Origin of the sequence: Staphylococcus gallinarum (assembly GCF_000875895.1) — a bacterium.
Taxonomy (GTDB): Bacteria; Bacillota; Bacilli; order Staphylococcales; family Staphylococcaceae; genus Staphylococcus; species Staphylococcus gallinarum.
Window position 1 is genome coordinate 1 of sequence record NZ_JXCF01000026.1, and the last position, 112,531, is coordinate 112,531.

Below are 112,531 nucleotides of genomic sequence, written 5' to 3' on the forward strand. Positions count from 1 at the left end.
GAAAATGTTGTTTATCAAGCCAATACAATTGCGGCAAGTATGGCGCAACAAACCGGCGGGGATTATACGACATTATACGTTCCTGATAATGTAAGTGAGACAACTTATAACACACTTATGTTAGAACCTTCAGTCATCCATACACTTGAAAAGATTAAAGAATCCAATATTACAATCCACGGCATTGGTGATGCGCTGAAGATGGCGCGTAGACGTCAATCACCTAGTGAAGTTATAAATAAACTTCAACATCACAATGCCTCAGGAGAAGCATTTGGATATTATTTCGATGATCAAGGCGATGTGGTTCATAAAGTGAAAACGATTGGACTACAATTAGAAGATCTTGAGTCGAAGAAGTTTATTTTTGCCGTAGCAGGGGGTAAATCAAAAGGAGAAGCAATTAAAGCTTACCTATCAATTGCTCCTAAAAACACTGTATTAATTACAGATGAAGGTGCGGCTAGAGTTATTGCAAACAATAGTACTAAAAAGTGATTTCACTTTTTAAATATCATTTTTAAAGGAGGCCATTTTAATGGCAGTAAAAGTAGCAATTAATGGTTTTGGTAGAATTGGTCGTTTAGCATTCAGAAGAATTCAAAACGTTGAAGGAATCGACGTAGTAGCAGTAAATGACTTAACAGATGACGAAATGTTAGCTCACTTATTAAAATATGATACTATGCAAGGTCGCTTCACTGGAGAAGTTGAAGTTGAAAAAGACGGTTTCCGTGTTAACGGTCAAGAAGTTAAATCATTCTCTGAGCCAGACCCAAGTAAATTACCATGGGGTGACTTAGACATCGATGTAGTATTAGAATGTACTGGTTTCTTCGCTGACAAAACTAAAGCAGAAGCTCACATCAATGCAGGTGCTAAAAAAGTATTAATCTCAGCTCCAGCAACTGGTGACTTGAAAACAATCGTTTTCAACACTAACCATAACGAATTAGATGGTACAGAAACAGTTGTTTCAGGTGCTTCATGTACTACTAACTCATTAGCTCCAGTAGCTAAAGTATTAAATGATGACTTTGGTTTAGTTGAAGGTCTTATGACTACAATTCACGCTTACACTGGTGACCAAAATACACAAGATGCTCCACATGCTAAAGGTGACAAACGCCGTGCTCGTGCAGCTGCTGAAAATATCATCCCTAACTCAACTGGTGCTGCTAAAGCAATCGGTAAAGTTATCCCTGAAATTGACGGCAAATTAGACGGTGGTGCGCAACGTGTACCAGTTGCTACTGGTTCTTTAACTGAATTAACAGTTGTATTAGAAAAAGACGTAAGCGTTGAAGACGTTAACAATGCAATGAAAAACGCTTCAAACGAATCATTCGGTTACACTGAAGACGAAATCGTATCTTCTGACGTAGTTGGTATCACTTACGGTTCATTATTCGATGCAACACAAACTCGTGTAATGACTGTTGGCGATCGTCAATTAGTTAAAGTTGCAGCTTGGTACGATAACGAAATGTCTTACACTTCACAATTAGTACGTACATTAGAACATTTAGCAACTCAAGCTAAATAATCATTAATGTCAAATTAATTTAGCAAGCCAGTGTGCTGTATTAAATTTTAGCAATAGGCTTAGGAGTAAGCGGGGAGCACAAACGCTTCTCCGCTTATTTTACTTTATTGTTCCATTAAGAGGAGGAAGTTTAGATGGCTAAAAAAATTGTATCTGACTTAGAATTAAAAGGTAAAACTGTACTTGTCCGCGCTGATTTTAACGTGCCGATGAAAGACGGAAAAATCACAAACGACAACCGTATCGTTCAAGCATTATCAACTATCAAGTATATTATTGATGAAGGTGGAAAAGTTGTATTGTTCTCTCACTTAGGAAAAGTGAAAGAAGAAAGCGATAAAGCCGAATTAACTTTAAAACCTGTTGCAGAAGCTTTAACTGAAAAATTAGGTAAAGACGTTGTGTTTGTACCAGAAACACGCGGCGAACAACTTGAACAAGCTGTTAATAATCTTAAAGAAGGCGATGTATTATTAGTAGAAAATACACGTTTCGAAGATGTTGATGGCAAAAAAGAATCTAAAAATGATCCTGAATTAGGTAAATATTGGGCTTCACTTGGTGATGTTTTTGTAAATGATGCATTTGGTACAGCTCACCGTGAACATGCCTCAAACGTAGGTATTGCATCTAATTTAGAAACAGTTGCAGGTTTCTTAATGGAGAAAGAAATTAAATATATCGGCGGTGTTGTCGAAAATCCTGAGAAGCCAGTAGTAGCTATCCTTGGTGGAGCTAAAGTTTCTGACAAAATTGGTGTCATCACTAATCTATTAAACATTGCAGATAAAGTACTTATTGGTGGCGGTATGTCATATACATTCTTCAAAGCACAAGGTAAAGAAATTGGTTTATCTTTATTAGAAGAAGACAAAGTTGACTTTGCAAAAGACTTATTAGAACGTGCTGGAGATCAAATTGTATTACCAGTAGATTGTAAAGTCGCAAAAGAATTCTCAAACGATGCTGAAATTACAGAAGTTTCAGTTGATGACATCCCTGCAGATCAAGAAGCGATGGATGTTGGACCTAAAACAGTTGAACTATTTAAAGAACAACTTCAAGGCGCACATACAGTTGTATGGAATGGACCTATGGGAGTGTTTGAATTAAGTAATTTCGCTAAAGGTACAATTGGTGTTTGTGAAGCAATTGCAGGACTTAAAGATGCTAATACAATCATTGGTGGTGGCGATTCAGCTGCAGCTGCGATTTCTTTAGGTTATGCTGATGATTTCAGTCACATTTCAACAGGTGGCGGTGCATCATTAGAATATCTAGAAGGTAAAGAATTACCTGGCGTAGTAGCAATCGCTGATAAATAATACACGCAACTCATAACTGAGAAACTTTGATTAAAGGGCTGTTACAGATTTAATCATAATTTAACTAATAGGAGTGTAATATAATGAGAAAACCAATTATCGCAGGTAACTGGAAAATGAACAAAACTGTTCAAGAAGCAAAAGATTTTATCGATGCATTACCAACTTTACCTGATACAAATGAAGTAGAATCTGTTATTTGTGCACCAACTATTCAATTAGATGCATTAGTATCAGCAGTTAATGATGGTAAAGCACAAGGACTACAAATCGGTGCTCAAAACACTTATTTTGAAGATAATGGTGCATTTACTGGTGAAACATCACCTGTAGCATTAGCTGATTTAGGTGTTAAATATGTTGTTATTGGACACTCTGAGCGTCGTGAAATTTTCCATGAAACAGATGAAGAAATCAACAAAAAAGCACATGCTGTATTTAATCATGGCATGACACCTATCATTTGTGTTGGTGAAACTGACGAAGAACGCGAAAGCGGTAAAGCAAATGAAGTTGTTGGAGAACAAGTTAAGAAAGCAGTAGCTGGTTTATCTGAAGAACAATTGAAACAAGTTGTAATTGCATATGAACCAATTTGGGCTATCGGTACTGATAAATCATCAACAGCTAAAGATGCAAACGAAATGTGTGCATTTGTTAGAACAACAGTTGCTGATGTAGCTAGCCAAGAAGTAGCAGATGCAACTCGAATCCAATATGGTGGTAGTGTTAAACCAAACAACATCAAAGAATACATGGCTGAATCAGATATCGATGGTGCTTTAGTTGGAGGCGCATCTCTTAAAGTAGATGATTATGTACAATTGTTGGAAGGTGCAAAATAATATGGCAAAACAACCAACTGCATTAATTATTTTAGATGGTTTTGCAAATAGAGAAAGTGAGCATGGCAATGCCGTAAAACTAGCTAACAAACCCAATTTTGACCGTTACTACAGTAACTACCCAACAACTCAAATCGAAGCAAGTGGCTTAGATGTTGGTCTTCCAGAAGGACAAATGGGTAATTCAGAAGTTGGACACATGAATATTGGTGCTGGACGTGTTGTTTATCAAAGTTTAACTCGTATCAATAAATCAATTGAAGACGGCGATTTCTTTGACAATGGCGTATTAAATAATGCAATGCAACATGTTAAAGATAATAATTCAGGACTACATGTCTTTGGTTTATTATCAGACGGTGGAGTTCACAGTCACTATAAACATTTATTTGCTATTTTAGAATTAGCGAAACAACAAGGTGTAGAAAAAGTTTATGTTCACGGTTTCTTAGATGGACGTGACGTAGATCAAAAATCTGCCTTGAAATATATTGAAGAAACAGAAGCTAAATTCAAAGAAATTGGCATTGGTCAATTCGCTTCTATCTCAGGTCGTTATTACGCAATGGACCGTGATAAACGTTGGGATAGAGAAGAAAAAGCTTATAATGCTATTCGCAACTTTGGTGGTGAAAAATTCGATTCTGCTAAAGCAGGTGTAGAAGCAAACTATGCTAAAGATTTAACAGATGAATTTGTTGAACCATTCGTTGTAGCTGATCAAAATGATGGTGTGAATGACGGAGATGCAGTTATCTTCTTCAACTTCAGACCAGATAGAGCAGGACAACTTTCTGAAATTTTCACAGATAAGGCATTTGATGGATTCAAAGTTGACCGTGTAAATGACTTATACTATGCTACTTTCACTAAATACAATGATAATGTAGACGCTGAAATTGTGTTTGAAAAAGTTGATCTAACAAATACGATTGGTGAAGTTGCGCAGAACAATGGCTTAAAGCAATTACGTATTGCTGAAACAGAGAAATTCCCACATGTAACTTACTTTATGAGTGGTGGTAGAAATGATGAGTTCGAAGGTGAGAGACGTCGTTTAATCGATTCTCCAAAAGTAGCAACTTATGATTTAAAACCAGAAATGAGTGCTTATGAAGTTAAAGATGCATTATTAGAAGAATTAGCTAAAGGTGATTTAGATTTAATTCTTTTAAACTTTGCTAACCCTGACATGGTAGGTCATAGTGGAATGCTAGAACCAACAATCAAAGCGATTGAAGCTGTTGATGAATGTCTTGGAGAAGTTGTAGATAAAATTATCGAAATGGGTGGACAAGCGATTATTACTGCTGACCATGGTAACTCAGATATGGTCCTAACAGATGATGATCAACCAATGACTACGCATACAACAAATCCGGTACCAGTCATCGTTACTAAAGATGGATTAACATTGAGAGAAACGGGAAGATTAGGAGATTTGGCCCCAACATTATTAGACTTATTAAATGTTGAGCAACCAGAAGATATGACTGGTGAATCACTAATTAACCATGAATAATTAACAGGACTAACTTATAGAAATTTCAAGATGTTCTGTGACTTTAATTTTATTTTAAAAAATAGATTGAGGAATAGGACATCTTGCTAAATTTATAGACAATTAAATTACTTGTATTTATGGCTTTAATAGCTATAATGAAGATGAAATTTAATATTTCTAAACTACTTACAAAAAAGGAGATTATAAACATGCCAATTATTACAGATGTTTACGCTCGCGAAGTCTTAGACTCACGTGGTAACCCAACAGTTGAAGTTGAAGTGTTAACTGAAAGTGGCGCATTTGGTCGCGCATTAGTTCCATCAGGTGCTTCAACTGGTGAACATGAAGCAGTTGAATTACGTGACGGAGACAAATCACGTTATTTAGGTAAAGGTGTTACTAAAGCTGTTGAAAATGTTAACGAAATCATCGCACCAGAAATCGTAGAAGGTGAATTCTCAGTATTAGAACAAGTTTCTATTGATAAAATGATGATTCAATTAGACGGTACAGAAAATAAAGGTAAATTAGGTGCTAACGCTATCCTTGGTGTATCAATCGCCGTAGCTCGTGCAGCAGCTGATTTATTAGGACAACCACTTTATAAATATTTAGGTGGATTCAATGGTAAACAATTACCAGTTCCAATGATGAACATCGTTAATGGTGGTTCTCACTCAGATGCTCCTATCGCATTCCAAGAGTTTATGGTATTGCCAGTAGGCGCTGAATCATTCAAAGAATCATTACGTTGGGGAGCTGAAATCTTCCACAACTTAAAATCAATCCTTAAAAACCGTGGTTTAGAAACAGCAGTAGGTGACGAAGGTGGATTCGCTCCTAAATTCGAAGGTACTGAAGACGCTGTTGAAACAATCTTAGAAGCAATCAAAGCTGTAGGTTTAGAGCCAGGTAAAGATGTATTCTTAGGATTTGACTGTGCTTCTTCTGAATTCTACGAAGATGGCGTATACAACTATGCTAAATTCGAAGGTGAAAATGGTGCAAAACGTACTGCCGAAGAACAAGTTGACTATTTAGAAGAATTAGTTAACAAATATCCAATCATCACAATCGAAGATGGTATGGATGAAAACGACTGGGATGGTTGGAAAGTATTAACTGACCGTATCGGCGATCGTGTTCAATTAGTAGGTGACGATTTATTCGTTACAAACACTGTTAAATTATCTGAAGGTATCGAAAAAGGTATCGGTAACTCAATCTTAATCAAAGTTAACCAAATCGGTACATTAACTGAAACATTTGATGCTATTGAAATGGCTCAAAAAGCTGGTTACACAGCAGTTGTATCTCACCGTTCAGGTGAAACAGAAGACACTACAATCTCTGATATTGCAGTGGCAACAAATGCTGGACAAATCAAAACTGGTTCATTATCAAGAACTGACCGTATTGCAAAATACAACCAATTATTACGTATCGAAGATGAATTATACGAAACAGGCAAGTTTGACGGGCTTAAATCTTTCTATAACTTATCTAAATAATAAAGCTAAGATTTCATAAATGAGAGTTCACGCGCTTAAATTTAAGATTTAAATCTTAGACAATAGAGGGTCGATTGAAATTTAAGGATTTCAATCGGCTCTCTTTATTTTTGGTGATACGAAGTCGAATACAAATAGATTATTGTGTGTTTATGCATTATGTCGTATTTATAGGTCAATCACTTTATTTCATTATTTATATAGAACTGATATCACTTTCAATTGAAGTTATATATGCTATTTAATTTATTCATATTTTGGTCTGAAACTGATATAATTAAAGATGTAATATAAAGAAGGAGCACGAACTTATTATGGAGGCAAAAGCAAAATCAAGGGAAACCAAGACTGCTCATATGATTGCTTACTGTTCTTTAATTATCGCAATACTTTATGCAATACATTTATTTGTGATATTAGACGATAGTGTAGTTAAACAAATGTTAGCTAATAGTGGTCAACAGCCATCAGAGAATGCGATTGGTACAATTAGAAATAGCTTTCAATTTACTGGCGTAATGTATATATTAGCTAATTTAGCTGGTGTGATTGCAATTTGGAATAGACACACATATTTATGGTGGTTTATGTTTGCAGTATTTACATCACAAATATTATACAACTTAATTAATATAGGCTCAGTTTATGGTGCTATCTTAGATGTTAAGGGAACAATCAACATTTTCCCATTAACGATAGTATTAGTGATGTCATTATTATTAGCAATTTATATGTTTGTCGTTTCAGTAAAGCGTAAAAGTACATTTAATAGATAGAAGTTTGCTAAATTCAACGAACGTGTGATATAATGCGATTCGTATATAATGAATGGAGGACAATTTTCATGCATACATTATTCATCATACTTTTAATTATAGATTGTATTGCATTAATAACTGTTGTGTTACTCCAAGAAGGTAAAAGTAATGGACTTTCAGGTGCAATCAGTGGTGGCGCCGAACAGTTATTTGGAAAACAAAAGCAACGCGGCATCGATTTATTCTTGCATAGATTAACAATTGTATTGTCTGTCATTTTCTTCTTGTTAATGTTAGGCATAAGTTATTTGGGTATATAAGGTCCGACAATGTAAAAGTCGGGCTTTTTTATTTATAATGTATAGAGTAGGACTCTATATTGATTTGGTTTAGTAAATTAATAATTATTAAAGTAATATTGATACAAGCATATGCGAAAGGATTGAATCACAATGCAAATCAAACTACCAAAACCGTTCTTCTTTGAAGAAGGTCCTCGAGCTGTGTTATTGTTACATGGTTTTACTGGGAATTCTGCAGATGTCCGTCAATTAGGTCGATTTTTACAGAAGAAGGGCTATACGAGCTATGCGCCACAATATGAAGGCCATGCCGCACCACCTGAAGAAATTCTCGAATCTAGCCCACATGTGTGGTATAAAGATGCATTAGATGGCTATGACTTTTTAGTTGAAAAGGGCTACGAAGAAATTGTTGTAGTAGGTTTATCTTTAGGCGGCTGTTTTGCGTTGAAATTAAGCTTAAATAGAGATGTAAAGGGTATTGTAACCATGTGTTCACCTATGTATATTAAGACAGAAGGTGCTATGTTTGAAGGCGTCTTAGACTATGCACGTAATTTTAAAAAATACGAAGGCAAAGACCAAGACACAATTGAGTCAGAAATGGCTGCCTTTCATCCAACTGACACATTAAAAGAATTACAAGGTCAAATACAAGATGTACGTGATCATATAGATGAAGTTATGGATCCTCTATTAGTGATTCAAGCTGAACAAGATAAAATGATAAATACAGATTCTGCAAACATTATATACAACGAGAGCGAATCTGATGATAAAGCAATTAAATGGTATGCTAATTCTGGACATGTAATTACAATAGATAAAGAAAAGGAATTAGTATTTGAAGATGTATATCAATTTTTAGAATCATTAGATTGGTCAAATTAAAATATAAACGTAGAAAATATAGAAAGGAGGGGCATAATGAATTTAAAACAATCCATTGAAGAAATAATCAAACAACCAGATTATGAACCGATGTCAGTGTCTGATTTTCAAGATGCCTTAGGCTTAAGCAGTGCAGATTCATTTAGAGATTTAATTAAAGTACTTGTTGAACTAGAACAAGTTGGTCTAATTGAACGTACGAAGACAGATAGATATCAACGTAAAGCATCTGCTAAGTCAAAAGAAACTAAATTGATTCGAGGAAAATTGAGTCAAAACAAAAAAGGATTTGCATTCTTACGTCCTGAAGATGAGGATATGGAAGATATTTTCATCCCACCAACCAAGATTAATCGTGCTATGGATGGCGACACCGTAACTGTTGAAATCCAGAATTCGAAAGGTGAGCATAAAGGTAAAGTAGAAGGCGAAGTAAAATCCATTGAAGACCACTCTGTAAAGCAAGTTGTTGGAACATACAGTGAAGCACGCCACTTCGGATTCGTATTACCAGATGACAAACGTATCATGCAAGATATCTTTATTCCTAAAGGTCAAAATTTAGGTGCAGTTGATGGCCATAAAGTATTAGTACAAATTACTAAATATGCAGATGGTACAGACAATCCTGAAGGTCATATTTCAGCAATACTCGGTCATAAAAATGACCCAGGCGTAGATATCTTATCTATTATTTATCAACATGGTATCGAAATAGAGTTTCCAGATAATGTGTTAGCTGAGGCAAAAGCTGTACCAGAAGAAATCAATCCAAATGAAATAGAAGGTCGCAGAGATTTACGTGATGAACTTACAATTACCATTGATGGCGCGGATGCAAAGGACCTGGATGATGCAATAAGCATTAAAAAGTTAAACAATGGTCACACACAATTGACTGTAAGTATTGCTGACGTAAGCTACTACGTTCAAGAAGGCTCTGCATTAGATGAAGAAGCCTATAGTCGAGCAACTAGTGTATACCTTGTAGACCGTGTTATTCCAATGATTCCACATCGTTTAAGTAACGGAATCTGTTCATTAAATCCTGATGTAGACCGATTAACTCTAAGTTGTCAAATGGAATTGAATGAACGCGGAGAAGTTGTGAAACACGAAATATTTGATAGTGTTATCCACTCTAATTATCGAATGACTTACGATGAAGTGAATGAAATTATTACCGATCAGAATGCAGCTACACGCAATCATTATGCAGAAGTTACACCAATGCTCGATCTCGCACAAGATTTATCAAATCGATTAATTAACATGCGTAGACGTCGTGGAGAAATTGACTTTGATATTAATGAAGCAAAAGTATTAGTTGATAAAGATGGTATTCCAACTGAAGTTCAATTAAGACAACGCGGAGAAGGCGAAAGATTAATTGAATCATTTATGCTTGCAGCCAATGAAACGATTGCAGAACACTTTAACAAATTAGACGTTCCGTTTATTTATCGTGTACATGAACAACCAAAATCAGATCGTTTACGTCAATTCTTTGATTTTATAACTAATTTCGGACTTATGATTAAAGGTACTGGAGAGGATATCCATCCTTCAACATTACAGAAAATTCAACAAGAAGTTGAAGGTCAACCCGAACAAATGGTTATCTCAACAATGATGCTACGCTCAATGCAACAAGCTAAATACGATGATATCAATTTAGGTCACTTTGGATTATCAGCTGAATACTATACACACTTCACTTCACCAATCCGTCGTTACCCTGATTTAATCGTGCATAGATTAATCCGTAAATACCTTATAGAAAAATCTATGGATAATAAGACTTTAAATAAATGGGAAGATATGCTGCCAGAAATTGCAGAACATACTTCACAACGTGAGCGTCGTGCCATTGAAGCAGAACGCGATACAGATGAACTGAAAAAAGCAGAGTATATGATTCAACATTTAGGTGAAGAATACGAAGGTATCATCAGTTCAGTTGCCAATTTTGGTATGTTTATCGAATTGCCAAACACAATTGAGGGTATGGTCCACGTGTCTAACATGACAGATGACTACTATCACTTTGATGAACGTCAAATGGCAATGATTGGAGAACGCCAAGCTAAAGTATTTCGCATCGGTGATCCAGTTAAGATCAAGGTCATAAACGTTGATGTAGATGAACGCATGATAGATTTCCAAATTGTAGGTATGCCATTACCTAAAAATAACGATCGCGCTAGTCAAAGACCAGCGCGTGGTAAGACAATACAAGCAAAAACACGTGGTAAATCACTAGACAGCTCTAAAGACCAAAAGGGCAAAAAGCAAAACCAACGTAAAGGTAAAAACCGTCGTAACAAAGAGAAACATAGTGATGGTAATACCAAACACAAACCTTTCTACAAAGACAAGAAAGTTAAAAGAAAAGCACGTAAAAAGAAAAAATAAATCAACAAAGAGGTGAAACTCAATGCCAAAGAAAAAATCACCTGGAACATTAGCTGAAAATCGTAAAGCGAGACATGATTATATTATTGAGGACACGATTGAAGCGGGCATTGTGTTACAAGGGACAGAGATTAAATCCATTCGTCGTGGCAGTGCAAACTTGAAAGATAGTTACGCGCAAGTCAATCGCGGGGAAATCTACCTTCAGAATATGCATATTGCACCATATGAAGAAGGTAATAGATTTAACCATGATCCACGTCGTTCACGTAAGCTACTTCTTCACAAACGTGAAATTAACAAACTTGGTGACCAAACAAGAGAAGTGGGTTACTCAATCATCCCATTAAAACTTTATTTAAAACATGGCCACTGTAAAGTCTTACTTGGTGTTGCAAGAGGTAAGAAAAAATATGACAAACGCCAAGCATTGAAAGAAAAAGCAGTAAAACGTGATATAGATAGAGCAATGAAAGCCCGTTATTAAGCGAAAATATTGCCAAAGGTCTCCATCTTTGGTAATATTAAATGTGCTTTCTGAAATGTAAACACAGTGTTAACACATCAGAAAGTACATTAATTTCATATTAAGGGGACGTTCTTGGATTCGACAGGGGTCCCCCGAGCTAATTAAGCGTGTCGGAGGGTTGTCTCCGCAACAACACACACAGTTAATAATAACTGGCAAATCAAACAATAATTTCGCAGTAGCTGCCTAATAGCACTCTGCATCGCCTAACTGCATCTCCTATGTGCAGTTAACGCGATTCAACCTTAAGTAGGATACGCTAGACACTGCCGTTTGAAGTCTGTCTAGAAGAGATGAATCAAACTAGTATGATGTTGGTTGTCTATCTCCTACCATCATGCGAAATTGATTGATAGACTACACACGTAGAAAGGTTAGTATCAGGACCTCTGGACGCGGGTTCAAATCCCGCCGTCTCCATACATGAGCCTTTATATACAAGGCTTTTAAGGCAGCAAGTGTCAAATATGTGTCAAGAGAATAATTCTCTGACACGTTGACCTTGCTCTTTTTTATGTTCATCTAGTAGATGAGAATACGTGTCGAGTGTAATTGATATGCTAGAGTGTCCTAAACGCTTGCTTATATATTCAACAGGAATTCCTTTAGAAAGTAAATACGATGTGTGAGTATGTCTGAGAACATAAGGGGTAATAGATTCATCTTTTAATCCTATTTGTTTCTTTGCGAAATTAAAAGATTTTATTACAGCGTTGTGACTTAATTTGAATAATTTACCATCAACACGTTGTGGTTGTTTAGCGAGTTTGGATTTAATTAATAAAATATCCTTAGTTGTTACTTCTACAAAACGATCGGCATTGCTTGTTTTTGTACCTCTCAAATGTATAATGCCTTCTTTACTATTTAAATCGACACTTGTCATATTAATAGCATCACTATATCTTGCTCCTGTTATCCCTAAAATATATAGAAAAATATAACTCTGTTCTTCTCGAGATTTAAAATATTCTAGCAATTTAAGATAATTGTCTATAGTTATATATTTTGTAGATTCTTCTTTGGCTTTTTTGGTCCCTTTAATATCAATTTGATAAGTAGGGTCCTTTTTTATATAGCCGTCATATACTGCGTCTCTCAGACAAGGTGATAAACAACCATTTATTTTTCTTACTGTTTCATCTGTACGTCCTTGACCAAAATCATTTAAGAATTTTTGATAATCAGTACGTTTAATATTGTTGATTAAGTATTTTTCACCAAACCATTCATTAAATAGTTTTAGTGAACGTTCATACCAATAGTATTGTTGTGAAGCAACGTGTTTTTTATTTTTAATCTCCATCCAATCTTTATAATATGCTTCAAAAGTTTTATTGTTCTCTAAGTTGTTTCCATCTTCTAAATCCCTGATTAATTGCTGCGCTGCATTCGTAGCCTCAGCTTTAGTTTTAAAACCAGACTTACGTTTTTTACCAGACTTAAAAGAGGGATGTTTAACATCATATTGCCATGATGTTGATGTTTTATTTTTACGTTTTGTCACTGTAAATGTCGACATTGTTATCGATTCCTCCTTAAAAAAGTAAAAAAAATAATAAGGGTAATAGAGTACCCTTATTTTATTTCTTTTTTCGATCGTCTAAAATTCTTCGTGCAATACTGTAAATTACGTTTAGTACAATGTATTGAATAGCTTTTTTTACTAATCTTTTCATTTTAAACACCTCCTTATAATTTTTATCTTTATTATATTCACTTACAATATCATCAACTTCCATCGTCTAATTTAGTTAGGCACTTTTCTTTTGAATTTTAGATATTCGATAAAACTATTAACTTGTTCAAGTTCAGAATTACTCAATCCTTGAACGTTCAATCTAATTTTATTTATCATATTATCAGAGTTGTTTCTATCTTTTGGAATGCTATAGCCTAATAACCATCCTTCACTTACATTCAAAGTTTTAGCAAGTAAACTTAATTTTTCTTGTCGTGGAACAATCTTCCCATTAACACAATCACTTATAAAAGTTTTTGTGAGTTTTACACCAGAGTCTTCAGCATAAGCTTTTGACTTTTCGACTATGTCAATTTGTTTGTAGTCGTGAGATTTCATCATTTCTTTTAAACGAGTACTGAAAATGTTTTCCAACATGTATACCGCCTTATATAGTATTAATTATATTTTTACATTCATTTTGCGATTGTATTTTTGTAGTAATCATTATTCTATACTATCTTTTAGCCTATTATCTGCATCTTGTGCTACGAGATTAATAACTTCATTAATTTCATTTTTTGACATATGATCTGAAACAGTAACATTTATTATTAAACCTAAATCAGTTTCAACTTGATAAAGTGGTTTATCATCCTTGTATATTTTTCTTAATATTTTCAAAGAATCACTCCTAATTAAGTTGATTCCCCACACATTTTTCATATTATTTCTTAATTAAATACTGTTGTTAATATAGAACTGCTAATCAACTTGTTCTTTTATTTATTAACATCTCTGATTTCAACATCCATAATTTCCTTTTGTCTTTGTCGCATTTTACTATCTAGAAATTCCTCATAAGACGTATTAAAAAAGTTTGCAAGTATAAGAGCATCTTTCATATTGGGATCTTTTTTATGATTCTCCCATTCCCATAATTGGTGGACTTCATATTTTGTACCATAAATTTTATTTAACTTATTAGTTAGTTCTTCAATGTCTAAATAATGTTTGTTTCTTAAGTTATATAATGTATTCATTATGATTCTCCTTTGTCATGAAATTAAAATACTTAATACAAAAAATACAATTATAATGGGGAAAACGATTTTTAATTCGTTTAAATTAATTTGATCCTGTTCACTCATGTTACTAGCCCCCCTATGAATTTTATTTTTTTTCATGCTGGTTTTCAATTTCTTTCTCTCTTTGGAGCAATTCATTTGTAACTTCTTTAAATGGCATATCTATATGGACAGTATGAGAAAATCTTATACCTGATACTGTTTCTACTATATAAGTATAAGTTTCATTATCATGACTAAATTCGATTATTTCCATGAAAACACCTCCTTAACTGCCCAAATACATTTTTTCAAAATTGTTATCACCACGGCTTTTTATCCGTGGTTTCGTTATGTTTCAATAAAGTTCAGCATATGTGTTTATCCTATTAATTTATATTAAAACGCCACTAGGACGCTGTTAATCAATTTGATGTAACTTATATACTCTCAACGGGTCAAATGTAATAGAGTGTAAAAAAGGGGACTAGGTACCCTGTGAAATTGCATAAAAAAGACGTCTGCATAATACAGACGTCAGTGAGCCTAAAGCTCTAATCATATAATGGTGGGTCTGAAACCCTCGATACCAGTATTATAACATTTAATTTACAATATTCAATTATAACAAACCTAGACTTTTAGCTATTGTGAAACCTAAACCGATTATGCCGATAGTCCAACCTATTATTGTGTTCCTATTTTGCTTAGCCTCTTTATCTAACTCCTTGTTGTTTTCTAATAGCATATTTTTAACATCTGAGTTGGTTGGTAGTTTGCTAATAGAATTTTGCATTTCAATACGCAAATTATTAGCATTAGCATTTATTTCTGAACGCAAACTATTAATATTATTGTTCATATCAGTTCTAATGCTGTTAAAATTATTATTCATATCACTTCTCATCGCACGCATTTCTTCTTTAAACTCTTCTCTAGTTACATAGTTACTCATGTCTCCACCTCCAGAATCACTATCATACAGTCCCATTGTATCATCTTTTTCGTTTTGATGACCTATTTTAAAATTGACCGGGATATCACCCTTCGGATATCTTCTTCTCAGAAATTCTTCATGAGAGGTTGGAATAGGATTAATCATTTTCAATCTCCTTGCGATGGTATATAGGTATTTTAGTACTTAATATTTCATTGTGCTGTGGCCATGTCATCCAGTTCATAAATGTTTCTTTATCAATTTCTTCTTTATCAATTTCTTCTGGTAAAACCAATATCTTTAACTGTTGATAGATATTAGTAAAATCATAACTTCTATTATTCGGTTCAAATTTATATAATGTGAATTGGACTGTTTCATAGTATTTTTTCATAGTTTCACTATTTAATTTTAATGTCCAAAAATTACGTAAATCAAAACCAATACCGCCAACTTTATCATATAAAAGAATCATTAAATGTAATTCGTTATCTGACTTATAAGGGTTATTGATTCTATTTAAGCCACTTAGAGTGAAACGTACCCCTAATTCTGCATGTTCGTAAAGTAACGAGAAATTTAGTAACGGATCGTGCTCAGGTTTACCAGTTTGTCCTATATAGAATTGCAAATTACTTAGTGAAGGACGAATTTCGATATCGCTATTTGGTATATCCATTCTACATTGCTCCTCTAAAATTATTTATATTAAAGCGTCTTAGACGCTGTTAATAAAACCTAACTATATCTTTTTTTTTATAAAATTTATTTTTTAAATTGCTTTCCCTATAATACGCACATCATCTAATTCATCAGCGTAAAACTTAGGATAGAGTGCTTTTCCGTTTTCATTTTTATCTTTATTCAGAGATTCTAATACTAAACGATCGTCTTCTTTGTACATTTTTTTCAAAAATGCTTCTCCGTTAATTTCTACTAAACCAATCATATTTTCGGTCAAATAGTGTTGTTCTTTAATAAATATGATTTCTCCATCTCTAAAGAAGGGGTACATGCTATCACCAGTAACTCTAGCAACTAAATCATACTCATTAGGTACTTCAGTAACGTGCATCCTAACTTGTTCAATAAGATTTTCTTTGTCGAAGTTCATCGTACCTAATCCAGCTGCTGCGTATAAGTTAATATTGACATCTTTGTAATCATCTATAGAAGTTACTTTATTTTGTTCCTTTAGTTGCCCTTCAGCATAAGTGAGCACATTTTCTTGGCGTGGAGGTGTGAGTTGATTGTACACAGTTGTGATGTCGTTATCTTCTTTATAAGTAGTATCAATATCACTTTTAACTATACCAAAAACATCAGCTATTTTTTGGATTACACCATGTGATGGATTAGAGCGTAAGTTTAAATAATCACTTAATGTAGATGGTTTAATATCAATTAATTCAGCTAACTGTTTTTGAGTCATTTCAGTTTCTTTTAAATACTTCCTTATATTATTGGCAATTATTCTGTTGCGTTCTTTATTCATAGGTTATTACCTCCTTATTTCGTATTATACGAAATTTTCATATTAAAGTAAAGTTTTTTACGAAAAAAACGTATTTTATGTTGACTATACGAAAAATTCGTATTATATTAGTATTACCGAAAGGCGGTGAGCAAATGAAAACATTAAAAGAGTTGAGAACTGATTACGGATTAACTCAAGAAGAGTTGGGAGATTTATTTAAAGTCTCATCACGTACTATTCAAAACATGGAAAAAGATTCTACTAACATAAAAGATAGTTTGCTTTCTAAATATATGAACGCTTTTAATGTTAAATACGATGATATTTTTTTAGGTAACGAATACGAAAATTTCGTATTTATGAATGATAAAAAGAAATCAATCATTTTAGCATTTAAAGAAAAAGAACATCAAACAACTTAATAAGGAGGTAATCAAATGGAAGAATTAAAACCAAGTAGAGAGCAACTTTTCAAATTTTACAAGTTAAAAGAACAAGCTTTTGAAACATACTATGACGAAGACACGCAGAATCTTGTCAACGAAATTTTACAATCTATAAAAGGAAAAGAACCAACGTATGAAGAAGCATACGCGGTCCTTAATTTAGTACATGCAAAATTAGAATACGAGTCTAACTTTGTTCAGGTTCTACCAATTGTAAAGAAATGAATTCTAAATCGTCATCAACTTTAGTAATTGGTAATTTCCAACTTTTATCTAAAGATTCAATGTTATAAACAAAGTCACTAAATTGATTGTCGAATTTATAAAATTGTTTATTTTCCAAGAGATAAAGCATTAAATAATTAGTCTCTTTATTTTCGAAATGTTTTATAAATTGTTTGAACTTAAATATAGACCCATCTTTAATCGAGTAATATTGAGAATCTATATTCATATAGATAACTTCTTTATCATCACGGATGGAAGAAATGGTTTTAGGCTCTGAACAATAAAACTCACCATTCCATAGAAATGGAAGGACAAAATCCAAAGTGACAAAAGTACCTTTGTAGTTACAGACGATTTGATAATAATGATTAGAATTCAATTCATTGCAAACTTTTTTCAACAACACATCTATAGATTTTAAATCTTTAATATTCATAAATAAATTTCACCTCCTTATAAGGAGTATAGCAGAAAGGAGCATAAACATTATGCAAGATTTACAAAACAAATCAAATATATCAAGAATGTTCAATATTCAAGAAAAAGAAAATGGAGAAATCGCAATCAGTGGTCGAGAACTTCACCAAGCATTAGAAGTTAAAACTGCATATAAAGATTGGTTTCCAAGAATGCTCAAATACGGATTTGAAGAAAATACAGATTATACAGCTATCGCTCAAAAAAGAGCAACAGCTCAAGGCAATATGACTCACTATATTGACCACGCACTAACATTAGACACTGCAAAAGAAATCGCAATGATTCAACGAAGCGAACCCGGTAAACGAGCAAGACAATATTTCATACAAGTAGAGAAAGCATGGAATAGTCCAGAAATGATAATGCAACGCGCATTTAAGATGGCTAATAACACAATCAATCAGTTAGAAACACAGATTGAAAAAGATAAACCTAAAGTGTTGTTCGCAGACGCAGTAGCAACTACTAAAACTTCAATATTGGTTGGGGAGTTAGCAAAGATTATTAAGCAAAACGGTGTGAATATAGGACAACGTAGATTATTTGAATGGTTACGACAAAATGGTTTCCTAATCAAACGTAAAGGCATCGACTATAACATGCCAACTCAATACTCAATGGAACGTGAGTTATTCGAAATCAAGGAAACATCAATCACACATTCAGATGGTCATACATCAATTAGTAAGACACCTAAGGTGACAGGTAAAGGGCAGCAATACTTTATTAATAAGTTTTTAGCCGAAGAAGTTTAACACCCACAATCGAACAAACATTTAAGGAGGAAATGGAATGAACATAGACGTATGCGGTGTTAAATACAAAATAGTTCAAATTGAAGATGTCGATAACGATCCAAGTTGTTTAGGCCTTTGTATTTATAAAGATAGTCTCATACAACTTAAACAAGGATTATCATTCGAACGAAAAAAGCAAATTTTAATTCATGAGCTATTGCACGCAATGATGTATGAAGCTGGCTATGAAGAACATGATGAAATATTAGTTGGAAATCTTTCAATTGTGATTAATCAAGTGATTGCCCAAAACGATATAAAAGCCACCCTAAATGAATTAGAGTAGCTCCACTCAAGTTAATGTTCTTTGCGAACACCTTTAAACGGTTTTGAATCTGATTTCATGTCCATAAATCTACCAGTATCAGAATTACGTTTAACATAACGTCCCGTTTTAGGATTTTTAACTTGAGAACGACTTTTCACCGCACCTTTACGACGTCCGTCTTTAGGTGGATTCTTAGCCATAAGAAACTCACCTCCTTTCATAAGGAGATGAAAATATTATACCACGTAACACGATATAAAGGAGGAACTCAAATGAATGATAAAAAACTACCCCAAGAAGAATTACTTAAGATAGTTTGGAAAGATTTAAGAAATTTGCTCATTGATATATGCGGAACTTTTAAGCTCCTTTTTTATTTATATATAGCAATTATCATTTTTAACTTTTTATTGTTAATTATCGCTATTAATTGCTTTTTATAAATTGAAAAAGATTAAAAAAGTGCAATTAGGAACTCTTTGATATCAGATTTGAAAACCGTTATTAATACACTGATCAACCAAGTTATAAAGTTGAAGAAAGACTTGTTTCCGTTAACTCGAGGAAAAATAAAACTTAAGAATCTCGACGGTAACTGGAAGGTTTCTATTACAGCTTGTTTCGGCCAGATGTATTTATATAAATTATGCCTTTCAGTTTGATAAGTATCATTCAGAGACAAAGCAACATATTCAACATCACGACGTAGATGAATATTATCGATTGTTAAAGCACTAGTAAGACCATAAGTATATCTATTAATGATAACTCTATCACGAATGATTTTATTTACTGTCTTATTCAATTCGACAGGTGTATCTTCATCATTTATATCATAATGCATTCCATTATCGATAGTAGAGAAATATTTTAATAAGTCTTCGTGCAATTGCATATAAGTTCTAGCGTTATCAATTCTGAATAAAGTAGTAATAATTAATTTTAAATAATAGTAAATGAATATCGAGCAAATAACTATAAGGAAAATCTTAATTAATATCACCCTCCTCTATCGCAGTAGCGATAACTTAATTGTACCAAACATTATTGTATGAACGAATATTAATTTTAAAAGGAGAGATTGAAATGGAATTTATCGGATTTGCAGATGCAAAAGAATTTATAAAAGTAAGTGGTATTTCAAAAAATGATTTAGAAAAACATGTTTATTCAAATAAAGAATTTCAAGAATCTTGTATGTATCGTTTTGGAAAAGGTAACAAACGCTACATCAAGATCAAACCAGCAATTGATTTTATAGAACAAAATATTTTTGTGAAAGAAACAAATTTATAAGGAGGGATAACATGAGACACATTTTAGCGTGGTCAACAGCAGTACTAAGCACAATGATTTTTTCAATGATAACTTTTGATTTTCATTACAGCGTTGTATTTGCAATCGCAAGCTACATTGGTAGTTATGTGTTTTGGAACACATATTATGCAGAAAAAAAGACCGCTAAGCGTTACAGCGCTTAACAGTCGAATCAAACTTTTTAGAATGTGTATAAATTAAATATACACAAGTTCAGGAGGATTCGTCAATGTATTACGAGATAAATGATGAAACTAAGAAAATTTTAAATGTACAAGGATTCCGATTTGTTTTACGAGTTAAAAAGATAACGCAATTCGAAGTTAATATATCTATCGAAACATTACAACATGAAGTGATAGATAAAATTTTAGTATCAGATGAAGAATTAGGTGTGAATACTGCAAGAGAAATATTAGAACAATCAGTATTCCATTGGTTAGAGGAAAACACTGATGAAGCAGATAGAGTAATAAGTGCAGTAATGAGATGGTAGGAGGAATTTAAATGAGTACATTATTTAATTTAACCGATAATTACAAACAAGTTTACGACTTAATAGCTGAACAAGGTGATGAAGATGTTTTAAATGACACTTTAGCAAGTATTAACGATGCACTAGAAGAAAAAGCAGATGGCTATGTATCAGTTATCAAATCGTTAGAGAGTGATAATAAAACAATCGATGAAGAAATTAAAAGATTGCAGCAACGTAAAACAACAAATAAAAACGGTATTGATCGCTTGAAAGAATCGTTAAAAGAAGCAATGAAAGCAACAGGTAAGACTAAATTCAAAACAGCATTGAATAGTTATAATATCCAAAACAATCCTCCTAGTTTACATGTTATAGATGAAAAACATATACCTAAAGATTTTTGGTTATCACAAGCTCCTAAGATAGATAAAAAAGCGCTGTTAAAACATTTAAAAGAGAACAATGAAGTGCCAGGTGTAGAAATTAAACAAACACAAAGTTTGAGGGTGAGATAGATGAGTGAAAACAACGACATCCTTAGTAAGTTGCATATTCAAGATATTAGTGAAAAGAATGCAAATAAATACTACAAATTTGCTATATACGGCAAGTTTGGAACTGGTAAAACAACATTCTTAACCAAAGATAAAAACGCACTTGTTTTAGATATAAATGAAGATGGGACAACTGTTTCGGAAGATGGAGTAGTTGTATCGATTAAGAATTATCACCATTTTATATATGTTATTAAAGCATTGCCGCAAGTCATACAAGCTTTAAGAGATAAAGGTAAACAAATTGATGTAGTAGTAATTGAAACCCTGCAGAAACTGCGTGATATGACCATGGAAGATGTAATGAAAGGTTCTACTAAAAAACCAACATTTAACGATTGGGGAGAGGCGGCTAAGCGCATAGTAAGTATGTATAGATTGGTGGCTAAATTCCAAGAACAATATCAATTTCATTTCGCTGTGTCGGGTCATGAAGGCATTAACAAAGAGAAAAATGACGATGGTGCAATAATCAATCCAATTGTCACATTAGAAGCGCAAGATCAGATACGTAAAGCAGTACTTTCACAAAGCGATGTATTAGCAAGAATGTTAATTGAAAACTATGAAGAAGGTGGAGAAGTAAAGTATCAATATGTTCTAAATGCAGAGCCATCAGAAACATTTGAAACAAAGATAAGGCATTCACCTAGCGTAACGATAAGTAATAAGAAATTTATTAACCCAAGTATTAACGACGTAGTAGATGCAATCAGAAATGGAAACTAAAAATTATAAAAGGACGGTAATTAATTATGAACTTTAATTTAAATTTACAAGGCGCACAAGAAATCGGTAACTATATGCAACCAGGACAATACAGTGTAAAGATTAAAAATTTTGAAGCAAAAGAGTCTAAAAATGGACATCCACAAATTGCAATTACTTTCTCACATAAAGAAGAAGGCGAGTTTACACACTTTGCCAATGGTGACACATCTAATGACTTTGCTAAAAACTGGTTATTCACTTTCTTAAAAGCAGTAGATGTTCAAGGTAATAATGGTCAATTTAGTTTTACTGAACGAGATGTTATTGGAAAACCTATCAACATTGAATTGAAACGTGAATATAACGACTATACAGAAAAATGGAATACAGTTTTAAAACGCTTTTGGAAATTTGAAGGTACAGCAGTTTTTGAAAAGTATGAAATTAAAGAAGAGCAAAAGAATAACAATACTAGTACTTCAAGTAATAATTCAAATAGTGATAATCCATTTGCAAATGCCAATGGCCCAATTGATATAGATGAATCAGATTTGCCATTCTGATTGGGATGATTTAATTGTCAAAAATCACTAAGTATAAGAAAAGAAATGACGGCTTGTATGATGTAGTGGTTACTAGCGTAGAAATACCAGAACAAGCTATCGAACTATTGGATTTAAACCAACCTATTGATGTTGATTGTTCGGTGATAGACCCTAATGCTATCACTGGGCAACAACGCAAATTAATATTCGCATTATGTAACGATATAGAAGGCCATACAGGACAACCTAGAGATTATATGAGGCAAATGTTTCAAGATTATGTGAAGTTCCTATATGGCTACGAGGAGCGCATATCTTTAGCAAATTGCACACGAACAATAGCTAAACAGATTATAGAAGTGATGTTTGAATGGATTTTTACAAATGCGATTCCTTTAAATTATAAGACGAGTGAATTAATGAAAGAAGATAAAAATTATCTTTATTGGGCGACAATAACAAGACACTGCGTAATATGTGGCGAGCCTGGTGCAGATCTAGCACATTATCAAGCAGTCGGTCGTGGGCGTAACAGAAACAAGATAGATCATATTAATAATAAAGTGCTTGCTTTATGTAGGAAACATCACACAGAGCAGCATCAAATAGGTATAAACACATTTAATGATAAATACTACTTAACAGATAGTTGGGTGGATGTAGACGCAAGACTGAATAAGATGCTGAGAGGAGAAAATTAAAATGAATGACATTAAAAGTCTAAAATCCGAAAAAGAAGTTTTAGATTTCCTTTTCGGATTAATAAAAATAGAAATTACAAAAACCAATATTGAATCTATTAGTTCAATGATATACGAGATGATGTTAAAACATCCGACAGCAACATCGTGGTTTGATTTTCGCTTTGCTGTTTCAGAAGAAAATAAAGTATTAGCAGAGTTAATTAGTGTTAACGAAAAGAACTTGGAGTCGGTAATGCTTCGAAAGTATCGAGAAGACGCTCGAAAAACTCGTAAAGCTTTACTTGGCTATTGCGAGATGGAACCTCTTTACACACCTGAATAAATTGTTGAGATTTTAAAGAAAGCTCTAAATACTTTTCATAACCTTTATAACTAATAATCCCTTCGCACATTACTGTTATTGATGCTGATAGATGTTTGAGAGTGGTTAAGTAATGAATATATTGATTTTGATCGGTTACTGAGCAAAGTGAATAAGCAATATTGACAAGTGAATTACTGATCATATACAAATCTCTTTTCCATTCATAGTGTTCTAAGTTTTTAGAAAAGTAATCGTATTGATGGTTTCGAAGTAACTGATCTTCTTCTAGGCTACGAAGATAATTGTCTTCAATATTATTTTCATTTCGATTATCCATAAATTCCACCTCCAATCCGATGCAAAAGCATTCAGAAAAATTATACCAGAAAGGAGATTATAAATGACTGAACAACCTAGTTATTATTCAATAATTACAGCAAATGTAAGATACGATAATCGGTTGACAGATAGCGAAAAAATATTGTTTGCAGAAATAACATCACTTAGTAATAAATACGGTTACTGTACGGCTAGCAATGGTTATTTCGCTAAGTTGTATGAAGTGACAAAAGTAACAATATCAAGACGTATAGCTAATTTAAAAGAGTGTGGCTACCTCAGTGTTGAAATTGTTAGAGAAAGAAACGAAATCAAGCAAAGAAAGATTTACCCCTTAACAGAAATGTTAAGACCTATTAACACAAATGATAAGACCCCTCTTAACAATTCTGTTAATACCCCTATTAACACAAATGTTAAAGAGAATAATACAAGTAATAATAATACAAGAGTAAATATTACAAGTATAAATAATAATAGCGCAACTGACGTTACGCGTGAGCGTTTTGAGGAGTGGTGGGAGCTTTACGATAAAAAGAAAGATAAGAAGTTAAGTTATCCGAAATTCAAAAAATGCTTAAAAGACCATACATTCGAACAGATAATGTCAGGAACAAGAAAATATGTAAGCAGTATAAAAGATAAACAATATCAGAAAGACCCTAAAACATTTTTAAATAATCAAAGTTATATGAATGAGTATGTAGAGGGTGATGAAATCGCTGAGGACAACCCTTATGCAAATGCTTTTGACAATGCTAAACAAGTAGATATGAAAAACTTACCATTCTAAGGGAGGGATAATATGCAATCTTTCAGTGATGTTGCGAACAAAGTTAAACCTAAAAATGAAATTATTGATCAAGAGTTTGGTATTAAGTGTGAAAAATGTGGTCGTATATATGACTGGTACAAGTTTGATAGTGGTTACGAATATAAAGATGGTTGTGATTGTAAAATGATTGAATTAGCGAAAGAAACTACGGAAAACTATCATAGAAATAAACGTCGCAAAGAAGCAGAGTGGATATTTAGAGAATCTATTATCAATGACGATCTATCTAAAGTAAATTTCGATAATTATATCCCTACATCAGAAACGTTGGAATATGCTAAAAATCTTTGTAGAAGATATGCCAACAACTTCACATTGGATAATAAACAATCTCTTTTGATACAAGGGACATTTGGTACAGGTAAATCTCATTTATCAATGAGTATTGTTAACGAAGTTAAGCGGAAAGGTTTCACAGTTTTATATATGAACGTACCTCAACTCATTTCAACGATTAAGAATACTTATAATAACAAATCTGAAATGACGGAATATCATTTAACAAGAATTATAAGTGATGTAGATTTAATGGTGTTTGATGACTTTGGTATTAATATGAATGAATTTGCCACAGGAAAAATGTTTGAATTTATTGAATCTAGAGTTGGAAAACACAATATATTTACGACAAACCTTAATATAAAAGAATTGAGTAAAAATAAGGATATGCAACGTATATTTAGTCGTATGATGTCGAATACAACATTAGTCAAAATGGAGGGAGAAGATTACCGAATGCGAGGTATCAAATTTTGATTACAAGAGAATTTATTAAACAAAATCTTGAGTGTTCAGATATATACGCTCAGAAACTCATAGAGTGGGCAAATGGGGACGAAAAGAAAGTTTATGACCTATTTATCCAAAAGTTACATGAACGCCGTACACGGCCTGCTATTTGCGAGGTGAAGTAAATGGAGAAAATAGAATTAAAGGTAGATGTACCTGTATCATCACCAAGACCACGATTTAGAAATACAGGGAAGTTTGTACAAACCTATATGCCACAATCCTATATGGCGCACAAAGAAAATTTGAGATGGCAAATGCCAATGTTAATGATAGATAAGCCAATCAAGCTAATTATAGAATTTTACTTCCCTTTATTAAAATCTTGGAGTAAGAAAAAACGTGTGGCAATGATAGGTCAGTACAAAAGAACGAAACCAGATATTGATAATTTAATTAAAACAGTACTTGATGCTGCCAATGGTCATTTATGGAAAGATGATAATCAAATTGTCGAAATTCAAAGTTTTAAGAAATATGCAGACGAGCCCAAGATAGTAATTTATTTAGATATAGAAGGTGATTAGATGAAAAAAATGGAAACAATCACAGTCAGATATGACGCGATATTTGAACGACAAGTGGAGATTCCTGTGTATGATCATTACGAAAATCACAATATAGAAGAAGCTATCGATGAAGATATGAGAATGCACGAGAACGATTATCTAGATGGACAATTTATTGAATTTGACAAAGTAAAAATTATGGACTGGAGGTACAGCTGATGGAGACGATGAGCATTAGAGGTAAAGTGTATGAAATACCTGATACGTATTTAGAACAAGCTAATCTTAATGGTGTGAGTTGGCAACGTATATATCAAAGATTGGTGCGAAATAAAGGATGGACAATCAAAGAAGCATGCTTTGCACCTGAAGGGATGAAGCTAGGTGAATATAGACAGATAGTACGAATGAAAGAAAGAGAAGAGCGAGAAAAAAATGCATACAGTAACCTACTGGAAGAAAAACTGATAAATGAGCGACCATGGTTGTATGATGGTACACCTCAGCCACCTTATAAATGTAGCTTATATGTTTGTAAACAAATGAAATATGATGTGTTTCCAAAAGTGAAAACTGATGCATTTGGACATGTGCAGTTGATATAAGTAATGGAACTTTCAAACACAATCAACATACGTTATCGAATGAATACAAACGGAATGAACACAATTCAAATAGCACAGTTATTAAAAGCTCACGGGATTATTGGCTACTTAAAATATGTGAATGATCATAGCATTATAGTCGCTGTGCCTCGTGAGGATATTAAAAGTAATCGTATAGCAATGGAGGGGTTAAAGAATGAAAATCAAAACTAAGAAACAACTAAACTTACCACAGTTGATTGAGTGGGCGATGAAAAATGATATGCATGAAAGATCATTCTGCGGTGATAGATATGGCGATGCAGTACATTTTGATGAAAACGAAGATATGCTATGCGACCACGTTTCTTTAACTGAAACTTTCACTGTAGAAGTCGAGGAAGAAATTGATGAAGATACAGAGTTAAATGAAATACTTTTAATTGGAAATGATGGGTTATTTATTGAGAGTTATAACAACCATTCAATTAATGGAGTGCTAAGTAATAATGGAGGATATTACGATGAAACATTAATGCTTATTTTGCAACCAGAGCCGCAAGTTATTTGGACAAAAGATAAAGGGCTGATGGAGTAGATGATACCTAAGTTTAGAGAGTGGGACGCAGAAAGAGAAGATATTATGCCAGGTAAAGGTATGAGTTATGGAATAAGAGAAGATTATGATGATAGCTTTTCAATTAGATTTGATCACATGGAAGATTTAGACATTATTAATAAGAATGGTTCGATAGATAGAACTGTCATGATGTCCACGGGGCTTAAAGATAAACATGGAAAAGAAATATACGATAAAGATATTGTGCAAGATTCTTATGGTGATGTTTACTTAATCAAATGGTTAGATGGAGGGTTTGTGCTAACCGAATTTTATAATGGTGGTTATGACCATTACATTATTAATGATTCAAAATCATTAGAAATTATAGGTGATATTTATCAATACCCACATTTACTAAGGAGTGATGGCGAGTGGAATTATTAAAACCTTGTCCGTTTTGTGGAGGTCGTGCAGATTTAAGATATAGTTTCGACAAAGCCTTGGTAGAATGTACTAACACTAAGTGTAAATTACAACCTTCTACATGGTTGCACGTTAAAACAGATAGCGTAGATAGGTTAGTTAAAATATGGAATACACGAAATTATAAGGAAGAGTGATGGCGAGTGAGTGAACCGACAAAAGAAGAATTATTAGCTTTTATGAGAAAACACGGACCAGAAAAAGTTGATTCTATTACTGATACAGAGAGTGCTATCAGACATTTTAGATGTACTAGTAAAATATATAAAGAACAACGCGACCAATACAAAGCAGAACGAGACACGTTGATTGATGATATAGCAGTCCTACGTGCCAATAATAAGAGGTTAGAACGTGAGAATAACGATTTACGTTTACAAGCTGACACTTACTTTGACGAGTGGCAGAATATTAAAAATCTATACAAGGCTCTTACACAGCACATTCGCCAAAAAGCAGAGAATAATCCGAATGTAGATAGATATATCGCATTGATTAACTATATGAATAGGTTGGAGGGTGGAGAAGATGAAAGATAATTGGCAGAAACTAAAAGATGAACTACGTGAAATGTTTATTTACGGTTACCACTTAGAAGAAGGTACAGCTAGTAAGTATATGAATGAAGCATATGGGATAGTTTTCAAGAGAATGTGTGAGATAGACAACACAAACGAATTTAGCAACTTACTAAGCGATTTGGAGGACGAGCAGGATGGAACGACAAATAGCAAATGAAAATGTAAGAGATTTCTTATCAATGGCTAAAAGACTCTAACTCCATATTTAACAGATTCTGAATTTGAAACAGTGCTAAAAATATACAACATTGCATTAGATAGATTAGAAGGAGAGGACAAACAAAATGACTAACGCATTAGACACATTAATTGCATTAAGTAAAGAGTATATAAGAGTTCTTGAAGAACGTAAAAAAGAAAATCTTGAGTATGGATTTGATTTTGTGTCAGAAACCAGAGTTGAACGTACAGGACTAGTGCTAAGGCAAGCAATGTTGGATTTTGAAAAAGGGAGAATGAAAAATGACTAACACAATTACAGTAGATCAGTTGAAAGAGTTATTACAGATACAAAAGGACTTTGACAGTAGAATACCAACACTTAATTTACAGGATAGTAAAGTAGCATATGTGGTTGAATTCTTTGAATGGTTTAACACATTAGAAACGTTTAAGAATTGGAAGAAGAATCCAGGTAAACCATTGGACGTGCAATTAGATGAATTGGCAGACATGTTGGCATTTGGTTTGAGTATTGCTAATCAACAAGCAGAAGATATGGAAGAAATCCTTGAATATGTTGAAGATGGTATTTTCTATGAATACCTAGACAGAGTAGAAATAAACTTTAATAACAGAGATGTGGTTGATGAATTCATGTCAGATATAAATGAAATATATGATGGTTGGTACGCTAACAATTTATTCTTACCCTTTGCAATTGCTAATAATTACTACACTATCGACCAACTAATCACAGCATACAAAAAGAAAATGGAGCGTAATCATGCAAGGCAAGATGGAACAGCAGACAAAGACAAAGGATACGTGTAAGAAGGATATCTACACTAAAGTTAAGGAAGTGTTGAGGAAATGACACGATATAAAATAAATTACTTTAACCCAACTTTAAAACTATACCTGGAATTGAGAATTAGATTATTTATTAAACGATTATTCATATGGGTTAAAAGTATTATAAAAAGAATGCTAGGCAAGGAGTGAGTGTGAATGTTAGGACTAATTAAAGATATTACAGATACATTTAGCATGAGTGAATGGAATGTACTGTGGGTCGATGATGAAGGTAAGTCGCATAAAGAATACTTTTATTGGAAAACAGAAGCAAGAGAATTTTATGACCGTTTGCCATATATGAATAAGAAAATGGAAAGAGTGAGTGGGTGATTATATGCAATACCTAATCAGAACAATCCAACACAACGGACAACCTTTCACAGACGTCATTAAGGCTAAGGACAATGAGACGTATCAAGTTGTGGAGGCAGAGAGTAAGGAAGAGGCTGAGTTATTAGCTGGTGACAAAAAAGTAGCTGAAATGTTGAGGGGTATTAATTATTTTAAAGAAAAGGACAGTGAGATAAATGGATAAAGAAATATTAAATTATTTAGATAAAGTGGGACAGTATTTACAAGGTGCAGGAGAAAAAGGGTTTGAAACTTATGTTCATGGTGTGTTTGTACAAAGTTTAATTTATTCCATTGTTGGAGCTATTTTATTGTCTGTTGCAATAGCATTAATCGTAATAGGTTGGAAGTTCATCAATAAAGAAATTTATGTGACTGTACCTGAAAGAGAAGAATTTTCATTTTTTGGAGAAAATAAAAAGAAAATCATTCCAGAACGTGAAGTAAGGGATGAAGATGCAGAAGAAACATATCAGTGTATAGCATTTGTAATGGGATTTGTATCAATCATTTCAGCTGCTTTTGGGATATGTTTGTTAATCGCAAATATTACAGGAGTATTCGCACCAGACTATGTAGCAATCAAAGAAATTGTAGAGAACATTGGAGGCAAACAATGAGAATACTTAAAACACTAACAATCATATTCTTATATGAATTAAGTAAATATATTACAGAGCAAGTGATTATTAGATTACAGGCAAGTGATGTGTGTGATTATCCTAAGGATTATGAGGTGAGTAAATAATGTTCTGGATTATCATATCAATTATATTAGCGTGTATCACAATACTTACACTGATATCTAATTTAAAGAAAGACGATGAGATAGAAGCGTTGAAATATACAATCATTACGTTATCGAATGATATAGATTTTGATAAAGCATTTGAAGAGTACGAAAGATTTAAGAAGTAATGGAGGATACGCATGAGTACATCATATGATATAAAGCCTGGTACATTTAAGTACATAGAGTCAGAGATATACAACCATCAAGCTAATAAGCGTGAGATTAACAAGTTAAGAATGGAGATACTTAATCCAACTAAAGAAGTGGATAATAACATAGTTTATGGTCCATTACAAAAGGGAGAGCCAGTAAGAACAACAGAGCTTATGGCTACACGATTGCTAACCAACAAGATGTTACGTAACTTAGAAGAGATGGTGGCAGCTATTGACTATGTGTATGAACAGTTACCAGATGATAGTAAGAAAGTAATAAGGCTTAAGTATTGGAACAGTGGTAAGAAGATGAAGATAGAACAAATAGCTGATGAATGTCACATGCATAGAAATACTGCAGGTAAAGTAAGAAGAAACTTCGTTAAAGCAGTAGCTATTCAAGCAGGAATCAAATAATCGTGTGCAAAGGTTGTGCATATGACGTATTATTTGATGATATTATGTTAGTATCAAATACTTATGATTAATTTGCTAGGCACATCCCTTATGTGGTGTGTCTTTTATTATGTGGATTGATATAAGCACTACATATGAACTCTAACTAATACAACGATAGTCATGATGTAGTGCTGATATGAGAGATGAGGTGATATTGATGACACAACATGATGGCACACATAAGCATGGACGATATACCTATGAGTTTGATTGGTTCTATCATTCAAAGGATTGGAAGAGCTTAAGAGAGATAGCACTAGATAGGGATAACTACCTATGTCAACTATGTTTAAATGATGGAACTATTACTGACGCTAAGATAGTACACCATATTGTTTATGTGGACTTTGATTTTAGTAAAGCGATGGATTTAAATAATTTAATGTCGGTTTGTCATAGTTGCCACAATAAAATTCATGCAAATGACAATAAGAAAATTAAAGATAGAAATGTTAGAGTAATAAAAATTTAGATAAAAATTATATACAAATTTTATTCTATTAATTTATTAGCCCCCCTACTCAAGAGGTCATTTTATTTTTTTCGGCGGTACCGATGGGGGCCCTTCGCTTGCAACGCGAAACACATTTACATGAAAGGGGTGAAAATATGAAATTGACTAAAAAGCAATTAATCGGTTTTATTGATGGTTATCAAAAATCAGATGATATTTTAATTGACTTATATTTAGAGACACATGAATTCTATTGTCGTTTAAGAGACGAATTAAAAGACTCAAAATTAATGTATGAATATACCAATAAAGGTGGAGCAACTAATTTAGTAAAAAACCCATTAAGTATAGAAATGACCAAAACAGTCCAAACGTTGAATAATTTGTTGAAATCTTTAGGATTAACAGCTGCACAAAGAGAAAAAATAGTTGAAGAGGAGGTCGGTTTTGGTGAGTATTAAGGTATTGAACAAACCATCTCCCAAATTATTAACGACTTGGTATGCAGAACAAGTAACAAAAGGTAATATTGTTGCAGGTGAATATGTCATAAAAGAGTGTAAAAGACATTTAGACTATTTGAATAAAAATGATTCACGTTGGATTTTTGATGAGGAAAAAGCGCATAGGCCCATTCGATTTATTGAAAAATTTTGTAAGCCATCAAAAGGTGATTATAAACAACTTATATTGCAACCGTGGCAACATTTTATTATAGGTTCGTTATTTGGTTGGGTAGATAAGGAAACAAAAATTAGACGATTTAAAGAAGGCGTCGTGTTTGTAGGTCGAAAAAATGGTAAAACCACATTGATATCTGGATTAACGAATTATGGTGCTTCTGAAGATGGGGAACCTGGTGCTGATGTTGTTTTGTTGGCAAACAGCATGAAACAAGCAAGGCTCTTGTTTGATGAATCTAAAACGATGATTAAAGCCTCTCCAGTTTTAAATAAAAATTTTAGAAGTCGAAGAGATGCAATTCATCATGATGCAACAAATTCAAAAATAGAACCTCAAGCTTCTGATAGTGAAAAATTAGATGGCTTAAATACTCATTTAGGTGTATTTGATGAAATACATGAATATAAAGACTATAAACTTATATCAGTTATAAAAAACTCTAGACAATCTAGAAAACAGCCATTATTAATATATATTACAACTGCAGGATTTCAATTAGACGGTCCATTAGTAGATATGGTTGAAAGTGGTAGAGATAATTTAAATGGTATATTAAAAGACGAAAGAACATTTTATTATCTAGCTTCTTTAGATGATGAGGATGATTTAAATGATCCTGAAAATTGGATTAAGGCAAATCCTAATATGGGTGTTTCTATTGATATAGAAGATATGAAAGAAGATTGGGAAAAGGCTAAAAGAATTCCTGCAGAGCGTGGAGATTTTATAACAAAACGTTTTAACATATTCGCAAATAATGATGAAATGAGCTTTATCGATTATCAGACGTTGCAAAAGAATAATGAGGTTATTTCTTTAAATGAGTTAGAAGGTAGACCATGTACAATTGGATACGACTTATCTGAAACAGAAGACTTTACCGCAGCTTGTGCTACATTTGCACTTGATAACGGAAAAGTAGCTGTTTTAACACATTCATGGATACCAAAGCATAAGGTTGAATATTCAAATGAGAAAGTTCCATACAAAGAATGGGAAGAAGAAGGTTATTTAACAATACAAGATACGCCATATATTGAGTATCAAGATGTTTATGACTGGATTTTAAAAATGAATGAACATTATCCAGTTGAAAAGATAACTTATGACAGAGCTAATGCTTTTAAATTGAATCAAGAGTTAAAAAATTATGGTTTTGAAACAGAGGAAACAAGACAAGGAGCATATACATTAAGCCCTGCTCTAAAGGACTTAAAAGAGATGTTTTTAGATGGCAAAGTCATTTTTAATAACAATCCATTAATGAAATGGTACATCAATAATGTTCAATTAAAATTGGATAGAAACGGTAACTGGTTACCATCTAAACAAAGTAGATATCGTAAAATAGATGGTTTTGCAGCATTTTTAAATACTTATACAGATATTATGAATAAAGTTGTTACTGAACAAGGCGAAGGTAAAATTGAATTTATAAGCATTAAAGACTTAATGAGCTAAGGGGGTGAGAATGATTGGAAAAGTGAATTTGTTAACTCAAATGAAAAGAAAGTTAATTGATAATTGGGTAGATAAAACTACGAATAAGATGTATGATTTCTCACCGTGGAAAAATAAAAGTTTTTGGGGTATTATCAACAATACTTTAGAAACAAATGAAACAATATTTGCAGCAATTACTAAGTTATCTAACTCAATTGCAAGTATGCCGATTAAATTATATGAAGATTATAAAGTAATTAATACAGATGTTTCAGAGTTGTTAACTGTATCACCTAATAATTCTATGAACAGTTTTGATTTTATTAATCAAATTGAAACGGTAAGAAATGAAAAAGGTAATGCTTACGTTTTAATTGAAAGGGATATTTATCAACAACCAGAAAAACTGTATCTTATAAATCCAGATGTTGTAGAAATGGCGATAGAAAATAACTCAAACGAATTGTATTACATGATACATGCTGCTACAGGTAAGCAAATGATAGTTCATAATTTAGATATGATGCACTTCAAACATATTGTAGGTTATAACATGATTCAGGGTATTAGCCCTATTGATGTATTAAAAAATACAACAGAATTCGATAGTGCTATTAGAGGGTTTAATTTATCTGAAATGCAAAAAACTGATTCATTTATGCTTAAGTATGGTACGAATGTTAGTACCGAAAAAAGAGCCGAGGTTTTAGAAAGCTTCAGGAGTTTCTATGAAGAAAATGGCGGTATCTTATTCCAAGAGCCTGGTGTAGAAATTGAACCTTTAGATCGTAAATATGTTTCAGAAGATATAGTCGCAAGTGAAAATTTGACACGTGAACGTGTGGCTAATGTCTTTCAGATTCCTTCAGTATTTTTGAATGCTAAATCGGATTTGAATTTTAGTAAAAACGAAGAATTAAATAGATATTATCTGCAACACACATTATTACCTATTATTAAACAATATGAGGAAGAATTTAACCGCAAACTTTTGACTAAATCGGACAGACACAAGAATCGATATTTTAAATTTAATGTTAAATCATACCTACGAGCAGATAGTGCAACTCAAGCAGAAGTTTATTTTAAAGCTGTACGTAGTGGTTATTATACAATTAATGATATAAGAGAATGGGAAGATTTACCTCCTGTTGAGGGCGGAGAAAAACCACTCATCAGTGGTGATTTATATCCTATTGATACACCACTTGAACTAAGAAAATCATTGAAAGGTGGTGAAAAAGATGACAAAGTACTTTCAAATGAAGAAAAAAGCAAGTAATAAAGGTGAAATATTTATTTATGGTGACATTGTTAGTGACAAATGGTTTGAATCTGATGTTACCGCGACTGATTTTAAAAATCAGCTAGATGAATTGGGAGATGTTGGTGAGATAGATGTTCATATTAATTCGTCAGGTGGAAGCGTTTTTGAGGGTCATGCGATATATAACATGTTAAAAATGCATAACGCAAAAATAAATATATATGTCGATGCTTTAGCGGCATCTATAGCAAGTGTTATCGCAATGAGCGGTGACACTATTTTTATGCATAAAAATAGCTTTTTAATGATTCATAATTCTTGGGTTATGACCATGGGTAACGCTGAAGAGTTGAGAAGAACTGCTGAATTACTAGAAAAAACAGATAAAGCAAGTAATCACGCATATCTAGATAAAGCCGATAAATTATCTGAAGAAGAGCTTAAACAATTATTAGATAACGAAACATGGTTAACTGCTGAAGAAGCTTTAGAGAAAGGATTTATTGATGAAATACTAGAATCTAATGAAATGGCTGCTAGTATTTCTAAAGAACAACTTAAACGATTTAATCATGTACCTGAAGTTATTGAAAAAGATGTAGATAAAATCACAAAAATCGATGATATAGATACATTGGATTCGGTTGAAACACCTAAAAAAACTATGTCACAAGAAGAAAAAGCAACAAGAGAAAAAATTAAACGCGAATGTGAAAATTTAAAAATAACTATGAATTTCTAGGAGGAAAACTATAATGCCGACATTATACGAATTAAAGCAATCATTAGGTATGATTGGACAACAATTAAAGCAAAAAAACGAAGAATTAAGTCAAAAAGCAACTGATCCAAACGCTAGTATGGATGATATTAAGCAATTAGAAACTGAAAAAGCTGGATTACAACAACGTTTTGAAATCGTTGAACGCCAAGTTTCTGATATTGAAGCAAAAGAAAAAGAGAAAGTTAAAGATAAAGGTGAAACATATCAATCTTTAAATGATGATGAAAAATTAGTTAAAGCTAAAGCTGAGTTCTATCGTCATGCTATTTTACCTACAGAATTTGAAAAACCATCTGTAGAAGCACAACGTTTATTACATGCTTTACCTACTGGTAATGAATCAGGTGGCGATAAATTTTTACCAAAAACATTATCTAAAGAAATCGTTTCTGAACCATTTGCTAAAAACCAATTGCGTGAAAAAGCGCGTTTAACAAACATCAAAGGTTTAGAAATTCCTAGAGTATCTTATACTTTAGATGATGATGACTTTATTACTGATTTAGAAACTGCAAAAGAATTGCAAGTTAAAGGTGACACTGTTAAGTTCACAACAAACAAATTTAAAGTATTTGCTGCTATTTCAGACACAGTTATCCACGGTTCTGATGTTGAATTAGTTAATTGGGTAGAAAATGCCTTGCAGTCTGGATTAGCCGCGAAAGAACGTAAAGATGCGTTAGCTGTAAGCCCTAAATCTGGTTTAGAACATATGTCATTCTATAATGGTTCGATCAAAGAGGTAGACGGTGAAGATATGTATCAAGCAATTATTAACGCATTAGCTGATTTACATGAAGATTATAGAGACAACGCTACAATATATATGCGCTATGCAGACTATGTAAGCATTATCAAAACATTATCTAACGGTACAACAAACTTCTTTGATACACCAGCCGAAAAAGTATTTGGAAAACCAGTTGTATTTACTGATGCGGCTGAAAAACCAATCGTAGGTGACTTTAACTACTTCGGTATTAACTACGATAATACAACTTATGACACTGACAAAGACGTTAAAAAAGGTGAATACCTATTTGTTTTAACTGCTTGGTATGACCAACAACGTACATTAGACAGTGCGTTCCGTATTGCAAACGTAAAAAGTTCTTCTAAACCCAGCTAACCCCCGAAATGTTGATGTGACAGTCAACAGTAAGTCGGCTGTTATAGCAGCAGAATAGGGGTGTTTGAATGGAATTAGAAGAAGTAAAGTTATGGCTAAAAGTGGATTATGATTTTGAAGATGATTTAATCCAAAGTATTATTCAATCAGCAGAAGAAGAATTAACTTTTAGTGGTGTGCCAAAGTATAAAAAAGGCGATGAAGGTTATGCTTTATATACTTTGGCCATCAAATATATTATTGCAAGGGATTATGAGAGTAGAGGGTACTCAAATTATAATTCAAAGTCTAAAACGTTTAACGAGCGAGCATTGCAACGCATGATTTTGAAGTTGAAAGCGTGGTGACTATATTGGAATTTAATGAATTTAATAATCATATAACAATATTTCAGTATAAACATAACGGACCTTATCCAAATGACATTGAAGAAAAGGAACTTTATAGTTGCTTTTGTAAAATATACAATTCTTCTAATAAAGATATTGAAATTTTAAAAAATAAAGGTTCTAAACTAGCTTTTAGTTTGATAATGAGAAGTGCATACCCAGAATATATGCCTGAAAATAACCATATTATCAAAGTGGATGACAAACGATATGACGATATTTTTAACATTGAAGAAATACGCAATGATACACCCAATAAAGGGTATATCACGTTGGTGTTATCTGAAAAATGAGTGTTGAAATTAAGGGAATACCTGAATTAACCGAACGGCTTGAAAAGGAATATGGACGAAGTGCGATGATTAAGAAGAGTGATAAAGCACTTGTTAAAGCTTCTGATTATTTTGTTAATGAGCTCAAAACTCAATTTGAAACTTTTAAAGATACTGGAGCATCTATTGATGAAATGCACAGAAGTTCACCATATACCGATAGAAAAGATAATCAAAGAGCGGTTATGATTAGTTGGGTTGGTCCACATGAAAGAAACCGTTTAATCCATCTTAATGAACATGGTTATGACAGAAATGGTAAAAAAGTAGTTCCTAGAGGTTTTGGCGCAATAGAAAAAACATTAGAAGGTACAAGGGAACAATATAGGTCTATAGTGTTAGAAGAATTGAGGAAGCAACATGATTGATATATTAGAATATCTTAAGGGGCTTATCGAATCAGATAAGTACTTGAAAACTATTCTGGGTGACAGAATATATTACTACGAACCAACTGAAAATACTAATACTGATAATATATTTATAATTTTAACACCTATTACAGATACACCGAGCGACTATGTTTCTGATACTTATTTATCTGAAATATATACGTTCCAAATCGATGTAGAAGGCTATAATCGAATGGATGTAGTCAATGTAGTGAAAAAAATACGGCATTTGCTATGGGAAAATAATTTATATCAAGCGTCTAGTCAATTAGATTTATACTCAGACGTTAATAAAAGGTATGTCATGTCTAGAAGATATAAAGGCATACCAAAAAATCAATATTACAAACATGAACACATCGAGTAGATGTGTTTTTTATGTAGTTAAAGGAGGAAATAAATATGGGTTCATATGTAGCAGGATTTAAAAAATTACATGTAGGTGTATTTAACGATGATGCATCTAAAATTATTAAAAAGATGGTATGGGAAAATGAAGATGGTGGAACTGTCAACATGAATATTACGGGGCTTGCACCTGAAATGGTAGATATGTGGGCATCTAACCAACGAGTATGGATGAAAAAGCAAGGTACAAACGAAGTTAAATCTGATATTGATCTATTTAACATTCCAACAGATGATTTAAATACAGTCCTAGGCCGAGAAAAAGATGAAAATGGTACAGCGTGGGTCGGTGATGACACTCGTGCACCTTATGTAGCAGTTGTAGGCGAATCAGAAGCTGGTGTATCAGGAGAACCTGTATATTGCGCATTGTTAAAAGGTACTTTTAGTTTAGATTCAATTGAATTCAAAACGAAAGGTGAAAAAGCTGAAGCACCAGAACCAACTAAATTAAATGGAGACTGGATGAACCGAAAAATCAATGATAAATCACGTGTATATGGTTATCATGAAGGCTCTAAGGGTGCGGAAGAGTTCTTAAAAGAAGTATTTGTAGGCTATGAACAAGGCGCTGAAAGCAGTGATTCTCCCAGTTAAGCCCCGAAATGTAGAAATTGAAGCTAACGCTAAGTCAGCTAATGTATCTGCTGAATAGGGGAACGAAGAAAGGAGTATTTTAAATGGTTAAAATATTAAACGTGTATAAAGGATCTGAAGTTGTTGCGTCACAAGAAGGTGACGGCAGAACTTCAGTAACAATATCTAATTTAAAACCAGATACTACTTATACTAAAGGTGAATTTCAAGTGTCATGGGTAGAAAATGGTAGAGAATCTGATAAAGTGGATCTCCCAGAATTTAGAACTAAGGCTATATTGGTAAATAATGTCACATTTAGTTCTGAGAGTGTTTCAATAGACGTTGGCAATGAAGATACAGTGACTGCGAATATAGCACCAAGTACGGCAACTAATAAAAAAGTAAAGTATGTTTCAGATCATCCTGAAATTGTTACAGTAGATCAAAATACAGGAGCGATTCATGGTGTATCTGAAGGTACAGCAATAGTTAAAGCTGAAGCTCAAGATGGTAGCGGAAAAGTAGCGCAGTTGACAGTAAATGTAACACCTAAAGCATAGTTTAGGACACAGTGGAAAACTGTGTCTTTTTTTATATTAAATTAAAGGAGCTCATATAATGATTGAATTCAAAATTAAAAACAAAGAGACTGGAAAGGTTTCAGTATTTACTAAAGAAGAAATTACCGTTGGAGAAGCTGAAACTTTTTATGAATTGCAGCAAAAACAAACTAAAGAGACTGAAAAAGTTAGAGAAAAGGCTAAAAATGAAATAGAACAAGAGTTTGGCTCGGATTTTGAAAACAAAGAGCTATTAAATGACCTTATTCAAAATAGATTTGTAGAATTGCTCGATGGTAAGAAACTAAGAAAAATGGAAAGAGAATTTGTAATTAGCTTGTTTAGCGATCAAGGATTATCAGAAGAAGATATCCTTAAAAATATGGGAACTAAAACATACGCTAAATTAGTGGATGAAATATTTCGAGAAATCAACGGAGAAAATGAAGAAGATACAAATGATGTATCAGAAGAAGTGGGAAAGACAGAAGAACAACCACAATAAAAGACGTTTTATCGAATCTTAAACAGATTCAAAGGTTCTGTATGGAACAATATGGTTGGAGTTTGACTGAGGTTAAAAATCAACCATATTTTCGTCTGTTAGACATCTTAAATACCGATTATGAAACTGAAAAGGCTGAACAAGAAGAACAAAAAGTTTATACAGGTACTGACTTGAAATTCCTTTTCGGTGGATAGAAAGGAGGTAAATTATGCAGGTACAAGGTTTAACTATACGTAATACGATGGACAATGGCCAAGTAGAAGCAAGTGTTAAGTCTTTAAAAAGACAACTTACATTGGTTAATAGTGAAATGAGAGCCAACCTTTCTGCTTTTGATAAATCTGAGAAGTCTATGTCTAAGTATAAGCTTCAATTAAAGAGTTTGAATGAAAAAATTAAGATTCAAAAAAAAGTTTTTCATCAAGCTGAAGATAATTTGAAATCTTTAAATGAAAATTTTAAAGACGCTAAAAATAGAGTGAGTAGTGTTGAAAAAGAATTTAAAAGTCTTACTGAAACAAATAAGCGAAATAAAGATGCTTTAGATAAATCTAATGTAGAGTTGAAAAAGAACAATACTGAGTTAAATAAACTTAAAAGACAACAAGACAGAACAAATGAAAGCAGAGATAAAGCTTATAAAGAGCTTCAAAGGCTTAGAAAAGCTGAAAAAGACTTAAAAAATGACTCAAAAGCTAGTTCAGTAGAGCTTAATAGAGCGTCTAAAGCTGTAGAAAAACAAAGTCAGAAGCATAAAGATTTAGTAAGTAAGTACGCAAAAGAACGTGAAGAAATCAACAAGTTAAAAGATGATAATAAAAAGTTATCAACTTCTAACGAAAAAATTGCTTCAACTTATAATAAAACAAACACTAAGTTACAACAAACTGAAAAAGAGTATGAAGAACTGACCAAAACAATTCTCGAGCACGACAAAAATTTATCTAATGCGACAATAAAAGTGAATAATGAATGTGCTGCATTAAATAAATTAGAAAATACAGTTGGCAAAGTTACTGATGAAATGAAAGCTTTTCATAAAGAACAGCTTATTTCAAACAGTCAATTTACCAAAACAGCTAATCGTGCTGACCAATTATCTAATAAATTTGGCAATATGAGCGGAAAAATGAAAGATGTTGGACGTACTATGACAATGGGGGTTACAACCCCTGTTACATTAGGCTTTGGTGCTGCTATTAAAACAAGTGCAGATTTTGAAGCAGGTATGTCACGTGTAGGAGCAATCGCTCAAGCAAGTGGTAAAGATTTGAAGGCGATGAAATCTGAAGCAATGGAACTAGGTGCTAAGACAAGTAAAAGTGCAAGCGAAGTATCCAAAGGTATGGAAGAACTTGCAGCGCTTGGTTTTAATGCAAAACAAACTATGGCAGCAATGCCTGGTGTCATAAGTGCAGCTGAAGCTAGTGGTGCAGATATGGCTGAAACGGCTACTGTAATGGCATCATCTATTAACTCATTTAACTTAAAAGCTAAAGATTCTAGCCATGTGGCAGATGTTTTGGCAGTAGCGGCTAATGATAGTGCAGCAGATGTTAAATATATGGGTGAAGCATTGAAATATGCAGGTACACCGGCTCATTCATTAGGCGTGTCATTAGAAGATACTTCAGCAGCAATTGAAGTGATGTCAAATGCAGGTCTTGAGGGTTCTCAGGCAGGTACTGTTCTTCGTGCTTCCTTTATTCGCTTAGCAAATCCAACTGGTAAAGCAGCTGCGTTAATGAAAGAAATGGGTATCCATTTAACTGACAATAAAGGTAAATTTGTCGGAATGGGTGATCTTATTGGTCAGTTTAAAATGCGGTTACAAGGTATGAATAAGGAACAAAAGCTCGCGACAATTTCTCAGATTGTTGGTACTGAAGCTGCAAGTGGATTCTTAGCTATGGTAGACGCTGGACCTAAAAAAATAGATAAATTCAGTAATTCATTAAAAAATTCTGACGGCGCAAGTAAAAAAGCTGCTAAACAAATGAGAGATAACTTAAAAGGTTCTATCGAACAATTAAAAGGTGCTTTTGAAACGCTAGGTATTCAAATTGGTAATGATTTGACACCAGCTATAAGGGCTGGGGCTAGATTTGTAACCAAGTTTACTGAAGGATTTACAAAATTACCAGGATGGGTAAGAAAATCTACCATAGGCTTAACCTTATTTGCTGCTGCAATTGGTCCTGTGATTTTAGCAGGTGGTGTTCTAGCTGGTGTGATATCAAAGGCTATGCATGGTTACGCTAATTTGAATAAGCAAATGGCAATAAATACTGCAGAAGCAGCTATTAATGCTGGTGCTAATAAAACAGCTGCAGGTTCATTGGCTACGAGTGGTAAAGCTACAAAGAGTTCTACCGGTTTGTTTAGTAACTTAGGTCAAGTTTTAACTATGACGATGGGTAAATATGGTAAATTAGGTAAAGTAGTATTAAAAGGCGCTAAATTCTTTAAAGCAGCTGGTCTACCACTGACAATATTAACCACAATTTTTGGCGTGGCATATGAAAAAATGGACTGGTTCAGGCAAGGTTTTAAAGACATGGGACGTATTGTCAATGATGTGGGCGCAAATATTGATTTTTCGTGGTTACCAAACTTGAGTAAAGCATGGGACAATTTCAAAACTGACATGGCTAAAGGAATGGAAGACGGTGCACTTTTTAAGGGTATTCATAAAGCGTTTAATGGCATTCATTCTTTAGCATCTAAAGCTTCGGACAAGGTTAATGTCTTAGGTAAAGGTGTTTCAAAAGAAACTAAAAGTTCTTTGGGTACTTACATGAAGTATTCAGAACGTTCGAACCAAATATTTGAGAAAATTAGATATAACCATGGAAATATCACTAAAAAAGAAGCAAATGAACTCATTTCTATTAACAAAAAAATGAGCGATGAGCTAATCAAGCAATTAGAAAAACGTAAAAATAAAGAATTAAAAAATGCTCATGATGTTCTTGATAATTCTAAAGCGATTTCTAGTAAACGAAAACAAGCTATTATAGCTCATACCACAGATGAAGCTAATGTGAGAATACGTAAGGTTAAAGAATTGAACATGAAAATAGCTAACTTAGAAGCGAAAGCAACAACTGGAAAGCTTTCTAAAGAAGAGACAAAACAGCTACAGTCTTTATATGAAAAACGTAATAAATTGGCTGTTAAATCTTTATCTAAAGGCGAAAAAGAACAACAACGTATTTTAGCTAGAATGTCAGCCAATCGTAAAGCAATGTCAATATCAGAAGCATCTCAAACGATCAAAGAGTCTATAAAAGCTAGAGATGCTGCAAAAAAAGCTGCAAAAAAACGTTATGATGCAAAAATAGATGAGATTAACCAAATGAAAGGTTTATCTAAATCTGAGAAAAAAACTTTACTAAGAGAAGCTGAAGATAAATATAATAAAGAAGTTAAAACGGCTGATAAAGGCCATAAGAAGATTCTTAAGAATGTTAAACGTTCTAATAAAAATGTTAAGAATGAAATTGACTTATCTAATGGTAAAGTAAAGTCAGGATTTCAAAAACATTGGAGTAAATTAAAAGACGATAGCAAAAAAGCATGGGATAAAATGGGTAAAAATGCCCAACATTTCGGTAAAACCATGTCTGGTGCTGGTAAATGGTTTAAAGGATTACCTAAAGCAGTAGGTAAGCACTTTGGTAAAGCTTATGGTTCGGTTAAAGATTATACGGGAAAAATTTCAAAAAAAACTAAAGATAAGTTTTCAGAAGCTGCAGATAAAGCAGGTAAGCATTCGAAAGGCTTAGCTAAAAGTACAGGTAAATGGTTTGGGAAGGCATACGGTTCTGTAAAAGAACATGCAGGTAACATACTAAATAAAACAAAAACTAAGTATTCAGACGCAGCTGATAAAGCAAATAAACATTCGAAAAGTTTATCAAAAAATACAGGTAAATGGTTTGGCAAAGCGTATAGCTCTGTGAAGGAACATGCAGGTAATATACTAAATAAGACTAAAGACAAATATTCAGATGCAGCTGATAAAGCAGGTAAGCATTCGAAAAGCTTAGCTAAAAGTACAGGTAAGTGGTTCGGGAAAGCCTACGCTTCAGTAAAAGAACACACAGGTAATATGCGTGACAAAGCTAAAAGTGCGTTCGGAGATATGGCTAGTAAAGCATGGGATAAAGCGAAATCAATATATAAAGGTTTTACTGATTGGTTAGGTCGAACATTAAATTGGATTAAGAATATTGGTAAAGACTTTGGAAAAGCTGCATCAGATTTGGGTAAAACGGTTGCTAACAAAGCTGTCGATGGCTTAAATGGTATGATTGGCGGTATTAATAAAATATCCAAAGCTATTACAGATAAAAACTTAATTAAACCAATACCAAAACTTTCAACAGGTACTTATAATGGTTCTTCATTAGCTACTGATTCTGAAGGAGGACTAAAACAACCTACTTTAGCTGTAGTTAATGACAGAGGTTCTGGTAATGCACCAGGTGGTGGTGTCCAAGAAGTAATTCATCGAGCGGATGGTACATTGCACGCACCACAAGGCCCTGATGTAGTTGTCCCACTTGGTGTGGGTGATAGCGTTATTAACGCTAGAGATACTAAGAAAATGCAAAATATGGGCGTGTTACCCAGATTTGCAAGTGGTACTAAAAAGAAAAAAGGCTTGTTAGAAAAAGTTAGTGATAACGTAAAAGGTGCGTTAGGAAAAGCAAAAGACATGGCATCGGAAGTAGGTCACACTGCAAGTGATGGTGTGGAAAAACTAAAAGATGTTGGAGAAAAAGGTGCTTCATGGTTAGGAGAAGCATTAGGTGATGTGATGGATTGGATAGACAAGCCAAAAGAACTTGTTAACAAAGTTTTTGATAGCCTAGGTTTGTCATTTGGTAAAGGTAATAATGCGACGGTAAAAATGGTAAAAGGCGCATATTCCAAACTGAAAACATTATTCATTGATAAAGTTAAATCTATGTTTGACGAATTTGGTGGCGATGGTGACGGAGGATATATTAAATACCTAGACAATATTACGACTCCATACAGTCCTAATGGTCCACCACCAGGCTATGCATTTAATTGGGCGCATCCTGGTATTGATTTACCATATCACCACGAACCAGTGCAATCAACTGTTAGTGGTAAAGCATACAGAAAGTATATGCCTAATGGATTTGGAAACTATGTTTTAGTTAAATCAGGTAATCTAGAAGTTTTTTACGGTCACTTATTAAAATACTTAATAAAAAACGGTCAATCCGTACGACCGGGTACAAAACTTGCGATATCTGGTGGTGCATTGAGTGACCCAGGACATGGAGCTTCTACAGGTATGCACTTACACTATGAAATGCATCAAAACGGGAAACCTATAAATCCAGTCAAATGGTTAAAATCACACAATGGTAGCGGTGGTGGTAAATCCGGTCAATGGGATGGCGATGTAAGAAAAGCATTAAGATTAGCTGGCTTACCAACAACTCCTGCATATGTCAGAGCGTGGAAGAGCCAAATTCATACAGAATCAACAGGGAATCCACGTGCTAAAAACCCTTCTGGTGCATCGGGGCTTGTACAGGTTAAACCAGATACATTTGCTGCATATAAATTACCTGGTCACGGTAATATTTGGAATGGTTTAGATAACCTAATTGCTGGTATGCGTTATGCAAAAGCAAGATATAAAGGTAGAATGTTAGATCAAATTGGACACGGTTTACCGTATGCAAATGGTGGTATGATTACTCATCATCAAATAGCAGAAATGGGAGAAGGTAATAAGCCAGAAATGGTAATACCTCTAACTAAACGAACAAGAGCGATTCAGTTAATTGAACAAGCTATGCGTTATGTCGGTATGGATAGAGGTTCTACCAATGTAACCGTTAATAATGATAACTCATTAATTGAAAAGCTATTAAAACAAATGGTAGCTATGAATGATCATAACAATCGTTTGACAGCTACTATTGTTGATTTATTAAAATCTATACCTAAAGGTGCAGATCCCAGAAAAGCAGAACAATTATTATCACAATTACAAGGTGATAGATACGCAAGAACAGCATATAATATGGGAGGTTAAAAATGATTGATGATAGATGGTTAAAAATTGTAACAGATACTGATACTATCAATATTAACGATGTACTTCCTAATTTTATGTTTTTAGATGCAAAAGCAGCGTTTCCAACAACCAACAATGAAGGTACGACTATGAAAGGTGTAGACGGCGAGTTACCTAACTTTGCGACGTTTGCACCTTTCTCATTGCTCGTAAAATGTGGATTTGATGGAATTGATATCATAGACGCAAATTTAGCAGAACAAAAATTGAGGAATATATTTTTTAAAAGAAAGCCATATTATATTATCACTTCGGACAATCCATGCATAAAGTATGCGGTCAAAAATCCAGATATTAATCCAGATTATGGTGATTATATGGCAGTGAAATTTGAATTAACTTTTTCTGTTTATAAAGGTTATTCGGAGTCACTAAAAAGTACAGATAAATTTAGTTTATCAAGTGGTGATTGGCAATTTGAAGAAGGACTAATATTTGATGACAATATTAAATATAACCATAGCACTAGTAGTTTTAAAATCTTCAATGGTTCAGATGATACGATCAATCCAATATTACGTCATAAGTTTAGATTAGATATTAATATTGACGCACCTAATGGTTTTACTATTACTAATAAGACAACCGGGGATGTATTTGAATATACAAAACCTATAAAAAGTAATAAGACCTTATCTATTCAAGGTGTGCATCCCATTCTAAATAATAAACGTGTAGGTGTTGATACTAACTTTAACTTTTTAACTTTAGATCCTGGATATAACGACATAGAGATATCAGGTACTAATTTAGGAAAGACAAATACTAAATGGGTATTCCCATTCATTTATAGGTAGGTGAGTAGATTGGATCACTTGGTTCTTAAAAACAAAGAAGGTACATATGTTGAGATACTAACGGAGGTTGATTACGGTACTTTTAAATATGACTATGAAAGAAACAATGAAAGATCACTCACATTTACTATCTATAAAACAAATGAAAATGAAGATATATTCAACAATGTTAAGAATGAAATGTATGTTTTATATCATGGTCAAGTATATGTGATAAAAACCACTGCTATAAAATATGATGGTGTATTAGTTTCAAATGATATTGCGGCCAAGCATATATTTATGGAATTTCAAAATCATTATATTGATAAAGATATAGAAAATGAAGAAAGTAGTTCTGATACAAAGGAATCCACAGTAGAGGTTAAAGCTACTTATACACTACAACAGTATTTAGATTTTGGTTTTGAAGGTAATAATTTTGGTTTTAATTACCAAATTAAAGGTAAATTTAATCAGCGTGTAGCCATTGATGAATTAGGTAATAAAAATGGAATGGAATATCTCACAGAAGGCGCTGAACTATTCGGTTATATTTATTACGCTGATAATAAAATGATTTATATTTATGATGAAGACACTTTTTATGAAATGTCTGAAGAACCTTTTATCTATCATTACAATACTGATGAAGTTTCTGCCATGATTTCAACACTTGATTTGAAAACATATATTGAAGGTTATGGTAAAAAGAAAACTAAGAGTGAAACGAAGAACTATAAGCCTATAAAGCCTAAAGAATTATCATATTCAGGCCCATTTGATAAAACTGGGACTTGGTCAACAGAAAGCGTTGGCGCTAGTTATAGTAAAGATTTTGAATGTAAATGGGGTAATGAAACATTAGTATGGACACTTAAAAAGATGTCTAAAGGTGGCACACTTGATGTTTACTTAGATCATAAAAAGATTGGAAGTTATGATTGTTACAGTAAAACTGCAACATCAGAACAAATTACAATTGCTAAGGGCTTAAGTAAAGGTAAACATACATTTAAAGTAGTATTTACAGGAAAGAAATCTGGTATTGATTATAAAAAATCCAAACCATGCATGTATGTAGGGACTGAAAAATCAACAGTTTTAAATTTAACTGCGGTTTTAAAGGGAAAAGACGTATATCATACTTATACAAGTTATCGTTCTCCTAACGCTGATATATTCGGAGTAAAAAAGGCACCTACTGTTTTTGATGATAATGCTTTAGATGAAGAAGAATTATTAAAAAATATAAAAGCACAACTTACAGATGAACCAACTGTAGAACTATCTACAAACTACTTAGGTTTTGATGAAATCAAAGATAATCATAAAATAAGATTTATCCATAAACCATTAGGTTTTAATACAGATTTAAAGGTTGTTAAAATATCGGCTTCTCATCCCTATGTCAACGAACCTGTATCCGTTGAATTTAGTAATGCGAGTAAGGATATTGTTCAGATACAAAATAAAATCAATCGGAATATTAAAAAAGTTAATAACTTAGTTAAAGGCGGTTCACTAGATGGGGCGTCTATTTCTTTGCAAAAATTAGCTTCTGATTCGATAGGGAGTGTGTTAATTGATGAATGAACCAACAGAAATTAAATATCCTTTAGATGAATATGGCGAGCCATATTATGCAGCAACACATTTCAAAGCCATTCAAAATATTGAAGGTATATTAAAAGATTCTACAGATTGGATTGAATTTTCACCGTTAAGTGGAAAACCTAATACTGAATTTAAAGCAGAGGGTGACAATGGGTTTAACTGTTCCTACAGAGAAATAAATGTTTTAGGCATTGTAAAAATAAAAAGTGTAAGAATTAATTTATCTAATGTACAAAATGGTATGACAATCGCTAATTTACCAGAAAACTTTGTTTCTAAATCGCAATCTTGGACAATTAGAACGCCAAACACTCATTTACCAGCCATCGTTTCATTACGACCTAACGGTAAATTAACACTTGTTTTCAACAAACAAGACGCAGAGATATGGACAGAAACAGATTATATATATGGATCACACACATGGATAGAATAGAAAGGGTGATAGTAATAATATGAATTTACATTTTGATTTACCTATAGAATTAGGGCAAGGATTTAGATATAAGACGATTGAAAATTTCAAGAGTATTTATAATTTCTATAAGTACATTAAAGATGATTTAACACATCATCGTATAGGAGAGAAACACGCACACCATTCCAGACAAATTGATTATGAAAATGTAAGTGTCGAAACTTTTCTGAACTATTTAAATGCAAAAGTAAGGGAATTAGTCATCGGTCATAATGGCGATGGTGTAAATGAGTTAAAAGATAGTAGAGTAGCGGTCGATGGTACACCATTCAATGTATTGTCTGACCGTTTATTTTATGATTTCACACGTATTGAGAAAAAGCTTGATGAGAATTACGAGAAGTTAAATAAAAAGATTGAACGCATTGTTAATGTGAACGATTACGGTGCAGACCCAACAGGAGAAACAAACTCTGACGAAGCATTTAAAAAAGCATTAGGTTCGGGTAATGTTCATGTTCATATGACGGCGGGAACATACAAAATTAAGAATGGTATTAAGTTGCCGAGTAGGTCCATTCTTTCGGGTGAAGGTAAAGGTATTACCATTATTAAACTTGCAGATGACGCACCGAGAGAAACATTGGCAGTTACGAATAAAGATATGGATGGTACAGCTGAATATATTGGCACAAAAGGTTATTCAGTGGACGGCAACAAAGCAAGATTTGATGAAAAGAATGTGAGTCAGGGCATTCAATTCAATTATCCCGCACCTAGTGGTGGTTCGTTATCATCTAACGTTAGATTTGCAGGCGTTAAGTATGGTTATATCGAAGATATTAAATCCATTGATGCTTTATTACATGGTTTCGATATTACTTATGCTAGTGACGATTACTATTACGGTGGTGACGGCGCAAGGGTTAATGAAGAATTAGAAAGTAAATTCATTCGTATTAATAATTGTGAATCGGTTGGTCATGGTGATGATGGATTTACAACTCACCATAGTAGATTTATCAATATCACAAATAACGTTTCACATGATCCTAAGAACTATCATGGTAATAGTAATGGGTTTGAATATGATGATGGTTCACAGAACGTTTTTTCTTCAAATAATATCTCATTCAATAACCAATGTGGTATTGAAATCAAAGCGCATGAAACTTCATCCGCAGCATCCATGGTTGTGGTTGATGGACACATTTCACACAAAGATAACCGTTCATATGTAGCTAGACATATTGGTCATCATAGAGCGGCAACCGACCCTAAATCTAAAACGGCAAAAGATGTCACGTTTTCAAATATTGTCTCACTATTTCCATATAAAAATGAAACTTATCCAGGTTGGACACCTAGAGCTCTTTCAATCAGTGCTTACACAAACGTATCAGTTAATAACTTTACTGCTATTGGTGATGGTACATTCGATTCAACTAGTCCGGCTATTGCAGTTCAGTTTATGGCAGAAAATGTTCAGTTGAACAATATCAATATCAGAGGTTTCAAAAATGCAATTGCCGACATTAAAATATACGGTGGTGCAAACAGACCTAAAAAAGTTACGTTCAGTAACATTAATATTCACCATTCATCTAACAATATCGGTATTGCCGGTGGTGCAGGCGTTTATGACACTAAAATTATTGGTGCAAATTTAATTGGTAATGGCACAGGTAATGCAATTGAAATGTATAACACTACTACCACAATCATGGGTGTACAACAAGAAGGATACACAAACGGTGCAGTGCTATTTAAGCAAATATACAAAGATGTACCAACTGCGGTACGTGGAGGTTTCATGGGCGGTTCAACAGGTTCCGGTGCATTATCAAGACGTTCTGCAGTAATCGCAACGACAGGTGATTCATATGCCCATTCTGACCGTTCTTGGTTATTAGGTGCAGGTATGGATTCACATGCTTGGGGTTCGCGTTCCGGTATCATCAATTCACTTGAATCTAAAACAACACAAGGCAAATACGGTCAATTGATTTTAAATAGTCGTGGTGTATTAACGGAAGATAACTATGTTACGGTATGGGGGTATGCAACAGGGGGAGCTAAAAGAGAAAACACTTCAGCAGAGATACGAAGTGTTTCAGGAAATATTAAATCAAAAGGTACAATCCAAGCTGGACAAAACTTCGGTGACTATGCAGAGTATTTCGAATCTCAATCGGGTCAAGAAATACCGAATGGTTATATGGTTACTTTAGATGGTCGATATATTCGAAAGGCAAACTCGAATGATACGCCTATTGGTGTTATTTCGGGTACTGCAGGAGTGATACTTGGTGACCAAATGTTCCACCATAAAGACAAATATTTAAAAGATGAATTTGGTGTCACGCTCACACAGTTAGAGAAAAAAGAATGGCACGATGACGAAGGTAATTGGTATGAAGAAGAAATCGAGATGCCAATACCTAATCCAGACTTTAAAGAAAATGACGAAGAAGAATATTTATCACGTGCTGAACGTCCAGAATGGAATGTGGTTGGACTTGTCGGTCAAGTATTCACTCGAATTGATAATACAGTGGATGTAAATGATTATATCAAACCTAATAAAGGGATTGGTACTAAAGATAATAACAATGGTTTCTATCGTGTGTTGGAAATCACTACACCATTTGATTCTGAAAAAGGTTACGGCGTTGCCGTTTGCTTAATTAAATAATAGGAGTGATACGATGACAAACGGAATAGACAAAAAAGCGTTATTCAAACTTACATCAGAACCTTATTTAAAGCCAATCTCTGATTTAGGGTTTGGCTTTTATAATTTAGATGAAAATACTGCAATATTAAGATTCCAATTGAGTAACGATAAGGGTCCATTACTGATTAGTAAGCACAATTTAACTGCTTATGCTTATTTTGAATCAACAAATGGTAGTGTATCAGATGTAATTGAATTAGCAATTGAAGATGAATTTAAAGGCATTGTCACCATCACATTAGACAGTGCCTTTTTACATGCTTGTACAAACACAACTGTTACTGGTCAAGTTCACATTGGGGTTAATAATGTAGATGGTAATCCACAATATAATGAGGTTGCAGTAGTTAGAGAGTTTAAATTTGAAGTTGCAGACGCACTGATTAATAAAATTACTTCAACGACTAAAATTGAATACATTCGCATGTTTTCACAACTGAAACAACGAATCGAACAAGAAGTTAAAGATATCGAAGCAGCCATCGCTAACGGTGCCGATCATGTAGCAGAAATGAAAACAGTGTTACAACAAGGTAAAGACGCACTTAATAAGATTGTGGTTGATGGTAAAGCAGATATTAATACACTCATCACACAATCTAAATCAGATATAGATGGAACAGTTTCACAAAGTATTGAAGATATCACAACGTTATCAAATAACACGAAAACTTCTATACAAAATACTGCAGATACTGCGAATGCAAGTGTAAAAGCAACGAGTGACCAAGCTATCACACATGTTGATACAAAAGTCGCAGAGTTTAATAAAACGGTTGAAGATAACGGATTCGTTACACCGGAACAGTTGGACACTAATATTAATAGTCTTAATTGGCAGAAATCAAAATTAACAAGTAATGATGGTGTTTTAGAGGGATATAGTGGTTTGGATCTCAATTCACCTGAAACGGTACTTGGAAATAAAACGACATTTGGATATGCTACAAGAACTCAAAATTATCCTGGTATTCAATCGAATGGCTTTTTTAAATACTTCGTTAGAACAGGCAATTATGCAAAATTGGAATATAGACCATACAATTCAAATGTAGTTTATGAAAGAACTAAAACAAACGGCACATGGTTAGATTGGAGTACAATTTCTAGGGATGTTAGTGATACAGGTTGGGTTGAGTTTAACTTAATCAACGGTGCATCTACTAACACAGAGTACAGTGACAGAAATGGTTTTAAATGTGCATATAGAACGATTGTAAATGGTAGTATCACAGAACGTTGTTTGAGAATCAATGGATCTAACATTGTACCCGGTCAAACAATCGCAAACTTACCAAGTAATTTTTGTAAAAATGCTCAAACTTTTCCAGTTCGTATACCAACTAAATACGCAGGTGGCTACTTAGTTATAGAACCATCAGGAATTGTAAAATTTTATATCAATGGTGATTCTAGCGCTTGGACATCTACAGATTATGCTTATGGTGAAATGTCTTGGAAAGATTAGAGGGAGATGAGTTTATGAAAGTAGTTTATTTATATGATGGTACACCATACCTTGCAGAGTTAAACAACGAAGGTGAATATGATTACCCTAAGGAAGCATGGACTGAAACACCGCCACCAGAAGGAATATATGAACCATTTTATTTTAATGGAAATGAATGGATTGGCAGTACAAAAGAAGAATGGGAGTCAAATCAAGCTAAACCTCCAATGGAGCCTAAAGCTTTGGAGTTATTGGTATCGCGATTGCAATTACAATTAATGATTGGAAATAAAAAGACGAAAGATCTTGAGGATAAACTCGAAGCCACTAACAAAAGCTTGGCAGACGCTTTACTTAAAATAACAGAGATAGAAAACAAAATCGGAGGTAATGCCTAATGTTCCCATCATTTGAAAGTATAAAATATTTTTATGATATCAATTGTTACACAACAGTAGAAATTAAAATTTATTATGAATATGGTTGTATCACTAAAGAGCAGTACAAAGAAATAACGGGTGAAGATTATCCAGAACCTCAAGCATAAGCTTGGGGTTTTTATTATATAGAAAGTAGGTGAATCTATGTTGAGTGAGCATAATAAAGGTTTAAATCTTTTTCAAATGATAACGATGATTTATTGTTTTGGATTTGGTCTATATTCTGAATGGCGCGGTGCTTATTGGGTATTGTTCGCAGAAAAAGCAGCTTCTGAATCTCCATTATATACAACGATGCATGAGGTTATCAGCTTGTTCTGGTGGGGCGTTCCATTTTCGATTGCGGGTATATTGTTAATTATTGCTGCTTTATTTTTGCCGTATCATAAAACAAATAATTATTTTTTATATTTGTTTGTGATAGGTCATATAATATCAACTGTGTTTTACTATAGCTTCACTCTAGCAGGTTTCCACAATGCGATTAATATTTTAACACCTGGTCAAAACCTTACATGGGCAGTTATATCAGGTGTCATGGCTTTTGTTGGAGGTGTATCATTGTGGAATCAAAAGACGATGAAAAAGTAAGTTATTATTTGCCACGTCATGAATTTTTAGAAAAGCGTTTAGAGATGATTCAATATATAGATGACGGGGATAAACGTGTTGAAAAGCAATTAGAACAAGTGAATTTGCATTTACAAACATTTATTGAAAGTCAAAAGCCCTTTCATAAAACGTTATCTGATTTATTGACTGAGCAAAAAGAAACGAATCAAAGTATAAGGAAAGTTGTTAGAAGGACAGAAAAGCTTGAAGATGAACAAGCCAAGATGAGTGATTCTATACAAAGCATTCAAATTGAAAGTAGTCAGAAAGTATCTGAAAGAAATAAATTAATTTTAGGTATTTTAAGTACATTAGCAGGTGCAGGAGGGCTTGTGCCTATACTTGCACAAATCTTTTTCAAATAGTAGTTTAAAATATGTTAATATGTATGAAGTGAGCAAGTTGGATAGATGGTGGCTAATCTCTTGATTAAGGGGTGATGCCTATGAAATATGGTTTAGCTCCTGGAAAGGAGCAGTATGTCTGATTATGAAATGCTTATGGTCGTTCTCACGATCATTGGCTTAGTATTAATTAGTAATAATGACCATAAAAAATAACCATCTTATCATCTAAACTTTAGCCGGTTTAATGAGATGGTCATCTTTTGATTCATCAAGTTTTACCTAAGCTACCGTCTTTTTAACGGGCTCACTGGGGCGATACACGTATGGTGTGTTGCCCTTTTTCTATATATAAATTAACACAGTATTAAAATATTATCAAATGAAGTCGACTTCGGTCGGCTTTTTTATTTTGGAGGTGCGACATTGTTAACGAATGTTTTAAATATAAAAAATTCAGAAGATGGTAACCGGATTAAGCAAGGTGACCAATCTATTATGAGATATGAATTGTTAGATCGTAATAACGATAACCTGGAATTAAATCATAAAAAAGCAGTGATATATCTTCACAATAAAGAAGGGGTGGCATATAAAGAAACGACAACTGTGAATGACAATGCAGTGGATGTAGTGATTAAAAAAGTGCTACCCGCTGATTATTATATTTTAGAAATTGTTGTAGATGATAAATATATTTTTCCAAGTGACAACAAAACGAAAATTGAAATTACAAGCAGTGTCATAGGAAGTCATATAGCGGATATTCAAAAAGAAAATGTATTCGATGAAATTTTGCGTTACGGAAATGAAAATGGATTGATTCAAACAGGTAATCAATTTGAAATAAGTGAAGATGAACCAGAAGACAAAACAAAAATATGGGTAACACCTATGGAGGATGAATAATATGAGAAAAGCAAGAATGAGAATTTATGATCAAAGACATCAAGAATGGCTTGAACTTGTGGCACGTCGAACTGCGCAAGAAGTTGTAGCTGTCATGGAAGCCGATTTTTTAAAATATAAAAATCCAATCAAAATGTTAGATATTGTTGTTACAAATGGAAATACAACATTAACATTACCTTTGTTTGTAGACAGTGTGAAAATGGATAAACTTGCTCAAAACTATGAGGTACCAGTAGATGAATATGAAGCGTCGATTATAGAACAAGTTAAAGATATGTTAAGAGCATCTGCAGAACAAAAAGGCTTCAATCAAACAGCTAAAAGCTATTTAATTGAAAGTGATTACTTTAAGCGATTTACTCAATCGATGTTACCTGCAGATTTTGCGGTCATTATAGAAGTAGATGGGCAAGAGCATTTTTATACATCAAGCTATAACATTAGTATTGATTTAACGAATGAACCTAACGTGTCAGTTGCACATACGAATTTCAAGGTGTCTTATGTATTTAATGATCATGCATTAGAACAATATAGTTATTTATCAGAACAAAGAAAAGTAAATTAGAACAGTCACTTCAAATGAAGTGGCTTTTTATTATGGAGGTTTTTAAATGGATACAGGAACAATTGTAAGAACAATTTTATTAATTATAGCATGGGTTAATCAAATCTTAGCCATCAAACATATTTCACCCATTCCAGTCGATGAAGTGACTATCAGTACCTTAATTACAGGAATCGTTTCTTTAGTGGCGTGGTGGAAGAATAACAACTTTACACATGCAGCTAAAAAAGGCCAACAAAAAATACATGAAGTTAAAGCAGGTGTTGATTCCACAGGTGCAGCACCACAAATGAATGGAGATGATATTAATGAGTTCTAAAAGAACCTATAAACAGGCCATCGCTTACTTGAAATCTATGGAAGGTAAAGCGTGGAATCCTGACCTTGCATATGGATATCAATGTTTTGATGTGGCGAATCAATATTGGATTTATTTATTTGGACATTCCTTAAAAGGCGTAGGCGCTGCAGATATTCCAACGTGGAATAACTTTACAGATGAGGCGACTGTATTTGAAAATACTAAGTCTTTTCAAGCTAAACCTGGAGATGTCGTTATCTTTAATCGTAACTATGGTAGTGGATATGGTCATGTTGGTATTGTTATCAGTGCAACGTTGAACTCAATTACGATACTCGAGCAAAACTGGTTGGGTGGTGCTTATTGGACGCCTCCAGAAGTGACAACACGCCGTACACATGGTTATGATTTCCCAATGTGGTTTATTCGTCCTTTCTTCGCGAAAGAAACGACAGCCAATAAAGCTAAAAGTAAGGTAACACCCGTTAAAAAAGCCAAAGTAAGTAAGGGTAAGAAGATATTACTTGTAGCAGGTCATGGTAAAGGTGCATATTCAAATGACCCAGGCGCAGTTGCTAACGGCTATAATGAACGTGATTTCAATCGCAAAAATATTATTCCTAGAGTTAAAAAATATCTTGAAAGTGTGGGACACACTGTGCTCTTATACGGTGGGAATTCTATGAACCAAGATCTATACCAAGATACGTTATACGGTCAACGTGTTGGCAACTATACAGACTATGGTTTATATTGGGTGAAGAAAAATGTAAAACCTGATGTGATTGTAGAGTTTCATTTAGACGCAGCAAGTCCACAAGCAAGTGGTGGGCATGTCATCATAAGTGATAAATACCCTGCTGATGATATAGATAAGGCGCTTTCTAGTGCACTAGGTAAAACCGTCGGCAAAATCAGAGGTGTGACACCTAGAAACGATTTACTTAACGCTAACGTGACAGGTCAACTCAACTTAAATTATCGATTAATTGAATTAGGATTTATCACAAGTAAAACAGATATGGAGTATATCACTACGCATTTAGACAGTTTTACAAAACGATTAGCAGAGGCGATTAATGGTAGACAAATTAATGCGCCTAAAAGTAAACCCACACAAGCCAAGACAACATGGAACTGGGGCGGTACGTTTTACCCAAATACAACGATTAAAGTGAGAAAATCACCAGGTATTAATGGGACTGTCGTAGAGTCAGGTTCATGGTTATATGATAAAGATGATTGGGTTAAATTTGATCAAGTCATTAAAAAAGACGGTTATTGGTGGATACGTTTTAAATATCAAGCGCCAGGTTCAAGTAAAAAATATTTCTATTGTGCCGTATGTAAAATCACAGACAAACAACAAAAAATAAAAAGTGAAAAGTACTGGGGAAGTATTAAGTGGAAATAATTTTTAAAATGTGTTATATTACAAAAAGTTAAGTTCTCCCAGCTATATTTTTATTAAACTTAACATACTTGAGTAGCCTTCTCTGTGGTTACTCTTTTTTATTTAAGTGTTATTTAATGATAAAATTTTGAAGTCATGTTAAAGTAAAGTTACACCAATTATTTTCTCCGAGACTTAATTGGTGCATCTAGTTTTCACGACTTCTTGTTATACACAGGGTAGGCACTTATGTGCTTGCCCTATTTTGTTGTGTTCGATTTTATGTTCGGACTATTCCTTATTTTATAAATTGTGTATTATATATGTATAGTAAAAGTAAGGGATATTCAAAATGGAAGATAATAAAAATCTAGCGAAAATGTATTTGGTAAAAGCTCTCTATTTTTTGGTTGCAGCTTTTGTAAATATATTAACGATTATAACAACTAAAAACTTTGAGGTTGCAATGTTAGGTGTAATGCTTTATTTTATGCCTATTTTTATAGAAAATTATATGAAGAATGTATATAATAAACCGACTAAGATTTTGAGGAGAATAGGATATATAATTCCTAGTTTATTTATATTTGTTAATATTTTAATATTTGTTTTGTGTTCTTACATTTCTACATATAAGTTTATCATTAGTACAAATTGGTATATTGGTGCTATTATAGTAGTAACAATACCATTAATTTTCATAAGTGCATTAGATATTTTTCTTTATGGATTTAACAATGAGGAAATCAAAGCGAGTAATGATACAATAGAACATTTGAAAAAGAACAGAGAACAAAGTAGAGAATTGAAAATAAAGCAAGAGAAAGAATTGAAAGAAGAAGAACGTCAATTTAAAATAGAACGTTCTAAAAGAAAGGGTTGATAGTAATGGTTATGACAATTATAAGTGTTTTTGTTATAAGTACTATCTTATTATTTTATTTAGCAGCAGTAGCCTTTACTGCTATTAGATCTTATGACTATAATGTTAAATTTAGTACGCCAACTATATTTGCAATACCATTAATTTTAGTTGTTACACATATAAAAATCTATAATACTCACAAGCTGTCCAATAGAAAGAAAGCTTTTAAGATGCTCTTGTTCATATTTAAAAAATATCCGGTAGCAGTAGCTATGTTTTTAACAATTATCGCTACAAATGTAGCTGAACAGAATGTCAAATTATCAAATGGGGCAAACTATAGAAAAACTAAAAGTTTACAACAAAAGAAACGTAAAAAGTCAATTGATAAAATTCTTCAAAATAATACTTATGGAGATATTCTTTGGGGTACGTAAAAACACTCACCAACTGGTGGGTGTTTTATTTATATGAATATTGGGTAATTTAATAATGTGGGGAAATACCACGCCTTCCATTAAAAGTTATATATTAAGTACAGCCGTTAATTCGGCTGTTTTTTATGTTTTAATATAATGTAAGTGGTTATATATAAAGTAGCCTGGTAATGGCAATTCCTTATGCAATATTTTTTAGTAATGATAAGCCTTTATAGTAGCCATTAATTTGGTTGCTATTTTTATGTTTGTTTATTTGTATAGTGGGTAATAAAATTTGGTACATTATTTTAAAAGGAGAGGATAATATGGGATTTATATTTATGATCATCATTGGAGGGTTAATAGGGTGGCTTGCAGGAGCTATTCTAGGTAAAGATATTCCAGGTGGAATTATTGGTAATATCATTGCTGGCTTAATTGGTTCTGCAATTGGTAGTAAACTATTAGGCACATGGGGGCCGGTTATTAGTGGAGTGCCAATTTTACCCGCTTTAATCGGATCAATCATTTTAATATTAATAGTTTCATTAATTATAAGAGCGTTAAAAAATAAGAGATAACAATAAATTATGTTTACACCTTATTGAATTGGGTATAATCTAATTGTCCTGCTTACAATTACAAAATGGAGGTGTTTAACATGGCAGATGAAAGTAAATTCGAACAAGCTAAAGGTAATTTGAAAGAGACAGCTGGAAATGCTTTTGGTAATGAAGAATTGGAAAAAGAAGGCAATCAAGATAAAGCTTCTGGTAAAGTAAAAGAAGCTGCTGAAAACGCAAAAGACAAAGTTAATGACTTTGTTGATAAATTAAAGAAATAAAAATAATATACTTAATGTACTTGTCATAAAAAGAGTGAGTATCGTATAGAGCTTACTCTTTTTTTATTTACATACAAGAACGTTTGTTCTATTATAATCGTGAGGTGATTATAAATGGAACCAAATTTAGACTGGAATAAAGATTTCCAAGAATTCCAGGATATTTTGAATTCAGGAATACATCCCGAATGGTTATATAACGCAAAAGCAAATATGATACTCAATCCTGCATATACAGGACAGGGCAAACAATTTTTCTTTACTAAAGATATTATTAAAGCTAGTAAAATAGTTCCTTTTTATTAAATCGAATATTGAAAGAAGGTATATAACATTAGCAAACAATTTCAAAAAGAAAAACTGTGGAGTAGATATAAATACGAAGTTTTATGGCATGATCAAAGCGCTTATAATGATATTAGATTTTTGATGAATAATGATGTTGAAATTGAAATCATTCAACAAAAAATTCAATATGCTCTAAATAAGCAACCTTCTAAAGGATCAATAATAAATGCTTATTGCCATTTGTGGGGATATTTTAAAAAAATAAGTACTGAACAAGAAAAGCAGTTATTTAAAAAACTAAAGACAGATTTTGAAAATCATATTATAACAGAAAAAGAATTAATTGATTTTATCAAGAAGTTAGCTGATTTATATGAAGTCACTTATTTAAAACAATCTACTATTATAAATAAAGCCCACCCAAATGAATAGGTGGGTGGTTTTACGTGTCAAATACGTGTCAATTTAGTTATATTTCTTTAATTTTAGTTATAAACTAAACGCTATTATTTAGCGTATTTAAGCTATTTTAATATGACTTAGAAAGTTAAAATTTTCCCGCCGTCTCCATAAATTAGTAAAAACCTTAAAAAATTTGATTTGTGTAATTGACTAGAAACGTTGTTAAATCAGCGTTTCTTTTATTTTGCGTAAAAAAATATAAAAATCTGTTTTGAAAATTTTGGTCAATATTTGGACAATATAATTATTGTTGTCCGTTTTAAATTGATGTCATAATATCGTTAAGTTGACGGTCTTGTTCAATTCTTTGTTCTTCCAGGGATGTATGTAGATAGCGTGAAATGTAATATTGAACAAGTGAATTTTATTTTTGATAAAATAATGTACTATATATTACAAAAATTTTAACAAGTTTTGAGGGATGAAATATGAACAAAGAGCAAGCTAAATTAAGATTAGAGACAAACCTAATAAATTATCAAAATAAATTAAAATTCATGGCTAAAGGTAGTATGTTCTCACGATGGTTGAGCGATTCAATTTTGACATGTGAAATAGCATTAAAAAAACTGCAAAATGGCGAAAATATGTATGAGGATACTCCATGGAATGAAAAGTATACTCATGTAAAGTCAGATAAAGAAATTTTAGAAGAGCTTCTATCTAGTAAAAGAATTAGCTTTAGAATAAACGAAAATGAATATAAAGCTTTGAAAGATGAAAAGGATAGAAGAGAACAAGAGATATTAGGTGACTTTCCTAGTAACAGACCATTAGGCGAATTAGGAAAAGAAAGATTTAAAAAGTACCGGGCAGTTCATGAATGGTATGTAAATGAAATACAAAAGTTAAGTGATGAGTCTAGGCTATATTACGAGAATTATTTAAAACAGCTTAAGGATGAAGAACAAAAGCAATCTAAGGAGTGATACCATGACCCAATTCCTAATCACAACATTCACAGACAGAATAGGCCACACGCACTATCATGTGACTAAGGCTAAGGACAATCAGACGTTTACTGTTGTTGAGGCAGAGAAAAAGGAAGGGACGGAGTTGAAAGCGAGAGTTATACAAGATATTTATAAAAGATGTTAAAAGTAAGATGGATAATAACACATGTCCAATATGTGGTAGAGAGGATAATGCAGAAATAATTTTTGTATGAAATTAAAAACTGAATACTTTAAAAAGAGGTTAAAGTATTTATTAAGCAAAATAAAGATAAAATGATGTTATCAATGTGGTAGAAGATAGTAACTTTGATGATTTCTTTAGCTTGTAAAGTCAAGACAATGATGTTGAGATTGTTCGGTAGATGACACAATATATTTTAACTAATTAGACATATTAATATCATCAATAGTAAACGAAAAAAAATATCTTACCTTTTGGTTTATTAGTGAAGGGCGAACATATGAAGATGTTGGTAAGATATTTAATTTAAGTGGGAAACGAATAAAGTAAATATTCGATGGATTATTAGAAAAGCTACCTTGATAGGTAGGTATATTTATAATGTTTATGAACAATGTGAGAAGCTACCAATACTATATTAAATAAGGGAGGCTATGTGCCTGCCCTATTTTTTATGCTCGATTTCATCAATTGTAATTTAATTTTATACAAAATTATTTTTATACAGTTTGGAATTAAATTAAATCATTTAGGAATTATATTACTGAAATTCCAATGGATTTGTTAGTATGTATTTAAGACAAAAAAGGGAGATGGTGATTATATGTTGTTTTCAGGAAATCCTTTAACAGATGTGTTATTTAAAGGGGCTCAAGCTATATTTGGTCTATTTAGCTAATTTCATACTTATGAGGTTTTTTCAAACTGATAAAAACAAAGAGGGCTGTGTATAACAGGCTCTTTTTTTATTTATATATACGAATATACATTCTGCAATGATTGCGAGGTGATTATTTATGGAAAAGGTTAGTCCAAGTATACCTAAGCCATATTGCTATGAAATTGATTATCATAAAATACCACGTGAGTACCTTATTCCAAGCATTACACAAGGACGGGGCAATGATTCTCACCACTTCCTTTAAAAAGCACTCAACCAATTTATGGTTGGGTGCTTAATTTTTTGAAACATCAAATTATTTCCATAATGCGAATGTCTTATTTCTTATCTATGAAACTTTAGGAATAATTTAATATATTTTGGGCAATATATTAAAAAAGGAGATGATTTGTTGAGCAATTTTATTAGGTTAGAAAATGCAGCTGTATTTTTAGTAACGCTTTGTGTTTATTTAATTTTTGATTATTCCTTGTTAATTTTTCTTTTGTTATTGCTCGTTCCAGATGTTTTTATGTTTGGTTATTTAATTAATAAAGAAATAGGGAGTAGAATTTATAATATTGGTCATACTTATATCGTTCCTATTTTTATAACTTTAATTTTCTTTTTGGTTCAAGAAGCATTGATATTGCAAATAGCTTTGATTTGGATAGCTCACATTAGCATGGATAGAGCTTTGGGTTTTGGTTTAAAATATGCATTTAATTTTGATAAAACAACAATTCAAAAAGTCTAAAATAAGTTGAAAATTTTTTGTACTTTAAAACTCCAGTAATCAAAATATAAAGGAGTAGAATTTATGGATATATTAATCAATATAACTAGATTTGTTATGAGTACATTTTCTAATTTAGTGGGTATCGCATCATTGATAAATGATATTAAAAAAGGGTTTAATGAATATTTTTAAAATAACCTTATCGATATGCAGCATAGTTGTTTAAGAGCGTATTTATTTTATGATAGTGAATGGGGTGTTAATTATGGCAAATAATATTAAAGGTATTAATCATGTGGGACTGACTGTACCCAATATAGAAGAAGCTACTGAGTTTTTTAAAAATGCATTTGGTGCAAAGATTGCATATGATGGATTGAGTTATGATGATGATCCAAGACAGGGAGAAGAGCTTGAAAGAATGTTAGGATTGTCTAAAGGCAGTAAAATTGTAAAGCAAAGAATGATTGTAATAGGTAATAGTGCAAATATTGAAATGTTTGAAATAGTAAGTGATTTGCAAGACGGGCCTTTAAAATTAGAGGATTTAGGTTTTAATCATATTTCTCTATTTGTAGAAAATATGGATAAAGCTATAAGTGATGCACTTGATGCTGGTGCGATACCTTTATCTGAAAAACATGATAACTCAAGATATGAGGATAGTGATGAAAGTAGTAGTGTTTATTTAAAAACAAATTGGAATTTACTTATTGAATTACAGTCAATTCCTAATGGCTATTATTATCCAAATTATAGTGAAAGTGACGTTTTTATACCCTGAGAATAACTATTATCTATTGAATGTTTGACTACTTTTACATTCAGTATACTTAATAAAGAAAAAATTAGATTTGCCTTTGAAGTTGAATAATGGAGTATATTTTTTAGTCATAGTAGATTTTTTGGTCAATGCATCTAATTGCTTTGTTCACAAAATGTTCACTTACGAAGCATTTTCTTAGTCACTATACTGAGTACATGTGACTAAGAAAGGATGATTAATATGCCAACGACAAAAAAAGAGAGTTTTCAGTTTGGATTTATAATGTGCTTTGGTATGGTATTTTTGATGACAATATATAATTTATGTATAAATGGAACTATCACAAAAGTTAGTTTTCTAGACGTTATCTATAATTTTATAATTGCGTTTGTATTAGCTTTTATTTTAGATTTGTTTATTGTTGGGCCTAGTGCGAAGAAGGTGGCATTGTATTTAACTGTAAAATCAGATAAAAAGATTTTTAAAATTTTAGCTATATCCATATGTATGGTTTTCGGGATGGCAGGTTGTATGTCAATTTATGGATTGATTTCAGATTATATCCATAATGGCTTTCACTCTAATGCTGTAATTTTAGATTATCTGAGTGTATTTTCGAAAAATGTAATATTTGCGTTACCTTTACAAATAATAATTATGGGGCCGTTAGTTCGTTATATTTTTATAAATTATATTAAAAATAATAAAATAATCACGGAACAATAGGTTTATTTTTGAAGTGAGTTATGTATAGATTTTAGCAAATAGCCAAACTTAAAAATGAGAATCAGTAATTAAAAAAATGTCCCCAGGCTAACAGTGTAGTCTGGGGATAATTATGTTTATGCAATGATTACGAGTATAAAGCCAATGGCAAACACAAATAGGTTCAGATTTTTGTTTTTTATAAGTTCGCTTAATAAAACCATAGCTGCACCGACAATAAGTAAAGGCTTATCATAGGGTGGCCAGCCAAAGTATTGCATAATCATGCGTATTACGCCTTGTATGAGTAAACATGTTAATGCTAAGATAGCGATTCTTCTGATCCATAAACCAAATTTTTCCATTTTCAACAACCTCATTCGACTTATTAATCTACTATATTATCCATAGTAACTGTTTTTACTTATATATAGAAGAAATTGCTTTTCAACAAAAACTAAACTCAATAAGCGGTAATATAAATTTTTGTATAAAAAACACTAGAGTAAGGACTCTAGTGATAATATTCGTTTCTAGGGTTGCCTCTAGTAAAGTACTAGAGGCAGTTGTTATGTTGTAGGCTTTTGACGAGCCTAAATATAATATATACCAAGTTAATGCAATGCGCAACTTAATTTTTGTTATTTATAATTGTGTTAAAATTTTTGGACTTGCTTATAAATAAATCTTTTTATAATTCAATTAGGTCTTTAGCACTATGACATTATCAAATATTTTTCTTATAATATCAATTCATTACTAAAAGAAATAGTGGAGTTGATAAAATTGAAAAAATGGTTATTCATTATCTTATCTAGCATAATAATCTTTATAGTTGCATATTTTGCTTGTATCATTATGCTCTTCAACAAAACAGAGACATATTACGGAAAAGTAGATAAATCAAAATCAAAAGTTTGGTTATATTCTAAAGATGATCGTTATCTTACGACATTAAATGAAATAACTGAATGGAAAAAAGCAAAAGATGGAGATATTTTGAAAGTTCAATATACAGATCAAAAAGGTGTTATTTTGAATATACATACTGTAAAGGGTAATGAAGTTCCAAATGATATTATGAAAAAAATAAAACAGTAATATACTATTTCTAATAATTAAAGTAATCTCAAATTATTGATATGACGATTGATAATTTGGGATTTTTTATTACTAAGTATTTGTATGAATAGTTAATTTGAGATTGTGAGTTAGATTTTGAAAATTGAAATAAACTTGAAATGTTACTAAGAAGTATTACAGTTGAATAAATTTTATTGTAAAAATTGTAACAATAATTTAATTAAAGTATTTTAAATCAAAAAAGTTAATAATAATAAAGAAATTACTATTGATTGTATAAAAAAATTAGTGTAATATTTGTATATATCATTTCAGGAGTAACAAAGTATGAAGAAGAAAATTATTATTTTAGCAATGATTTTTGGACTTATCTTTACTATATTTCCTGGTGGCAATCGTAATGTTAAAGCAAGTACGCATCACAATCCTGTTGTCTTTGTTCATGGAATAGGAGGTGCGTCTAATAATTTTGATAAAATTGAAAGTTATTTAGCGGCAAATGGTTGGGACAAGCATCAGTTTTATGGTATAAATTTTCAAAATAATGAGGGATATATTTCAAAGGATAGTCCTCAGTTGAAAAGATTTGTAGATCAAGTATTACAAAAATCGGGTTCGCAAAAAGTAGATATAGTGGCACATAGTATGGGTGGTGCAACTACGTTAAATTATATAAAGCATTTAGGTGGCGGTAATAAAGTAGATAATGTCATAACATTAGGTGGTGCTAATGGTTTAACGACTAATACTGCATATACAGGCACTGATGCACGACATAAAATCTTATATACCTCTATATATAGCTCAACGGATTGTGTTGTAGATTCACAATTGTCTTATTTGGCAGGAGGAAAAAATATCCAAGTTTCTGGTATCAGTCATTTAGGATTGCTCAATAATTCAAAAGTTAAAAGTTATATCAAGCAGGGGTTAAATGGAGACGGCGTAAACACCAATTTAAAATTGAATAGTAAAAGAACGCAAAAAGGTATAGTTTCATTTTTTAACTTTATTAGTTTTAATATTAGTTCGCATTCGTTAAGTGATAATTAATTATTCAATTTATATTTGATTAATTATATATTGCATTGAAATAGGATGAATGGGTATATAAATTATTAAGGTATATTATCTTTAATAAGTATTTAGGGCATGCACATTGTGTAGTTGCCCTTTTATTTAAATTCATGTTAAAAGCTAATAGGAGAATAGTATGAAAAAATTTAAATTAGTTATGTTACTTATAGTAAGTGTTTTTATGTTTGGCATTATGAGTAAAATGACTTCGGTAGAGGCAAAGACACATCATAATCCAATTGTGTTTGTTCATGGATTTGGGGGAACACAATATAACTTTCATAGTATACAAAATTATTTATACACTCAAGGCTGGAATAGGAATCAATTTTACTCAATCAATTTAAATAGTAAATCTGGTGATAATAAGGTTAATGGACCACAAATTTCAAAATATGTTAAACAAGTACAACATGAGACAGGAGCTAATAAAGTTGATTTAGTAGGTCATAGTCTAGGTGGAAAGAATATCATGTACTACATAAAGAATTTGGATGGGGGCAAAAATGTAGCTAATGTTGTTACGTTGGGTGGTGCTAATGGCTTAACAACAAATACTGCAATACCTGGAACAGATTCGCAACATAAGATTTTGTATACCTCTATTTATAGTCGAACAGATGGCGTAGTGCCCAATCAATTATCATATTTAATAGGTGGGAAAAATATTGTATTAACTAAAATCGACCATATTAGTTTGTTATTTAATAGCACGGTTAAACAGCATATTAAATATGCGTTAGAGGGTAACGGTATGAATACGAATTAGTTACACTAGATAAATTGAGATTTAAGTTAAATAAACTTTAAGAGTGGATTCAATATTAATTATTTTCTTATAAATTTAGATATGTTAATATAATTGTCCTACTTCTGTCTCCCAATATTAATTTAGAAGGAGCAATTTAATGATAAATATTATTTCTGCAATAGGTTCTATTGGAACATTTATTATGGCTTTATTTTATTTTGTATCTGTTTCACTTCAATTATATCAAATGAGAATTGGCTTTATTCCAGTATTAGGATTTAATCAAGTTTTCCTAACGCTAAATCATAATAATGAATTATCTATGCAAAATACGACTACGACTGAATCAGATCATCAAGATTATTTAAAGTTGTACAATCTTGGTGGTGGTGCTGCAAAGCATATTAATATAAAGATTGTGTTAGGAGAAGAACACGTTATTCAGGAAAAATTTGTTAATATTTTACCGAGCAAAGAAGGTTATCTGTTACCAATCAATAAGGATGTATTTGATGAATTAGAAAGTACAATCCAAAATAATGGTTATGAATCTGATATTAATATTAAGTTATCCTATTATCACAATGTAAGTAGAAAGCAAAAATATTTAATATTACAAGGCAAACTAAGTACGTTTAACACATATTCAAATAAAAGTATCTATGAATTACAATTTGTAAATAAATAATTAATAGGCGGGGTGCAATCAACGGATTGCGTCCCGTCTTTTGATTGTTATTCGATATAATGACTGTTAATTTAATAGTTAAAATAATTTAATAATTATTAATTAAGTATTGATAATTATATTACAAAAATATAAAAATAATTAAAATGAAATTCATGTAAGTGTAATATCGTAGAAAAATTCATATGATATATTATTGTAGAAATAGAAATAATAATATTCATTTTAATTTTTTGTGAGATGGATGCACTCTATTTCTGTAGTAATTTGCAAAGATATGAAAGGACAAATAATGACAAAATATATTTTAAAGTTTTTTACATATTTTATGTTAGCAACGTCGATATTTTTTATATTTAATATACACACAGCATCAGCTGGAACGACAATGTCACATGATGAATCAATGAATTATACTCAATCACTTGAGGGTAAGGGTTGGGATTATGATAATGAATATGGTTGGCAGTGTTTTGATTTGGTGAATGAGCAGTGGGACTACTTATTTGGTCATGGATTGAAAGGGGATTATGCAAAAGATATTCCTACAGAAAATAATTTTGAAGGTGAAGCTACGGTATATAAAAATACATATGATTTTAAAGCTAAACCTGGTGATATAGTTGTATTTAATGAAAATTATGGCAATGGAGCAGGGCATACAGCAATTGTTACGGATGCCAATTATGATGGTAATTATATGAAATTTGAATCATTAGATCAAAATTGGGAAGGTGGAGGAGCTGATAAGACTGAGGTTGCACATAAAGTCGTCCATGATTATGAATCTGAGATGTGGTTTATCCGTCCACATTATCAAAAGTAAGAATGTAAACAACATGATAATTAAAAAAAGAGGTTATTTAATAATATATTATTGCTTAATGGTCCATTTCATAGCTAGTCTATGCGTTGGACTATTTTTTTATTATTTTATTCTAGTGTGAATATAGTCATACATTTAATGTTTGAGTATACCGTAGAGGGGTATGTGTTGTATGATGTTAACATAATGAAAACTATGAAAGGTGGTATTGATTTGATAAAAAAATTACTTACAGTATCTTTTACTGCAGCTATATTGCTGTCATCATGTTCTACAGGTAATGATCAAGCAGATGAAACAAAGGAATCACAGCATACTTCACATAAAAGTAGTGCAGGTGATTTGCCAGATGGTATGCAGACTACAGATAAAGCTAAATTTAAAAAAGGTGATAAAGTCACAGTTAACAGTGATCACATGAAAGGAATGAAAGGTGCTAAAGGAGTAGTTAAAGCTGCTTATAAAACGCATGTCTATGAAGTAACTTATAAACCAAAAGATGGGAAAAAAGAAGTGAAAAACCATAAATGGGTTGTTAATGAAGAAATAGAAAATGCAAAACAACATGGGTTTGAAAAAGGTGATTCTGTGAAATTAGAAGCGGATCATATGGCTGGAATGAAGGGTGCGATAGCAGAAATTGATAATGTTAAAAAAACAACTGCTTATGTTATAGATTATAAGTCAACAACTGATGATAAATGGATAAGAAATCATAAATGGATGATCGGTAGCGAACTTGAATCTAGATAAGACATTTTTTAACTGTAAAAGAGCTATAGAGAAGTCTATCAACATAGATTTCTTCATAGCTCTTTTTATTTTATATCAGGTGAATTAATAAAATTGGAAGAACTTTTTCCAATTATATGAAGTAGCTACTGCAATACTCATTATTAATAATGTAATGACAAATTCTGATGCCATATATCCTTGTGATAAATGAACTGTAAATAATGCGCCTAACATGATTACAATGAATCCTAGAGCAATATAGTTTGTTAGAATTCCTAAAATGATAAGAATACCACCAATAAATTCAAATAAAGCTAAGAGTATACCGAGAAATGCTGGTAATCCTAATCCTTGCATCATATGCATTGGTTCACCAAAACCACTGAATACCTTTTGGCTACCATGTATGATAAATGTTAATCCTAACATTAATCTTATAAGTAACATTCCAAATCTCATATTACATTGACCTCCTTTTTATAATTTAATATTATATGATAAATTATATTGAAATAGTAGGAAATTATTTTGTGAAAGCGCTTTTTATTTATTTTAAATATATAAAGCAATGCTTTTAAAAGTATGAGATAAGGATTTTACTAAAAATCACGTTTTAAAAATAACATGTATAAGGATATATAACTATGGAGTATGCAAGTGAATATTATATAAAAGCATTTGGGTGGCAACAATAGACTTGGTTATAGCATAGTAATTGAGCAATCTGCGTTAACATTTATAAGTAAAATGACCGGTAAACTGCTTTATAAATCATATGTTTCCTTCAAAAATTTCATATTTTTGTACTTACTTTGAAGGAAGCATATCACAGATTTACTGGCCATATTTTTATATTTATTTTTAAAATTTCTCTTGGTAAACTGTCCTTTTTATTACGACCACCCTGTCAATTGGGCAATTATTAATGTGATAATTGAAATGACACCCCAAATTATAAATAATGGAAAGAAAAAGCGAATCCATTTAGTATATGATACGCCACCTATAGCTAAGGCGGCCATGAAGTAACCACTCGTTGGGTAAAATATATGTGTGAAACCATCGCCAAGTTGGAATGCAAGAACGGCGGTTTGTCTTGTAATACCTAACATATCTGCTAATGGGGCCATAATAGGCATAGTTACCAATGCTTGACCACTACCTGAAGAAATAATAAAGTTAATTGCTACTTGTACAGCATACATGCCGACTACTGCAATTGTTGGTGTAGCACCATCAATTACTGATCCCAGTCCATGAACAATAGTGTCCATTATTTTGCCGTCTTCTAATACAACTGCGATGGAGCGGGCTAGGCCAACGATGATTGCACCCATCAGTACATCTTTAAACCCTTCGTTAAATGCCTCACATATAGCCTGTGTACTAAGACCAGTCACTAATCCTACAATGATTCCCATAATGATAAATAAGCCAGCCATTTCGATCATAAACCAACCTTGTGAAATAACACCGTACACTAAAATAACAAAAAAGAGAAGGACGACTGCGATACCCCATTTTTGTCTATTTGTAGCTTCTATTGGTTCTTGATTAGTAATGTTTTGGTAAAGGTCACGCTTTTCAATATCTGCATGATAAACAGAACTTAAAGTTGGTTTATTTTTAATTTTTTGTGCGTATCGCATAATAAACATAATAGTGACTGCTAATACTACGATAAATAATATAATTCTTAGTCCGATTCCAGAAAATACAGGAATTCCTGAAAGTTTTTGTGCTAAGCCAGTATTAATCGGATTTAACACGCCAACTGTAAATCCAACCACTGTACCACACAAAGCGATGGCAGTTGCTGTGATTGAGTCGTAACCTAATGCAATAATCAATGGAATTATAACCGGTATGTATACGAGAGAGAGTTCGGCAGTTCCAATAAGTGTAGCAACTATCGCAAATACAGTAGTTAGTACTGGTATAATTAACACACTTTGATTGATAAAACGACGTGCTAATTTATCTACTGCAATTTCGATAATACCTGTTTTCCTTAACACCATAAACATGCCACCTATAATTAAAGTGAAAAAGACAATTTCACCGGCTTCTATTAAACCTTTTGGAATTATAGAAATGAAATCAACTATTCCTACTGGTTTAGAGGAAATAAAATGAAATGAATCTGCGTCAACCATCTCTCGTCCTTCAGGTCCTTTTATTCTTTTAAACTGTCCAGAAGGAATGAAATATGTTGAGATTGTTGCGATAACACCAAAGATAAATAAAATGACATAATTATGCGGCATATTAAATTTTTTAGCTTTCTTTGTTATTCGTTCTGTATTATTTTTTTGTTTAACCAATAACTATACAACCCCTTTGTATATATAAAATAAATTTATTGTAGCATGGAATTGTATAAATTAAATTGTAAAATTCTGAAAATTTAGAATATTATTTTGTCTAAATATACAATGTAAATTACAAATATGTGATGTAAATAGTTCTTATTAAAAGTTTTAAAATATAAAATACATCTTCTTTATATTACAAAGTAACTGGATAAAATCTTTAACGTAGTATTGAAATTGTGTATAAGTTAATGCTATGAGCAGAATATAAGGGGGATATAAGGAATGAAAAATACCGTATGAAGTGTTGAGAAACATCATACGGTTAAAAGTGAGAAGATAAAAATGTATTTGTTAATTATTGCCAACGTTCTAATTTTTTCATGAATTTTTTGGTATACATTTTATTTAAGATAAACTTTTGGAATTTATTCATATCTGATTCTTGAAATTTTTTTAGATTATGTTCATACATTTCGTCAAAACTTAAATTTAAAGTCCATTCACCATTTTGATAACAGTGATGACAATATTTTTCGGATAATGAACCGTCTTTTTCAGTACCTGCTGGTGTTTTATCATCTAATGGTATTCCACAACTTTGACAAAGTTTAACTTTAGCCAATTGAATCGCTCCCTTTAACATACAAATATTTATATTGTTATAAACTATATAAATATAAAAAATAAATAAAGTCAACTGTTTAATAATCTGTTGTAATGGTAAATAAAGGGTGAAACAGAAATTGCATCATTTATTTTTATTACAATAACAAAAAATAAAGAAAGGAGAGGAAAAAATGAATTATATAAAATATCTCAAGTCAAAAGATGGCACTAATATCTATACAAAGGTTAATGATGTACCAAGAGCGAAAGCTAATGTTATTCTCGTTCATGGTTTAGCAGAACATTTGGACAGATATGATGAACTGACGAATTATTTAAATGAACAAAATTTTAATGTTATACGATTTGATCAACGTGGACATGGTAGATCTGGTGGAGAACCAACATTTTATAGTAGAATTGATGAAATTATTGAAGATTTATCTGCAGTAGTGGATTATGTGAAGCAACATTTTAAAGAGAAAGTCTATTTAATTGGGCATAGTATGGGTGGTTATAGTGTCACTTTATTTGGAACGAAAGAAGCAAATAAAGTTGATGGTATCATTACATCAGGTGCTTTGACGCGATATAATTTACCACTATTTGGTCAACCTGATCGCCAATTGAATACTAGAACATATATTGCCAATGAATTAGGTGAAGGTGTGTGCTCAGATACTACAGTTATAGAAAAATATAAAGATGATGATTTAAATGCTAAACAAATTTCTATGGGATTAATCTATACATTATTAGATGGTGTGGATTATTTGAAACAACATGCAAGTGAATTTAAATATCCAATATTAATTTTACATGGGAAAGAAGACGGTTTAGTAAGTTATCAAGATTCCCTTGAATTATTTGCAGAAATAGGTACTGAACAAAAGTCCATTCATATATATGAGGGATTACAGCATGAAATATTTAATGAAAGTTCATATAATTTAAGTATATTTGCAGAAATTGTTGATTGGTTAAATAGCAAATTGTAATCATAATGAGCTTCATTTAAGTGTTAAATTAAATCATAAAGGGAAGGTGTTTTTATTGAAAATAAAGACATTATATAATCAATATGAGGAAAGCTTTGAGGCGTTTGATGAACGTGTGAACCAATATATAGAACGTATATTAACTTCAGATACAGCTGAAATTATAAGTGTTACGCCGTTAGTGACGAATAGTGTGGAAGGTGTAGACTACTTTATTACGATTGTATTTAAGTCTTAATTTAGAGTATAACTTAAATTGATGTATATACTTTAAAATTTAAATAACTATTTTTATAAAATGATTTAAATGAAGTGTTAAGCTATGCATAATGGATATATGTTAAATATAAATATACTGATATAAGGATGGATAATTGTGAAAATAATAGCGACTAGTATTTTTGTAGAAAACCAAGATGCAGCTAAGCAATTTTATACAGAAAAATTAGGGTTTGAACTCGTTAATGATATGGATGTAGGCGGGGGTTATAGATGGTTAACGGTTAAAGAAGCAAACTCATCAAATCCCGTAGAGGTTGTTTTGGAGCCTAATGCAAGTCCAATTGCTAAGAATTATCAAGAAGGATTGTTTAATGCGGGGATACCTGTCACTATGTTTGGTGTAGATGATATTGAAGCAGTCCAACGAGATTTAAAGGACAAAGATGTTCAATTTCACACAGAAGTAAAGGAAGTTGATCAAATAAAAATGGCAATTTTTAATGATACTTGTGGAAACTTAATTCAAATCATTGAACAATAAGATGTAGTGAAATTAATAATATGTAGAAAGTACTAAGTTAACTTTTAAATAATGACTTAGTACTTTTTGTTAGGAGTAACCTTATGGAATATAAAATTGTAAATACACAACATTTATCAACAATTGAACTCATAGATATTATGAGGGAACGAATCAAGGTGTTTGTAGTTGAACAAAATTGTCCCTATCAAGAAGTTGATGAGGAAGATGAAAATGCACTTCATGTTATGTTAAAAGATCAAAATAAGCTGGTTGCGTATACTAGAATTATTGAGCGTGAGAATGATATTAGTTTTGGTCGCGTACTCGTAACTGAAAAATATAGAAAGCAACAATATGGTAAACAGATTGTTCGTCAAACAATTGATGAAATCAAGAAGCGGTATAAATGTGGCATAATTAAAATTTCGGGACAAGCACATTTACAAAATTTTTATGAATCATTTGGGTTTAAATGTGTGTCAGAAAGCTATTTAGAAGATGGTATTCCTCATGTTTCGTTAGAACTCACATTCTAATTGAATAAAAAATAAAAACCGCCTAGTTGATATTCATTGAAATGAATGACAATAGGTGGCTTGTTTTTGTAAAAGTTAATAGTTATTAAGACTAAATTAATATTAATTATTTTTGATAAAGTAAAATACTTTATCCCCCTTAAATTGTAAAAGCTATTTTTGTGAGACGTAGTTTATGTTTATATGAGTCGTTAATTTATTATGAAACTGTATAGAATTATTTTGTCATTTTATCTATATCTTGGGAAACTAATGTAAGTAACTCTTGTGTTTCCTCTTCTGTTAAATCGTCTGACCCTTTAATTCGAATTACAGATCCTTTGTCTGTCTTAACGTGATAAACCGGCTCGTCGTCTTTATATACTTTACGTAGTATTTCCATTCCATCATCCCTTTTTTATCTCAATCTTATGTCAAATCAATCATGATTAATGTGTCATAAGATAATGATACGAATTGCTTAAATCATACATTAAATAAAACAAACTATTAATGTCTCTCTTATAGGATAACTTTTTAGTTAATTCTTTTCCAACAGTATGTATTGAATTATTAGTTTTTTTGAGTAGGATTATATTTTTATATCATATTAATTAAATTTTCAAACGGTTAATTAATAAAACGGAAATCTTTTTTTGATTAAATGCATATATTTGTGTTTTTATAATATGAAAATGGGTAAATTTATATTAAGCACTAGAAGTCCTCCAAACTTTTGTGTGAATTATATTTTCTTAAAAAGTGTCTGGACATAAATGCCCAGCATTAAGCCCATCAAGGATTAAAATCTTTGATGGGCTTTTTATTTATATCAATACTCCGTATTGTTATAGCTCGCTTACCTAAAGGGATGTGTCGGTCCTTGGTCTCGACAATCATCCCACGCCCTCAGGTGTTTCACAAACAATATGAAGTTCATATATGTTATTACTACAAAAAATAAGACACTTTCGTATAATTTAATAAACTCCACTAAACTATATTAACGAGGTATCTTAAGTATAAGAATTATTACATGTCCCAATTTACTCTACCAATGCAAACTGAAATACTTATACCTGAAAATGATATCGCATAAATTGTAAATCATTTAGTAGAAACAATCCCATAAATATTAAACGTCAATTACTAATACATAGGGATATAACCAATAGTAATTGACGTTTTCATAATTTTTTATAAACTGTAATGCGTTGCTTCAATTTGTTTAATTAAATGTTTCTTTGGAAGTACTACGATAGTATAACAATTTAAATTCTACCAAGTTATTTGAATTTGTAATTTATTATATATTCAGTTGGTGTTACCTAAACGACAGACTGAACACTTTTCATAAATGCAAACTGTGTAATTCCGTAAGTTTTAATGATTAACGTTGAAATGATAGTTATCTCATTGATTATTCTATATTATTTTTTAATTTCTCATCCATATTTAGTGCAACATCTTTTAATAATTGAGTAGTCTCTTCTTCGGAAAGGTGGTTATGTGATTTCACCTTTATTATTAATCCTAGATCGGTTTTTATATAAAAAATCGGTGTTTCATCTTCATATATTTTTCTTAAGATATGCATAATATCACCTCATTTTACTATCAACTTATCTGCAAAGTGATTCAAGCGACAACTATACGGTATTGAGGTAAGTGTAAAATTTCATCTTCATTCTATTCTATAGTATTTTAGTAAAAATTGGTAATGATACGTTTTCAAAATAGCGCTAAATACTTAGATTTGCTATGGAAAAATGATTTATTAAATAGGTGAATTAAGTAACAAAATAAAAACACTTAGCAAAGCATACACAGAATCTTAAAATAGCTGGATGTTGTATATAGCCTTATTTAGCTAAGTGTTTGAAAGAATATAATAATTTTTGGAAATGTATTTTATAGGTTTGCATTACTCTCTATTTCATCTTCTTCTAAGTCATCTTCAGGAATAATACTAATAGTAGCTGCCAATTTAACTAATAGGAATAGTGAACCGACACCTAATAACATTAACAAGAACCTTTTCATTATATAATCTCCTTTGCTTGATATGCGTTGAGATAATTATACCAAAAAAGGTTGTTCTAGGTATATTTTTATATATGTTTAAAACTATATATATTTTATGGATAGAATTTGAATTGCGCTTAATTTTATCGACGGATTAACTTTGGTATGAATTTGATATAGATTATTTCTCCTAATAGTTCTACTAATGTTTGTGTAACAACTACAATTGTTGCGATATTCGAAATATTATTAGGTAGTGCAAAGGTTATTGGTAAGACCACAAGTGCATTTCTGGTTCCAGAACTAAATGCTAAAGTACGATTGGTATTAATTTCTAAGTTGAAAAGTTTTCCGCTTAAATATCCAAGTAATGGGGCGATTAACAGATATATAATATAAATAGGAATAATCATATATATAATAGTTAGATGCGATGTGATTTTTTGGATTTGTGAACTTACTATTACGAATAAGACTAGTGCCATAATTATTTCAGGAAACCAATTAGTAATGTGTAAGCACTTTTGTGCTTTAGTACTTTTTATACTAGTCCATTGTAATATCAAAGCTAAGATTAGTGGTATTAAAATATAGGCTATGAAAGTATGTAAAAATGGTTGTAACGTAATCGATGGTATAGTTATATGATTTAAAAATATAGTTAAATAAATAGGCAAGAAGATAATTTGTAATATAAGTAATATAGGTGTAGACATTAACATGTATTGCGCATTACCCTTACCTAATGCAGTAAACACAATCACATAATCAATACATGGCGCAAGTAATACTAAATAAAGTCCTATTAATATACCTGTATGCGTAATATGGAATACAGAAATTAAACAAAAAACAAATATGGGTATTAATATAAAATTTGAGAAAATAAGTGCAATTATAAATTTAAAAGAAATTAATCTGCCCTTAAACTTAAAAAAGGGGATTTGAGAAAACATGAAAAACATAAGTAGCGTCAATAATATTGAAATCGCAGGTTCAAATGATTTTGTAAAATTTGGAATATATAATCCTAGTAAAGCAGCGAATACAAGTGATAATAGATAGATATAAATTTGACGTTGTTCTATAAAATTTTTCATATTTTAACTCCTTAAATTAAAAACAAAGCACACAACTATCAATTTATCATTTTGAACGTTGTGTGCTTAACTGACCTTTTATTTCTTTTTGTCTTGTACCATAACTTTATTTTCTATAGAATCGTTATTTGAATTATCGATACTTAACAAGAGTGCTCTTATGATTAAAATACCTGTTACGAGTAATAAAAGATTTTTTATTAATTTCATTGTCATCACGCACCTATCTTTAGTTATGGCACAAAATATATATTGGAATAAAAATAAATAAAACCATTGTGTTGAATAAATTTGATATGTTAATTTTCGTTTTGATCGTCTATAGTGATTATCTTATTTTCTTGGTTAACTGATACAAATAGTCCGGGGCTGTTATTCTCAACAGTTGTTTCGGTGACCACGCCATTTGTTGTGGAAAATGTTACTTGACTCAAAATTCCCATGGCGTATTCATTAATTGGACTAACTATTGAAATAGAAGTTTCATCCTCTTGAATAACGAATTGTTTTTTACTGTTATTTTGAACTTTCCACTGTGGTAAATAGGTTAACTTCAAGTGTAAACCTCCTTATGTCCGTTTTGATTTCTACTTATTTACATTATAAACGAAATAACGAGGTTGTACTAATAACTAAATTTAAATATATAGGTTGATAAAATAAAAAAATATTCTAACAATCACCATTAATATTATGATGATTATTAGAATATTAGCGTTATTATTAATGACCAAAAATTAAAACAAAAAGGATGCCTACAACACCAAAGACAAGCAAAATAACTGTTAATCCTAATAGTGATTCTTTTGCTTCTTTTGATCCACGCACTTTGTATGCTATAAGTGAAGCTATACCACTAACTAGAAAGATAACTGAAAGCCAAAATACAATCATAAAATGTAGAGTCAAAACTCAAAACCTCCTCTATTTGTATAAAAATCAAGTTTTGATAGACGTATATTTTGAGTATGACGCCTAAAATGGTTATTTCAATATTTTTTAACAAATTCATCTTATCACTAAATACATTGTTACAATAGTGTCATTTTGAAATGTTCACTGTTTTATAATATATATCGTATTAACCTTTTAACGCACTTTAAATAATTGAAGACCACAATCGTAATTAATACTCACTACTAAAATGATGCATAGTTATTTTATGTAATGCGATGTTAAATATTTAATTAATTAAGCATGATGATATATAATAAAAATATCAATTTTATGTTAGGAGCATTTATTATGAATGAAGTAAACAAAGTTATTTATATTGTCTTAGCGTTATTTTTAGGTGGTTTCGGAGTTCATAAATTTTATGCTAGAAAAACGGGAATGGGCTTATTATTCTTGGTATTCTGTTGGACTGGCGTGCCACATGTACTTGCAATTATTGGTGCAATAATTACTGTATTTAAACCTGCTGATCAAAATGGAAATGTTTTAGTTTAATAAAAAATGCTTATTTAATTAATCATTCGCTTAAGTATGGAAGGTAAATTTGTCATTTTAAAAAACAAATACAGGTTATAAACTTCATAGTCTAAACTAGAGGGCTCATCCATTTATTGTGGAGATGAGTCCTCTTTTAATTTGATAAGTTATAATTGGACAGAGATTACTATTCTAGCTAATTAAGTTCGTAATATTTATATTCCTGTCAATACGTAGTCATTAAAGCATGATGAGACATTAATAAGCAAGTGTCTAAATAGTATTAATATAAATTTAAAGGCCAAAAAACGCCAACGATAAATCAGTTGGCGTTATAGTTAGTTATGTTAACTAAAATTATAACTAATTTTAACAAAATTAACAGTTACATCTAAAATGGCGTAACATAAAGGTTGAATGGCTTTAAAATCAAAATTTGGTAATTTATACACGATAGACAAATTTGAATATTTTGATATGATGAACGAAAGATTTATATAAAAACGATATAAAATATATTAGATTGATGAGGTATGGCATATGACTTTCTATGATTTTGTAATTAGCTTTGAAGAAGATAATACACCTTTAGGATTCTTAGCACACAATATAATTGGAGATAAAAACTTTCCAAAACAAGCGACTTGTTACAATGAATTGCATGCTTATTTTTATCGTAACTATATCGATCAACAACTTTTAGCAACTGCTAACAGAGCACTAAGTTTGTATAATTCAAATCTTAATCGTGCATAATCATTATTTAATTTGGTGCATAATACCAGTTTTGTTGTTCTAAAGCATTTTTTATATCAGTTGTTTTGAAATTAATTTCGTTATTTCTGATAGAGAACGGTTTAATTATATTTTGAGCCATCCAACTATTAATAAGTTCTTGAGGCAATCCATCTAATTCCATATCACTTTTACTTATTACAAAGCATTCCCAATCAAGCGAAATAGTAGAAGGGTTAATATAATTACATTCACCAAGCGGTTCCATAAATAAACACTCCTTAATAATGTAAATTGTACGTTAAGTTTTACCCAAGTGTTTACAAATTAAAACTGTTTTTATAATAGAATTATTATAAAATGTATTTTTGAACGATATCATCAATTATTTATATTTTTCAAGAAACGTAAAACTATTATTTATTATATTTCCATGACACATAAAAATAAAACCTGAAATAGCTAATTTGCTGTTTCAGGTTTTATTAGGTTTCATATTAAATTACCAAGGAATGATACCGAGTATACAAGCGACTAGTATCATAAATAAGCTAGAACCAATGGCCCATTTAATTACAATACGTTGGTTTTGTCCATATTCGATATCTAGCATACCTACAAGTAAATAACCAGCAGCATATAAAGGACTTAGCACATGAAGTGGTTGACCAAGCACTGATGCTCTAGCCATTGCAACTTTTGAAATACCAAATTGCTGTGCTGATTCTGCTAAAATTGGTAGGACACCATAGTAGAATGGATCATTTGCCATAAAGTATGTAAATGGCCCACTCAGAATAGCTGTGATTAATGCGAAGTGATTACCCATTGCATCCGGAATGATATGTACTAAGGCATTTGCCATTTCATTTACCATTTTCGTACCATTCATAACTCCTGTAAAAATACCTGAAGCGAATACTAAACTGATTACTGCAAGTACATCGCCAGCATGTTTTTTGACTACTGAATTTTGAATACTTAAATTTGGATAGTTTACTAATAAAGCTACGCCAAACCAAAGCATGAATAATACTGGAATTGGTAATAATCCAATAATTAAACAGATAATTAATGAAATTGTAAGAATAGCGTTGGGAATAATCATTTTTGGTCTTTTTAGTAATGATTCTTCTTTAGTATCAGTTTTAGTGACATCATCTAAATCGATGTCAGTATAAGATGTGATAAATTTTCTTGAACGTTTACCTAAAATATAAGCGACAATAAAGGCAAAGACTATACCTGCAACCATAGCTGGAATAATAGGTATAAATACTTCTTCCGTTGTTACTTGTAATGAAGAAATTGCTCTCGCAGTAGGTCCACCCCAAGGTAACATATTCATAACACCGATTGATAACAGTGCTAAAGTCGAAAGTGTGTAAAGACTCATGCCAATTTTCTTATATAAAGGCATCATTGCGGTAACGGTTATAATAAAAGTTGTAGTTCCATCGCCATCTAATGCAACCATTGAAGCAAGTATGACGGTTCCAAATGCAATTTTTACAGGATCCCCCTTAACAACTTTTATAATTTGATTAATAACAGGTTCAAATAAACCAGCATCAATCATAACCCCGAAATACAAAATAGCAAAAGTAAGCATAATACCAGTTGGTGCTACAGTTTCTATTCCTTCAAGCATGAACTTGCCTATGCCCGCATAGAATCCGCCGATAAGTGCAAAAATTGTTGGAATAACAATTAACGCAATTAAGGCTGACATTTTACGTGTCATAATAAGAATCATAAAGATAATAATCATGACGAAACCTAAAATAGCTAAATTCATATATTAATCCCCCTTATTTTTATCATTATAGCGCTTTCAGAATATTTTTAAAATTAAAATTGCTATAAAATTGAAAAAATTTATTTAAATTAAGAATTGTTAATATAACTACAGTATTTCAAAAATAATTATTAGTTAAAGTTATGCTATTTAGATGGTTTGCTTGAAGGATAATTCAATAAAACTAATTTTTAATAAGTAGTTGTGAACATTAGTTATAGACAGCTAATAGGGGAGGCACCATTCAATTTATAGCTGATGATAAATGGATTAAAACCAATAGAATTATATGGAGGTAGCATATTTCTATAATCAGCGCAGATGAATGTTTAACAATATTTAAAATACCAAAGAGTGTAGAAGGAGTATTAAGGGCAAGGGGAATTGAGCTATCTCTTTATATTAGCGAATGATACATTATGCCGTTATTAATATAGAAAAAGCCAACCCTATAGATTGATTGAATCATTGTAAAGGATTGGCGTTCTTCTTGAATTTTTGTTTTATGCTATTAAAAATGTCAGGTTTTATTTTGATATGAATACATTATGTATTAAATATATGAAACTGTGTTAATTATTAAATTAACGAATTCCATAATGGGAATGACAATAATATGAAAGAGAAAATACTCACACACATTGCAAATATGTTAGCAATACGATCACCGCGTAAACATGCGTAAATATTGATTAACAATACACCTAATATAAATAAACCGCCTGCAATGATTGATAAATTACCATCTAATATTTTATTTACAACGAGTAATGGTGTTGCAAGTGTAATTAATGATAAAAATAATGACAATAATGTTGTTGCATATTTCAACTTGTTCAGTCCTCTCAATATTTAAAAGATGAATGAAAATATCTACTCAATTTCAACTTAAATAAAAGTGTTATACGTACTCACTAAAAATGATATTTGGTTCTAAATGTAATTGCAAGTAATTATAAAAAAGTTTTATAAAAGGTTTGAAATGTATGTAGGATCATTTAAACTGCTCAATACAGAAAAAGACGTCAATTTCCATAAATTATATAAATTTCATACGATACAACAATGTAGTACGGTTCAATTGCTAAATTATTCTTGTTCGTTCTCTAAAAAATTATAGATTAGCCAATGTTCATCAACATAACGCTCACCATATTTTCTAGCATGATGTTCTAGTACAAGTGTTTCAAAATTCAACTGGCTAAAAAATACTTTGCCACTAATATTGTTAGAAATTAAAGAAGTTAATAATATTTCAATTTTCTTTTCTCTACAAATTTGAAATAAATGTTCCATCAATAGTTCTGCGATTTGCTCTTTTTCTTCATGATCTGAGCCGTTAGCGCATAAATTTTCTATGATAGCTTTGTGAGTTAATCCATAAGATTGATCATGAATTAAAGTCGCGGCACCAACTAATTCACTACCTTCAAACACACCAATTACGTTATGATGATTGTTATTTATATCTAGAATATCGGTGAGTACATTTTTTGATATGCAGTGTTCATTCTGGTATTTCCACGCGTATACTTCAAGTTTTTTATGGATGCCTTGCAATAAAAGCGAATAATAAATCGATAAATCTTCAACTGTCAAATAACGAACGTTTCTCATTAAAAGGCCCCCTAAATATTTGAAGTAAAAACTTAAATCAATATTTTGATAATTTTATTATAATATTAAAGGAAAAAATTTATTTGAGCAATACTATTTTTGATTTTTTATGAAAAGTTAGTAGTACGTTTAATTTGAATATAAAATAATCTATCAATTATAAAATGTGTAAATGTAATTAGTTGAATTTTTTTAGAACTCATTTATATATAAAAATTATGATATAATGTGGTGAGACACATATTTGAAAGAGAGGGCAAAGATTGTGACGTCAATTATCACAATAGTTGTTTCGCTAATCGTTCTTGTCCTGATTGCTTTTTTGGTTTTAATTACTTATTTTATCTTAAATGATAAAGATGACAGATTCTAATATTTATTTGATGGTTTATAAAAAGAAATCAAGATTTGAACAAAAAAGATTTTGGGACAAAAATCCTAGAAAAAAGCACTCAGATGAATGAATTAAATTTATCTGAGTGCTTTTTTATATATTACATATTGTTGGCTCGCTTTCCTAGGGGACAGCTTCAGCCTGTAGTCTTCAGCTTGTCCTGTTCCCACAGGAGTCTCGCCAACATACGTCGATTTAATAAAAAATTCACGTTAAAATATACTTAATAAAATAAGGCCTTTTCATATAATTTGATAATCACTACTAAGTTAATTTAACGAGGTGTCTTAAATATAAAGATCATGACATTTTTCAACTTATGCTGCCAATGGCAAATTCAATACATATTTCTTTAAATGATATGTCATGCTATGTTAATACAATCGTAGAAATAATCTCTGACAATAAAACAAATGAATTCAAACATCATCGTGGAATGATGTCTTATCATTCTAAATGAATATTAAAAAGGCAATTTCTATATGATTTCAATAGAAATTGCCTTTTTATCGTTGTCCAAGAAATTTATTTCTTAGACGCTTTTTATTTTTTATTAAGTGCTTATTTTACTACTTCAACACTTAAATCTACATCAATATTGCCACGTGTTGCTTTTGAATATGGGCAAAAGTCGTGTGCATCTTGTAAATACTTTTCAGCATCTTCTTGTGATAATACATCTTTCACTTTTGCATCTATTGAGACGCTTAATTTTGGACTTTCTGCTTCAGGATCGTCTTCTAAACGGACTGTTAAAGTTACTTCTGGTTCTGCACCACGAACTTTATTTTGTTTTAAAATTAAATCAAATGCACCATTAAAGCATGACGCATAACCTGCTGCGAATAATTGTTCAGGATTTGTACCCTTTTCAGCATCAGCTTGAGCTGGTGGAATTACCGCTACGTCAATTGCTTTGTCATCAGTTTGAACGTGTCCATTACGTCCACCTGTATTTGTTGCTTTCGTTTCATATTTTACTGCCATTTAAAATACCTCCTTTAGGTCTTTATTCTTATGTCTACCCATTGTATAAAATTTAAACCATAGGAATTCGTTTTCATTATAAAATAAATTTTAATATGGTTGATGCAATATGCATATACCATCAAATTGGAGTGTATTATAGGCAGAAATGACTCAGGTTATGTAACGGGACTAGTTGTAATAAATAACTTTATCGTGGTGTGAAATGAATAGCGCAGTAAATGTGTTATGTATTGCTGATTCTGCTGAAAATAATAACTTGGCATTGTGTTATTTTCAAAATTTGTTATACAATAATTTTAATTATCTTACAAAGGGAGTACATATAATGACAAAAGTCGATATTGCTGTGACGATAGCTCCAGAAAATAAAATAACTGAAGAAACACTACAACAATTAAAATTGTATAGTGACTCATTTGAAATTATTGAATTGCGCATAGATCAGTGGCAAGCGTACAATAATGAATTATTGGAGCAAACTATTGAGTCAATAAAAGAGTTGAATATCAATAAGCGATTATTGGTGACCTATAGAACGCAATCACAAGGTGGTGCAGGAACACTTGAAGATGATAATTATAGACAATTGTTATTCAATATTTGCAATGTCAATGGTGTTGATTTACTAGATATTGAATTTGACAAGTCTGTTAACAGAGATTTATTCATAGCACTTGTAAATGATGTGGAGTCACAAGGTGTGGAAACTGTATTGTCATATCATGATTTCAAACAAACGCCGCCTATAGAAGAATTAAAGCATTTATATTTTAAAATGCACCAATTGTCACCAAGCTATATCAAGGTTGCTGTGATGCCACATGACAAGATGGATGTGCTACGCTTGTTAGAAGTGGTTTCTGAAACCGCTGATACAGTATCAGAAAAGGTGATTGGCATATCAATGTCTAAATTAGGTATTGTTTCAAGGACTGCGCAAGGTGTATTTGGTGGAGTAGTTTCTTATGGTTGTTTGGATACACCGAAAGCACCTGGTCAAATTCATGTTGAAACATTGAGAGCACAGTTGAATCTATATGAGTAATTTGAAAATATCGTCATTCTACATTATAATTGATAATAGTTATCAATAGAGAAAGGGCGATATAACTATGGAACTGCAAGAGGCTATTTCACAACGTAGAAGTGTAAAAATCTTTAAGAGAGATATGACTATAGATGAAGATGCATTATATGATGCGATTAAAAAGGCTGCTGATGCACCTAACCATGGACACAGGGAACCGTGGAGAGTGATTCACGTTGCTAAAGATAGATTGGGAAATATGAGTAAACAACTAACTCAAATTGCGTTTCATGATAAACCGAAAAAGCAAGAAGATCACTATCAAGTCGTTACTAATTTAGGTGGTATGTTGGTCTTGATTTTAAAGGAAGACCCTCATCAATTAGAAGGTTTAGAAGATCATTTGGCGTTTGGTGCTTATGTACAAAATTTGATGCTGTTGTTGCATGAAGCAGGAATAGGTACATGTTGGAAGACGCCGCCTTATATTTTTGACAAAGAAGTCCAAGCTCTATTTAATATTCAAGAAAACGAACGTTTACTAGGATTTTTATATTTAACTGACTTAGAAGATAAAATGAATTATAGACCACGACATACTGAAAATATAATTGAAAAGTTTTAGCCCATTAAAAAAGGAGTGAGACCAAGAAGTCTATATCAATAGATTTTAGTCTCACTCCTTAATTTATTATTTAAATGTTTCTGCTAAGAAAGATTCAACTTGTTCTGGTGATTTAGCATTTGCAGAATGTAAGTGTGCTAATTTATTTCCATCTTTAAATACGAGTAGACTTGGAATTCCCATCACTTCATTGTCTGCAGCTACATCTTCTAATTCATCTCTGTTAACTGTAAACCATTGGTAATCATTATATTTTTCAGTTATTGGATCAATCCACATATCCATAGCTTTACAATCAGGGCACCAGCCTGCTTCGAATTTAACAATGACTGGTTGATCACTTTGAATTGTCTCTTTAAATTGATCAGTTGTATTAATAGGTTGCATAATTAATTCTCCTTTTTGATAGATTAGTAATACTATTATAGCGAAATTATAATTCTAATAAAAAAAATTAGCTTAATAATTAGAGCGTTTTATGAATAAATTTGATATATTAGTGATAACTAGACATAGGAGGTACAGAATAATGATAAAATTTTACCAGTATCCTAATTGTACAACATGTAAAAAAGCAGCGAAATTCTTAAAAGACTATGGCGTTAGCTTTGAACCAATTGATATTGTACAACACACACCTACTAAGAGTGAATTTAAAGAAATTTTAGCTGGAACAGATATTGAAATTAATAAACTTTTCAATACGCATGGCGCAAAATACAGAGAGTTAGGTCTCAAAGATAAGATAAATGATTTAACAGATGATGAAAAACTAGATTTACTAGCTTCAAACGGTATGCTAGTTAAACGACCACTTGCTGTATCTGGTGATAAAGTGACTGTTGGCTTTAAAGAAGACGAATATAAACAAGTTTGGTTATAAGACAATATTAGTCATGGCAATCAAGTAAAGCATAATAAATTTACAAAAAATGAAAACGCTTTATAAAAATGAGCGAAAAACGGTTGAAGGTGCAATGTTATCCCACTTTATAGTTGCCCTAATACCTTTCATATGGCATCATGAATATGTAATAACATTTAGGAGGGGATACTCGTGGCAGTACCAAACGAATTAAAATATTCTAAAGAACATGAATGGGTAAAAGTTGAAGGAAATACAGCAACAATTGGTATTACTGAATACGCTCAAAACGAATTAGGAGATATCGTATTCGTTGAATTACCAGAAGTTGATGATGAAATTAATGAAGGCGACACTTTTGGTAGTGTTGAATCTGTAAAAACTGTTTCTGAATTATATGCACCACTTTCAGGTAAAGTACTTAGCTCAAATGATGAGTTAGAGGATAGCCCTGAGTTTGTAAATGAATCACCATATGAAAAAGCATGGATGATTAAAATTGAATTAAGTGATGAAAGCCAATTAGAAGATTTATTATCAGCAGAACAATATTCTGAAATGATTGGTGAATAAACATGACTGAAACTCCTTGATCCTTTGAATCTGGGAGTTTTATTTTATATGTAAAAATAGTGCAAATTATATTAAGCGGATGAATAATCTTTAACAATATAAAAAGAAGATGTTATATGCTGTGGTAATGCATAAAATAGATGCAATAACTATATATGAACAATTAAGATATAGTCAAATTTATCTAGAGTGTGCAAAGGTTACATGATAAAAATGTAAATAATGTTTATGCTTATTAACTAATGTGAAAAAACTTAATAGAAGAGAATAACTATCAACATTTAGAGGGTGGATATCATGACGATACTAAACCAAGTAATCATTGTCGAGGGGAAGTCCGACAAGAAGAGGGTAAAGCAAGTTATAGATCAGCCAATTGAAATTATTTGTACGAATGGTACAATGGGCGTTGATAAATTAGATGCAATGATTGAATCATTATATGGAAAACAAGTGCATATACTTGTTGATTCAGATAATGAAGGTGAAAAAATCCGTAAATGGTTTAAACGTTATTTAAGTGAAAGTCATCATATTAGAATTGATAAACAATATTGTGAAGTTGCAAAATGTCCAAAGCCATATCTCTCACGAGTTCTAGAAAAAAATGGATTTAAAGTAAAGGATGAAGAGAGCATGGCAAAGGCTCAAATAGATTATATAGCTGAAAGGGTTAGTTTATTAACATGAACGTAGCAAAAGAAACGCGTGTCGATATACATGAACACGATGATAAAGAGAAATCACTGGTGTTTGGCTATACACCTACGTGTGGAACATGTAAAATATCTGAACGAATGTTAGACATCGCTAATGAAATCTTACAATTACCAATTACGAAAGTGGATTTGAATTTTTATCCAGAATATAGCCAAAAGCACGAAATTCAATCTGTACCCGTACTAATAGTCATGTCAAAAGGCCAAGAGATAAAGCGTATTTACGCATTTCAGTCGGTACCTTATTTATTAGAAAATTTAAAATAGTTATTGACGAATCTCTAGTGCGATGGTAGGATTATTGATAATTAAATAAATGAAACTCTTATCACGAGAGGTGGAGGGATGTGCCCTACGAAGCCCGGCAACCGTCTGTAACAGAAATGGTGCCAATTCACAAAAAGTCTTGTTGGACTTTTGGAGATGAGAGAAGCGGCAAATGCTTTCTCTATTCTTCGGTGAACAAGGGAAAGCATTTTTTAATTGATAGAGCAATACAAGGAGGCAACTATGATGATTGAGTTAAATCAAATAGTGAAAAGGTACAAAACTAAGAAACAAGACGTACTTGCTGTAGATCATGTTGATTTAAGCATTCAATCAGGCTCAATCTTTGGGGTAGTTGGTTTTTCTGGTGCAGGAAAGAGTACTTTAATCAGACTCTTAAATAATCTCGAACAGCCTACTTCAGGAGACGTTATCATTGATGGCGATACTATAGGGAAACTATCAAAATCAGAATTACGTAAAAAACGTCAAAAAGTGAGCATGATATTTCAACATTTTAACTTACTATGGTCAAGAACGGTTTTAAATAATATTACGTTTCCGTTAGAAATTGCAGGTGTTTCAAGATCAGAAGCGAAACAACGTGCACTAGAACTAGTGGAGCTAGTAGGATTGAAAGGTAGAGAGGACGCTTATCCGTCAGAACTATCTGGTGGTCAGAAACAACGTGTCGGTATTGCAAGAGCATTGGCTAATGAGCCGAATGTATTACTATGTGATGAAGCAACGAGTGCCCTTGACCCACAAACAACGGATGAAATCTTAGATTTGCTGTTGAAAATCAAGGAACAACGTAATTTAACAATTGTGATCATTACACACGAAATGCAAGTTATTAGACGCATATGTGATGAAGTAGCCGTGATGGAAAATGGCCGAGTCATTGAACAAGGTGCAGTAACATCTGTCTTTGAAAACCCACAACACGATGTGACAAAACGTTTTGTCAAAGATGATTTAAATGATGATTTTGATGAGTCTATTACTGATTTAGTACATATTGATGATAATTCGTATATCGTACGTTTGAACTTTACAGGTAATAATACGACTGAACCACTTATTTCATATATTACAAAAACACATGATATTGATGTGAACATATTAGAAGCGAATATCAAACATTCTAAAGACGGTTCCATCGGATTCTTGGTATTACATTTACCATCATTAGATTCAGAAAAGTTCGAAAAGTTCAAAAATGATTTAGAAGCGCAACATGTTTCATTGGAGGTGTTAAAGCATGGGTAATTCATTTAGTGACATACTCCAAGAAATGATTACAATGCCAAATGTTCAATGGAGTGAGGTTTGGATTGCAACATACGAGACATTGTATATGACAATTGTTTCTACGATATTTGCATTTATCTTTGGTTTAATTTTAGGTGTGTTATTATTCTTATCTGCTAAAAGTGATTCGAAGGCAGCTAGAATATTTTATAATATTGTATCGTTCATTGTTAACTTGTTCAGAGCGATACCATTCATTATCTTGATATTACTATTAATTCCTTTTACAAGCTTAGTACTTGGAACAATTAGTGGTCCTACTGGTGCTTTACCAGCACTAATTATCGGTGCTGCACCATTCTATGCACGATTAGTCGAAATTGCATTTAAAGAAATCGATAAAGGTGTTATCGAGGCAGCATGGTCAATGGGTGCAAATACTTGGACTGTAGTTAAAAAGGTATTAATTCCTGAAGCAATGCCAGCATTAATCTCAGGTATTACGGTTACTGCCATCGCATTAGTTGGTTCAACGGCAATTGCCGGAGTTATTGGTGCAGGTGGGTTAGGTAACTTGGCATATTTAACTGGATTTACCCGAAACCAAAATGATGTCATTTTAGTTTCAACTATTTTAATACTTATTATTGTCTTTATCATTCAATTTATTGGTGATTGGGCTACAAATAAGATAGATAAGAGATAAAATTAAAAGGAGACTTAACGATATGAAAAAATTATTTAGTTTTGCTTCGGTTTTAGTTCTTGCACTTGTTTTAGCAGCTTGTGGTAATGGCGGCGGGAAAGATAAGACCATTACAGTTGGAGCATCACCAGCGCCACATGCAGAAATTTTGGAAAAGGCTAAACCATTACTTAAAGACAAAGGTTATAACTTAAAGATTAAAACAATTAACGACTACACTACGCCAAATAAATTATTAAATAAAGGTGAATTGGATGCAAACTTCTTCCAACATACACCATATTTAAAAACAGATAAAAAAGACAAAGGTTATAAAATTGAATCTGCTGGTAACGTACACTTAGAACCAATGGCTGTATATTCTAAAAAATATAAAAGCTTAAAAGACTTACCAAAAGGTGCAACAGTTTACGTATCAAACAACCCAGCTGAAGAAGGTAGATTCTTAAAATTCTTCGTTGATGAAGGCTTAATCAAATTGAAAAAAGGTGTAAAACCTGAAGACGCAACATTTAAAGATATCACTGAAAACAAAAAAGATATCAAATTTAACAACAAACAATCTGCAGAATACTTACCTAAGATTTATCAAAATCAAAAAGCAGATGCTGTAATTATTAACTCAAACTTTGCTATCGATCAAAAATTAAGTCCACAAAAAGATTCAATTGTTGTTGAGAAAGCAAAAGATAATCCATATGCTAACCTAATCGCAGTTAAAGAAGGACATAAAGACGATAAGAAAATCAAAGCATTAATGGAAGTATTACATTCTAAAGAAATCAAAGATTACATTAATAAAAAATATGATGGTGCTGTAGTACCAGCAAAATAATATTGAATATAGTCCATCCCTCTCTAGCCGTAATGGTTAGTGGGGGATTTTTTATATTAAAGAGTTTAAATAATGTCTCTCAAATAACTATAAATAGTTAAGGAAGAAATGTGACTCCTCAGTAAATGTTTAAATATAAATTAAAGTGTATACATTAATATTAAAGGGCGATTAATGATACTATATCGCTATTTAAAATCATATATTAAGTGATAATAATAGATACAAATGAGGTGCGTATTTATGAATGTTGGACTGATATTAGTAATAGTTATATGTTGTGGGTTATTGCCAGTAATTATTTCAATAAATGAAAAGAAGAAAAAATAGTTCCTGCCGTATAGAAGTTTGGAAGTTTGAGTCATATTAATTGTGTGCAAGAGCTGTTGTATTAACATTGTGTTATAGCGTAGTGGGGTGTATGAAAGCAAATGGTCAAGTTATAAGGTCCAAGTTATAAGGTCGATTTGAACAGGATGTGTTGAAGTGTGTAGTGGTCAGTTGAACGCAATCTGCCTATTAATAAGTATCGTAAATAAAAAAGAACAAACACTCAATAAATGAGGTGTCTGTTCCTTTAAAAGAATATTCAATTACTTAACTTATAAGTTAAACACGATCGTGCTCATCTTTGATGTCGCCAACGATTTTTTCTAAGATGTTTTCCATAGTTACGATACCAAGTGGTTGTTGCTTGTCATCTTCAATTAACGCAATATGAATTTGATGTGCTTTCATTTGTTCTAAAGCGTGATGTGCTTTTGTGTCGGGCTTTAATTTAAGAATTGAATTGGTAATTGTCTCGAGTGAAGTAACATTATCTTTGAGTAAATCTTTGGCATGAATATAGCCGATAATATTACTTTTTTCTCCTTTATACACAGGGAATCTTGTGTAATGTGCCTTGCTAATATAAGACTTTGTGTCATCATAACTATCTTGTACATTAATCGTAGCTACATCTGCCATTGCTACATACCCATCTTGAAGTTTCATTTCGTCAAAGGCAAACGCTCTGTTGATATGCGTTAATTCGTTTTGCGAAATTTCTCCACCAGCATGACTTTCTTTTAATAGTAACTTGATTTCTTCCTCTGAATGATATATTTCACTTTCCTTTGCAGGCGTCATACCAAATAACTTTAATATTAATGTCGCTGAACCGTTAAGTATAAAAATAAATGGATAAAATAATTTAGAAAACAAGATAATAGGTTTTGCGATTAATAAAGTAATTTGTTCGGCTTTTTGGATAGCGATTGTCTTTGGTGCCATCTCACCAATTGCAACGTGTAAATAAGTTGCAATAACAAATGCACCGATAAGTGTGAAAACATGTATCAAAGTGTCTGAAAGTCCTAAACTACTGAACAATGGATGTAGTATGAATTCGAATGTCGATTCACCAACCATACCGATACCTAGAGCCGTTATCGTGATACCCAATTGACAGGCAGCTAAATATTCGTCGAGATTGGACACGACTTGTTGTGCAGCACGTGCTCGCTTGTTATTCTGTTTTGCGAGTGTGTTAATGCGTGATGATCTCACCTTTACGATAGCAAACTCGGTCGCTACGAAAAATGCTGTTAATGCTAATAAAATGATAAAAGTCAATAAACTAAATAAGGTTCCCAATAAAGAATTAATTCCTCCTAAATAATTAAGTTCAATCATATTGATTGAACTATTATTATAAATAAATCAAAAATAAAAGTCTAATGTAAAGAATGAATTTTATAGTTAAAATACACAAAAATTAAATGAGCAAATTCAATTATTACATTCTATTAATGAGTGTGTATTGATTCTATGATAAGCGCATATTTTGATTTATATGTCTAAATTATAGTATTGAGAACATTACTTCATATTTTATCAGTTAATCAATTCTTAGTATCATTATCAAAAATCATTGTGTTTTAAGAACTATTTTAATTTAGCGCTTGAAAAGGTTTATATTCGGATGTAACTACGTTATAATTATTAGTTGTAATATGATTTTAGTCTTTTGACTGTAGATTAAAATTATTATAAACTAGTAAGGAAAAACATATCATATATTACGGAGGGAATATGTATGCCATCTACATTAGAAATTAAAGACCTACATGTGTCTATTGAAGATAAAGAGATTTTAAAAGGTGTTAACTTAACAATCAACACTGGTGAAATACATGCAATCATGGGGCCAAACGGTACTGGTAAATCAACATTATCATCAGCTATCATGGGACACCCAAGCTACGAAGTAACTCAAGGTGAAGTATTATTAGACGGTGTTAACATTTTAGAATTAGAAGTTGATGAACGTGCAAAAGCAGGATTATTCCTAGCTATGCAATATCCATCTGAAATCACAGGTGTAACAAATGCAGATTTCATGCGTTCAGCTATTAATGCGAAACGTGAAGAAGGCGAAGAAATCAACTTAATGCAATTCATTAAAAAATTAGACAAAGAAATGGATTTCTTAGATATCGATCAAGATATGGCACAACGTTATCTTAACGAAGGTTTCTCTGGTGGGGAGAAAAAACGTAACGAAATCTTACAATTAATGATGTTAGAACCTAAATTTGCTATTTTAGATGAAATCGACTCAGGTCTTGATATCGACGCACTTAAAGTAGTTTCAAAAGGTATTAACCAAATGCGTGGAGATGAGTTTGGTTCATTAATCATCACTCACTATCAACGTCTATTAAACTATATTACACCAGATCACGTACACGTAATGTTCGGTGGTAAAGTTGTAACTTCAGGCGGTCCTGAATTAGCAAAACGTCTTGAAGAAGAAGGCTATGAATGGGTTAAAGAAGAGTACGGTGCTACAGAATAAATCTGAACTTTTATGCAAAAAATAAGATGAAGATTTAAGGCATTCATTATTGCCAAAGGATTTAAATCATACGATCATCAAATGGGAGGAAAAAAGTATGACGACTGAAACTTTAAACATTTCTGAAGCGCAACTTGTTGAGTATTCACAAGCCCATAATGAGCCAGCTTGGATGACAGAATTACGTAAAGAAGCGTTGAAATTAACTGAAACTTTAGAAATGCCAAAACCAGATAAAACGAAAATTAATAGATGGGACTTCGACTCATTTAAACAACATGAAACAACTGGAAGTGTATTCCAGTCATTAGAAGAATTACCAAATGCAGTAAAAGAAATTATAGATGTAGAAAATTCTGATAATCTAATTATTCAACACAATAATACATTAGCTTTTTCAAAAGTATCTGAATCAGCTACAAAAGATGGTGTAGTCGTTGAAGGTCTATCAGAAGCCTTGGTAAATCACCCAGAGCTAGTTAAACAATATTTAATGACAGAAACAGTTGCTCTAGATGAACATAGATTAACTGCTTTGCATACTGCATTAATTAACGGTGGTGTGTTTGTATACGTACCGAAAAATGTTGTAGTAGAAAACCCTATACAATATGTTGTATTACATGACGATGCTAATGCTAGTCTATACAATCATGTTATTATCGCTACTGAAGAAAGTGCTGAAGTAACTTACGTTGAGAACTATTTATCTACTGCAAGTGGTGAAGGTAATCAAATTAACATCATTTCAGAGGTAAATGCTGGAAAGAATTCTACAATCACTTATGGTTCTGTGGATTATTTAGATAAAGGATTCACTGGACACATTATTCGACGTGGTATCACAGCTGAAGATGCAACGATTAACTGGGCGTTAGGTTTAATGAACGAAGGTAGCCAAATTATTGATAATTCAACTAATTTAATTGGTGACCGTTCAGAAAGTGCCTTGAAATCAGTTGTCGTTGGTACTGGAGACCAAAAAATCAACTTAACTTCTAAGATTGTACAATATGGTAAAGATACGAATGGTTATATCTTGAAACACGGTGTAATGAGAGAAAATGCTTCTACTGTATTCAATGGTATTGGCTATATCAAACATGGTGGTACAAGATCAATTGCGAACCAAGAATCTCGTGTATTGATGCTTTCTGAAAATGCACGTGGCGATGCGAACCCAATCTTACTTATCGATGAAGATGATGTGGAAGCTGGTCACGCAGCATCAGTTGGACGTGTTGACCCTGAACAATTGTATTATTTAATGAGTCGTGGTATCTCACGTGAAGAAGCTGAAAGACTTGTTATTCATGGTTTCTTAGACCCTGTTGTTCGTGAATTACCTATTGAGGACGTTAAGCGTCAATTACGTGAAGTTATTGAATTAAAAGTAAACAAATAATAAATAGTTAAGCAATCAGAGTAATGTTAGGACAATAGTCATGAAAGAAACGATTATGCTGTAGTAAAGTATTGGTTTAGCATAATGATGTTTCACCTTAACAAAGGACTGATTATAGATTCTTAATAAAGAAAGGTCTGAGGATAATTTGACCGAATTATTAAATGTGAATGAAATTATAAAAGACTTTCCAATTCTTGACCAACAAGTAAATGGTAAGCGATTGGCATACTTAGATTCAACAGCGACAAGTCAAACGCCAATTCAAGTTATAGAAGCGATTGACGATTATTATAAACGTTATAATTCTAATGTTCATCGTGGTGTTCATACTTTAGGTTCACTTGCGACAGACGGTTATGATAATGCACGAGAGACAGTTAGAAATTTCATTAATGCGAAATACTTTGAGGAAATTATTTTTACGAGAGGTACAACTGCTAGCATTAATCTAGTAGCGCATAGTTATGGCGATGCTAATGTTTCTGAAGGTGACGAGATAGTGGTTACAGAGATGGAACATCATGCAAACATTGTGCCATGGCAACAATTAGCTAAACGTAAAAATGCTTCTTTAAAATTTATACCAATGACAGAAACTGGAGAATTAAACATTGAAGATGTTAAGGCTACAATTAATGACAATACTAAAATTGTAGCAATTGCTCATATTTCTAACGTTCTTGGTACTATTAATGATATTAAAGCAATCACTGAAGTGGCACATGCACATGGTGCAGTTATCAGTGTAGATGGTGCGCAAGCGGCACCGCATATGGATTTAGATATGCAAGACTTAGATGTTGATTTCTATAGCTTTAGTGGACATAAAATGCTTGGACCAACAGGTATCGGCGTACTTTATGGTAAACGACAGTTGTTAAATCAAATGGAACCTACTGAATTTGGCGGTGACATGATAGATTTCGTCGGTAAGTATGATGCATCATGGGCAGATTTACCAACTAAATTCGAAGCGGGAACGCCTTTAATTGCACAAGCAATCGGTTTAGCTGAGGCGATTCGTTACTTGGAAAGTATCGGCTTTGACGCGATTCATGAGCATGAGGCAACGTTAACGCAATATGCTTACGATAGAATGTTAGAAGTCGAGAATATTGAAATTTATGGTCCTCCGAAAGAACGTCGTGCAGGTGTTATTACCTTTAATTTAGGTGACGTACATGCGCATGATGTGGCTACAGCAGTAGATACAGAAGGTGTTGCTGTAAGAGCGGGACATCACTGTGCACAACCGTTAATGAAATGGTTGAATCAATCTTCAACTGCCCGTGCTAGCTTTTATATCTATAATACGAAAGAAGACGTTGATCAAATGGTTGAAGCATTGAAACAGACGAAGGAGTTTTTCTCGTATGAATTTTAATAATTTAAATCAATTGTATCGTTCTGTAATTATGGACCACTATAAGAGCCCAAGAAACAAAGGGAAATTAGATAATGGTTCGATGACGGTAGATATGAATAATCCAACATGTGGTGACCGTATTCATCTGACATTTGATATAGAAGATGGCTTCATTAAGGATGCGAAATTTGATGGTGAAGGATGTTCGATTTCAATGTCTAGTGCTTCAATGATGACTGAAGCGGTAAAAGGTCATTCACTTGCAGAAGCAATGAAGATGAGTCAAGAATTTACAAAAATGATGTTGGGCGAAGATTATGAAATTACTGAAGATATGGGAGATATTGAAGCATTACAAGGTGTTTCTCAATTCCCTGCAAGAATCAAGTGTGCCACACTGGCTTGGAAAGCATTAGAAAAAGGCACAGTCGAAAAAGAAGGTAATGAGGAATAATTAAGCACAACACGTTGACATTGTGTAAAATTCCATTCACACTAAGGGTAACAGCAAGACTTAAAATTAGAAAATGAACAGACAAGTTATAATACATGCTTAGAATAGACGAGCGTTTGCAATAGAAGTCGTTTTAAATATATAAAAGGAGTGATTGAAATGGCTAAAAAAGCACCTGATGTTGGAGATTATCAATATGGTTTCCACGATGAAGATGTTTCCATTTTTAGATCAGAACGAGGATTAACAGAAAATATCGTTCGAGAAATCTCAAATATGAAAGATGAACCAGAATGGATGCTTAATTACAGATTGAAATCATTAAAGCAATTCTATAAGATGCCAATGCCACAGTGGGGTGGAGACTTATCAGAATTAGATTTTGATGATATCACTTATTATGTAAAACCATCTGAAAATACTGAACGTTCTTGGGATGAAGTACCAGAAGAAATCAAGCGTACGTTTGATAAATTAGGTATTCCAGAAGCTGAACAAAAATATTTAGCTGGTGTTTCAGCTCAATATGAATCAGAAGTTGTTTACCATAATATGGAAAAAGAACTTGAAGAAAAAGGTATTATATTTAAAGATACTGACAGTGCATTAAGAGAAAATGAAGAACTATTCAAACAATATTTCTCAACGGTTGTTCCGGCAGCAGATAATAAATTTGCGGCATTAAACTCAGCTGTATGGTCTGGTGGATCATTTATTTATGTTCCAAAAAACATTAAATTAGATACACCATTACAAGCTTATTTCCGTATTAATTCTGAAAATATGGGACAATTCGAACGTACTTTAATCATTGCTGATGAAGGTGCATCAGTAAACTATGTTGAGGGTTGTACTGCGCCTGTTTATACAACAAGTTCACTACACTCAGCAGTTGTTGAAATCATCGTACACAAAGATGCACATGTACGATATACTACAATTCAAAACTGGGCTAATAATGTTTATAACCTAGTTACTAAACGTACATTAGTTTATGAAAACGGAAATATGGAATGGGTAGATGGTAACTTGGGTTCTAAGTTAACTATGAAATATCCAAACTGTGTATTAATGGGTGAAGGTGCTAAAGGTAGCACATTATCTATCGCATTTGCTGGTAAAGGACAAGTGCAAGATGCTGGTGCGAAGATGATTCATAAAGCGCCTAACACTTCTTCTACAATCGTCTCTAAATCTATTTCTAAAGATGGCGGTAAAGTTGTTTATAGAGGTATCGTTCACTTTGGCCGTAAAGCAAAAGGTGCGCGTTCAAATATCGAATGTGACACATTAATTTTAGATAATGAGTCAACTTCTGATACAATTCCATATAATGAAGTATTTAACGATAATATTTCATTAGAACACGAAGCGAAGGTTTCTAAAGTTTCTGAAGAGCAATTGTTCTACTTAATGAGTAGAGGTATTTCTGAAGAAGAAGCAACTGAAATGATTGTAATGGGCTTCATTGAACCATTTACAAAAGAACTTCCAATGGAATATGCAGTTGAAATGAACCGTTTAATCAAATTTGAAATGGAAGGATCAATCGGATAGGATTGTATCTCCACATTTAACACTTATAATTTAAAGAAAAACACGAGGCATACACATTTGATACCCATTGTCGAAATGGTATTGAATTCATAGTATGGTCTCGTGTTTTTTGTATCAATTTATACTATGAAGTCATTTATAACCGTCATGCTAAATTTGATTGTATGCCTATAGCTAAGCGTTTAGTAAAAGTGTATGATGGGAATATATGTTTAAAAGAAAATAACATTTTGTTAAATTAAAAAGGAGAAATGCATAGATGATTATAGCCATAATCATACTTTTGTTTGCGTCAATCTTCTTTTCAATCAGCGAGACAGCTTTATCTGCTGTAAATAGGATGAAGCTACAGTCAAAAGCTGAACAAGGGGAAAATAAAGCAAATAAAATTTATCAGCTATTAAATAAACCAAGTGTCTATTTAACAGCTATTGTTATCGGTAAAAATGTTGCTAATATTATTTTAATTTCTTTGGTAACTTTGTGGTCTGAGAACCGGGAATTTAACATGATATTAACGATATTACTTGCTATTATAGGCGTCATTATTATTTGTGAGGTTGTTCCAAGGGCTTTTGCTGAGGCTTATCCAGAGAAGACCACACGATGGATTTATCCGATACTTGTAGGTTATATTTTTGTAATAAAGCCTCTCATTATCATTTTAAATCAATTAACTAAGATAATTAAAAATATGGTGCCGAATCATTCACAGGAAGAGCAGCGTTTTTCTAAGGAAGAAATTAGACAAATCGTTACGATTGCAGAGAGTCAAGGTGCGTTTAATGAAGTTGAGAAAAATCGCATACAAGGTGTCATGAATTTTGAAAAGTTAAAGATTACAGATATTGATACAACACCTAGGATAAATGTTACTGCGTTTCCTTCTGATATTTCTTATGAAGAGGCATATGAAACTGTAGTTTCCAATCCGTATACACGATATCCGGTATACGATGAAGATATTGATCATATTATTGGTGTCTTTCACTCAAAATATTTGTTAGCTTGGAGTAGAAAGACTTCAGATGATATTTCTAACTATATTTCAGAGCCATTATTCGTCAATGAACATAATAGAGCGGAATGGGTGTTGAGAAAAATGACAGTGTCTCGTAAGCACTTAGCAATTGTATTAGATGAATATGGAGGAACGGATGCTATCGTTTCACATGAGGATTTGATTGAGGAAATGTTAGGTATGGAAATCGAAGATGAGATGGATGAAGAAGAAAGAGAAAAACTGAAACAGCAACTCACTGCATATTATAAAAATAAGTGCTAGATTAATAATCGTTGTGGAGATCTTTAAAGGGGTGTTTTTTCATGAAATTAACAAATGATGTCACAGAGAAATTAGGTATTCGTTATCCAATTATCCAAGCTGGTATGGCAGGGAGTACAACGCCTGAGTTAGTAGCAACAGTGAGTAATAGTGGAGGGTTAGGCACGATAGGTGCTGGTTACTTTACAACGGATAAATTAGATCAAGAAATTACACATGTCCAAGAATTAACAGACTTACCATTCGCAGTGAATTTATTTGTGCCAAGTGATAAGTTATATTTACCTGAAAAGGTTGAAAAAATGAATGCTTGGTTACGACCTTATCGACGGGCGTTGAACCTTGAAGAACCTACAGTTAATATTAGTGAAGAAGAACAATTTAATACTGCAATAGAATTATTAATAGAAAAAAATGTACCTATTGTTTCGTTTACCTTTGGTATACCTGATGGTGCAATTATTGATAAATTAAAGCAAAATCATATGAAATTAATTGGTACTGCGACTTCAGTTGAAGAAGCTATTGCGAATGAACAAGCAGGGATGGATATGGTGATTGCACAAGGTAGTGAAGCTGGTGGTCATAGGGGGTCATTTACATATGTTGCAGGTGATCAAGTACCCTTGGTTGGTACAATGTCATTGGTGCCACAAATTGTAGATGCTGTTAATATTCCAGTGATTGCTGCTGGTGGAATAATGGATGCGCGAGGATTAATTGCGAGCATGGTTTTAGGGGCTAAAGGTGCCCAATTAGGTACAGCGTTTTTAACTACTGAAGAAAGTGGAGCTTCAACGTTATATAAAAATGCGATACAAGAAAGTAAAGAAACGGATACGGTAGTTACCAAGGTCTTTAGTGGCAAGCCAGCGCGAGGTATTGATAATGATTTCATTCATAATATGAATAGATATGATGATGACATCCCGGATTATCCAATTCAGAATCAACTTACAAATGCTATAAGAAAGGCATCGGCACAAAATGGTGATACAAAATGGACGCATTTATGGAGTGGTCAGTCGCCAAGATTGGCGCGTGCAGTTTCGGCATCTACATTGATGCAACAAATCATCCGACACACAGAAACTTTGATTTAAAGTGAATTTTATAGACTATAACTGAATATATTTGTAAAAGAGCAAAGCACTCAAATACAATAAAATTGAAAGTGATTGTTATTACAATGATTCAATTGCATTGTATGCATTAGGGTTAGTATTAACTTTACTAAACAGAGGAGCGATTGCTCTTTTCTTTTTAACTAAATTCAAAAACAACTGCAGATTAAATGTTATTCTGTTTACATTGTAAAGTTATGATGATTTAGAATTTATCAAGTGATTACCTTAATTCAGATATGGTATCATTAATGTGGTGATATTATGATAAATATAGGATTAACTGGTTGGGGAGATCACGATTCACTCTATGTAGACTTGCAAAGAAAATCAGATAAATTACTTACATATGCGAGTCATTTTCCAATAGTAGAATTAGATGCTTCATATTATGCAATACAGCCGGAGAGAAATATTAATAAGTGGATAAGAGAAACGCCTAAAAGATTTGAATTCATTGTGAAAATTCACCAGGCATTAACGTTACATGCTGATTATCATGATTTTGCAGAAACGAGACAAGCATTGTTTGATCAGTTTATTGCTATGATTAAACCTTTGCAAGACGTTAACAAATTAGCAATGGTATTAGTTCAATTTCCACCTTGGTTTGATTGTACTGCTAAAAATATTGCATACATCCGTTATGTTCGAGAACAATTAAAGTCATTTCCAGTATGTGTAGAATTTAGACATCAGTCTTGGTTTAATGAGGAGTATAAAGAGCAAACATTAGCATTTTTGACTGACCATGAACTGATTCATGCAGTTTGTGATGAACCGCAAGTAGGCCAAGGTTCTATACCTTTAATTAATCGTATTACGCATGAAACTGCATTTGTACGATATCATGGGCGTAATACTAATGGTTGGACGAAAAAGGATATGACAGATGAAGCGTGGAGAGATGTTAGATATCTTTATGATTACAGTGATAAAGAATTGATGGAATTAGTTAATAAAGTTAAAGTTTTAGAGCATAAAGCTAAAAGGATTTATGTTGTGTTTAATAATAATTCTGGTGGTCATGCAGCAAATAATGCTAAGCAATATCAACAATTATTAGGAATAGATTATGAAGGACTCGCACCAAAGCAATTGAAATTATTTTAGGAGAGATTTGATGTTAACTATAGTGTTATTGGTATTAATTGGTGCATTATCAGCTATTTTAGGATCGTTGGTAGGCATAGGTGGTGGAATAATTATTGTGCCAACACTTGTTTATTTAGGCGTGGATAATGATATTTTACATGGTATTACACCACAAATTGCAATAGGTACTTCGTCAGTAATCTTGATTGTAACGGGATTATCATCTACGTTAGGGTATTTAAAGACTAAACAAGTGGATGTGAAAAATGGTTCTATATTTTTATTTGGTTTATTACCTGGTTCGTTAATTGGTTCTATCTTAAGCCGTTATTTAACGTTAGAGTCATTTAATTTATATTTTGGGATATTTTTAATCTTTGTTTCAATATTATTAATGGTTAGAAATAATATTAAGCCACTAAAAATATTTAATAAACCAAAATATGAAAAAACATATGTGGATGGTACAGGTAAGACGTTTCATTATAGTGTGCCACCGGTCGTGGCATTTATTGCAACACTATTTATAGGTGTCCTAACAGGTTTGTTTGGTATCGGTGGTGGTGCATTAATGACGCCGTTAATGTTAATTGTATTTAGATTTCCACCACATGTGGCAGTTGGAACAAGTATGATGATGATTTTCTTTTCAAGTGTGATGAGTTCTGCAGGACACATTGCTTTAGGTCATGTAGCCTGGATTTACTCTATTGTATTGATTATATCAAGTTACTTTGGTGCTAAGTTAGGAGTTAAGATTAATCATTCAATTAAATCAGATACAGTTGTAACATTATTACGCACAGTTATGTTAATAATGGGTATATATCTAATAATTAAGTCATTTTTATAATACTTGAGGAGGGGAATAGCGATGCAGTTAACAATCTATCATACGAATGATATACATAGTCACCTTCAAGAATATGCAAACATATCAGCATATTTGAATGAAGAAAGACCTAAATTAAATCATCCCTCACTCTATCTTGATATCGGTGACCATGTTGATTTATCAGCACCTGTGACTGAAGCAACTATGGGGACAAAGAATGTTGAATTATTGAATCAAGCACATTGTGATTTAGCTACGATTGGCAATAATGAAGGAATGACAATTTCACATGATGCATTAAATGCATTATATAATGATGCTCAATTTCCAATTACCTGTGCGAATGTATTCGACGAACAAGGTAATCTACCAAATCATATTCAGTCTTCTTACATTAAAGAAATTGAAGGTGTTAGAATTCTATTTGTGGCTGCAACTGCACAATTCACGCCGTTTTATCGTGCTCTAGATTGGGTTGTTACAGATCCATTAGAGGCTATTAAAGATGAAATCAGTGCAAATGAAGGTGCCTATGATATACTTATAATTATGAGTCATGTTGGTGTGTTTTTTGATGAAAAATTATGTCAAGAAATCCCAGAAATAGATCTTATTTTAGGCAGTCATACACATCATCACTTTTTAAATGGAGAGATGAATAATGGGGTGTTGATGGCGGCCGCAGGAAAGTATGGCTACTATCTTGGTGAAGTTACTTTAGATATAGAAGATAAGCGTATTATAAATAAAAAAGCAACGTTATATCCAGTGACACAATTACCAAAAGTTGAAACCAACTATGAAGAAGAAGGGCGCTTACTCTTGAGTGACCCAGTTGTTGATCATCCAGTATATTTACCTAGAAGAACAGATGTAATCACGCAATCAGCATATTTGTTAGCAGAGAGTGTATTTGAATTTACCAATGCGGATTGTACGATTATTAATGCGGGATTAATCGTAAAAGGCATTGAAGCGGATCAAGTTACAGAGTATGATATACATCAAATGCTTCCACATCCGATTAATTTGGTGCGCATTAGATTAACTGGACAGGAATTAAAGCAAGTCATCATCAAAAGTCAAAAGCAAGAGTATATCAATGAATTTGCACAAGGATTAGGTTTTAGAGGAGATATATTTGGTGGTTATATTTTATTTAATATTGGCATCATTCAATCTGAATCTCGTTTCTTTATAAATGGGGAGGAAATTGATGACGATACAACATATACACTAGGCACCGTCGATATGTATACATTTGGTCGTTATTTCCCAACATTAAAGGAACATGCAATTGAATATTTAATGCCTGAGTTTCTACGTGATATATTTAAAGAGAAACTTTTGGAATATTAAAAGATGGACAATATACATTTAAATTTGCCCCGAATTTCGTTATAATATATACAGATTTCAATTCAGGAGGATTGTGCGTTTATGGCTACTAAAAATGAAGAAATTTTACGTAAACCGGATTGGTTGAAGATAAAGTTAAACACAAACGAAAACTACACTGGTCTTAAGAAAATGATGCGTGAAAAGAATTTACACACAGTTTGCGAAGAAGCAAAATGTCCGAATATACATGAGTGTTGGGGAGAAAGACGTACTGCTACTTTTATGATTTTAGGTGCAGTATGTACTAGAGCTTGCCGTTTTTGTGCGGTTAAGACAGGATTACCAAACGAATTAGATTTAGAAGAGCCAGAACGCGTGGCAGAATCAGTTGAATTAATGAACTTAAAGCACGTTGTAATTACAGCTGTTGCGCGTGATGATTTAAGAGATGCTGGTTCAAATGTATATGCAGAAACAGTCCGCAAAGTAAGAGAACGTAATCCATATACATCTATTGAAATTTTACCATCTGATATGGGTGGCGACTATGAAGCATTAGAAACGCTTATGGCTTCTAAACCAGATATTTTAAACCACAATATTGAAACAGTGCGTCGTTTAACACCAAGAGTTCGTGCGCGTGCAACTTATGATCGTACATTAGAATTCTTGCGTCGCTCTAAAGAATTACAACCAGATATCCCTACTAAATCAAGTTTAATGGTTGGTTTAGGTGAAACGCATGAAGAAATACTTGAAACTATGGATGATTTACGTGCTAATGATGTAGATATCTTAACTATTGGTCAATATTTACAACCATCACGTAAGCATTTGAAAGTTGAAAAGTATTATACACCATTAGAATTTGGTAAATTAAGAAAAATTGCAATGGATAAAGGTTTCAAACATTGTCAAGCTGGTCCATTAGTACGTAGTTCTTATCATGCCGATGAACAAGTTAATGAAGCGGCAAAAGAAAGACAACGTTTAGGTGAAGAACAACTTAAGCAAGACGCAACTACAAAATAACTAAATAATTAATGCAAAGACTTAGTTCAATTTTAATGTATGCCGACAATGTTACATTAAATGAGCTAAGTCTTTATTAAAACTTTAAGCTATTCCAATCATATTATAATGGAGAGCGCGATAGATTAGGTGAGTACAATGATAAAGGTAAATGAACAACATTTTGAAATTGTTGAAGATTATAGGGACTGTTTTGATGAAGAAATATTTGCCAACCGTTACTCAGATATATTAGATAAGTATGATTATGTTGTTGGTGATTTTGGATATGAACAATTGAGACTCAAAGGTTTTTATAGTGATCACAATAAAAAGGCAGAACTTAGTAAACGTTTCTCAACGATTCAAGATTATTTATTGGAATATTGCAATTTTGGTTGTCCTTATTTCATCTTGAGACACATACCAGAAAAAGAAATCAAAGATAAGTTAGCTCAGCAACAACAGGAAGATGAAATTATTGAAAGTAATAAACTTCAAGACGTCAAGATTCAACCTAGCATCCAACAACCTGAAAAATAAAAGAACCAAGTGTCTATAATTTGAACTGCTTCATTCAAGGTTTTCATTTTTAAATGTCTACTTTGTATGAAGTATGTCAATTGACGCTTGGTTTTTTTATTAATGTTATTTAATGTATTAATGAATCTTACTCCTACGAAGTTTGTGTTTAAAATCAAATCGCTGATTTATTGAATGACTTCGTTGAGATATTCAGAAATTTCATTTCCTTCTTCTTCTGATACACCGAGGATATGTGCGATATAACCTTCCTCTTCTAAATCATCCGTACCGATAATGCCAAATTTATTCGTTTGCATATTCAAGACAATCGTTTTACCATAATGACGATTGGTTTGTACTAACATTAAATCATAGCGGCTGTGTTCGCCCACAAACCCAACAAATTGTACTTGTGCTGATTCGTCATCATCATATAAATACATATCTATCATTTATATTCGCTCCTTAAGGTGTATTTATTAAAGTTAATATTTTTAAGTTTAATAAAGCGTTAATAATTAGTATAACTGGAAATGAATTAACCTGTAAAGTTATGGTATGATGAACAAGATAGGGGTGACGAGTATGTATTTCGTAAACAAAGAACAATTAAATGCTAAATTAAATTACTTACAACAATTACTTAGCGATTATCCACAGCAGAAACATAATCATTATGCATTTGAACGCATAGCTCAAATGTTGATTGAATCATCAGTGGATATAGGTAATATGATTATTGATGGATTTATTTTGAGAGATCCAGGTAATTATAAAGATGTTATTGATATCTTAGAATTAGAAGGTGTCATTTCAAAGGACACACAACAACATATTAATGAAACTGTTGAAGTTAGAAAGCAATTTGTTCATTACTATGATGAACTGAATACTACAGAACTTATTCCAATTTTTGATAAGTCAGTACAGTACTATCAGCAATTTATTACTGAAGTATTGCAATTTTTAGAGAACGAGAATGTACCAATTACTGCATTTGGTCAAAAAGGAGAATAAATAGAAATGAAAAATTACAAAGCATATCTAATTGACTTAGATGGAACTTTATATAAAGGTAATGAAACAATAGATGGCGCTAAGGCCTTTATATCATATTTAAATCAGCATCAAATACCGCATTTATATGTAACAAATAATTCAACGAAAGAACCAGAAGAAGTAGCGACAAAATTATCGTCAATGGGCTTAGATGCCAAAGCTACTGAGGTGGTTACTTCTGCACTTGCGACTGCCGAATATATTTCAGAAGCTTCACCAGGAGCATCAGTATATATGTTAGGTGGCACAGGTTTGAAAAAAGCATTAACGAGTCATGGTTTACAATTGAAAAATGATGAATTTGTTGATTATGTTGTTATTGGTTTAGATGAAGCGGTGACTTATGAAAAATTAGCTACAGCAACATTAGGTGTGCGTAATGGGGCAACATTTATTTCGACGAATAAAGACGTTTCTATTCCGAAAGAACGTGGTTTCTTACCGGGTAATGGCGCGATTACAAGTGTGGTTTCAGTATCTACTGGCGTCCAACCAACATTTATTGGAAAGCCAGAACCAATTATTATGCATAAAGCACTAGAACAATTGGAATCATTAGGAATTAAGCCTGATGATGTTGCCATGGTGGGTGACTTATATGACACGGATATACTGTCAGGCATTAATGTTAGTATCGACACGATTCATGTTCAAACGGGCGTAACAACTAAAGCTGAAATTGAACAAAAAGATGTACCACCAACATATAGCTTTAAAGATTTAAATGAGGTTATTAATGAGCTAGAACAATAGGGGTGATTAGATGGAAAAAGTAATCGTAACAAGAAAGATTCCGCAACCATTTATAGATCAGTTAGAATTATTTGCAGATGTAGAGGTATGGAATGAATCCTACACACCAATGCCACGAGAAAAATTTTTAGAGGCATTGAATGATGCGACAGCTTGCTTTATTACATTAAGTGAAACGATAGATGAAGAAGTTATTGCACACGCGCCAAAATTAAAGGTTATTGCAAATATGGCAGTTGGTTTCGATAATATAGATGTGCAACTTGTTCGCAGTAAGGGGATAGTAGCAACTAATACGCCTGAAGTTCTAACTGAAACTACCGCAGAATTAGGCTTTACTTTAATGTTGACTGTAGCAAGACGTATCATTGAAGCGGAACAGTATGTTCAAAATGGCGAATGGCAAAGCTGGGGACCTTATTTACTTGCAGGTAAAGATCTATATAATGCTAAAGTAGGTATTTTTGGCATGGGAGATATTGGTAAGGCATTTGCAAGACGTTTAAAGGGCTTTAATGTTAATATTATGTACCATAATCGTAGCAGACAGGTAGAGGCAGAAGAAAGTTTGGGTGCGCTTTATGTATCGTTTGATACATTATTAGAACATAGTGACTTCGTTGTTTGTACAGCACCGTTGACTGAGGAAACACGCGACAAGTTTAATGAGGCAGCATTTAAAAAGATGAAAAATGATGCTATTTTTATCAATATTGGACGAGGTGCAGTCGTTGATGAAACAGCATTAGTTGCAGCATTACAAGATGGTGAGATTGCTGCATGTGGCTTAGATGTATTACGAAAAGAACCTATTGATATGTCACACCCATTATTATCTATGAAAAATGCACTCGTCTTACCACATATTGGTAGCGCATCAGTCATCACTAGAAACCGTATGATACAGTTGTGTATTGATAATATTAGACTAGTCTTAAGTGGCAAAGATGCGAAAACACCAATTAAATAATAAATTATTTTTTGTATTATACTATGTATAAATATTGCTAGCAGAGTTACTTAAACTCTGCTAGTTTTTTTTATGTGAAAAAGACTATATTACGAGTGGATAAATAAAATCAAGTATTGCATGTCTATAAAAATCAGAAAAGTGATTGGCTTTTTATCAATAATATTTCAAAAAACAATTGCTAAACTAAAAATACAATAAAAATAAGCAATATATAAGTGGAAGTTATCTTGGATAAGTATGTATATATATCCATAAAAGACTAATATTTATGTTGTTTCTAACTTCAAAATAACAATAGATATATGAATTATAGATAATAAAACTAAACGCAAAGCATTTAATATAACATTTTTGTTAGCTGAAGAAATATGGATTTAATTGTAAAGATGGGAAATTGATTGTATAATTATGAACAGTAAATAAAAAATATTTTAATTACATATGTGTTAAAATATATTAGAAAACAGATAAATAGAATATAGTATTTTGCACGTGTTATAAAGGAGGCTCAGACATATGAATCATGATAAAAAGCACACCATTGAAAAAATTAAACCATGGTTGCTTACTATCTTATACGTAGTAATATTTATTGCGCTTTATTTGATTTATGGAACTGGAGATACGCAAAATAACTTTATTTATAATGAATTTTAATGAAGGAGACAACTATGAAAGACATTATTCAATCATTAATTGAAAATAATAAAAACGATGCGAATCAAATAGCGATTAAATATAATGATGAATCATTAACTTACGGTGAATTAAATCATTATTCAAATAAATGTGCAGATATGATTGCTAAATCAAGTCGACCTGTAGTGATTTATGGTCATATGTCACCTTTTATGATTGTCGGTATGATTGGAGCTATTAAGGCAGGATGTGGTTATGTACCAATAGATATTTCTATACCTCAAGATAGGGTAGAGGCAATTGTAAATAAGGTTCAGCCAGAATTTATACTTAATACATCTGAAGCGATACTGCCATTTTCCGATATAACGATATTTGATGTTCAATGCATTATTGATCACGAAGAGGTCAGTGAATTTGAAAGTAAAATGCAGCCCAATGATATCGTTTATACTATTTTTACATCAGGTTCGACGGGAGAACCGAAGGGCGTGCAAATTTCATACGATAGCTTAAATGAGTTTACACAGTGGATGGTGGAACTAAATCAGTTAGGGGTTAAACAGCAATGGCTCAATCAGGCGCCATTCTCCTTTGATTTATCAGTAATGGCTATTTATCCATGTTTAGCTACTACAGGAACATTAAATTTAGTAGATAAAGCAATGATAAATAAACCAAAGCTATTAAATGATATGTTGCAACAAGCCACTATTAATGTGTGGGTGTCGACCCCTTCGTTTATGGAAATGTGTTTAATGTTACCAATGTTAGACCAACAACAATATCCAAGCCTAAAAGAATTCTTCTTCTGTGGTGAAATTTTGGCACATAGAACAGCAAAAATGTTATCTAAAAAGTTTCCTGATGCATATATTTATAATACTTATGGTCCAACAGAAGCCACTGTTGCTGTCACAAGCATTTTGATAAACGAGGAAGTACTAGCCAAGTACAATCCATTACCAGTTGGTCAATCTAGACCAGGTACACAGTTACATTTAACTTCTGAACAAGAGTTAATTATTTCAGGGAATGCTCTAAGTAAAGGTTACCTAGAAGACAAAGTAAAAACAGATGCCGTATTTAGATATGACAATGAAATTCGTAATTATTACACAGGTGATAAAGCTGAGTACAAAGATAATCAATGGTTTATCAATGGTCGATTAGATTTTCAAATTAAATTAAATGGCTATCGAATGGAGATAGAAGAAATTGAGTTTCAGTTAAGACAATCACCTTCTATACAAGAGGCAGTGGTTGTTCCGAATTATCGTGACAATAAAGTCACGCATATTAATGCCGTTATAATAACAGCGGATACCATAACTCAGATGACTGATGAGCAGGCATTTATTCATGAAATTAAAGCGGAATTAAAGCAACACCTGCCTGAATATATGATACCTAAAAAGATTATGTTTACTGACCGTTTACCATTGACTCATAATGGTAAGTTAGACCGTAAACAGATTGCTGAGGACTTTACATAATGACACCATATGGCACATTTACGTTCTTTCTCATTGCATTCATCGTATTATTACCGGTTATAATATTAGGGTTTTTAGGTAAGAGAAGTCATATTTATAATGGTCTGAGCACATTATTTATGATTGAACTTATTTTCTCATCGACAAAACATAATTTCTTTGATCAACCATTGTTAAGTGTAGCTTTTGTTAACTTTATTATATATGTCGTCTGGCAAGTATTAATCATTATGTATTATTGGAAATCACGTTTTGTTAAAAATACATTTAGCAAATTCTTTATGGTGATAACACTGTCAATCTTGCCATTGATTATTGTTAAAGTAATGCAAAGTTCATTATTAGGTACTGCACAAATTAAATTTCATGAAAGTAAGGTAGTCGAATTAATAGGTTTCTTAGGTATTTCTTATGTGACATTTAAAAGTGTCCAATTATTAATGGAAATCAGAGATGGCTCAATTAAAGAAATTGATCATTGGAAAGTTGTCCAATTTATTACATTCTTCCCAACGATTTCATCTGGGCCAATTGATCGATATAAACGCTTTGTCAAAGATGATCGTGTAGCACCAAGTGGTGAGGCGTATAGAGCATTAGTGGAAAAAGCGATTCATTATATTATGCTTGGCTTTTTATATAAATTTATTATTGCACACTTACTTCACGTATACGCAATTACCCCGTTATTAATGGATTTAACAGGATTTACTGCAAAATGGTTATATATGTATGCTTATAGTTTATATCTGTTCTTTGACTTTGCAGGTTATACATTGTTTGCGATTGCATTTAGCTATTTATATGGTATTAAATCTCCGCAAAACTTTAATCAGCCATTTAAAGCCAAAAATATTAAAGACTTTTGGAAC

151 protein-coding genes, 1 other RNA gene, 1 pseudogene and 1 riboswitch (1 of these 154 cut by a window edge) are annotated in these 112,531 nt (G+C 32.2%); of the genes and pseudogenes, 123 read left to right on the plus strand and 30 right to left on the minus strand.

All coding sequences use genetic code 11. The annotated features are described in order from the left end of the window. The 12 genes from SH09_RS10655 to ssrA all read left to right on the plus strand — a co-directional run. On the plus strand, nucleotides 1–498 hold a 498-nt coding region (locus SH09_RS10655; protein WP_042739633.1), incomplete at its 5' end, for a sugar-binding domain-containing protein. Nucleotides 499–538: 40 nt separating this feature from the next. Beyond that, a complete protein-coding gene (gene gap / locus SH09_RS10660; protein WP_042739634.1) occupies nucleotides 539–1,546 on the plus strand; it encodes a type I glyceraldehyde-3-phosphate dehydrogenase in 1,008 nt (335 codons plus the stop codon). A 134-nt stretch (nucleotides 1,547–1,680) separates the two neighbouring features. Continuing rightward, nucleotides 1,681–2,871: a phosphoglycerate kinase gene (locus SH09_RS10665; protein ID WP_042739635.1), complete on the plus strand. Its 1,191-nt coding sequence runs from the start codon at nucleotides 1,681–1,683 to the stop codon at nucleotides 2,869–2,871. 83 nt (nucleotides 2,872–2,954) lie between these two features. After that, nucleotides 2,955–3,716 carry a triose-phosphate isomerase gene (gene tpiA, locus SH09_RS10670; RefSeq protein ID WP_042739636.1) on the plus strand — a complete coding sequence of 254 codons (762 nt, stop codon included), beginning with the start codon at nucleotides 2,955–2,957 and terminating at the stop codon, nucleotides 3,714–3,716. A 1-nt stretch (nucleotide 3,717) separates the two neighbouring features. Beyond that, nucleotides 3,718–5,238, plus strand: coding sequence for a 2,3-bisphosphoglycerate-independent phosphoglycerate mutase (gene gpmI / locus SH09_RS10675; RefSeq protein WP_042739637.1), 1,521 nt, complete (start codon nucleotides 3,718–3,720; stop codon nucleotides 5,236–5,238). Nucleotides 5,239–5,429: 191 nt separating this feature from the next. Then, nucleotides 5,430–6,734, plus strand: coding sequence for a surface-displayed alpha-enolase (gene eno / locus SH09_RS10680; protein ID WP_042739638.1), 1,305 nt, complete (start codon nucleotides 5,430–5,432; stop codon nucleotides 6,732–6,734). 314 nt (nucleotides 6,735–7,048) lie between these two features. After that, nucleotides 7,049–7,510, plus strand: coding sequence for a hypothetical protein (locus SH09_RS10685; RefSeq protein WP_042739639.1), 462 nt, complete (start codon nucleotides 7,049–7,051; stop codon nucleotides 7,508–7,510). Nucleotides 7,511–7,578: 68 nt separating this feature from the next. Then, entirely contained in the window at nucleotides 7,579–7,812 is a 234-nt protein-coding gene (gene secG / locus SH09_RS10690; protein ID WP_042739640.1) for a preprotein translocase subunit SecG, read from the plus strand. Nucleotides 7,813–7,944: 132 nt separating this feature from the next. After that, a complete protein-coding gene (locus SH09_RS10695) occupies nucleotides 7,945–8,685 on the plus strand; it encodes an alpha/beta hydrolase (RefSeq protein ID WP_042739641.1) in 741 nt (246 codons plus the stop codon). Nucleotides 8,686–8,721: 36 nt separating this feature from the next. Then, the gene (rnr, locus tag SH09_RS10700; protein ID WP_042739642.1) at nucleotides 8,722–11,100 is read left to right on the plus strand and encodes a ribonuclease R; all 2,379 of its coding nucleotides are present in this window, start codon (nucleotides 8,722–8,724) and stop codon (nucleotides 11,098–11,100) included. A 22-nt stretch (nucleotides 11,101–11,122) separates the two neighbouring features. Then, entirely contained in the window at nucleotides 11,123–11,587 is a 465-nt protein-coding gene (gene smpB / locus SH09_RS10705; protein ID WP_042739643.1) for an SsrA-binding protein SmpB, read from the plus strand. Between the two features lie 104 nt (nucleotides 11,588–11,691). Continuing rightward, nucleotides 11,692–12,052: a transfer-messenger RNA gene (gene ssrA / locus SH09_RS15910) on the plus strand. A gap of 49 nt (nucleotides 12,053–12,101) precedes the next feature. On the opposite strand, the gene SH09_RS10710 is transcribed toward ssrA, so the two are convergent. The 8 genes from SH09_RS10710 to SH09_RS10735 all read right to left on the minus strand — a co-directional run bounded on the left by SH09_RS10710 (nucleotide 12,102) and on the right by SH09_RS10735 (nucleotide 16,809). Next, complete coding sequence (locus tag SH09_RS10710; RefSeq protein ID WP_042739644.1) at nucleotides 12,102–13,151, minus strand: tyrosine-type recombinase/integrase; 1,050 nt, start codon at nucleotides 13,149–13,151, stop codon at nucleotides 12,102–12,104. A 228-nt stretch (nucleotides 13,152–13,379) separates the two neighbouring features. Further along, a complete protein-coding gene (locus SH09_RS10715) occupies nucleotides 13,380–13,748 on the minus strand; it encodes a helix-turn-helix domain-containing protein (protein WP_052495442.1) in 369 nt (122 codons plus the stop codon). A gap of 69 nt (nucleotides 13,749–13,817) precedes the next feature. Further along, nucleotides 13,818–13,994 (minus strand): hypothetical protein, encoded by a 177-nt coding sequence (locus tag SH09_RS16575; protein ID WP_158001723.1) that lies wholly within the window; start codon nucleotides 13,992–13,994, stop codon nucleotides 13,818–13,820. A 98-nt stretch (nucleotides 13,995–14,092) separates the two neighbouring features. Beyond that, nucleotides 14,093–14,353: a helix-turn-helix transcriptional regulator gene (locus tag SH09_RS10720; protein WP_082039222.1), complete on the minus strand. Its 261-nt coding sequence runs from the start codon at nucleotides 14,351–14,353 to the stop codon at nucleotides 14,093–14,095. Nucleotides 14,354–14,483: 130 nt separating this feature from the next. Next, nucleotides 14,484–14,654, minus strand: coding sequence for a hypothetical protein (locus SH09_RS16580; protein WP_158001724.1), 171 nt, complete (start codon nucleotides 14,652–14,654; stop codon nucleotides 14,484–14,486). A gap of 345 nt (nucleotides 14,655–14,999) precedes the next feature. Further along, on the minus strand, nucleotides 15,000–15,479 hold the full coding sequence (locus SH09_RS10725; protein WP_042739646.1) for a hypothetical protein: 480 nt from the start codon (nucleotides 15,477–15,479) through the stop codon (nucleotides 15,000–15,002). Beyond that, nucleotides 15,472–15,993 (minus strand): hypothetical protein, encoded by a 522-nt coding sequence (locus SH09_RS10730; RefSeq protein ID WP_042739647.1) that lies wholly within the window; start codon nucleotides 15,991–15,993, stop codon nucleotides 15,472–15,474. The genes SH09_RS10725 and SH09_RS10730 overlap by 8 nt, the downstream gene beginning before the upstream one ends. A gap of 93 nt (nucleotides 15,994–16,086) precedes the next feature. Continuing rightward, entirely contained in the window at nucleotides 16,087–16,809 is a 723-nt protein-coding gene (locus SH09_RS10735) for a LexA family transcriptional regulator (RefSeq protein WP_042739648.1), read from the minus strand. On the opposite strand from SH09_RS10735, the pseudogene SH09_RS16075 reads away from it, so the two are divergent. The 3 genes and pseudogenes from SH09_RS16075 to SH09_RS10745 all read left to right on the plus strand — a co-directional run. Further along, nucleotides 16,772–16,931: pseudogene (locus SH09_RS16075) on the plus strand (transcriptional regulator); the annotation flags it as partial. The gene SH09_RS10735 and the pseudogene SH09_RS16075 sit on opposite strands and share 38 nt — an antisense overlap. A gap of 12 nt (nucleotides 16,932–16,943) precedes the next feature. Then, nucleotides 16,944–17,213 (plus strand): helix-turn-helix transcriptional regulator, encoded by a 270-nt coding sequence (locus tag SH09_RS10740; protein ID WP_016064915.1) that lies wholly within the window; start codon nucleotides 16,944–16,946, stop codon nucleotides 17,211–17,213. A gap of 15 nt (nucleotides 17,214–17,228) precedes the next feature. Beyond that, nucleotides 17,229–17,462 carry a hypothetical protein gene (locus SH09_RS10745; RefSeq protein ID WP_042739649.1) on the plus strand — a complete coding sequence of 78 codons (234 nt, stop codon included), beginning with the start codon at nucleotides 17,229–17,231 and terminating at the stop codon, nucleotides 17,460–17,462. Here the strand turns inward: SH09_RS10745 and SH09_RS10750 are convergent. Then, nucleotides 17,425–17,901 (minus strand): hypothetical protein, encoded by a 477-nt coding sequence (locus SH09_RS10750; RefSeq protein ID WP_042739650.1) that lies wholly within the window; start codon nucleotides 17,899–17,901, stop codon nucleotides 17,425–17,427. The genes SH09_RS10745 and SH09_RS10750 overlap by 38 nt on opposite strands. A 52-nt stretch (nucleotides 17,902–17,953) precedes the next feature. Between SH09_RS10750 and SH09_RS10755 the strand changes: the two genes are divergently transcribed. Both SH09_RS10755 and SH09_RS10760 read left to right on the plus strand, forming a co-directional pair. Then, complete coding sequence (locus SH09_RS10755; RefSeq protein WP_042739651.1) at nucleotides 17,954–18,700, plus strand: phage antirepressor KilAC domain-containing protein; 747 nt, start codon at nucleotides 17,954–17,956, stop codon at nucleotides 18,698–18,700. A gap of 37 nt (nucleotides 18,701–18,737) precedes the next feature. Continuing rightward, nucleotides 18,738–19,028, plus strand: a complete 291-nt coding sequence (locus tag SH09_RS10760) for a hypothetical protein (RefSeq protein WP_042739652.1) — start codon at nucleotides 18,738–18,740, stop codon at nucleotides 19,026–19,028. An 11-nt stretch (nucleotides 19,029–19,039) separates the two neighbouring features. Here SH09_RS10760 and SH09_RS16875 read toward each other — a convergent pair whose 3' ends face one another. Next, the gene (locus SH09_RS16875; protein ID WP_162846337.1) at nucleotides 19,040–19,210 is read right to left on the minus strand and encodes a hypothetical protein; all 171 of its coding nucleotides are present in this window, start codon (nucleotides 19,208–19,210) and stop codon (nucleotides 19,040–19,042) included. Nucleotides 19,211–19,282: 72 nt separating this feature from the next. Between SH09_RS16875 and SH09_RS16585 the strand changes: the two genes are divergently transcribed. Continuing rightward, nucleotides 19,283–19,453: a hypothetical protein gene (locus tag SH09_RS16585; protein ID WP_158001725.1), complete on the plus strand. Its 171-nt coding sequence runs from the start codon at nucleotides 19,283–19,285 to the stop codon at nucleotides 19,451–19,453. Between the two features lie 11 nt (nucleotides 19,454–19,464). Here SH09_RS16585 and SH09_RS10765 read toward each other — a convergent pair whose 3' ends face one another. Continuing rightward, nucleotides 19,465–20,013 (minus strand): hypothetical protein, encoded by a 549-nt coding sequence (locus SH09_RS10765; protein ID WP_042739653.1) that lies wholly within the window; start codon nucleotides 20,011–20,013, stop codon nucleotides 19,465–19,467. Nucleotides 20,014–20,096: 83 nt separating this feature from the next. Between SH09_RS10765 and SH09_RS10770 the strand changes: the two genes are divergently transcribed. The 7 genes from SH09_RS10770 (at nucleotide 20,097) to SH09_RS10795 (ending at nucleotide 23,316) form a co-directional block, all read left to right on the plus strand. After that, nucleotides 20,097–20,306, plus strand: coding sequence for a hypothetical protein (locus SH09_RS10770; RefSeq protein ID WP_042739654.1), 210 nt, complete (start codon nucleotides 20,097–20,099; stop codon nucleotides 20,304–20,306). Nucleotides 20,307–20,317: 11 nt separating this feature from the next. Further along, the gene (locus tag SH09_RS16590; protein WP_158001726.1) at nucleotides 20,318–20,491 is read left to right on the plus strand and encodes a hypothetical protein; all 174 of its coding nucleotides are present in this window, start codon (nucleotides 20,318–20,320) and stop codon (nucleotides 20,489–20,491) included. Between the two features lie 65 nt (nucleotides 20,492–20,556). Next, on the plus strand, nucleotides 20,557–20,823 hold the full coding sequence (locus tag SH09_RS10775; protein WP_042739655.1) for a DUF1108 family protein: 267 nt from the start codon (nucleotides 20,557–20,559) through the stop codon (nucleotides 20,821–20,823). A gap of 11 nt (nucleotides 20,824–20,834) precedes the next feature. Continuing rightward, the gene (locus tag SH09_RS10780; protein ID WP_042739656.1) at nucleotides 20,835–21,320 is read left to right on the plus strand and encodes a siphovirus Gp157 family protein; all 486 of its coding nucleotides are present in this window, start codon (nucleotides 20,835–20,837) and stop codon (nucleotides 21,318–21,320) included. Next, nucleotides 21,321–22,088 (plus strand): ATP-binding protein, encoded by a 768-nt coding sequence (locus tag SH09_RS10785; RefSeq protein WP_042739657.1) that lies wholly within the window; start codon nucleotides 21,321–21,323, stop codon nucleotides 22,086–22,088. Between the two features lie 26 nt (nucleotides 22,089–22,114). After that, a complete protein-coding gene (locus SH09_RS10790) occupies nucleotides 22,115–22,633 on the plus strand; it encodes a hypothetical protein (protein WP_042739658.1) in 519 nt (172 codons plus the stop codon). A gap of 14 nt (nucleotides 22,634–22,647) precedes the next feature. Beyond that, entirely contained in the window at nucleotides 22,648–23,316 is a 669-nt protein-coding gene (locus SH09_RS10795) for a putative HNHc nuclease (protein ID WP_042739659.1), read from the plus strand. Between the two features lie 209 nt (nucleotides 23,317–23,525). On the opposite strand, the gene SH09_RS16595 is transcribed toward SH09_RS10795, so the two are convergent. Further along, on the minus strand, nucleotides 23,526–23,960 hold the full coding sequence (locus SH09_RS16595) for a hypothetical protein (RefSeq protein WP_158001727.1): 435 nt from the start codon (nucleotides 23,958–23,960) through the stop codon (nucleotides 23,526–23,528). Nucleotides 23,961–24,023: 63 nt separating this feature from the next. On the opposite strand from SH09_RS16595, the gene SH09_RS10805 reads away from it, so the two are divergent. From SH09_RS10805 to SH09_RS11075, 59 genes are all read left to right on the plus strand, one after another. Continuing rightward, a complete protein-coding gene (locus SH09_RS10805; protein ID WP_042739661.1) occupies nucleotides 24,024–24,755 on the plus strand; it encodes a helix-turn-helix domain-containing protein in 732 nt (243 codons plus the stop codon). A 12-nt stretch (nucleotides 24,756–24,767) separates the two neighbouring features. Further along, nucleotides 24,768–25,553: an ATP-binding protein gene (locus tag SH09_RS10810; RefSeq protein WP_042739662.1), complete on the plus strand. Its 786-nt coding sequence runs from the start codon at nucleotides 24,768–24,770 to the stop codon at nucleotides 25,551–25,553. Then, nucleotides 25,550–25,711: a hypothetical protein gene (locus SH09_RS17045; RefSeq protein WP_042739663.1), complete on the plus strand. Its 162-nt coding sequence runs from the start codon at nucleotides 25,550–25,552 to the stop codon at nucleotides 25,709–25,711. Before SH09_RS10810 ends, SH09_RS17045 begins: the two co-directional genes overlap by 4 nt. Continuing rightward, nucleotides 25,712–26,113, plus strand: coding sequence for a RusA family crossover junction endodeoxyribonuclease (locus SH09_RS10820; protein WP_042739664.1), 402 nt, complete (start codon nucleotides 25,712–25,714; stop codon nucleotides 26,111–26,113). After that, nucleotides 26,114–26,314, plus strand: coding sequence for a hypothetical protein (locus SH09_RS10825; protein ID WP_042739665.1), 201 nt, complete (start codon nucleotides 26,114–26,116; stop codon nucleotides 26,312–26,314). Beyond that, nucleotides 26,314–26,700, plus strand: coding sequence for an SA1788 family PVL leukocidin-associated protein (locus SH09_RS10830; protein ID WP_042739666.1), 387 nt, complete (start codon nucleotides 26,314–26,316; stop codon nucleotides 26,698–26,700). Before SH09_RS10825 ends, SH09_RS10830 begins: the two co-directional genes overlap by 1 nt. 196 nt (nucleotides 26,701–26,896) lie before the next feature. Further along, complete coding sequence (locus SH09_RS15810; protein ID WP_052495443.1) at nucleotides 26,897–27,277, plus strand: hypothetical protein; 381 nt, start codon at nucleotides 26,897–26,899, stop codon at nucleotides 27,275–27,277. After that, on the plus strand, nucleotides 27,278–27,685 hold the full coding sequence (locus SH09_RS10845; RefSeq protein WP_042739668.1) for a YopX family protein: 408 nt from the start codon (nucleotides 27,278–27,280) through the stop codon (nucleotides 27,683–27,685). After that, entirely contained in the window at nucleotides 27,673–27,861 is a 189-nt protein-coding gene (locus tag SH09_RS10850; RefSeq protein WP_042739669.1) for a Lar family restriction alleviation protein, read from the plus strand. The genes SH09_RS10845 and SH09_RS10850 overlap by 13 nt, the downstream gene beginning before the upstream one ends. Nucleotides 27,862–27,867: 6 nt before the next feature. Beyond that, a complete protein-coding gene (locus tag SH09_RS15815; protein WP_052495444.1) occupies nucleotides 27,868–28,263 on the plus strand; it encodes a hypothetical protein in 396 nt (131 codons plus the stop codon). Beyond that, nucleotides 28,253–28,462 carry a hypothetical protein gene (locus tag SH09_RS10860; protein ID WP_042739670.1) on the plus strand — a complete coding sequence of 70 codons (210 nt, stop codon included), beginning with the start codon at nucleotides 28,253–28,255 and terminating at the stop codon, nucleotides 28,460–28,462. Before SH09_RS15815 ends, SH09_RS10860 begins: the two co-directional genes overlap by 11 nt. Nucleotides 28,463–28,589: 127 nt before the next feature. Continuing rightward, nucleotides 28,590–28,775 carry a hypothetical protein gene (locus SH09_RS10865; RefSeq protein WP_042739671.1) on the plus strand — a complete coding sequence of 62 codons (186 nt, stop codon included), beginning with the start codon at nucleotides 28,590–28,592 and terminating at the stop codon, nucleotides 28,773–28,775. Continuing rightward, nucleotides 28,768–29,298 (plus strand): dUTPase, encoded by a 531-nt coding sequence (locus SH09_RS10870; protein ID WP_042739672.1) that lies wholly within the window; start codon nucleotides 28,768–28,770, stop codon nucleotides 29,296–29,298. Before SH09_RS10865 ends, SH09_RS10870 begins: the two co-directional genes overlap by 8 nt. Before the next feature lie 177 nt (nucleotides 29,299–29,475). Next, nucleotides 29,476–29,652, plus strand: coding sequence for a hypothetical protein (locus SH09_RS16880; RefSeq protein ID WP_042739673.1), 177 nt, complete (start codon nucleotides 29,476–29,478; stop codon nucleotides 29,650–29,652). 4 nt (nucleotides 29,653–29,656) lie between these two features. Then, entirely contained in the window at nucleotides 29,657–29,857 is a 201-nt protein-coding gene (locus tag SH09_RS10880) for a DUF1381 domain-containing protein (protein WP_042739674.1), read from the plus strand. Continuing rightward, nucleotides 29,850–30,293, plus strand: coding sequence for a hypothetical protein (locus tag SH09_RS10885; RefSeq protein WP_042739675.1), 444 nt, complete (start codon nucleotides 29,850–29,852; stop codon nucleotides 30,291–30,293). Before SH09_RS10880 ends, SH09_RS10885 begins: the two co-directional genes overlap by 8 nt. Further along, a complete protein-coding gene (rinB, locus tag SH09_RS16600) occupies nucleotides 30,290–30,421 on the plus strand; it encodes a transcriptional activator RinB (protein WP_158001728.1) in 132 nt (43 codons plus the stop codon). Before SH09_RS10885 ends, rinB begins: the two co-directional genes overlap by 4 nt. Next, nucleotides 30,421–30,591, plus strand: coding sequence for a DUF1514 family protein (locus SH09_RS16400; RefSeq protein ID WP_119198828.1), 171 nt, complete (start codon nucleotides 30,421–30,423; stop codon nucleotides 30,589–30,591). Before rinB ends, SH09_RS16400 begins: the two co-directional genes overlap by 1 nt. Before the next feature lie 12 nt (nucleotides 30,592–30,603). Further along, entirely contained in the window at nucleotides 30,604–31,038 is a 435-nt protein-coding gene (locus SH09_RS10890; RefSeq protein WP_042739676.1) for a transcriptional regulator, read from the plus strand. A 199-nt stretch (nucleotides 31,039–31,237) separates the two neighbouring features. After that, entirely contained in the window at nucleotides 31,238–31,552 is a 315-nt protein-coding gene (locus SH09_RS10895) for an HNH endonuclease (protein ID WP_042739677.1), read from the plus strand. A gap of 137 nt (nucleotides 31,553–31,689) precedes the next feature. Then, the gene (locus SH09_RS10900; protein ID WP_042739895.1) at nucleotides 31,690–31,995 is read left to right on the plus strand and encodes a P27 family phage terminase small subunit; all 306 of its coding nucleotides are present in this window, start codon (nucleotides 31,690–31,692) and stop codon (nucleotides 31,993–31,995) included. After that, on the plus strand, nucleotides 31,985–33,679 hold the full coding sequence (locus tag SH09_RS10905) for a terminase large subunit (protein WP_042739678.1): 1,695 nt from the start codon (nucleotides 31,985–31,987) through the stop codon (nucleotides 33,677–33,679). The genes SH09_RS10900 and SH09_RS10905 overlap by 11 nt, the downstream gene beginning before the upstream one ends. Before the next feature lie 10 nt (nucleotides 33,680–33,689). Then, on the plus strand, nucleotides 33,690–34,943 hold the full coding sequence (locus SH09_RS10910; protein WP_371663723.1) for a phage portal protein: 1,254 nt from the start codon (nucleotides 33,690–33,692) through the stop codon (nucleotides 34,941–34,943). Continuing rightward, nucleotides 34,906–35,670 (plus strand): head maturation protease, ClpP-related, encoded by a 765-nt coding sequence (locus SH09_RS10915; protein WP_042739680.1) that lies wholly within the window; start codon nucleotides 34,906–34,908, stop codon nucleotides 35,668–35,670. The genes SH09_RS10910 and SH09_RS10915 overlap by 38 nt, the downstream gene beginning before the upstream one ends. Before the next feature lie 13 nt (nucleotides 35,671–35,683). Continuing rightward, nucleotides 35,684–36,841: a phage major capsid protein gene (locus SH09_RS10920; protein ID WP_042739681.1), complete on the plus strand. Its 1,158-nt coding sequence runs from the start codon at nucleotides 35,684–35,686 to the stop codon at nucleotides 36,839–36,841. A gap of 68 nt (nucleotides 36,842–36,909) precedes the next feature. Beyond that, nucleotides 36,910–37,188 carry a head-tail connector protein gene (locus SH09_RS10925; protein WP_042739682.1) on the plus strand — a complete coding sequence of 93 codons (279 nt, stop codon included), beginning with the start codon at nucleotides 36,910–36,912 and terminating at the stop codon, nucleotides 37,186–37,188. A 5-nt stretch (nucleotides 37,189–37,193) separates the two neighbouring features. Beyond that, a complete protein-coding gene (locus SH09_RS10930; RefSeq protein ID WP_042739683.1) occupies nucleotides 37,194–37,523 on the plus strand; it encodes a hypothetical protein in 330 nt (109 codons plus the stop codon). Beyond that, the gene (locus SH09_RS10935) at nucleotides 37,520–37,930 is read left to right on the plus strand and encodes a hypothetical protein (protein ID WP_042739684.1); all 411 of its coding nucleotides are present in this window, start codon (nucleotides 37,520–37,522) and stop codon (nucleotides 37,928–37,930) included. The genes SH09_RS10930 and SH09_RS10935 overlap by 4 nt, the downstream gene beginning before the upstream one ends. Further along, nucleotides 37,926–38,321: a hypothetical protein gene (locus SH09_RS10940; RefSeq protein ID WP_042739896.1), complete on the plus strand. Its 396-nt coding sequence runs from the start codon at nucleotides 37,926–37,928 to the stop codon at nucleotides 38,319–38,321. The genes SH09_RS10935 and SH09_RS10940 overlap by 5 nt, the downstream gene beginning before the upstream one ends. A 35-nt stretch (nucleotides 38,322–38,356) precedes the next feature. After that, nucleotides 38,357–38,959, plus strand: a complete 603-nt coding sequence (locus SH09_RS10945; protein WP_042739685.1) for a major tail protein — start codon at nucleotides 38,357–38,359, stop codon at nucleotides 38,957–38,959. 83 nt (nucleotides 38,960–39,042) lie between these two features. Further along, nucleotides 39,043–39,501 (plus strand): Ig-like domain-containing protein, encoded by a 459-nt coding sequence (locus SH09_RS10950; protein WP_042739686.1) that lies wholly within the window; start codon nucleotides 39,043–39,045, stop codon nucleotides 39,499–39,501. Between the two features lie 58 nt (nucleotides 39,502–39,559). Beyond that, nucleotides 39,560–40,006, plus strand: coding sequence for a hypothetical protein (locus tag SH09_RS10955; RefSeq protein WP_042739687.1), 447 nt, complete (start codon nucleotides 39,560–39,562; stop codon nucleotides 40,004–40,006). 41 nt (nucleotides 40,007–40,047) lie between these two features. Then, nucleotides 40,048–40,203, plus strand: a complete 156-nt coding sequence (locus SH09_RS16885) for a hypothetical protein (protein ID WP_042739688.1) — start codon at nucleotides 40,048–40,050, stop codon at nucleotides 40,201–40,203. Between the two features lie 14 nt (nucleotides 40,204–40,217). Beyond that, nucleotides 40,218–46,097 (plus strand): phage tail tape measure protein, encoded by a 5,880-nt coding sequence (locus SH09_RS10965; RefSeq protein WP_042739689.1) that lies wholly within the window; start codon nucleotides 40,218–40,220, stop codon nucleotides 46,095–46,097. Between the two features lie 2 nt (nucleotides 46,098–46,099). Continuing rightward, nucleotides 46,100–46,936 carry a phage tail domain-containing protein gene (locus SH09_RS10970; RefSeq protein ID WP_042739690.1) on the plus strand — a complete coding sequence of 279 codons (837 nt, stop codon included), beginning with the start codon at nucleotides 46,100–46,102 and terminating at the stop codon, nucleotides 46,934–46,936. 9 nt (nucleotides 46,937–46,945) lie between these two features. Then, nucleotides 46,946–48,511 (plus strand): prophage endopeptidase tail family protein, encoded by a 1,566-nt coding sequence (locus SH09_RS10975; protein WP_042739691.1) that lies wholly within the window; start codon nucleotides 46,946–46,948, stop codon nucleotides 48,509–48,511. Then, a complete protein-coding gene (locus tag SH09_RS10980; RefSeq protein WP_042739692.1) occupies nucleotides 48,504–48,968 on the plus strand; it encodes a hypothetical protein in 465 nt (154 codons plus the stop codon). The genes SH09_RS10975 and SH09_RS10980 overlap by 8 nt, the downstream gene beginning before the upstream one ends. 19 nt (nucleotides 48,969–48,987) lie before the next feature. Continuing rightward, entirely contained in the window at nucleotides 48,988–51,645 is a 2,658-nt protein-coding gene (locus SH09_RS10985) for a peptidase G2 autoproteolytic cleavage domain-containing protein (RefSeq protein ID WP_042739693.1), read from the plus strand. A gap of 13 nt (nucleotides 51,646–51,658) precedes the next feature. Then, entirely contained in the window at nucleotides 51,659–53,155 is a 1,497-nt protein-coding gene (locus tag SH09_RS10990; protein WP_042739694.1) for a BppU family phage baseplate upper protein, read from the plus strand. A 14-nt stretch (nucleotides 53,156–53,169) separates the two neighbouring features. Further along, nucleotides 53,170–53,535: a hypothetical protein gene (locus SH09_RS10995; RefSeq protein WP_042739695.1), complete on the plus strand. Its 366-nt coding sequence runs from the start codon at nucleotides 53,170–53,172 to the stop codon at nucleotides 53,533–53,535. After that, nucleotides 53,535–53,684, plus strand: a complete 150-nt coding sequence (locus SH09_RS16080; RefSeq protein ID WP_082039223.1) for an XkdX family protein — start codon at nucleotides 53,535–53,537, stop codon at nucleotides 53,682–53,684. The genes SH09_RS10995 and SH09_RS16080 overlap by 1 nt, the downstream gene beginning before the upstream one ends. 37 nt (nucleotides 53,685–53,721) lie before the next feature. After that, nucleotides 53,722–54,168: a hypothetical protein gene (locus tag SH09_RS11000; protein WP_042739696.1), complete on the plus strand. Its 447-nt coding sequence runs from the start codon at nucleotides 53,722–53,724 to the stop codon at nucleotides 54,166–54,168. Continuing rightward, nucleotides 54,141–54,554, plus strand: coding sequence for a hypothetical protein (locus SH09_RS11005; protein WP_042739697.1), 414 nt, complete (start codon nucleotides 54,141–54,143; stop codon nucleotides 54,552–54,554). The genes SH09_RS11000 and SH09_RS11005 overlap by 28 nt, the downstream gene beginning before the upstream one ends. Nucleotides 54,555–54,668: 114 nt before the next feature. After that, entirely contained in the window at nucleotides 54,669–54,749 is an 81-nt protein-coding gene (locus tag SH09_RS16405) for a hypothetical protein (protein WP_126542153.1), read from the plus strand. A 210-nt stretch (nucleotides 54,750–54,959) separates the two neighbouring features. Continuing rightward, nucleotides 54,960–55,442 carry a hypothetical protein gene (locus SH09_RS11010; protein ID WP_042739698.1) on the plus strand — a complete coding sequence of 161 codons (483 nt, stop codon included), beginning with the start codon at nucleotides 54,960–54,962 and terminating at the stop codon, nucleotides 55,440–55,442. Nucleotide 55,443: 1 nt separating this feature from the next. Next, nucleotides 55,444–56,013, plus strand: a complete 570-nt coding sequence (locus tag SH09_RS11015) for a hypothetical protein (protein ID WP_042739699.1) — start codon at nucleotides 55,444–55,446, stop codon at nucleotides 56,011–56,013. 46 nt (nucleotides 56,014–56,059) lie between these two features. Continuing rightward, nucleotides 56,060–56,332 (plus strand): phage holin, encoded by a 273-nt coding sequence (locus tag SH09_RS11020; RefSeq protein ID WP_042739700.1) that lies wholly within the window; start codon nucleotides 56,060–56,062, stop codon nucleotides 56,330–56,332. After that, nucleotides 56,322–57,728 (plus strand): N-acetylmuramoyl-L-alanine amidase, encoded by a 1,407-nt coding sequence (locus tag SH09_RS11025; protein ID WP_042739701.1) that lies wholly within the window; start codon nucleotides 56,322–56,324, stop codon nucleotides 57,726–57,728. The genes SH09_RS11020 and SH09_RS11025 overlap by 11 nt, the downstream gene beginning before the upstream one ends. A 331-nt stretch (nucleotides 57,729–58,059) precedes the next feature. Beyond that, nucleotides 58,060–58,590, plus strand: a complete 531-nt coding sequence (locus SH09_RS11030) for a hypothetical protein (protein WP_042739702.1) — start codon at nucleotides 58,060–58,062, stop codon at nucleotides 58,588–58,590. A 5-nt stretch (nucleotides 58,591–58,595) separates the two neighbouring features. Beyond that, nucleotides 58,596–59,009 (plus strand): hypothetical protein, encoded by a 414-nt coding sequence (locus SH09_RS11035; protein ID WP_235307515.1) that lies wholly within the window; start codon nucleotides 58,596–58,598, stop codon nucleotides 59,007–59,009. A gap of 308 nt (nucleotides 59,010–59,317) precedes the next feature. Continuing rightward, on the plus strand, nucleotides 59,318–59,572 hold the full coding sequence (locus SH09_RS11040; RefSeq protein WP_042739704.1) for a GlsB/YeaQ/YmgE family stress response membrane protein: 255 nt from the start codon (nucleotides 59,318–59,320) through the stop codon (nucleotides 59,570–59,572). A gap of 80 nt (nucleotides 59,573–59,652) precedes the next feature. Further along, the gene (locus SH09_RS11045) at nucleotides 59,653–59,835 is read left to right on the plus strand and encodes a CsbD family protein (protein WP_042739705.1); all 183 of its coding nucleotides are present in this window, start codon (nucleotides 59,653–59,655) and stop codon (nucleotides 59,833–59,835) included. Nucleotides 59,836–59,949: 114 nt separating this feature from the next. Beyond that, nucleotides 59,950–60,141, plus strand: coding sequence for a hypothetical protein (locus SH09_RS11050; protein ID WP_042738347.1), 192 nt, complete (start codon nucleotides 59,950–59,952; stop codon nucleotides 60,139–60,141). A 54-nt stretch (nucleotides 60,142–60,195) separates the two neighbouring features. Further along, nucleotides 60,196–60,555 (plus strand): YbgA family protein, encoded by a 360-nt coding sequence (locus SH09_RS11055; RefSeq protein ID WP_257211158.1) that lies wholly within the window; start codon nucleotides 60,196–60,198, stop codon nucleotides 60,553–60,555. Nucleotides 60,556–61,013: 458 nt separating this feature from the next. Further along, the gene (locus SH09_RS16935; protein ID WP_042739707.1) at nucleotides 61,014–61,514 is read left to right on the plus strand and encodes a hypothetical protein; all 501 of its coding nucleotides are present in this window, start codon (nucleotides 61,014–61,016) and stop codon (nucleotides 61,512–61,514) included. Between the two features lie 4 nt (nucleotides 61,515–61,518). Then, the gene (locus SH09_RS16415) at nucleotides 61,519–61,683 is read left to right on the plus strand and encodes a DUF1381 domain-containing protein (RefSeq protein WP_126542155.1); all 165 of its coding nucleotides are present in this window, start codon (nucleotides 61,519–61,521) and stop codon (nucleotides 61,681–61,683) included. Between the two features lie 1,112 nt (nucleotides 61,684–62,795). After that, a complete protein-coding gene (locus SH09_RS11065) occupies nucleotides 62,796–63,140 on the plus strand; it encodes a DUF4260 domain-containing protein (protein WP_042739708.1) in 345 nt (114 codons plus the stop codon). A 247-nt stretch (nucleotides 63,141–63,387) separates the two neighbouring features. Beyond that, the gene (locus SH09_RS11070) at nucleotides 63,388–63,906 is read left to right on the plus strand and encodes a VOC family protein (RefSeq protein ID WP_042739709.1); all 519 of its coding nucleotides are present in this window, start codon (nucleotides 63,388–63,390) and stop codon (nucleotides 63,904–63,906) included. Between the two features lie 222 nt (nucleotides 63,907–64,128). Continuing rightward, nucleotides 64,129–64,614, plus strand: coding sequence for a DUF2798 domain-containing protein (locus SH09_RS11075; RefSeq protein ID WP_042739710.1), 486 nt, complete (start codon nucleotides 64,129–64,131; stop codon nucleotides 64,612–64,614). A gap of 116 nt (nucleotides 64,615–64,730) precedes the next feature. Here SH09_RS11075 and SH09_RS11080 read toward each other — a convergent pair whose 3' ends face one another. Next, nucleotides 64,731–64,958: a hypothetical protein gene (locus tag SH09_RS11080; protein WP_042739711.1), complete on the minus strand. Its 228-nt coding sequence runs from the start codon at nucleotides 64,956–64,958 to the stop codon at nucleotides 64,731–64,733. Between the two features lie 421 nt (nucleotides 64,959–65,379). Here SH09_RS11080 and SH09_RS11085 point away from each other — a divergent pair, with 421 nt between their 5' ends. The 6 genes from SH09_RS11085 to SH09_RS11110 all read left to right on the plus strand — a co-directional run bounded on the left by SH09_RS11085 (nucleotide 65,380) and on the right by SH09_RS11110 (nucleotide 69,771). Then, complete coding sequence (locus SH09_RS11085; RefSeq protein WP_052495446.1) at nucleotides 65,380–65,694, plus strand: hypothetical protein; 315 nt, start codon at nucleotides 65,380–65,382, stop codon at nucleotides 65,692–65,694. 309 nt (nucleotides 65,695–66,003) lie between these two features. Next, on the plus strand, nucleotides 66,004–66,729 hold the full coding sequence (locus SH09_RS11090; RefSeq protein ID WP_071225806.1) for an esterase/lipase family protein: 726 nt from the start codon (nucleotides 66,004–66,006) through the stop codon (nucleotides 66,727–66,729). A gap of 160 nt (nucleotides 66,730–66,889) precedes the next feature. Continuing rightward, nucleotides 66,890–67,522, plus strand: coding sequence for an esterase/lipase family protein (locus tag SH09_RS11095; RefSeq protein WP_042739712.1), 633 nt, complete (start codon nucleotides 66,890–66,892; stop codon nucleotides 67,520–67,522). A 139-nt stretch (nucleotides 67,523–67,661) separates the two neighbouring features. Beyond that, the gene (locus SH09_RS11100) at nucleotides 67,662–68,192 is read left to right on the plus strand and encodes a hypothetical protein (protein WP_042739713.1); all 531 of its coding nucleotides are present in this window, start codon (nucleotides 67,662–67,664) and stop codon (nucleotides 68,190–68,192) included. A 292-nt stretch (nucleotides 68,193–68,484) separates the two neighbouring features. Next, nucleotides 68,485–69,018: a CHAP domain-containing protein gene (locus tag SH09_RS11105; protein ID WP_042739714.1), complete on the plus strand. Its 534-nt coding sequence runs from the start codon at nucleotides 68,485–68,487 to the stop codon at nucleotides 69,016–69,018. A 213-nt stretch (nucleotides 69,019–69,231) separates the two neighbouring features. Continuing rightward, nucleotides 69,232–69,771 (plus strand): YdhK family protein, encoded by a 540-nt coding sequence (locus tag SH09_RS11110; RefSeq protein ID WP_042739899.1) that lies wholly within the window; start codon nucleotides 69,232–69,234, stop codon nucleotides 69,769–69,771. Between the two features lie 84 nt (nucleotides 69,772–69,855). Here SH09_RS11110 and SH09_RS11115 read toward each other — a convergent pair whose 3' ends face one another. The 3 genes from SH09_RS11115 to SH09_RS11125 form a co-directional block, all read right to left on the minus strand. After that, nucleotides 69,856–70,212, minus strand: coding sequence for a DoxX family protein (locus SH09_RS11115; RefSeq protein ID WP_042739715.1), 357 nt, complete (start codon nucleotides 70,210–70,212; stop codon nucleotides 69,856–69,858). Nucleotides 70,213–70,646: 434 nt separating this feature from the next. Next, a complete protein-coding gene (locus SH09_RS11120; protein WP_235307518.1) occupies nucleotides 70,647–72,077 on the minus strand; it encodes a YfcC family protein in 1,431 nt (476 codons plus the stop codon). A 346-nt stretch (nucleotides 72,078–72,423) separates the two neighbouring features. After that, nucleotides 72,424–72,690, minus strand: coding sequence for a zinc ribbon domain-containing protein (locus tag SH09_RS11125; RefSeq protein WP_052495447.1), 267 nt, complete (start codon nucleotides 72,688–72,690; stop codon nucleotides 72,424–72,426). A 175-nt stretch (nucleotides 72,691–72,865) separates the two neighbouring features. Between SH09_RS11125 and SH09_RS11130 the strand changes: the two genes are divergently transcribed. The 4 genes from SH09_RS11130 (at nucleotide 72,866) to SH09_RS11145 (ending at nucleotide 74,953) form a co-directional block, all read left to right on the plus strand. Continuing rightward, nucleotides 72,866–73,672: an alpha/beta hydrolase gene (locus SH09_RS11130; RefSeq protein ID WP_042739717.1), complete on the plus strand. Its 807-nt coding sequence runs from the start codon at nucleotides 72,866–72,868 to the stop codon at nucleotides 73,670–73,672. Between the two features lie 46 nt (nucleotides 73,673–73,718). Then, nucleotides 73,719–73,910: a hypothetical protein gene (locus tag SH09_RS11135; protein ID WP_371861026.1), complete on the plus strand. Its 192-nt coding sequence runs from the start codon at nucleotides 73,719–73,721 to the stop codon at nucleotides 73,908–73,910. Nucleotides 73,911–74,048: 138 nt separating this feature from the next. Continuing rightward, nucleotides 74,049–74,435 (plus strand): VOC family protein, encoded by a 387-nt coding sequence (locus SH09_RS11140; RefSeq protein ID WP_042739719.1) that lies wholly within the window; start codon nucleotides 74,049–74,051, stop codon nucleotides 74,433–74,435. A gap of 83 nt (nucleotides 74,436–74,518) precedes the next feature. Further along, complete coding sequence (locus SH09_RS11145; RefSeq protein ID WP_042739720.1) at nucleotides 74,519–74,953, plus strand: GNAT family N-acetyltransferase; 435 nt, start codon at nucleotides 74,519–74,521, stop codon at nucleotides 74,951–74,953. A gap of 217 nt (nucleotides 74,954–75,170) precedes the next feature. On the opposite strand, the gene vraX is transcribed toward SH09_RS11145, so the two are convergent. From vraX to tsaT, 6 genes are all read right to left on the minus strand, one after another. After that, nucleotides 75,171–75,335 carry a C1q-binding complement inhibitor VraX gene (gene vraX, locus SH09_RS16605; RefSeq protein ID WP_157946389.1) on the minus strand — a complete coding sequence of 55 codons (165 nt, stop codon included), beginning with the start codon at nucleotides 75,333–75,335 and terminating at the stop codon, nucleotides 75,171–75,173. Nucleotides 75,336–76,352: 1,017 nt separating this feature from the next. After that, nucleotides 76,353–76,529: a hypothetical protein gene (locus tag SH09_RS16890; protein WP_162846374.1), complete on the minus strand. Its 177-nt coding sequence runs from the start codon at nucleotides 76,527–76,529 to the stop codon at nucleotides 76,353–76,355. A 314-nt stretch (nucleotides 76,530–76,843) separates the two neighbouring features. After that, nucleotides 76,844–76,975 carry a hypothetical protein gene (locus SH09_RS17255; RefSeq protein WP_257211185.1) on the minus strand — a complete coding sequence of 44 codons (132 nt, stop codon included), beginning with the start codon at nucleotides 76,973–76,975 and terminating at the stop codon, nucleotides 76,844–76,846. 125 nt (nucleotides 76,976–77,100) lie between these two features. Then, nucleotides 77,101–78,057, minus strand: coding sequence for an arsenic resistance protein (locus SH09_RS11150; RefSeq protein WP_042739721.1), 957 nt, complete (start codon nucleotides 78,055–78,057; stop codon nucleotides 77,101–77,103). A 299-nt stretch (nucleotides 78,058–78,356) separates the two neighbouring features. Further along, nucleotides 78,357–78,614 (minus strand): hypothetical protein, encoded by a 258-nt coding sequence (locus tag SH09_RS11155; RefSeq protein ID WP_042739722.1) that lies wholly within the window; start codon nucleotides 78,612–78,614, stop codon nucleotides 78,357–78,359. A 166-nt stretch (nucleotides 78,615–78,780) separates the two neighbouring features. Then, nucleotides 78,781–78,966, minus strand: coding sequence for a type II toxin-antitoxin system toxin TsaT (tsaT, locus tag SH09_RS11160; RefSeq protein WP_042739723.1), 186 nt, complete (start codon nucleotides 78,964–78,966; stop codon nucleotides 78,781–78,783). 336 nt (nucleotides 78,967–79,302) lie between these two features. Between tsaT and SH09_RS11165 the strand changes: the two genes are divergently transcribed. Beyond that, entirely contained in the window at nucleotides 79,303–79,509 is a 207-nt protein-coding gene (locus tag SH09_RS11165) for a TM2 domain-containing protein (protein WP_042739724.1), read from the plus strand. Between the two features lie 522 nt (nucleotides 79,510–80,031). Then, nucleotides 80,032–80,247 (plus strand): YozE family protein, encoded by a 216-nt coding sequence (locus tag SH09_RS11170; protein ID WP_042739725.1) that lies wholly within the window; start codon nucleotides 80,032–80,034, stop codon nucleotides 80,245–80,247. Nucleotides 80,248–80,254: 7 nt separating this feature from the next. Here the strand turns inward: SH09_RS11170 and SH09_RS11175 are convergent, their stop codons facing one another. The 5 genes from SH09_RS11175 to SH09_RS11195 all read right to left on the minus strand — a co-directional run bounded on the left by SH09_RS11175 (nucleotide 80,255) and on the right by SH09_RS11195 (nucleotide 85,022). Further along, the gene (locus tag SH09_RS11175; protein ID WP_042739726.1) at nucleotides 80,255–80,494 is read right to left on the minus strand and encodes a hypothetical protein; all 240 of its coding nucleotides are present in this window, start codon (nucleotides 80,492–80,494) and stop codon (nucleotides 80,255–80,257) included. 234 nt (nucleotides 80,495–80,728) lie between these two features. Then, nucleotides 80,729–82,024 carry a CitMHS family transporter gene (locus SH09_RS11180; RefSeq protein ID WP_042739727.1) on the minus strand — a complete coding sequence of 432 codons (1,296 nt, stop codon included), beginning with the start codon at nucleotides 82,022–82,024 and terminating at the stop codon, nucleotides 80,729–80,731. 579 nt (nucleotides 82,025–82,603) lie between these two features. Further along, on the minus strand, nucleotides 82,604–82,855 hold the full coding sequence (locus SH09_RS11185) for a hypothetical protein (RefSeq protein ID WP_042739728.1): 252 nt from the start codon (nucleotides 82,853–82,855) through the stop codon (nucleotides 82,604–82,606). A gap of 258 nt (nucleotides 82,856–83,113) precedes the next feature. Then, nucleotides 83,114–83,641 carry a GNAT family N-acetyltransferase gene (locus tag SH09_RS11190; protein ID WP_042739729.1) on the minus strand — a complete coding sequence of 176 codons (528 nt, stop codon included), beginning with the start codon at nucleotides 83,639–83,641 and terminating at the stop codon, nucleotides 83,114–83,116. 955 nt (nucleotides 83,642–84,596) lie between these two features. Beyond that, nucleotides 84,597–85,022 carry an organic hydroperoxide resistance protein gene (locus SH09_RS11195; protein ID WP_042739730.1) on the minus strand — a complete coding sequence of 142 codons (426 nt, stop codon included), beginning with the start codon at nucleotides 85,020–85,022 and terminating at the stop codon, nucleotides 84,597–84,599. Nucleotides 85,023–85,350: 328 nt separating this feature from the next. Between SH09_RS11195 and aroD the strand changes: the two genes are divergently transcribed. Next, on the plus strand, nucleotides 85,351–86,070 hold the full coding sequence (gene aroD / locus SH09_RS11200) for a type I 3-dehydroquinate dehydratase (protein ID WP_042739731.1): 720 nt from the start codon (nucleotides 85,351–85,353) through the stop codon (nucleotides 86,068–86,070). Between the two features lie 67 nt (nucleotides 86,071–86,137). Then, nucleotides 86,138–86,677 (plus strand): nitroreductase family protein, encoded by a 540-nt coding sequence (locus tag SH09_RS11205; RefSeq protein WP_042739732.1) that lies wholly within the window; start codon nucleotides 86,138–86,140, stop codon nucleotides 86,675–86,677. 66 nt (nucleotides 86,678–86,743) lie between these two features. Here SH09_RS11205 and SH09_RS11210 read toward each other — a convergent pair whose 3' ends face one another. Further along, nucleotides 86,744–87,064 carry a thioredoxin family protein gene (locus tag SH09_RS11210; RefSeq protein WP_042739733.1) on the minus strand — a complete coding sequence of 107 codons (321 nt, stop codon included), beginning with the start codon at nucleotides 87,062–87,064 and terminating at the stop codon, nucleotides 86,744–86,746. A 142-nt stretch (nucleotides 87,065–87,206) separates the two neighbouring features. On the opposite strand from SH09_RS11210, the gene SH09_RS11215 reads away from it, so the two are divergent. The 7 genes from SH09_RS11215 to SH09_RS11245 all read left to right on the plus strand — a co-directional run bounded on the left by SH09_RS11215 (nucleotide 87,207) and on the right by SH09_RS11245 (nucleotide 91,896). After that, complete coding sequence (locus SH09_RS11215; protein ID WP_042739734.1) at nucleotides 87,207–87,560, plus strand: arsenate reductase family protein; 354 nt, start codon at nucleotides 87,207–87,209, stop codon at nucleotides 87,558–87,560. A 174-nt stretch (nucleotides 87,561–87,734) separates the two neighbouring features. Continuing rightward, entirely contained in the window at nucleotides 87,735–88,115 is a 381-nt protein-coding gene (gene gcvH / locus SH09_RS11220; RefSeq protein WP_042739735.1) for a glycine cleavage system protein GcvH, read from the plus strand. Between the two features lie 297 nt (nucleotides 88,116–88,412). Next, nucleotides 88,413–88,805, plus strand: coding sequence for a toprim domain-containing protein (locus SH09_RS11225; protein ID WP_042739736.1), 393 nt, complete (start codon nucleotides 88,413–88,415; stop codon nucleotides 88,803–88,805). After that, nucleotides 88,802–89,101 (plus strand): thioredoxin family protein, encoded by a 300-nt coding sequence (locus tag SH09_RS11230; RefSeq protein ID WP_042739737.1) that lies wholly within the window; start codon nucleotides 88,802–88,804, stop codon nucleotides 89,099–89,101. Before SH09_RS11225 ends, SH09_RS11230 begins: the two co-directional genes overlap by 4 nt. 55 nt (nucleotides 89,102–89,156) lie before the next feature. Further along, a riboswitch (SAM riboswitch) is annotated at nucleotides 89,157–89,264 on the plus strand. 83 nt (nucleotides 89,265–89,347) lie between these two features. Then, nucleotides 89,348–90,373 (plus strand): methionine ABC transporter ATP-binding protein, encoded by a 1,026-nt coding sequence (locus SH09_RS11235; protein ID WP_042739738.1) that lies wholly within the window; start codon nucleotides 89,348–89,350, stop codon nucleotides 90,371–90,373. Further along, nucleotides 90,366–91,061 carry a methionine ABC transporter permease gene (locus tag SH09_RS11240; protein ID WP_042739739.1) on the plus strand — a complete coding sequence of 232 codons (696 nt, stop codon included), beginning with the start codon at nucleotides 90,366–90,368 and terminating at the stop codon, nucleotides 91,059–91,061. The genes SH09_RS11235 and SH09_RS11240 overlap by 8 nt, the downstream gene beginning before the upstream one ends. A 22-nt stretch (nucleotides 91,062–91,083) precedes the next feature. Next, complete coding sequence (locus tag SH09_RS11245; RefSeq protein ID WP_042739740.1) at nucleotides 91,084–91,896, plus strand: MetQ/NlpA family ABC transporter substrate-binding protein; 813 nt, start codon at nucleotides 91,084–91,086, stop codon at nucleotides 91,894–91,896. A 609-nt stretch (nucleotides 91,897–92,505) separates the two neighbouring features. Here SH09_RS11245 and SH09_RS11250 read toward each other — a convergent pair. After that, nucleotides 92,506–93,534, minus strand: a complete 1,029-nt coding sequence (locus tag SH09_RS11250; RefSeq protein WP_042739741.1) for a hemolysin family protein — start codon at nucleotides 93,532–93,534, stop codon at nucleotides 92,506–92,508. Between the two features lie 442 nt (nucleotides 93,535–93,976). On the opposite strand from SH09_RS11250, the gene sufC reads away from it, so the two are divergent. The 12 genes from sufC (at nucleotide 93,977) to SH09_RS11310 (ending at nucleotide 106,757) form a co-directional block, all read left to right on the plus strand. Then, nucleotides 93,977–94,738 carry a Fe-S cluster assembly ATPase SufC gene (gene sufC, locus SH09_RS11255; RefSeq protein ID WP_042739742.1) on the plus strand — a complete coding sequence of 254 codons (762 nt, stop codon included), beginning with the start codon at nucleotides 93,977–93,979 and terminating at the stop codon, nucleotides 94,736–94,738. 97 nt (nucleotides 94,739–94,835) lie between these two features. Beyond that, complete coding sequence (sufD, locus tag SH09_RS11260) at nucleotides 94,836–96,143, plus strand: Fe-S cluster assembly protein SufD (RefSeq protein WP_042739743.1); 1,308 nt, start codon at nucleotides 94,836–94,838, stop codon at nucleotides 96,141–96,143. A 148-nt stretch (nucleotides 96,144–96,291) separates the two neighbouring features. Then, the gene (locus SH09_RS11265; protein WP_042739744.1) at nucleotides 96,292–97,530 is read left to right on the plus strand and encodes a cysteine desulfurase; all 1,239 of its coding nucleotides are present in this window, start codon (nucleotides 96,292–96,294) and stop codon (nucleotides 97,528–97,530) included. Beyond that, complete coding sequence (gene sufU, locus SH09_RS11270) at nucleotides 97,520–97,966, plus strand: Fe-S cluster assembly sulfur transfer protein SufU (protein ID WP_042739745.1); 447 nt, start codon at nucleotides 97,520–97,522, stop codon at nucleotides 97,964–97,966. The genes SH09_RS11265 and sufU overlap by 11 nt, the downstream gene beginning before the upstream one ends. A 159-nt stretch (nucleotides 97,967–98,125) precedes the next feature. Then, nucleotides 98,126–99,523, plus strand: a complete 1,398-nt coding sequence (sufB, locus tag SH09_RS11275; RefSeq protein WP_042739746.1) for a Fe-S cluster assembly protein SufB — start codon at nucleotides 98,126–98,128, stop codon at nucleotides 99,521–99,523. A 259-nt stretch (nucleotides 99,524–99,782) separates the two neighbouring features. Further along, nucleotides 99,783–100,808 carry a hemolysin family protein gene (locus SH09_RS11280; RefSeq protein WP_042739747.1) on the plus strand — a complete coding sequence of 342 codons (1,026 nt, stop codon included), beginning with the start codon at nucleotides 99,783–99,785 and terminating at the stop codon, nucleotides 100,806–100,808. A 41-nt stretch (nucleotides 100,809–100,849) separates the two neighbouring features. Next, on the plus strand, nucleotides 100,850–101,911 hold the full coding sequence (locus SH09_RS11285) for an NAD(P)H-dependent flavin oxidoreductase (RefSeq protein ID WP_042739748.1): 1,062 nt from the start codon (nucleotides 100,850–100,852) through the stop codon (nucleotides 101,909–101,911). A 285-nt stretch (nucleotides 101,912–102,196) separates the two neighbouring features. Then, on the plus strand, nucleotides 102,197–103,045 hold the full coding sequence (locus SH09_RS11290; RefSeq protein WP_042739749.1) for a DUF72 domain-containing protein: 849 nt from the start codon (nucleotides 102,197–102,199) through the stop codon (nucleotides 103,043–103,045). 7 nt (nucleotides 103,046–103,052) lie between these two features. Next, nucleotides 103,053–103,880, plus strand: a complete 828-nt coding sequence (locus tag SH09_RS11295) for a sulfite exporter TauE/SafE family protein (protein ID WP_042739750.1) — start codon at nucleotides 103,053–103,055, stop codon at nucleotides 103,878–103,880. Nucleotides 103,881–103,901: 21 nt separating this feature from the next. Next, nucleotides 103,902–105,221 carry a bifunctional metallophosphatase/5'-nucleotidase gene (locus SH09_RS11300; protein WP_042739751.1) on the plus strand — a complete coding sequence of 440 codons (1,320 nt, stop codon included), beginning with the start codon at nucleotides 103,902–103,904 and terminating at the stop codon, nucleotides 105,219–105,221. An 81-nt stretch (nucleotides 105,222–105,302) separates the two neighbouring features. Continuing rightward, the gene (gene lipA, locus SH09_RS11305) at nucleotides 105,303–106,235 is read left to right on the plus strand and encodes a lipoyl synthase (protein ID WP_042739752.1); all 933 of its coding nucleotides are present in this window, start codon (nucleotides 105,303–105,305) and stop codon (nucleotides 106,233–106,235) included. 138 nt (nucleotides 106,236–106,373) lie between these two features. Beyond that, nucleotides 106,374–106,757: a YutD family protein gene (locus SH09_RS11310; protein WP_042739753.1), complete on the plus strand. Its 384-nt coding sequence runs from the start codon at nucleotides 106,374–106,376 to the stop codon at nucleotides 106,755–106,757. Nucleotides 106,758–106,924: 167 nt separating this feature from the next. Here SH09_RS11310 and SH09_RS11315 read toward each other — a convergent pair whose 3' ends face one another. Beyond that, nucleotides 106,925–107,191 carry a DUF3055 domain-containing protein gene (locus SH09_RS11315; RefSeq protein WP_042739754.1) on the minus strand — a complete coding sequence of 89 codons (267 nt, stop codon included), beginning with the start codon at nucleotides 107,189–107,191 and terminating at the stop codon, nucleotides 106,925–106,927. 133 nt (nucleotides 107,192–107,324) lie between these two features. Between SH09_RS11315 and SH09_RS11320 the strand changes: the two genes are divergently transcribed. The 6 genes from SH09_RS11320 to dltB all read left to right on the plus strand — a co-directional run. Beyond that, the gene (locus SH09_RS11320; RefSeq protein WP_042739755.1) at nucleotides 107,325–107,756 is read left to right on the plus strand and encodes a DUF86 domain-containing protein; all 432 of its coding nucleotides are present in this window, start codon (nucleotides 107,325–107,327) and stop codon (nucleotides 107,754–107,756) included. Between the two features lie 6 nt (nucleotides 107,757–107,762). Further along, the gene (locus SH09_RS11325; protein WP_042739756.1) at nucleotides 107,763–108,551 is read left to right on the plus strand and encodes a TIGR01457 family HAD-type hydrolase; all 789 of its coding nucleotides are present in this window, start codon (nucleotides 107,763–107,765) and stop codon (nucleotides 108,549–108,551) included. Nucleotides 108,552–108,561: 10 nt separating this feature from the next. Next, nucleotides 108,562–109,521, plus strand: a complete 960-nt coding sequence (locus tag SH09_RS11330; RefSeq protein WP_042739757.1) for a 2-hydroxyacid dehydrogenase — start codon at nucleotides 108,562–108,564, stop codon at nucleotides 109,519–109,521. Nucleotides 109,522–110,040: 519 nt separating this feature from the next. After that, nucleotides 110,041–110,181, plus strand: a complete 141-nt coding sequence (locus SH09_RS11335) for a teichoic acid D-Ala incorporation-associated protein DltX (protein ID WP_042739758.1) — start codon at nucleotides 110,041–110,043, stop codon at nucleotides 110,179–110,181. Nucleotides 110,182–110,195: 14 nt separating this feature from the next. Beyond that, nucleotides 110,196–111,659 carry a D-alanine--poly(phosphoribitol) ligase subunit DltA gene (gene dltA / locus SH09_RS11340; protein ID WP_042739759.1) on the plus strand — a complete coding sequence of 488 codons (1,464 nt, stop codon included), beginning with the start codon at nucleotides 110,196–110,198 and terminating at the stop codon, nucleotides 111,657–111,659. Then, nucleotides 111,659–112,531 carry the 5' portion of a D-alanyl-lipoteichoic acid biosynthesis protein DltB gene (gene dltB / locus SH09_RS11345; RefSeq protein WP_042739760.1) on the plus strand. Its footprint extends 342 nt past the window's final position, so only the first 873 of its 1,215 coding nucleotides appear in the window; its start codon is at nucleotides 111,659–111,661; its stop codon lies off the right edge, out of view. Before dltA ends, dltB begins: the two co-directional genes overlap by 1 nt.

Excerpts from the sequence above, each read along its gene's own strand:
- gap (WP_042739634.1), top strand. The coding sequence starts at position 539 with ATGGCAGTAAAAGTAGCAATTAATGGTTTTGGTAGAATTGGTCGTTTA.
- SH09_RS10665 (WP_042739635.1), top strand. The coding sequence starts at position 1,681 with ATGGCTAAAAAAATTGTATCTGACTTAGAATTAAAAGGTAAAACTGTA.
- tpiA (WP_042739636.1), top strand. The coding sequence starts at position 2,955 with ATGAGAAAACCAATTATCGCAGGTAACTGGAAAATGAACAAAACTGTT.
- gpmI (WP_042739637.1), top strand. The coding sequence starts at position 3,718 with ATGGCAAAACAACCAACTGCATTAATTATTTTAGATGGTTTTGCAAAT.
- eno (WP_042739638.1), top strand. The coding sequence starts at position 5,430 with ATGCCAATTATTACAGATGTTTACGCTCGCGAAGTCTTAGACTCACGT.
- SH09_RS10685 (WP_042739639.1), top strand. The coding sequence starts at position 7,049 with ATGGAGGCAAAAGCAAAATCAAGGGAAACCAAGACTGCTCATATGATT.
- secG (WP_042739640.1), top strand. The coding sequence starts at position 7,579 with ATGCATACATTATTCATCATACTTTTAATTATAGATTGTATTGCATTA.
- SH09_RS10695 (WP_042739641.1), top strand. The coding sequence starts at position 7,945 with ATGCAAATCAAACTACCAAAACCGTTCTTCTTTGAAGAAGGTCCTCGA.
- rnr (WP_042739642.1), top strand. The coding sequence starts at position 8,722 with ATGAATTTAAAACAATCCATTGAAGAAATAATCAAACAACCAGATTAT.
- smpB (WP_042739643.1), top strand. The coding sequence starts at position 11,123 with ATGCCAAAGAAAAAATCACCTGGAACATTAGCTGAAAATCGTAAAGCG.
- SH09_RS10710 (WP_042739644.1), bottom strand. The coding sequence starts at position 13,151 with ATGTCGACATTTACAGTGACAAAACGTAAAAATAAAACATCAACATCA.
- SH09_RS10715 (WP_052495442.1), bottom strand. The coding sequence starts at position 13,748 with ATGTTGGAAAACATTTTCAGTACTCGTTTAAAAGAAATGATGAAATCT.
- SH09_RS10720 (WP_082039222.1), bottom strand. The coding sequence starts at position 14,353 with ATGAATACATTATATAACTTAAGAAACAAACATTATTTAGACATTGAA.
- SH09_RS16580 (WP_158001724.1), bottom strand. The coding sequence starts at position 14,654 with ATGGAAATAATCGAATTTAGTCATGATAATGAAACTTATACTTATATA.
- SH09_RS10725 (WP_042739646.1), bottom strand. The coding sequence starts at position 15,479 with ATGATTAATCCTATTCCAACCTCTCATGAAGAATTTCTGAGAAGAAGA.
- SH09_RS10730 (WP_042739647.1), bottom strand. The coding sequence starts at position 15,993 with ATGGATATACCAAATAGCGATATCGAAATTCGTCCTTCACTAAGTAAT.
- SH09_RS10735 (WP_042739648.1), bottom strand. The coding sequence starts at position 16,809 with ATGAATAAAGAACGCAACAGAATAATTGCCAATAATATAAGGAAGTAT.
- SH09_RS10740 (WP_016064915.1), top strand. The coding sequence starts at position 16,944 with ATGAAAACATTAAAAGAGTTGAGAACTGATTACGGATTAACTCAAGAA.
- SH09_RS10745 (WP_042739649.1), top strand. The coding sequence starts at position 17,229 with ATGGAAGAATTAAAACCAAGTAGAGAGCAACTTTTCAAATTTTACAAG.
- SH09_RS10750 (WP_042739650.1), bottom strand. The coding sequence starts at position 17,901 with ATGAATATTAAAGATTTAAAATCTATAGATGTGTTGTTGAAAAAAGTT.
- SH09_RS10755 (WP_042739651.1), top strand. The coding sequence starts at position 17,954 with ATGCAAGATTTACAAAACAAATCAAATATATCAAGAATGTTCAATATT.
- SH09_RS10760 (WP_042739652.1), top strand. The coding sequence starts at position 18,738 with ATGAACATAGACGTATGCGGTGTTAAATACAAAATAGTTCAAATTGAA.
- SH09_RS16875 (WP_162846337.1), bottom strand. The coding sequence starts at position 19,210 with ATGGCTAAGAATCCACCTAAAGACGGACGTCGTAAAGGTGCGGTGAAA.
- SH09_RS16585 (WP_158001725.1), top strand. The coding sequence starts at position 19,283 with ATGAATGATAAAAAACTACCCCAAGAAGAATTACTTAAGATAGTTTGG.
- SH09_RS10770 (WP_042739654.1), top strand. The coding sequence starts at position 20,097 with ATGGAATTTATCGGATTTGCAGATGCAAAAGAATTTATAAAAGTAAGT.
- SH09_RS16590 (WP_158001726.1), top strand. The coding sequence starts at position 20,318 with ATGAGACACATTTTAGCGTGGTCAACAGCAGTACTAAGCACAATGATT.
- SH09_RS10775 (WP_042739655.1), top strand. The coding sequence starts at position 20,557 with ATGTATTACGAGATAAATGATGAAACTAAGAAAATTTTAAATGTACAA.
- SH09_RS10780 (WP_042739656.1), top strand. The coding sequence starts at position 20,835 with ATGAGTACATTATTTAATTTAACCGATAATTACAAACAAGTTTACGAC.
- SH09_RS10785 (WP_042739657.1), top strand. The coding sequence starts at position 21,321 with ATGAGTGAAAACAACGACATCCTTAGTAAGTTGCATATTCAAGATATT.
- SH09_RS10790 (WP_042739658.1), top strand. The coding sequence starts at position 22,115 with ATGAACTTTAATTTAAATTTACAAGGCGCACAAGAAATCGGTAACTAT.
- SH09_RS16595 (WP_158001727.1), bottom strand. The coding sequence starts at position 23,960 with ATGGATAATCGAAATGAAAATAATATTGAAGACAATTATCTTCGTAGC.
- SH09_RS10805 (WP_042739661.1), top strand. The coding sequence starts at position 24,024 with ATGACTGAACAACCTAGTTATTATTCAATAATTACAGCAAATGTAAGA.
- SH09_RS10810 (WP_042739662.1), top strand. The coding sequence starts at position 24,768 with ATGCAATCTTTCAGTGATGTTGCGAACAAAGTTAAACCTAAAAATGAA.
- SH09_RS10820 (WP_042739664.1), top strand. The coding sequence starts at position 25,712 with ATGGAGAAAATAGAATTAAAGGTAGATGTACCTGTATCATCACCAAGA.
- SH09_RS10825 (WP_042739665.1), top strand. The coding sequence starts at position 26,114 with ATGAAAAAAATGGAAACAATCACAGTCAGATATGACGCGATATTTGAA.
- SH09_RS10830 (WP_042739666.1), top strand. The coding sequence starts at position 26,314 with ATGGAGACGATGAGCATTAGAGGTAAAGTGTATGAAATACCTGATACG.
- SH09_RS15810 (WP_052495443.1), top strand. The coding sequence starts at position 26,897 with ATGAAAATCAAAACTAAGAAACAACTAAACTTACCACAGTTGATTGAG.
- SH09_RS10845 (WP_042739668.1), top strand. The coding sequence starts at position 27,278 with ATGATACCTAAGTTTAGAGAGTGGGACGCAGAAAGAGAAGATATTATG.
- SH09_RS10860 (WP_042739670.1), top strand. The coding sequence starts at position 28,253 with ATGAAAGATAATTGGCAGAAACTAAAAGATGAACTACGTGAAATGTTT.
- SH09_RS10865 (WP_042739671.1), top strand. The coding sequence starts at position 28,590 with ATGACTAACGCATTAGACACATTAATTGCATTAAGTAAAGAGTATATA.
- SH09_RS10870 (WP_042739672.1), top strand. The coding sequence starts at position 28,768 with ATGACTAACACAATTACAGTAGATCAGTTGAAAGAGTTATTACAGATA.
- SH09_RS16880 (WP_042739673.1), top strand. The coding sequence starts at position 29,476 with ATGTTAGGACTAATTAAAGATATTACAGATACATTTAGCATGAGTGAA.
- SH09_RS10880 (WP_042739674.1), top strand. The coding sequence starts at position 29,657 with ATGCAATACCTAATCAGAACAATCCAACACAACGGACAACCTTTCACA.
- SH09_RS10885 (WP_042739675.1), top strand. The coding sequence starts at position 29,850 with ATGGATAAAGAAATATTAAATTATTTAGATAAAGTGGGACAGTATTTA.
- rinB (WP_158001728.1), top strand. The coding sequence starts at position 30,290 with ATGAGAATACTTAAAACACTAACAATCATATTCTTATATGAATTAAGT.
- SH09_RS16400 (WP_119198828.1), top strand. The coding sequence starts at position 30,421 with ATGTTCTGGATTATCATATCAATTATATTAGCGTGTATCACAATACTT.
- SH09_RS10890 (WP_042739676.1), top strand. The coding sequence starts at position 30,604 with ATGAGTACATCATATGATATAAAGCCTGGTACATTTAAGTACATAGAG.
- SH09_RS10895 (WP_042739677.1), top strand. The coding sequence starts at position 31,238 with ATGACACAACATGATGGCACACATAAGCATGGACGATATACCTATGAG.
- SH09_RS10900 (WP_042739895.1), top strand. The coding sequence starts at position 31,690 with ATGAAATTGACTAAAAAGCAATTAATCGGTTTTATTGATGGTTATCAA.
- SH09_RS10910 (WP_371663723.1), top strand. The coding sequence starts at position 33,690 with ATGATTGGAAAAGTGAATTTGTTAACTCAAATGAAAAGAAAGTTAATT.
- SH09_RS10915 (WP_042739680.1), top strand. The coding sequence starts at position 34,906 with ATGACAAAGTACTTTCAAATGAAGAAAAAAGCAAGTAATAAAGGTGAA.
- SH09_RS10920 (WP_042739681.1), top strand. The coding sequence starts at position 35,684 with ATGCCGACATTATACGAATTAAAGCAATCATTAGGTATGATTGGACAA.
- SH09_RS10925 (WP_042739682.1), top strand. The coding sequence starts at position 36,910 with ATGGAATTAGAAGAAGTAAAGTTATGGCTAAAAGTGGATTATGATTTT.
- SH09_RS10935 (WP_042739684.1), top strand. The coding sequence starts at position 37,520 with ATGAGTGTTGAAATTAAGGGAATACCTGAATTAACCGAACGGCTTGAA.
- SH09_RS10945 (WP_042739685.1), top strand. The coding sequence starts at position 38,357 with ATGGGTTCATATGTAGCAGGATTTAAAAAATTACATGTAGGTGTATTT.
- SH09_RS10950 (WP_042739686.1), top strand. The coding sequence starts at position 39,043 with ATGGTTAAAATATTAAACGTGTATAAAGGATCTGAAGTTGTTGCGTCA.
- SH09_RS10955 (WP_042739687.1), top strand. The coding sequence starts at position 39,560 with ATGATTGAATTCAAAATTAAAAACAAAGAGACTGGAAAGGTTTCAGTA.
- SH09_RS16885 (WP_042739688.1), top strand. The coding sequence starts at position 40,048 with ATGGAACAATATGGTTGGAGTTTGACTGAGGTTAAAAATCAACCATAT.
- SH09_RS10965 (WP_042739689.1), top strand. The coding sequence starts at position 40,218 with ATGCAGGTACAAGGTTTAACTATACGTAATACGATGGACAATGGCCAA.
- SH09_RS10970 (WP_042739690.1), top strand. The coding sequence starts at position 46,100 with ATGATTGATGATAGATGGTTAAAAATTGTAACAGATACTGATACTATC.
- SH09_RS10980 (WP_042739692.1), top strand. The coding sequence starts at position 48,504 with ATGAATGAACCAACAGAAATTAAATATCCTTTAGATGAATATGGCGAG.
- SH09_RS10985 (WP_042739693.1), top strand. The coding sequence starts at position 48,988 with ATGAATTTACATTTTGATTTACCTATAGAATTAGGGCAAGGATTTAGA.
- SH09_RS10990 (WP_042739694.1), top strand. The coding sequence starts at position 51,659 with ATGACAAACGGAATAGACAAAAAAGCGTTATTCAAACTTACATCAGAA.
- SH09_RS10995 (WP_042739695.1), top strand. The coding sequence starts at position 53,170 with ATGAAAGTAGTTTATTTATATGATGGTACACCATACCTTGCAGAGTTA.
- SH09_RS16080 (WP_082039223.1), top strand. The coding sequence starts at position 53,535 with ATGTTCCCATCATTTGAAAGTATAAAATATTTTTATGATATCAATTGT.
- SH09_RS11000 (WP_042739696.1), top strand. The coding sequence starts at position 53,722 with ATGTTGAGTGAGCATAATAAAGGTTTAAATCTTTTTCAAATGATAACG.
- SH09_RS16405 (WP_126542153.1), top strand. The coding sequence starts at position 54,669 with ATGTCTGATTATGAAATGCTTATGGTCGTTCTCACGATCATTGGCTTA.
- SH09_RS11015 (WP_042739699.1), top strand. The coding sequence starts at position 55,444 with ATGAGAAAAGCAAGAATGAGAATTTATGATCAAAGACATCAAGAATGG.
- SH09_RS11020 (WP_042739700.1), top strand. The coding sequence starts at position 56,060 with ATGGATACAGGAACAATTGTAAGAACAATTTTATTAATTATAGCATGG.
- SH09_RS11025 (WP_042739701.1), top strand. The coding sequence starts at position 56,322 with ATGAGTTCTAAAAGAACCTATAAACAGGCCATCGCTTACTTGAAATCT.
- SH09_RS11030 (WP_042739702.1), top strand. The coding sequence starts at position 58,060 with ATGGAAGATAATAAAAATCTAGCGAAAATGTATTTGGTAAAAGCTCTC.
- SH09_RS11035 (WP_235307515.1), top strand. The coding sequence starts at position 58,596 with ATGGTTATGACAATTATAAGTGTTTTTGTTATAAGTACTATCTTATTA.
- SH09_RS11040 (WP_042739704.1), top strand. The coding sequence starts at position 59,318 with ATGGGATTTATATTTATGATCATCATTGGAGGGTTAATAGGGTGGCTT.
- SH09_RS11045 (WP_042739705.1), top strand. The coding sequence starts at position 59,653 with ATGGCAGATGAAAGTAAATTCGAACAAGCTAAAGGTAATTTGAAAGAG.
- SH09_RS11050 (WP_042738347.1), top strand. The coding sequence starts at position 59,950 with ATGGAACCAAATTTAGACTGGAATAAAGATTTCCAAGAATTCCAGGAT.
- SH09_RS16935 (WP_042739707.1), top strand. The coding sequence starts at position 61,014 with ATGAACAAAGAGCAAGCTAAATTAAGATTAGAGACAAACCTAATAAAT.
- SH09_RS16415 (WP_126542155.1), top strand. The coding sequence starts at position 61,519 with ATGACCCAATTCCTAATCACAACATTCACAGACAGAATAGGCCACACG.
- SH09_RS11070 (WP_042739709.1), top strand. The coding sequence starts at position 63,388 with ATGGCAAATAATATTAAAGGTATTAATCATGTGGGACTGACTGTACCC.
- SH09_RS11075 (WP_042739710.1), top strand. The coding sequence starts at position 64,129 with ATGCCAACGACAAAAAAAGAGAGTTTTCAGTTTGGATTTATAATGTGC.
- SH09_RS11080 (WP_042739711.1), bottom strand. The coding sequence starts at position 64,958 with ATGGAAAAATTTGGTTTATGGATCAGAAGAATCGCTATCTTAGCATTA.
- SH09_RS11090 (WP_071225806.1), top strand. The coding sequence starts at position 66,004 with ATGAAGAAGAAAATTATTATTTTAGCAATGATTTTTGGACTTATCTTT.
- SH09_RS11095 (WP_042739712.1), top strand. The coding sequence starts at position 66,890 with ATGAAAAAATTTAAATTAGTTATGTTACTTATAGTAAGTGTTTTTATG.
- SH09_RS11100 (WP_042739713.1), top strand. The coding sequence starts at position 67,662 with ATGATAAATATTATTTCTGCAATAGGTTCTATTGGAACATTTATTATG.
- SH09_RS11105 (WP_042739714.1), top strand. The coding sequence starts at position 68,485 with ATGACAAAATATATTTTAAAGTTTTTTACATATTTTATGTTAGCAACG.
- SH09_RS11115 (WP_042739715.1), bottom strand. The coding sequence starts at position 70,212 with ATGAGATTTGGAATGTTACTTATAAGATTAATGTTAGGATTAACATTT.
- SH09_RS11130 (WP_042739717.1), top strand. The coding sequence starts at position 72,866 with ATGAATTATATAAAATATCTCAAGTCAAAAGATGGCACTAATATCTAT.
- SH09_RS11145 (WP_042739720.1), top strand. The coding sequence starts at position 74,519 with ATGGAATATAAAATTGTAAATACACAACATTTATCAACAATTGAACTC.
- vraX (WP_157946389.1), bottom strand. The coding sequence starts at position 75,335 with ATGGAAATACTACGTAAAGTATATAAAGACGACGAGCCGGTTTATCAC.
- SH09_RS16890 (WP_162846374.1), bottom strand. The coding sequence starts at position 76,529 with ATGCATATCTTAAGAAAAATATATGAAGATGAAACACCGATTTTTTAT.
- SH09_RS17255 (WP_257211185.1), bottom strand. The coding sequence starts at position 76,975 with ATGAAAAGGTTCTTGTTAATGTTATTAGGTGTCGGTTCACTATTCCTA.
- SH09_RS11150 (WP_042739721.1), bottom strand. The coding sequence starts at position 78,057 with ATGAAAAATTTTATAGAACAACGTCAAATTTATATCTATCTATTATCA.
- SH09_RS11165 (WP_042739724.1), top strand. The coding sequence starts at position 79,303 with ATGAATGAAGTAAACAAAGTTATTTATATTGTCTTAGCGTTATTTTTA.
- SH09_RS11170 (WP_042739725.1), top strand. The coding sequence starts at position 80,032 with ATGACTTTCTATGATTTTGTAATTAGCTTTGAAGAAGATAATACACCT.
- SH09_RS11175 (WP_042739726.1), bottom strand. The coding sequence starts at position 80,494 with ATGGAACCGCTTGGTGAATGTAATTATATTAACCCTTCTACTATTTCG.
- SH09_RS11180 (WP_042739727.1), bottom strand. The coding sequence starts at position 82,024 with ATGAATTTAGCTATTTTAGGTTTCGTCATGATTATTATCTTTATGATT.
- SH09_RS11190 (WP_042739729.1), bottom strand. The coding sequence starts at position 83,641 with ATGAGAAACGTTCGTTATTTGACAGTTGAAGATTTATCGATTTATTAT.
- SH09_RS11195 (WP_042739730.1), bottom strand. The coding sequence starts at position 85,022 with ATGGCAGTAAAATATGAAACGAAAGCAACAAATACAGGTGGACGTAAT.
- aroD (WP_042739731.1), top strand. The coding sequence starts at position 85,351 with ATGACAAAAGTCGATATTGCTGTGACGATAGCTCCAGAAAATAAAATA.
- SH09_RS11205 (WP_042739732.1), top strand. The coding sequence starts at position 86,138 with ATGGAACTGCAAGAGGCTATTTCACAACGTAGAAGTGTAAAAATCTTT.
- SH09_RS11210 (WP_042739733.1), bottom strand. The coding sequence starts at position 87,064 with ATGCAACCTATTAATACAACTGATCAATTTAAAGAGACAATTCAAAGT.
- SH09_RS11215 (WP_042739734.1), top strand. The coding sequence starts at position 87,207 with ATGATAAAATTTTACCAGTATCCTAATTGTACAACATGTAAAAAAGCA.
- SH09_RS11225 (WP_042739736.1), top strand. The coding sequence starts at position 88,413 with ATGACGATACTAAACCAAGTAATCATTGTCGAGGGGAAGTCCGACAAG.
- SH09_RS11230 (WP_042739737.1), top strand. The coding sequence starts at position 88,802 with ATGAACGTAGCAAAAGAAACGCGTGTCGATATACATGAACACGATGAT.
- SH09_RS11235 (WP_042739738.1), top strand. The coding sequence starts at position 89,348 with ATGATTGAGTTAAATCAAATAGTGAAAAGGTACAAAACTAAGAAACAA.
- SH09_RS11240 (WP_042739739.1), top strand. The coding sequence starts at position 90,366 with ATGGGTAATTCATTTAGTGACATACTCCAAGAAATGATTACAATGCCA.
- SH09_RS11245 (WP_042739740.1), top strand. The coding sequence starts at position 91,084 with ATGAAAAAATTATTTAGTTTTGCTTCGGTTTTAGTTCTTGCACTTGTT.
- sufC (WP_042739742.1), top strand. The coding sequence starts at position 93,977 with ATGCCATCTACATTAGAAATTAAAGACCTACATGTGTCTATTGAAGAT.
- sufD (WP_042739743.1), top strand. The coding sequence starts at position 94,836 with ATGACGACTGAAACTTTAAACATTTCTGAAGCGCAACTTGTTGAGTAT.
- sufU (WP_042739745.1), top strand. The coding sequence starts at position 97,520 with ATGAATTTTAATAATTTAAATCAATTGTATCGTTCTGTAATTATGGAC.
- sufB (WP_042739746.1), top strand. The coding sequence starts at position 98,126 with ATGGCTAAAAAAGCACCTGATGTTGGAGATTATCAATATGGTTTCCAC.
- SH09_RS11280 (WP_042739747.1), top strand. The coding sequence starts at position 99,783 with ATGATTATAGCCATAATCATACTTTTGTTTGCGTCAATCTTCTTTTCA.
- SH09_RS11285 (WP_042739748.1), top strand. The coding sequence starts at position 100,850 with ATGAAATTAACAAATGATGTCACAGAGAAATTAGGTATTCGTTATCCA.
- SH09_RS11290 (WP_042739749.1), top strand. The coding sequence starts at position 102,197 with ATGATAAATATAGGATTAACTGGTTGGGGAGATCACGATTCACTCTAT.
- SH09_RS11300 (WP_042739751.1), top strand. The coding sequence starts at position 103,902 with ATGCAGTTAACAATCTATCATACGAATGATATACATAGTCACCTTCAA.
- lipA (WP_042739752.1), top strand. The coding sequence starts at position 105,303 with ATGGCTACTAAAAATGAAGAAATTTTACGTAAACCGGATTGGTTGAAG.
- SH09_RS11310 (WP_042739753.1), top strand. The coding sequence starts at position 106,374 with ATGATAAAGGTAAATGAACAACATTTTGAAATTGTTGAAGATTATAGG.
- SH09_RS11315 (WP_042739754.1), bottom strand. The coding sequence starts at position 107,191 with ATGATAGATATGTATTTATATGATGATGACGAATCAGCACAAGTACAA.
- SH09_RS11320 (WP_042739755.1), top strand. The coding sequence starts at position 107,325 with ATGTATTTCGTAAACAAAGAACAATTAAATGCTAAATTAAATTACTTA.
- SH09_RS11325 (WP_042739756.1), top strand. The coding sequence starts at position 107,763 with ATGAAAAATTACAAAGCATATCTAATTGACTTAGATGGAACTTTATAT.
- SH09_RS11330 (WP_042739757.1), top strand. The coding sequence starts at position 108,562 with ATGGAAAAAGTAATCGTAACAAGAAAGATTCCGCAACCATTTATAGAT.
- SH09_RS11335 (WP_042739758.1), top strand. The coding sequence starts at position 110,041 with ATGAATCATGATAAAAAGCACACCATTGAAAAAATTAAACCATGGTTG.
- dltA (WP_042739759.1), top strand. The coding sequence starts at position 110,196 with ATGAAAGACATTATTCAATCATTAATTGAAAATAATAAAAACGATGCG.